Source organism: Streptomyces sp. CB03238, from assembly GCF_002099185.1.
Taxonomy (GTDB): domain Bacteria; phylum Actinomycetota; class Actinomycetes; order Streptomycetales; family Streptomycetaceae; genus Streptomyces.
The window spans coordinates 1-113,901 of record NZ_NBCN01000010.1 but is presented as its reverse complement, the minus strand read 5'-3'; the positions used below and the strand labels follow the sequence as shown (position 1 = coordinate 113,901).

The 113,901-nt window shown below is 72.5% G+C and carries 100 protein-coding genes and 3 pseudogenes (1 of these 103 only partly in view); 50 read left to right on the top strand and 53 right to left on the bottom strand.

Going from position 1 to position 113,901, the window contains the following annotated elements; all coding sequences use genetic code 11:
* From xdhB to BKD26_RS19380, 3 genes are all read right to left on the bottom strand, one after another.
* Positions 1-135: the 5' portion of a xanthine dehydrogenase molybdopterin binding subunit gene (gene xdhB / locus BKD26_RS19390; protein ID WP_084899628.1), read on the bottom strand. It extends 2,283 nt beyond the left edge of the window; 135 of the gene's 2,418 nt are visible here — the first part of the coding sequence; it begins with the start codon at positions 133-135; its stop codon lies off the left edge, out of view.
* Positions 132-1,607, bottom strand: coding sequence for an FAD binding domain-containing protein (locus tag BKD26_RS19385; RefSeq protein ID WP_084899626.1), 1,476 nt, complete (start codon positions 1,605-1,607; stop codon positions 132-134). Before BKD26_RS19385 ends, xdhB begins: the two co-directional genes overlap by 4 nt.
* 356 nt (positions 1,608-1,963) lie before the next feature.
* Complete coding sequence (locus BKD26_RS19380; protein WP_084899623.1) at positions 1,964-2,956, bottom strand: DJ-1/PfpI family protein; 993 nt, start codon at positions 2,954-2,956, stop codon at positions 1,964-1,966.
* A 153-nt stretch (positions 2,957-3,109) separates the two neighbouring features.
* Between BKD26_RS19380 and BKD26_RS19375 the strand changes: the two genes are divergently transcribed.
* Positions 3,110-3,700 (top strand): cysteine hydrolase family protein, encoded by a 591-nt coding sequence (locus BKD26_RS19375; protein WP_084899621.1) that lies wholly within the window; start codon positions 3,110-3,112, stop codon positions 3,698-3,700.
* Here the strand turns inward: BKD26_RS19375 and BKD26_RS19370 are convergent.
* A complete protein-coding gene (locus BKD26_RS19370) occupies positions 3,689-4,387 on the bottom strand; it encodes a TetR/AcrR family transcriptional regulator (protein WP_084899618.1) in 699 nt (232 codons plus the stop codon). The genes BKD26_RS19375 and BKD26_RS19370 overlap by 12 nt on opposite strands.
* A 99-nt stretch (positions 4,388-4,486) precedes the next feature.
* Here BKD26_RS19370 and BKD26_RS40320 point away from each other — a divergent pair, with 99 nt between their 5' ends.
* Positions 4,487-4,651, top strand: a complete 165-nt coding sequence (locus BKD26_RS40320; protein ID WP_179166605.1) for a hypothetical protein — start codon at positions 4,487-4,489, stop codon at positions 4,649-4,651.
* A gap of 101 nt (positions 4,652-4,752) precedes the next feature.
* Positions 4,753-5,142, top strand: coding sequence for a VOC family protein (locus BKD26_RS19365; RefSeq protein WP_084899616.1), 390 nt, complete (start codon positions 4,753-4,755; stop codon positions 5,140-5,142).
* Between the two features lie 9 nt (positions 5,143-5,151).
* On the opposite strand, the gene BKD26_RS19360 is transcribed toward BKD26_RS19365, so the two are convergent.
* The gene (locus BKD26_RS19360) at positions 5,152-6,246 is read right to left on the bottom strand and encodes a helix-turn-helix domain-containing protein (RefSeq protein ID WP_179166604.1); all 1,095 of its coding nucleotides are present in this window, start codon (positions 6,244-6,246) and stop codon (positions 5,152-5,154) included.
* 137 nt (positions 6,247-6,383) lie between these two features.
* Here BKD26_RS19360 and nhaA point away from each other — a divergent pair, with 137 nt between their 5' ends.
* Positions 6,384-7,652 carry a Na+/H+ antiporter NhaA gene (nhaA, locus tag BKD26_RS19355; RefSeq protein WP_084899610.1) on the top strand — a complete coding sequence of 423 codons (1,269 nt, stop codon included), beginning with the start codon at positions 6,384-6,386 and terminating at the stop codon, positions 7,650-7,652.
* A 191-nt stretch (positions 7,653-7,843) separates the two neighbouring features.
* Here nhaA and BKD26_RS19350 read toward each other — a convergent pair whose 3' ends face one another.
* Positions 7,844-8,572 (bottom strand): DUF2470 domain-containing protein, encoded by a 729-nt coding sequence (locus tag BKD26_RS19350; protein WP_084899608.1) that lies wholly within the window; start codon positions 8,570-8,572, stop codon positions 7,844-7,846.
* Between the two features lie 293 nt (positions 8,573-8,865).
* On the opposite strand from BKD26_RS19350, the gene BKD26_RS19345 reads away from it, so the two are divergent.
* The 3 genes from BKD26_RS19345 (at position 8,866) to BKD26_RS19335 (ending at position 12,797) form a co-directional block, all read left to right on the top strand.
* A complete protein-coding gene (locus BKD26_RS19345) occupies positions 8,866-9,669 on the top strand; it encodes an ABC transporter ATP-binding protein (protein ID WP_084899605.1) in 804 nt (267 codons plus the stop codon).
* A gap of 63 nt (positions 9,670-9,732) precedes the next feature.
* A complete protein-coding gene (locus BKD26_RS19340) occupies positions 9,733-10,728 on the top strand; it encodes an iron-siderophore ABC transporter substrate-binding protein (protein WP_084899603.1) in 996 nt (331 codons plus the stop codon).
* Positions 10,729-10,754: 26 nt separating this feature from the next.
* Complete coding sequence (locus tag BKD26_RS19335; protein ID WP_179166603.1) at positions 10,755-12,797, top strand: iron ABC transporter permease; 2,043 nt, start codon at positions 10,755-10,757, stop codon at positions 12,795-12,797.
* A gap of 10 nt (positions 12,798-12,807) precedes the next feature.
* Here the strand turns inward: BKD26_RS19335 and BKD26_RS19330 are convergent, their stop codons facing one another.
* Positions 12,808-14,262: an MFS transporter gene (locus BKD26_RS19330; protein WP_084899598.1), complete on the bottom strand. Its 1,455-nt coding sequence runs from the start codon at positions 14,260-14,262 to the stop codon at positions 12,808-12,810.
* 262 nt (positions 14,263-14,524) lie between these two features.
* Here BKD26_RS19330 and BKD26_RS19325 point away from each other — a divergent pair, with 262 nt between their 5' ends.
* Genes BKD26_RS19325 through BKD26_RS19305 form a run of 5 tightly spaced genes read left to right on the top strand, consistent with a single transcriptional unit; the run spans position 14,525 to position 21,576 of the window.
* A complete protein-coding gene (locus BKD26_RS19325; protein ID WP_084899596.1) occupies positions 14,525-16,336 on the top strand; it encodes an IucA/IucC family siderophore biosynthesis protein in 1,812 nt (603 codons plus the stop codon).
* 11 nt (positions 16,337-16,347) lie between these two features.
* Entirely contained in the window at positions 16,348-17,886 is a 1,539-nt protein-coding gene (locus BKD26_RS19320) for a pyridoxal-dependent decarboxylase (protein ID WP_084899594.1), read from the top strand.
* Positions 17,883-19,670 (top strand): IucA/IucC family protein, encoded by a 1,788-nt coding sequence (locus tag BKD26_RS19315; protein WP_084899592.1) that lies wholly within the window; start codon positions 17,883-17,885, stop codon positions 19,668-19,670. Before BKD26_RS19320 ends, BKD26_RS19315 begins: the two co-directional genes overlap by 4 nt.
* Entirely contained in the window at positions 19,667-20,254 is a 588-nt protein-coding gene (locus BKD26_RS19310) for a GNAT family N-acetyltransferase (protein WP_084899589.1), read from the top strand. The genes BKD26_RS19315 and BKD26_RS19310 overlap by 4 nt, the downstream gene beginning before the upstream one ends.
* On the top strand, positions 20,251-21,576 hold the full coding sequence (locus tag BKD26_RS19305) for a SidA/IucD/PvdA family monooxygenase (protein ID WP_084899587.1): 1,326 nt from the start codon (positions 20,251-20,253) through the stop codon (positions 21,574-21,576). Before BKD26_RS19310 ends, BKD26_RS19305 begins: the two co-directional genes overlap by 4 nt.
* A 60-nt stretch (positions 21,577-21,636) precedes the next feature.
* On the opposite strand, the gene BKD26_RS19300 is transcribed toward BKD26_RS19305, so the two are convergent.
* The gene (locus BKD26_RS19300; RefSeq protein ID WP_084899585.1) at positions 21,637-23,997 is read right to left on the bottom strand and encodes a phosphoketolase family protein; all 2,361 of its coding nucleotides are present in this window, start codon (positions 23,995-23,997) and stop codon (positions 21,637-21,639) included.
* A 24-nt stretch (positions 23,998-24,021) separates the two neighbouring features.
* A complete protein-coding gene (locus BKD26_RS19295) occupies positions 24,022-25,323 on the bottom strand; it encodes a zinc-dependent alcohol dehydrogenase (protein WP_084899582.1) in 1,302 nt (433 codons plus the stop codon).
* Between the two features lie 164 nt (positions 25,324-25,487).
* On the opposite strand from BKD26_RS19295, the gene BKD26_RS19290 reads away from it, so the two are divergent.
* Positions 25,488-26,138 carry a phosphoribosyltransferase family protein gene (locus tag BKD26_RS19290; RefSeq protein ID WP_084899580.1) on the top strand — a complete coding sequence of 217 codons (651 nt, stop codon included), beginning with the start codon at positions 25,488-25,490 and terminating at the stop codon, positions 26,136-26,138.
* A 126-nt stretch (positions 26,139-26,264) separates the two neighbouring features.
* On the opposite strand, the gene ctaD is transcribed toward BKD26_RS19290, so the two are convergent.
* Positions 26,265-28,007 (bottom strand): cytochrome c oxidase subunit I, encoded by a 1,743-nt coding sequence (ctaD, locus tag BKD26_RS19285; protein ID WP_084899577.1) that lies wholly within the window; start codon positions 28,005-28,007, stop codon positions 26,265-26,267.
* 256 nt (positions 28,008-28,263) lie between these two features.
* On the opposite strand from ctaD, the gene BKD26_RS19280 reads away from it, so the two are divergent.
* Entirely contained in the window at positions 28,264-29,577 is a 1,314-nt protein-coding gene (locus BKD26_RS19280) for an aromatic acid/H+ symport family MFS transporter (protein WP_084899575.1), read from the top strand.
* Here BKD26_RS19280 and BKD26_RS19275 read toward each other — a convergent pair.
* A complete protein-coding gene (locus BKD26_RS19275; protein ID WP_084899572.1) occupies positions 29,553-30,734 on the bottom strand; it encodes a 4-hydroxybenzoate 3-monooxygenase in 1,182 nt (393 codons plus the stop codon). The two genes, BKD26_RS19280 and BKD26_RS19275, sit on opposite strands and share 25 nt — an antisense overlap.
* Before the next feature lie 111 nt (positions 30,735-30,845).
* Between BKD26_RS19275 and BKD26_RS19270 the strand changes: the two genes are divergently transcribed.
* Positions 30,846-32,492 (top strand): IclR family transcriptional regulator C-terminal domain-containing protein, encoded by a 1,647-nt coding sequence (locus BKD26_RS19270; protein ID WP_084900416.1) that lies wholly within the window; start codon positions 30,846-30,848, stop codon positions 32,490-32,492.
* Here BKD26_RS19270 and BKD26_RS19265 read toward each other — a convergent pair whose 3' ends face one another.
* From BKD26_RS19265 to BKD26_RS19190, 16 genes are all read right to left on the bottom strand, one after another.
* A complete protein-coding gene (locus BKD26_RS19265) occupies positions 32,493-33,428 on the bottom strand; it encodes a glutaminase (protein WP_084899570.1) in 936 nt (311 codons plus the stop codon).
* Between the two features lie 17 nt (positions 33,429-33,445).
* Positions 33,446-35,590 carry a xanthine dehydrogenase family protein molybdopterin-binding subunit gene (locus BKD26_RS19260; RefSeq protein ID WP_084899567.1) on the bottom strand — a complete coding sequence of 715 codons (2,145 nt, stop codon included), beginning with the start codon at positions 35,588-35,590 and terminating at the stop codon, positions 33,446-33,448.
* Between the two features lie 27 nt (positions 35,591-35,617).
* The gene (locus BKD26_RS19255; protein WP_084899565.1) at positions 35,618-36,607 is read right to left on the bottom strand and encodes a xanthine dehydrogenase family protein subunit M; all 990 of its coding nucleotides are present in this window, start codon (positions 36,605-36,607) and stop codon (positions 35,618-35,620) included.
* Positions 36,604-37,251, bottom strand: a complete 648-nt coding sequence (locus BKD26_RS19250; RefSeq protein ID WP_084899563.1) for a 2Fe-2S iron-sulfur cluster-binding protein — start codon at positions 37,249-37,251, stop codon at positions 36,604-36,606. The genes BKD26_RS19255 and BKD26_RS19250 overlap by 4 nt, the downstream gene beginning before the upstream one ends.
* The gene (locus tag BKD26_RS19245; RefSeq protein ID WP_084899560.1) at positions 37,251-37,739 is read right to left on the bottom strand and encodes a DUF5709 domain-containing protein; all 489 of its coding nucleotides are present in this window, start codon (positions 37,737-37,739) and stop codon (positions 37,251-37,253) included. The genes BKD26_RS19250 and BKD26_RS19245 overlap by 1 nt, the downstream gene beginning before the upstream one ends.
* 183 nt (positions 37,740-37,922) lie before the next feature.
* The gene (locus BKD26_RS19240) at positions 37,923-38,105 is read right to left on the bottom strand and encodes a CsbD family protein (protein ID WP_084899557.1); all 183 of its coding nucleotides are present in this window, start codon (positions 38,103-38,105) and stop codon (positions 37,923-37,925) included.
* A gap of 66 nt (positions 38,106-38,171) precedes the next feature.
* Complete coding sequence (locus BKD26_RS40315; RefSeq protein WP_179166602.1) at positions 38,172-38,345, bottom strand: hypothetical protein; 174 nt, start codon at positions 38,343-38,345, stop codon at positions 38,172-38,174.
* 83 nt (positions 38,346-38,428) lie between these two features.
* On the bottom strand, positions 38,429-39,175 hold the full coding sequence (locus BKD26_RS19235) for a hypothetical protein (RefSeq protein WP_084899555.1): 747 nt from the start codon (positions 39,173-39,175) through the stop codon (positions 38,429-38,431).
* A gap of 67 nt (positions 39,176-39,242) precedes the next feature.
* Positions 39,243-39,578: a hypothetical protein gene (locus BKD26_RS19230; protein ID WP_084899553.1), complete on the bottom strand. Its 336-nt coding sequence runs from the start codon at positions 39,576-39,578 to the stop codon at positions 39,243-39,245.
* A gap of 88 nt (positions 39,579-39,666) precedes the next feature.
* Complete coding sequence (locus BKD26_RS19225) at positions 39,667-40,764, bottom strand: glutamate--cysteine ligase (protein ID WP_084899551.1); 1,098 nt, start codon at positions 40,762-40,764, stop codon at positions 39,667-39,669.
* An 81-nt stretch (positions 40,765-40,845) separates the two neighbouring features.
* The gene (locus BKD26_RS19220; protein ID WP_084899548.1) at positions 40,846-41,676 is read right to left on the bottom strand and encodes an alpha/beta fold hydrolase; all 831 of its coding nucleotides are present in this window, start codon (positions 41,674-41,676) and stop codon (positions 40,846-40,848) included.
* A 52-nt stretch (positions 41,677-41,728) separates the two neighbouring features.
* Positions 41,729-42,865, bottom strand: a complete 1,137-nt coding sequence (locus BKD26_RS19215; RefSeq protein ID WP_073755092.1) for an XdhC/CoxI family protein — start codon at positions 42,863-42,865, stop codon at positions 41,729-41,731.
* Positions 42,866-42,905: 40 nt separating this feature from the next.
* The gene (locus BKD26_RS19210; protein ID WP_084899546.1) at positions 42,906-44,348 is read right to left on the bottom strand and encodes an NCS2 family permease; all 1,443 of its coding nucleotides are present in this window, start codon (positions 44,346-44,348) and stop codon (positions 42,906-42,908) included.
* Positions 44,349-44,576: 228 nt separating this feature from the next.
* Entirely contained in the window at positions 44,577-46,982 is a 2,406-nt protein-coding gene (pucD, locus tag BKD26_RS19200; protein WP_084899541.1) for a xanthine dehydrogenase subunit D, read from the bottom strand.
* Between the two features lie 2 nt (positions 46,983-46,984).
* Positions 46,985-47,605 (bottom strand): (2Fe-2S)-binding protein, encoded by a 621-nt coding sequence (locus BKD26_RS19195; protein WP_073755095.1) that lies wholly within the window; start codon positions 47,603-47,605, stop codon positions 46,985-46,987.
* 2 nt (positions 47,606-47,607) lie between these two features.
* Complete coding sequence (locus BKD26_RS19190; RefSeq protein WP_084899537.1) at positions 47,608-48,498, bottom strand: xanthine dehydrogenase family protein subunit M; 891 nt, start codon at positions 48,496-48,498, stop codon at positions 47,608-47,610.
* 356 nt (positions 48,499-48,854) lie between these two features.
* On the opposite strand from BKD26_RS19190, the gene BKD26_RS19180 reads away from it, so the two are divergent.
* From BKD26_RS19180 to BKD26_RS40310, 7 genes are all read left to right on the top strand, one after another.
* Positions 48,855-50,621 (top strand): PucR family transcriptional regulator ligand-binding domain-containing protein, encoded by a 1,767-nt coding sequence (locus tag BKD26_RS19180; protein WP_084899534.1) that lies wholly within the window; start codon positions 48,855-48,857, stop codon positions 50,619-50,621.
* Positions 50,622-50,661: 40 nt separating this feature from the next.
* Entirely contained in the window at positions 50,662-51,543 is an 882-nt protein-coding gene (locus tag BKD26_RS19175; protein ID WP_084899532.1) for a pentapeptide repeat-containing protein, read from the top strand.
* A 118-nt stretch (positions 51,544-51,661) separates the two neighbouring features.
* A complete protein-coding gene (locus BKD26_RS19170) occupies positions 51,662-51,997 on the top strand; it encodes a metalloregulator ArsR/SmtB family transcription factor (RefSeq protein WP_084899529.1) in 336 nt (111 codons plus the stop codon).
* Positions 51,997-52,734, top strand: coding sequence for a cation transporter (locus BKD26_RS19165; RefSeq protein WP_084900413.1), 738 nt, complete (start codon positions 51,997-51,999; stop codon positions 52,732-52,734). The genes BKD26_RS19170 and BKD26_RS19165 overlap by 1 nt, the downstream gene beginning before the upstream one ends.
* 185 nt (positions 52,735-52,919) lie before the next feature.
* Entirely contained in the window at positions 52,920-53,681 is a 762-nt protein-coding gene (locus BKD26_RS19160; protein WP_179166600.1) for a hypothetical protein, read from the top strand.
* A gap of 113 nt (positions 53,682-53,794) precedes the next feature.
* Complete coding sequence (locus tag BKD26_RS19155; RefSeq protein ID WP_084899524.1) at positions 53,795-54,715, top strand: hypothetical protein; 921 nt, start codon at positions 53,795-53,797, stop codon at positions 54,713-54,715.
* Entirely contained in the window at positions 54,634-55,236 is a 603-nt protein-coding gene (locus tag BKD26_RS40310; protein WP_084899522.1) for a hypothetical protein, read from the top strand. Before BKD26_RS19155 ends, BKD26_RS40310 begins: the two co-directional genes overlap by 82 nt.
* Here the strand turns inward: BKD26_RS40310 and BKD26_RS19145 are convergent.
* A pseudogene (locus tag BKD26_RS19145) lies at positions 55,237-55,679 on the bottom strand (ATP-binding protein).
* Positions 55,680-55,809: 130 nt separating this feature from the next.
* On the opposite strand from BKD26_RS19145, the gene BKD26_RS19140 reads away from it, so the two are divergent.
* Positions 55,810-56,634, top strand: a complete 825-nt coding sequence (locus tag BKD26_RS19140; protein WP_084899519.1) for a helix-turn-helix transcriptional regulator — start codon at positions 55,810-55,812, stop codon at positions 56,632-56,634.
* Positions 56,631-56,876: a DUF397 domain-containing protein gene (locus BKD26_RS19135; protein ID WP_084899517.1), complete on the top strand. Its 246-nt coding sequence runs from the start codon at positions 56,631-56,633 to the stop codon at positions 56,874-56,876. Before BKD26_RS19140 ends, BKD26_RS19135 begins: the two co-directional genes overlap by 4 nt.
* Here the strand turns inward: BKD26_RS19135 and BKD26_RS19130 are convergent.
* Together BKD26_RS19130 and BKD26_RS19125 are read right to left on the bottom strand one after the other, a co-directional pair.
* A complete protein-coding gene (locus BKD26_RS19130) occupies positions 56,864-57,937 on the bottom strand; it encodes a hypothetical protein (RefSeq protein ID WP_084899514.1) in 1,074 nt (357 codons plus the stop codon). The genes BKD26_RS19135 and BKD26_RS19130 overlap by 13 nt on opposite strands.
* 2 nt (positions 57,938-57,939) lie before the next feature.
* Complete coding sequence (locus tag BKD26_RS19125; protein ID WP_241518757.1) at positions 57,940-58,656, bottom strand: GntR family transcriptional regulator; 717 nt, start codon at positions 58,654-58,656, stop codon at positions 57,940-57,942.
* A gap of 192 nt (positions 58,657-58,848) precedes the next feature.
* Here BKD26_RS19125 and BKD26_RS19120 point away from each other — a divergent pair, with 192 nt between their 5' ends.
* Together BKD26_RS19120 and BKD26_RS19115 are read left to right on the top strand one after the other, a co-directional pair.
* On the top strand, positions 58,849-59,715 hold the full coding sequence (locus tag BKD26_RS19120) for a (2Fe-2S)-binding protein (RefSeq protein ID WP_084899509.1): 867 nt from the start codon (positions 58,849-58,851) through the stop codon (positions 59,713-59,715).
* A 208-nt stretch (positions 59,716-59,923) separates the two neighbouring features.
* The gene (locus tag BKD26_RS19115; RefSeq protein ID WP_084899508.1) at positions 59,924-61,036 is read left to right on the top strand and encodes a DUF2637 domain-containing protein; all 1,113 of its coding nucleotides are present in this window, start codon (positions 59,924-59,926) and stop codon (positions 61,034-61,036) included.
* A 39-nt stretch (positions 61,037-61,075) separates the two neighbouring features.
* On the opposite strand, the gene BKD26_RS19110 is transcribed toward BKD26_RS19115, so the two are convergent.
* Entirely contained in the window at positions 61,076-61,543 is a 468-nt protein-coding gene (locus BKD26_RS19110) for an ATP-binding protein (protein ID WP_084900411.1), read from the bottom strand.
* 189 nt (positions 61,544-61,732) lie between these two features.
* Between BKD26_RS19110 and BKD26_RS39180 the strand changes: the two genes are divergently transcribed.
* On the top strand, positions 61,733-64,774 hold the full coding sequence (locus BKD26_RS39180) for a glycoside hydrolase family 38 C-terminal domain-containing protein (RefSeq protein WP_107417910.1): 3,042 nt from the start codon (positions 61,733-61,735) through the stop codon (positions 64,772-64,774).
* Between the two features lie 39 nt (positions 64,775-64,813).
* Here BKD26_RS39180 and BKD26_RS39175 read toward each other — a convergent pair.
* Positions 64,814-65,121: pseudogene (locus BKD26_RS39175) on the bottom strand (thiamine pyrophosphate-binding protein); the annotation flags it as partial.
* A gap of 27 nt (positions 65,122-65,148) precedes the next feature.
* Positions 65,149-66,351 carry a protein phosphatase 2C domain-containing protein gene (locus BKD26_RS19100; protein WP_084899505.1) on the bottom strand — a complete coding sequence of 401 codons (1,203 nt, stop codon included), beginning with the start codon at positions 66,349-66,351 and terminating at the stop codon, positions 65,149-65,151.
* Between the two features lie 263 nt (positions 66,352-66,614).
* Between BKD26_RS19100 and BKD26_RS19095 the strand changes: the two genes are divergently transcribed.
* Both BKD26_RS19095 and BKD26_RS19090 read left to right on the top strand, forming a co-directional pair.
* A complete protein-coding gene (locus tag BKD26_RS19095) occupies positions 66,615-67,559 on the top strand; it encodes a helix-turn-helix domain-containing protein (protein WP_084899502.1) in 945 nt (314 codons plus the stop codon).
* 36 nt (positions 67,560-67,595) lie between these two features.
* Positions 67,596-68,078 carry a DUF456 domain-containing protein gene (locus BKD26_RS19090; protein ID WP_084899500.1) on the top strand — a complete coding sequence of 161 codons (483 nt, stop codon included), beginning with the start codon at positions 67,596-67,598 and terminating at the stop codon, positions 68,076-68,078.
* Positions 68,079-68,653: 575 nt separating this feature from the next.
* On the opposite strand, the gene rsgA is transcribed toward BKD26_RS19090, so the two are convergent.
* From rsgA to BKD26_RS19070, 4 genes are all read right to left on the bottom strand, one after another.
* The gene (rsgA, locus tag BKD26_RS19085) at positions 68,654-69,757 is read right to left on the bottom strand and encodes a ribosome small subunit-dependent GTPase A (protein ID WP_241518734.1); all 1,104 of its coding nucleotides are present in this window, start codon (positions 69,755-69,757) and stop codon (positions 68,654-68,656) included.
* 213 nt (positions 69,758-69,970) lie between these two features.
* The gene (locus BKD26_RS19080) at positions 69,971-70,546 is read right to left on the bottom strand and encodes a DM13 domain-containing protein (RefSeq protein ID WP_241518733.1); all 576 of its coding nucleotides are present in this window, start codon (positions 70,544-70,546) and stop codon (positions 69,971-69,973) included.
* A 118-nt stretch (positions 70,547-70,664) separates the two neighbouring features.
* Positions 70,665-71,783, bottom strand: a complete 1,119-nt coding sequence (locus BKD26_RS19075; protein WP_084899492.1) for a HAMP domain-containing sensor histidine kinase — start codon at positions 71,781-71,783, stop codon at positions 70,665-70,667.
* On the bottom strand, positions 71,776-72,477 hold the full coding sequence (locus BKD26_RS19070) for a response regulator transcription factor (RefSeq protein WP_084899490.1): 702 nt from the start codon (positions 72,475-72,477) through the stop codon (positions 71,776-71,778). Before BKD26_RS19070 ends, BKD26_RS19075 begins: the two co-directional genes overlap by 8 nt.
* Before the next feature lie 100 nt (positions 72,478-72,577).
* Here BKD26_RS19070 and BKD26_RS19065 point away from each other — a divergent pair, with 100 nt between their 5' ends.
* Positions 72,578-72,985 (top strand): VOC family protein, encoded by a 408-nt coding sequence (locus BKD26_RS19065; protein ID WP_084900401.1) that lies wholly within the window; start codon positions 72,578-72,580, stop codon positions 72,983-72,985.
* Here BKD26_RS19065 and BKD26_RS19060 read toward each other — a convergent pair.
* Complete coding sequence (locus BKD26_RS19060) at positions 72,916-73,668, bottom strand: DUF6597 domain-containing transcriptional factor (protein WP_084900405.1); 753 nt, start codon at positions 73,666-73,668, stop codon at positions 72,916-72,918. The genes BKD26_RS19065 and BKD26_RS19060 overlap by 70 nt on opposite strands.
* Position 73,669: 1 nt before the next feature.
* Positions 73,670-74,836: a YihY/virulence factor BrkB family protein gene (locus BKD26_RS19055; RefSeq protein WP_084899488.1), complete on the bottom strand. Its 1,167-nt coding sequence runs from the start codon at positions 74,834-74,836 to the stop codon at positions 73,670-73,672.
* A 17-nt stretch (positions 74,837-74,853) separates the two neighbouring features.
* Between BKD26_RS19055 and BKD26_RS19050 the strand changes: the two genes are divergently transcribed.
* The 13 genes from BKD26_RS19050 to BKD26_RS18990 all read left to right on the top strand — a co-directional run bounded on the left by BKD26_RS19050 (position 74,854) and on the right by BKD26_RS18990 (position 88,383).
* Positions 74,854-76,491, top strand: a complete 1,638-nt coding sequence (locus tag BKD26_RS19050) for an acyl-CoA dehydrogenase family protein (protein WP_084899485.1) — start codon at positions 74,854-74,856, stop codon at positions 76,489-76,491.
* Positions 76,492-76,866: 375 nt separating this feature from the next.
* Entirely contained in the window at positions 76,867-78,255 is a 1,389-nt protein-coding gene (locus BKD26_RS19045) for a helix-turn-helix domain-containing protein (protein WP_107417909.1), read from the top strand.
* A 38-nt stretch (positions 78,256-78,293) separates the two neighbouring features.
* On the top strand, positions 78,294-78,866 hold the full coding sequence (locus tag BKD26_RS19040) for a GNAT family N-acetyltransferase (RefSeq protein ID WP_107417908.1): 573 nt from the start codon (positions 78,294-78,296) through the stop codon (positions 78,864-78,866).
* Positions 78,867-79,168: 302 nt separating this feature from the next.
* A complete protein-coding gene (locus BKD26_RS19035; protein ID WP_084899477.1) occupies positions 79,169-80,866 on the top strand; it encodes a nitrite/sulfite reductase in 1,698 nt (565 codons plus the stop codon).
* The gene (locus BKD26_RS19030; protein ID WP_084899475.1) at positions 80,863-81,042 is read left to right on the top strand and encodes a hypothetical protein; all 180 of its coding nucleotides are present in this window, start codon (positions 80,863-80,865) and stop codon (positions 81,040-81,042) included. Before BKD26_RS19035 ends, BKD26_RS19030 begins: the two co-directional genes overlap by 4 nt.
* On the top strand, positions 81,039-81,743 hold the full coding sequence (locus BKD26_RS19025) for a phosphoadenylyl-sulfate reductase (RefSeq protein WP_084899472.1): 705 nt from the start codon (positions 81,039-81,041) through the stop codon (positions 81,741-81,743). Before BKD26_RS19030 ends, BKD26_RS19025 begins: the two co-directional genes overlap by 4 nt.
* Positions 81,743-82,300, top strand: a complete 558-nt coding sequence (gene cysC / locus BKD26_RS19020; protein ID WP_084899471.1) for an adenylyl-sulfate kinase — start codon at positions 81,743-81,745, stop codon at positions 82,298-82,300. The genes BKD26_RS19025 and cysC overlap by 1 nt, the downstream gene beginning before the upstream one ends.
* On the top strand, positions 82,297-83,232 hold the full coding sequence (gene cysD / locus BKD26_RS19015; RefSeq protein WP_084899468.1) for a sulfate adenylyltransferase subunit CysD: 936 nt from the start codon (positions 82,297-82,299) through the stop codon (positions 83,230-83,232). Before cysC ends, cysD begins: the two co-directional genes overlap by 4 nt.
* A gap of 2 nt (positions 83,233-83,234) precedes the next feature.
* A complete protein-coding gene (locus tag BKD26_RS19010; protein ID WP_084899466.1) occupies positions 83,235-84,575 on the top strand; it encodes a GTP-binding protein in 1,341 nt (446 codons plus the stop codon).
* 231 nt (positions 84,576-84,806) lie between these two features.
* A complete protein-coding gene (locus BKD26_RS19005; RefSeq protein ID WP_084899464.1) occupies positions 84,807-85,916 on the top strand; it encodes an aliphatic sulfonate ABC transporter substrate-binding protein in 1,110 nt (369 codons plus the stop codon).
* Between the two features lie 35 nt (positions 85,917-85,951).
* Entirely contained in the window at positions 85,952-86,743 is a 792-nt protein-coding gene (locus tag BKD26_RS19000; protein ID WP_084899462.1) for an ABC transporter ATP-binding protein, read from the top strand.
* Entirely contained in the window at positions 86,730-87,620 is an 891-nt protein-coding gene (locus tag BKD26_RS18995) for an ABC transporter permease subunit (protein ID WP_084899458.1), read from the top strand. Before BKD26_RS19000 ends, BKD26_RS18995 begins: the two co-directional genes overlap by 14 nt.
* A gap of 10 nt (positions 87,621-87,630) precedes the next feature.
* Positions 87,631-88,383: a sirohydrochlorin chelatase gene (locus BKD26_RS18990; protein WP_084899456.1), complete on the top strand. Its 753-nt coding sequence runs from the start codon at positions 87,631-87,633 to the stop codon at positions 88,381-88,383.
* Here BKD26_RS18990 and BKD26_RS18985 read toward each other — a convergent pair.
* The 6 genes and pseudogenes from BKD26_RS18985 to BKD26_RS18960 form a co-directional block, all read right to left on the bottom strand.
* Positions 88,380-88,775 carry a DUF4440 domain-containing protein gene (locus tag BKD26_RS18985; protein ID WP_084899453.1) on the bottom strand — a complete coding sequence of 132 codons (396 nt, stop codon included), beginning with the start codon at positions 88,773-88,775 and terminating at the stop codon, positions 88,380-88,382. The genes BKD26_RS18990 and BKD26_RS18985 overlap by 4 nt on opposite strands.
* A complete protein-coding gene (locus BKD26_RS18980) occupies positions 88,768-89,319 on the bottom strand; it encodes a DUF1697 domain-containing protein (RefSeq protein WP_084899451.1) in 552 nt (183 codons plus the stop codon). Before BKD26_RS18980 ends, BKD26_RS18985 begins: the two co-directional genes overlap by 8 nt.
* Positions 89,320-89,392: 73 nt before the next feature.
* A complete protein-coding gene (locus BKD26_RS18975; protein WP_084899448.1) occupies positions 89,393-90,592 on the bottom strand; it encodes a S8 family peptidase in 1,200 nt (399 codons plus the stop codon).
* 469 nt (positions 90,593-91,061) lie between these two features.
* Positions 91,062-91,570: pseudogene (locus tag BKD26_RS18970) on the bottom strand (SAM-dependent methyltransferase); the annotation flags it as partial.
* A gap of 64 nt (positions 91,571-91,634) precedes the next feature.
* Positions 91,635-93,944, bottom strand: a complete 2,310-nt coding sequence (locus BKD26_RS18965; RefSeq protein WP_084899445.1) for an FtsX-like permease family protein — start codon at positions 93,942-93,944, stop codon at positions 91,635-91,637.
* Positions 93,941-94,651 (bottom strand): ABC transporter ATP-binding protein, encoded by a 711-nt coding sequence (locus BKD26_RS18960; protein ID WP_084899443.1) that lies wholly within the window; start codon positions 94,649-94,651, stop codon positions 93,941-93,943. The genes BKD26_RS18965 and BKD26_RS18960 overlap by 4 nt, the downstream gene beginning before the upstream one ends.
* A 156-nt stretch (positions 94,652-94,807) precedes the next feature.
* Between BKD26_RS18960 and BKD26_RS18955 the strand changes: the two genes are divergently transcribed.
* Together BKD26_RS18955 and BKD26_RS18950 are read left to right on the top strand one after the other, a co-directional pair.
* Positions 94,808-95,629, top strand: coding sequence for a histidine kinase (locus tag BKD26_RS18955; RefSeq protein ID WP_084899440.1), 822 nt, complete (start codon positions 94,808-94,810; stop codon positions 95,627-95,629).
* On the top strand, positions 95,626-96,345 hold the full coding sequence (locus BKD26_RS18950; protein ID WP_084899439.1) for a response regulator transcription factor: 720 nt from the start codon (positions 95,626-95,628) through the stop codon (positions 96,343-96,345). The genes BKD26_RS18955 and BKD26_RS18950 overlap by 4 nt, the downstream gene beginning before the upstream one ends.
* Positions 96,346-96,701: 356 nt before the next feature.
* Here BKD26_RS18950 and mgt read toward each other — a convergent pair whose 3' ends face one another.
* The 4 genes from mgt to BKD26_RS18930 are packed head-to-tail and all read right to left on the bottom strand — an operon-like array spanning position 96,702 to position 101,056.
* A complete protein-coding gene (gene mgt / locus BKD26_RS18945) occupies positions 96,702-97,907 on the bottom strand; it encodes a macrolide-inactivating glycosyltransferase (protein WP_084899436.1) in 1,206 nt (401 codons plus the stop codon).
* Between the two features lie 55 nt (positions 97,908-97,962).
* Entirely contained in the window at positions 97,963-99,267 is a 1,305-nt protein-coding gene (locus tag BKD26_RS18940; protein WP_084899434.1) for a sugar ABC transporter substrate-binding protein, read from the bottom strand.
* Entirely contained in the window at positions 99,267-100,109 is an 843-nt protein-coding gene (locus BKD26_RS18935; protein ID WP_084899431.1) for a carbohydrate ABC transporter permease, read from the bottom strand. The genes BKD26_RS18940 and BKD26_RS18935 overlap by 1 nt, the downstream gene beginning before the upstream one ends.
* Positions 100,106-101,056 (bottom strand): sugar ABC transporter permease, encoded by a 951-nt coding sequence (locus BKD26_RS18930; protein ID WP_084899428.1) that lies wholly within the window; start codon positions 101,054-101,056, stop codon positions 100,106-100,108. The genes BKD26_RS18935 and BKD26_RS18930 overlap by 4 nt, the downstream gene beginning before the upstream one ends.
* A gap of 128 nt (positions 101,057-101,184) precedes the next feature.
* Here BKD26_RS18930 and BKD26_RS18925 point away from each other — a divergent pair, with 128 nt between their 5' ends.
* Together BKD26_RS18925 and BKD26_RS18920 are read left to right on the top strand one after the other, a co-directional pair.
* Positions 101,185-102,045 (top strand): aminoglycoside phosphotransferase family protein, encoded by an 861-nt coding sequence (locus BKD26_RS18925; protein WP_084899426.1) that lies wholly within the window; start codon positions 101,185-101,187, stop codon positions 102,043-102,045.
* 35 nt (positions 102,046-102,080) lie between these two features.
* Positions 102,081-102,920 (top strand): alpha/beta hydrolase, encoded by an 840-nt coding sequence (locus BKD26_RS18920; RefSeq protein WP_084899423.1) that lies wholly within the window; start codon positions 102,081-102,083, stop codon positions 102,918-102,920.
* 7 nt (positions 102,921-102,927) lie between these two features.
* On the opposite strand, the gene BKD26_RS18915 is transcribed toward BKD26_RS18920, so the two are convergent.
* Both BKD26_RS18915 and BKD26_RS18910 read right to left on the bottom strand, forming a co-directional pair.
* Entirely contained in the window at positions 102,928-103,650 is a 723-nt protein-coding gene (locus tag BKD26_RS18915) for a 3'-5' exonuclease (RefSeq protein ID WP_084899421.1), read from the bottom strand.
* A 105-nt stretch (positions 103,651-103,755) separates the two neighbouring features.
* Entirely contained in the window at positions 103,756-104,997 is a 1,242-nt protein-coding gene (locus BKD26_RS18910) for an SAV2148 family HEPN domain-containing protein (protein WP_084899418.1), read from the bottom strand.
* Between the two features lie 482 nt (positions 104,998-105,479).
* On the opposite strand from BKD26_RS18910, the gene glgX reads away from it, so the two are divergent.
* A complete protein-coding gene (gene glgX / locus BKD26_RS18905; RefSeq protein WP_084899416.1) occupies positions 105,480-107,603 on the top strand; it encodes a glycogen debranching protein GlgX in 2,124 nt (707 codons plus the stop codon).
* A gap of 150 nt (positions 107,604-107,753) precedes the next feature.
* Positions 107,754-110,090: a malto-oligosyltrehalose synthase gene (treY, locus tag BKD26_RS18900; protein ID WP_084899413.1), complete on the top strand. Its 2,337-nt coding sequence runs from the start codon at positions 107,754-107,756 to the stop codon at positions 110,088-110,090.
* A 13-nt stretch (positions 110,091-110,103) separates the two neighbouring features.
* Here treY and BKD26_RS18895 read toward each other — a convergent pair whose 3' ends face one another.
* Positions 110,104-110,652: a DUF1707 and FHA domain-containing protein gene (locus BKD26_RS18895; RefSeq protein ID WP_084899410.1), complete on the bottom strand. Its 549-nt coding sequence runs from the start codon at positions 110,650-110,652 to the stop codon at positions 110,104-110,106.
* Positions 110,653-110,812: 160 nt separating this feature from the next.
* On the opposite strand from BKD26_RS18895, the gene treZ reads away from it, so the two are divergent.
* Positions 110,813-112,558, top strand: coding sequence for a malto-oligosyltrehalose trehalohydrolase (treZ, locus tag BKD26_RS18890; RefSeq protein ID WP_084899407.1), 1,746 nt, complete (start codon positions 110,813-110,815; stop codon positions 112,556-112,558).
* A gap of 6 nt (positions 112,559-112,564) precedes the next feature.
* Here the strand turns inward: treZ and BKD26_RS18885 are convergent, their stop codons facing one another.
* Positions 112,565-113,644 (bottom strand): aminopeptidase P family protein, encoded by a 1,080-nt coding sequence (locus BKD26_RS18885; protein WP_241518756.1) that lies wholly within the window; start codon positions 113,642-113,644, stop codon positions 112,565-112,567.
* Positions 113,645-113,901 lie beyond the last annotated feature (257 nt).

The following is a 113,901-nucleotide window of genomic DNA, read 5'->3' as shown; positions in this document are numbered from 1 at the left end:
GTGCAGCACGTCCTTGGTGCGCTGGACCAGGTCGTCGGTGTAGAGCGCGGTACCGGTGACGTGCTGGAAGGCACTCTCGTGCGGCATCGAGACGCCGACGACGGGCTTTTCTGGACGCTCTGACAAATGACTCATGACGACACCGCCTCGGTGGTCTGTGCGTGCAGCTTCAGCAGGCTCTGGCCGAGCATCGCCGAACGGTAGAGGGAGCTGGCGCGATGATCGTCCATCGGCGTGCCCTCACCCCGCAGCACCCGGGCCGCGGCCTCGACGGTCTCCGCCGACCACGGCTTGCCCTCCAGGGCCGCCTCGGTGGCGAGGGCGCGGATCGGGGTGGCGGCCACACCGCCCAGGCCGATGCGTGCCGTGCGGACGATCCCGTCCTCGATGTCGAGCGCGAAAGCGACGGCGACGCTGGAGATGTCGTCGAAGCGCCGCTTGGCGATCTTGTGGAAGGCCGTGACCGGCGACAGCGGCAGCGGGATGCGCACCGCGCGGATCAGCTCACCGGGGCGGCGCACGCTCTGCCGGTATCCGGTGAAGTACTCCGCCAGCGGGACCACGCGCTCACCGTCGGCGTCGGCGAGCACCAGCGACGCCTCCAGCGCGAGCAGCACCGGCGGGCTGTCACCGATCGGGGAGCCGGTACCCAGGTTTCCGCCGAGGGTCGCACCGTTGCGGATGAGCCGGGAGGCGAACTGCGGGAACAGCTCGGCCAGGAGCGGCACTTGGCCGTCGAGGCGACGCTCGATCTCGGTCAGCGTCAGCGCCGCGCCGATCTCGATGTGGTCGGACTCGACGCGCAGCTCCCGCAGTTCGGGCAGCCGGTCGATGGCGACCACACACTCCGCCCGGCGGGAGCGGATGTTGACCTCGACGCCGTAGTCGGTGGAGCCGGCGACGACCACCGCGTCGGGCCGCTCGCGCAGCAGCTCCAGCGTCTCGGCCAGGGTGTTCTTCCGCAGGAACGTGCTGTCGTCCTGGGTGTACTCGGTGGCGACAGGCGCCGGCGGGGCCTGCTCGCGGCGCTGCGCCAGCGGGTCCTCGGCGGTGGGTTCCCCCACGGCGAACGCGGCATCGCGAATGGGGCGGTAACCGGTGCAGCGGCACAGGTTTCCGCTCAGCGCGTGCAGATCGAACCCGTTCGGACCGTGCTCGGCGTCGGTGGTGTCTGCCGAGTCCGCGTCCCCGTGCCCGTGCGCGCAGCGGTCGGGCCGGTAGTACTCCGCGGCCATGCTGCAGACGAATCCCGGCGTGCAGTAACCGCACTGGGAGCCACCACGGACCGCCATCTCCTCCTGCACCGGGTGCAGGGTGGGCGGCGTGCCGGGTTCGCCGACGGTGGCGAGACCCTCGGAGGTGACGATCTCCTGACCGTCGAGCGCCGCGACCGGGACCAGGCAGGCGTTGACCGCCACCCAGTCGGTGGGCTTGTTCACCCCGGGGCGGGCCACCAGGACCGAACAGGCGCCGCACTCACCCTCGGCGCAGCCCTCCTTGGTGCCGGTGAGGCCACGCTCCCGCAGAAAATCCAGCACTGTGGTCTGGGGCGCAGCCGGTGAGATCGGTGCTTCTTTCCCGTTGACCGTGATCCGCGCCGCTACCATGACAGGCCTACATTTCGGTGCGTGATCGGTCGATTCATCATGTTCGCCAATTTCAGGCAGCTTTCTGTGTTCAGACGCGCCACGTGAGAGCAGCGGGCGCAAAACGGCATGCGGCAGCGGCGTGCCGGGAAATGGTGACGGGAAAACTGGAATGTGCCACGGACGGGCACATCAGAACGGCGTAATCAGCAGCCGTGCGCGATTCGACCCGGAATCCAGACCGTGCACTGGGCAAGGCGACCAAGATCAGAGCTCGTGTACATCCGCCGGTCGCCTCCTTCCGGTCATTATGGGTCGACGTCTACCGCAAATTAGTGGCTGCGGGCCACCGAGGTCAAGAGGTGGGCCGCGGTCTCTCAGCCGGCGTCGGCCCGGAAGCGACGCCGGTACTCCGTCGGTGTCGTGTCGAGTTTCCGGCGGAAGGCGCGGATGAGGGTGTCGGTCGTGCCGAAGCCGCAGGTGGACGCGATCCGGTCGAGGGTGGCGTCGGTGGTTTCCAGCTGGTTGCGCGCCCTCTCGACGCGGGCGGACTCGATGTACGCGGCCGGGGTCATGCCGAGTTCCGCCTTGAAGACGCGGGCGAGCTGCCGCTCACCGACGTGGGCGTACGCGGCGATGTCGGCGAGGGTGAGCCGCTGGCCGATGTTGCGCGCGATGTAGTGACGTACGTCCTCCACGCGCCGTGTCAGGGAGACGGGCTCCAGGGGGACGCTGAACTGGCTCTGACCGCTCGGCCGCTTCAGGTACATCACGAGCTGGCGGGCGACACGCAGCGCGGTGGTCTCGCCGAGGTCGTCGGCGACCAGGGCGAGTGACAGGTCCAGGCAGGCGCTGATGCCGGCGCCGGTCCACACGTCGCCGTCCCGGATGAAGATCGGGTCGGCGTCGACCTCGACCGCCGGATGCTCGGCGGCGAGCTGCTGTGCGGTCGACCAGTGGGTGGTGACGCGCTTGCCGTCGAGCAGTCCGGCGGCGGCGAGGATGTGCGCTCCGACGCAGACGGATGTGACCCTGCGTGTCCTGGTGGCGAGGGTCTTCACCCAGCCGACCACGGTCGGGTCGGTGAGGGCGCGTACGCGGCGGTCGCTGTCGACGTCGACCGAGCCGGGCACCAGCAGGGTGTCGATGCTCCTCGTGGACGCCTCGCGGAAGGTGATGTCCGGAAGGACGCGCACTCCGGCGGAGGTGGTGACCGGGTCCAAGGTCTCGGCGGCGAGCACGACGCGATAGCCCGTCGCGCCGGATGTCTCCCGCTGCACCAGGGAGAACACTTCCGGAGGCCCGGTGACGTCCAGCAGGTCGACACCGTCGAAGAGGACGATCACGATCAGTCGTTCGACGGTGCCCATGGGGCCCACAGCGATGTCCATATCTGCATGTTAGATGCCATTGTTGACATGGGCCGGCCGGATTAGCGTCGTTCTTGCCGCAGCGACCGCACGTCGGCGCGGGCTGCGAAGCACCCGACACCACACCCGACACACACCCCGAGGTGGTACTCCATGGCATCGATGACGCTGCGCGCACTCAACGGCCTCGACGACACGCCCGCGTCCCTCGCCGACGCGACCCTGATCCTGATCGACTACCAGAACACCTATGTGCGGGGCGTAATGGAGCTCGACGGCTGGCAGGCGGCGCTCGACTCAGCCGCCGCGCTGCTGCGCAGGGCTCGGGCGGCCGGTACGAAGGTGGTCCACGTCGTCAACGACGGCGGCGAGGGCACTCCGTACGACATCCGTACGGAGATCGGCCGGATCCACCCGAGCGTGGCGCCGGTCGCGGGCGAGCCTGTCGTCGTCAAGAAGACCCCGAACGCGTTCCTCGACACCGACCTCGGCGAGCACGTCGACGCCGCCGGCACCAAGGACGTCGTCATCGCGGGGTTCATGACGCACATGTGCGTGGCGTTCACCGCGCAGGGTGCCTTCCTGCGCGGAAACCGGTCCACGGTGGTCGCCGACGCCTGCGCGACACGGGCGCTGCGGTCGGCGGGCACCGACCTGCCCGCCTCCCAGATCCATCACAGCGCTCTCGCGACGATCGCCGACCTCTACGGGGTCGTCGTGCCGTCCGCGGAGTCACTGACCTGAGGGTGAGCGTTCCGGCCCGCGGACCGCGTAGTGGGCGAGCGCGGGTTCGAGGAGGTCGAACGCGCGGGTGGTCTCCTCCGTGAGGACGGCGGCGATGTCCGGGTTGCCGCGGCCGGCCAGGGTGAGTTCCTGGATGCGCTGGAAGAGCGTGCGGTGTACGGCGGCGAGCAGGGCCGCGGCCGTGCGGGCGGTGATGTCGTCGGCGGGAGCACCGGTGGCCTCGGCGAGGGCGTGGGCGAGAGCCGCCTCGCGCCGGTCGTGCAGGGCGCGCAGGCAGGCCGAGAGGGTGGGGCTGGCGGCGATCATCCGGGAGAACTCGGGCCCGGCGAATCCGGCGACGGGGTCCTGCGCCGTGACGGCGGCCTGGAAGGCGAGGCGGAGCGCGGTGAGGGCCGACTGGCCGGGCTGCCGGTCGGCGACGGTGCGCGCGAGGCCGGCGACGAACTCCTCCTGGTGGTCCAGGGCCAGGTCCTCCTTGCGCGGGAAGTAGTTCGTCACCGTCTTCTTGGCGACGCGGGCGGCGGCGGCGATCTCGGCGATCGTCGTGCGCTCGAAGCCCTGCTGGAGGAAGAGCCTGGTCGCGTGGTCGGAGATCAGCTGCCGGGTCTCCCGCTTCTTGGACTCGCGCAGGCCCAGTCCGTCGGCGGGTGCGTCGACGCCGCGCCCCGTGTTCATCTCGGTATCCATGGAGCAATCTTACCTCCGTAGCAAATTTATGTTGACACGCCCGGGAGGTCAGGGCTAAAGTTACGTCCATAGTAAGTTTGCCTCGAAGGGAAGAAGTGCATGCGACCCACGCCTCTCGCCGCACAGACCGAACAGACCCCACAGGCCGGCCGGCCCACCGCTCGCCGCGGACACGACACCCAGTCCCCGGCGCCGCGCGGCTCCGCCGCCGTGCGCACCGTCCCGCGGCGCGGGCTCAACACCCCGCGCCGCCGCTCCTTCTGACGCCCGGCCGGCGGCGGCCGTCCGCGCCACCGCCCACCGGCGCCACCAGCGCCAGCCCTCTCGTACACCCACCCATCACCCGTGCCGGCAAGGAGCCCACCGTGCAGATCTCCGCCTCCACCCTCTCCCTCACCGTCGACGACGTCGCCGCGTCGCACGCGTTCTTCACCACGCACCTCGGCTACCAGGAGGTGGCCGCCGCCGACGGCTTCGCCTCGCTCACCCGGGAGGACGCGGCGGTCGACATCGTCCTGCTGCGCCGCGGGATCGAGGTCCTGCCGGCCGACCAGCGCGATCAGCGCGCCTCCGGGATCATCCTCGCCTTCACCGTCACCGGGCTGGACGACGAGGAGAAGCGCCTGCGGGCCGAGGGCGTCGAGATCACCATGCCGCTGCGCGAGGAGCCCTGGGGCGAGCGCCTGTTCCAGGTCACCGACCCCAACGGCGTGATCATCCAGTTCGTCGAATGGGTCACCCCGGCCGACGCCTGAAAGCCTTCGTCAGTCGGCGTGTTCCAGAGGACGGGCGGGCCAGTCGAGGAGACGGGCGCCCAGCGTCGCCGTCTGGAGGGTGTAGCGCTGGTCGGGATCGGCCGGGTCGTAGCCGGTGAGCTGGCGGACGCGGGCCAGCCGGTAGCCGACCGCGCGGACGCTCAGCCCGAGCCGGTGGGCCGTGGTGGTGGTGACGCAGCCGGCGGCGAAGTAGGCGGTGAGCGTGGCCAGCAGGGGGCGGGGGCCGCCACGGGCTCGTTCCAGGCCGCCGAGCACGGTGGCCACGAGGTCGGTGATGGCCGCGCGGTCCCTGCCCAGCACCTGGAAGACCAGCAGGCCGGAGGCGTCCACCAACGGGCTGGCCAGGTCGAGGCGGTCGGCGAGGTCCAAGGCGGAGCGGGCCTCCTGGTAGCAGCGGACGATGCCGCCGGCACCCGGCCGGGGACGGCTGACGGCGATGCGGTGTCCGGCGGCCCCGGCTTCGCGTACGTACGCGGCGAACCGTCTCGGGACGTCGGCCTCGGCGGCCGGTGCGACGCAGACCAGCAGGGAGTCCTTGGTCGTGATGAGGACGTCACGCACGCCGAAGGCCGCCGCCATGCCGTCCTCGACGTAGCGGGTGGCCGCGTCCCCGGCGCGGAAGGGGACCGCCGCGCGGGCCACGGCGACCCGGTGCCGCCCGGCCAGGCGCAGCGCGAAGCGGTCGGCCCGCTCCACGAGCCGGCCGAGGTCGGTGCGCCCGTCGAGCAGGTCGTCGACGAACTCGCGCCGTACCGCCTCCTCCCGCCGTACGGCGGCCCCATACCCCGTCTCGTAGCCCTCGGTGAGCGCCACGGTCACATCGCGGACCGCCTGGAGGAGGGCCGGCGGCTCGCTTCCCTCGGCCTCCGCGGGCCAGGAGCGGCAGGCGGCGGTGAGCCACTCGCCGACGAGCGTGTGCAGGGCCACGCCTCGCGCGGCGGCCGCGGCCGCCAGATCGCGGAGGGCCGCGAGTTCGTCCTTGCGCGGCCTGCGCCCCTGGGCCTTGGCGCAGCTCAGCAGGTCGAGGCAGCTGCCCGTGACGGGGGCGGGTACGGGAGCAGGTGCAGGCGCGGTAGCGGCCATGGGCGTTCCCTTCGCGGCGTCGGACGCCCCTGCTTCCATCTTGCCGGAGTCCGGAAAGGAAGGCCGTCCGAGATGGCAGGCGACACCACCGGCCGGACGGCGTCCACCCACGGTGACGCGGGTACTGGCAAGGGCCCATGCCCGACCGCGAGCGCCGCGAGCGCGACGAACGCACCGCCTTCGGCCGGCTGCGCGTGCCGGAGCGGGCCTTCGTCCTGGACGCGCTGCGCACCGAGACCGTCGGCGGCCTGGTGCTGCTGCTCGCCGCGGCGGTCGCGCTGGTGTGGGCCAACACGCCGCTCCGCGCCCTGTACGAGTCCGTACGCGAGACGCACATCGGCATCGAGGCCCTCGGTCTGAACCTCTCCGTCGCCCACTGGACGTCCGAGGGCCTGCTGACCGTGTTCTTCTTCGTCGCGGGCGCCGAACTCAAGCGGGAGCTGGTGATCGGCGACCTCCGCCGCCCCGGGGCGGCCGTGCTGCCCCTGGTCGCGGCCGTGAGCGGCATGGCCGTGCCGGCGCTCGTGTACGGGCTCGTCGCCACCTCCGCCGGAGGGACCTGGGCGGGGTGGGCCGTGCCCATGGCGACGGACATCGCCTTCGCCCTCGGGATCCTGGCGGTGATCGACACGCACCTGCCCTCCGCGCTGCGCGCCTTCCTGCTCTCCCTGGCGGTGATCGACGACGTGGTCGCCATCACCGTCGTCGCCGTCTTCTACACGTCGTCGATCAACCTGGCCACGCTCGTCGGAGCGGTGCTGGGGCTGGGGCTCTTCTTCCACCTGCACGACCGCAGGCGGGTGCACGGCTGGTACTGGTACCTGCCGCTGGCGCTGGTCATCTGGGCGCTCACGTACACCAGCGGCGTACACGCCACGGTCGCGGGCGTGGCCATGGGGCTGCTGCTGCGGGTCACGCCGGACGGCCCCGGCGGCCGCCGGCCCGCGGAGCGCGTCGCCCACCTCGTCCGTCCGGTCTCCGCCGGGGTGGCCGTCCCGTTGTTCGCGCTGTTCGCGGCGGGGGTGAGCGTGTCGGGCGGCGCCCTGGTCGCGGCCGTCCAGCGCCCCGAGCCGCTGGGCGTGGCGCTGGGCCTGGTCGTCGGCAAGGCCCTCGGCATCTTCGGCGGCTCCTACCTGGCCGTCCGCTTCACCCGTGCCCGGCTCGCCCCCGGCCTCGCGTGGGCGGACGTCCTGGGGGTGGCCATACTCGCCGGGATCGGCTTCACCGTCTCGCTCCTGATCGGCGAACTCGCCTACCCCCGCCCGGAGGACGCCGCCCACGTCAAGACCGCCGTCCTGATCGGCTCCCTGGCGTCCGCCCTCCTCGCCTGCGTCCTGCTGAAGCTCCGCAACCGCGCCTACCGGCGGCGGTACGAGGCGGGAAACGGCCGCGGGAACGGTGCGTGAGCTCAGGCACGTCGCCCCCGAGCGCGCGGGCCCCGGCCTTCGACGTCGCGCTGCTCGACTGCGTCGGCGACGACCCGGCCGGTCACGGCGGGCTCGCGGGCCTGTGTACGGGAGGGCGCGCGGCTGGGCGAGGGGGCCGGCGCCTACGCCTGTACGGGCCCGGGCTCCATCGCGCCCGTCGGCCGCGACGCCTATTGACGGCCGGTGAGGCGGGCCGGCGGAACCCGGCGGTGGTGCGGGCAGGCCCGGGCGGCGGCGAGGAGGTGCCGGATCTGTTCACCGGCCTGGCCGGGTTCGCACACCGGGTCGGGGCAGAGGACGCGGACGTCGCGGTGGCCGCGGGCGTATTCGCAGCGCAGCGTGATGCCGTGGCGGTCGAGGGCGAGGGGCTGTACGCGGACGACGCCGTGCAGCAGCCGCGGTTCGGCCAGCCGGGTCAGGCGGGTCACGACGTCGTCGTGCGCGTCGGCCAGGTGCGTGAGCATCGCGGCTTCGTGGACGGCGAGGGGGTCGGCTTCGGCGAGGACGAGTTCGTCGCGGCCGACGGTGACCGTTCCCGCCGCCGTTTCGAGGGTGGCGCGCTCGGTGTCGAGCCGGAGGCCGGGGTCGTCCGTGCGGGTCAGCCGCCCCGAGAGGGTGACGCGGGCGCGTACCCGGTCGCGGACGGAGGTGGCGGCGATGTCGGTGAACTCCAGCAGGGCGGCGACGGCGCCGCCCGGAGCGCTCGCCGCCTGCGTCACCGGCGGACTGCCGGCCGGCGGATGGAGCGTCAACCCGCCTTTGTCGTCGATGGTGTGGCCGCCGACGAGGTCGTGGCGGTGCCCGTCCATGGTGAGGGTGAGCGACTGCGCGCGGGCCAGTACCGAGCGGATCCGCTCCGCGGTGGTCGGGTCGGCCGCCGGGGCGTCGGGAGCACTCATTACACCTCCATAAGGTTAGGCTTACCTAAGCTAGACCACCCTCGCCGGCTCGGCAAGGAGGCCACGGGAAGGCCTCCGAAAGACCTCCAGACGGCCCCCGGAAGGCCGGCCCCCTACCCTCAAGTGACCCGTAACAGAAGTGGCTTGAGTGTGCGCAGCGGGGGCGCGGGGTAGTGCGAGAGATCTCGACATGGTCACAAGGCGGCCGATCGGCGTCACACCCATAAGGTGTGCCTTACCTAAGTTGTATGGTGGCGCGGTCAGAGCGGCAGCGGGGAAGGAACGTGGTGTCCATGGGCGACGTCCGCCTGGTGGCGAAGGACCTCGAGGTCGGGCATGGCGGCCGCCCGGTACTGAAACAGGTGGACCTGTCGCTCCGGGACGGCGCGATCACCGTGCTCGTCGGGCCCAACGGCTGTGGAAAGTCCACCCTGTTGCGGACGGTGGCGGGGCTTCTTCCGCCGCTCGGCGGCGAGATACGCATCGACGACGCCCCGCTCGGCTCGTTCGCCCGCCGTACGCTGTCCCAGCGTCTGGCCTTCCTGCCCCAGACCTCGCAGGCGCCCGCCGGTGTGACGGTCCGTGAGCTCGTACGGCACGGCCGGTACGCCCACCGCGGCGCCCTCGCCCGGCACACGAGCGAGGACACCGAGGCGATCGACTGGGCGCTCGACGTCACGGACGCGGCCCCGCTCGTCGAGCGGCGGCTCGACGAACTGTCGGGCGGCGAGCGCCAACGCGCCTGGCTCGCCATGGTGCTGGCCCAGCGCGCCGGGGTCCTGCTGCTGGACGAGCCCACCACGTACCTCGACATGCGCCACCAGTTCGAGGTCCTCGACGTCGTACGCCGCCTCGCCCAGGAGCACGAGATCGCCGTCGGCGTGGTGCTGCACGACCTGATGCAGGCCGCGGCCTACGCCGACGACGTCGTGGTCGTCGCCGACGGCGGGATCGCCGCCGCGGGCGCGGCCGACGACGTCCTCACACCGGACGTCATCGAGCGGGCCTTCGGCCTGCGCGTGAATGTCGTGCGCGATCCGGCGACGGGCTACCTCGCCTGCTTCCCCCAGCGCTCCGAGGCCTCCACCGCGTCCTGAACGCATCGGCTCACCCCCCACAACGGTTCGCCCGCATCACCAGCACACAAGGAGAGATCGACCATGCAGAAAATGCTGCGCGCCCTCGCGACGGGCGGTACCGCTGTGGCCCTGATACTGACCGCCGCGGGCTGCGGGTCCGGCACGGTCGGCGAGACCACCGACGACAAGACGGGCGGGGACAAGGCCGCCAACGGCAAGATCACCGTCGACACCGCCCAGGGCAAGGTCAGCCTGGACAAGCCGGCGACCAAGGTCGTGGCGCTGGAGTGGACGTACACCGAGGAGCTGGTCGCGCTCGGCGTGACCCCGGCCGGCAACGCCGACAACAAGGGCTACAGCACCTGGATCACCGCCAAGGGCGCGGGCCTGCCGGACAAGGTCACCGACGTCGGGGACCGCAACGAGCCGAGCCTGGAGAAGATCCGGGCCCTCCAGCCGGACCTCATCGTCATCGACAACGACCGGTCGAAGGCCAACCTCAAGCAGCTCCAGGCCATCGCGCCCGTCCTGTCGTTCACGTACACCACCAAGCCGCAGCTCGAAACGATGAAGAAGAACTTCGGCGAGCTGGCGAAGGCGGTCGGCAAGGAGGACAAGGCCGCAGAGGTGACGCAGCAGATCGACACCAAGGCCGCCGACCTCAAGGCACGGCTGGACAAGGCCGGCAAGGGCGGTCTGAAGTACGCGCTCGCGCAGGGCTTCACCGCCAACGGCACCGCGTCGATCCGGATGCTCACCGATGACGCGATCGCCCCGCAGGTGCTGAACCTCGCCGGGCTGAAGAACGGCTGGAAGGGCCAGTCCGACGCCTGGGGCATGACCACGGTCGGCGTCGAAGGCCTGACCAAGGCCGACAAGGACGCCACCTTCCTGTACGTCGCCGCCGACAACGACAACCCCTTCACCGGTGACCTCAAGGACAACGCGGTCTGGAAGGGCCTGGAGTTCGTCAAGAAGGACAAGGCCCTGCCGCTGGACCCGGGCACCTGGCTCTTCGGCGGCCCGCTGTCGGCGCTGCACATCCTCGACGAGACCGGCAAGGCTCTGAAGGTCTGATGGCCCCGGAAGGACTGACGGCCCCCGTGGCCCGTCCGCTCGGCCGCCGCCCACGAGCTGTGCTCGTGGGCGGCGCCCTGTCCCTCGTCCTGTGTCTGGTCGGCGTGGTCCACCTCGGTCTCGGTGTGTCCGGTGTGGGTATCGGCGACATCGTGGACCTGCTCCTCGGCCACGGGGACGCGCGCACCGAGGACGTCCTGCTCGGCAGCCGCCTGCCGCGCACGCTGACCGGCCTGGTCGTCGGCGTGGCGCTCGGCGTGTCCGGCGTGCTCGTCCAGGGCGCGACCCGCAACCCCCTGGCGGCGCCCGACACGCTGGGCGTGAACGCCGGGGCGTACTTCGCCGTGGTGCTGGTGGCGTTCACCGGCATCAGCCTCGGCCCGCTCCCGTCCGGCGGCGCGGCCTTCCTCGGCGGGCTGGTGGCGGTGGGCGTGGTGTACCTGCTCAGCCGCAGCGGGGTGATGACACCCGGCCGGGTGCTGCTCGCCGGTGCGACCGTGGCACTGGCGGGTACGTCGGCGGCCGAGTTCCTGCAGATGCTCGACGTCCAGGCGACCCGCGGGCTGTTCTTCTGGGGCAACGGCACCCTGATGCAGTCCGGTCTGGAACGGCCCCTGATCCTCGGCGCGGTCGTCGCCGTGGGCGCGCTGCTCGCCCCGTTCCTGGCGCGTCCGCTGGACCTGCTGGCGCTCGGCGACGAGACGGCCGAGGCCATGGGCGTACGGGTGGAACGCGTCCGCCCGGCCGCCTTCCTGGTCGCCGTCCTGCTGTCGGCCGCGGCCGTGTCGCTCGCCGGGCCGATCGGCTTCGTCGGGCTGATCGGGCCGGTCATCGTGCGGCAGTTGGGCATCCGCAAGCACGCGCTGCTCATCCCGATGGCGGCGCTGCTCGCCTCCGCGCTGGTCCTCGGTGCCGACGCGGCCGCGCAGCTGATCGTGACGCCGTCCGCCACGCAGCCCGCCGAGATCCCGGTCGGTGTGGTGACGGCGCTGATCGGCGGCCCGGTGTTCATGGCGCTGGCCCGCCGGGTGAGCACCGGCGACGCCGACACCGGGGCGGCGGTCGTGGTCTCCGACCAGCGGCGCGCCCCCGCGTACGCGGTCGCGCTGGGCGGCGGGCTGGTCGCCCTCGCCGTCGCGATGGTGCTCTCGCTGCGCGTCGGGGACGTGGAGATCACCTGGAGCCAGCTCGTCGCGTCGCTGTTCGGGTCGGCCGAGCAGATCACCGAGGCGGTGGTGGACTACCGGCTGCCGCGCATCCTGGTGGCGGCGCTGGCCGGGGCGTGCCTGGCGGTCGCCGGGGCGGCGGTGCAGGCGGTCGTACGCAATCCCCTGGCCGAGCCGGGTCTGGTGGGCGTGACCGGCGGGGCGTCGCTCGGCGCGATCGCGGTCATCCTCGTCGTCCCGTCGGCGCCGCTGGTGGCCCTGCCGGCCGCGGCGGGGATCGGCGGCATCCTGATGCTCGCACTCGTGGTGCTGGTCGCGCGCGGGAGCGGGAAGGACGGCCGGACCGGGCTGGATCCGACCCGGGTGGTGCTGGTGGGCCTGGGTGCCGCCGCCACGTCGATGGCCCTGGTCAACATCATGGTGGTCGGCGCGCAGATGAACATCTCCTCCGCGCTGGGCTGGCTGGCCGGCAGCACGTACGCCCGTGACTTCTCCGCGCTGGGCTGGCTCGCCCTGCCCGCCCTGGTCGCGGTCGGCCTGGTGGTCGCCGCGCGGCCGGTGAACCTGCTCTCGCTCGGCGACGAACTGCCCCGCGCCCTCGGGCTGGAGCTGGGCCGTGCCCGGCTCCTGGTCCTCGGCGCGGGCGCGGTGCTGGCGGCGGGTACGGCGGCGGCGGTGGGCGCGGTCGGCTTCGTCGGACTGGTCGCGCCGCACCTGGCCCGGCGGATCGTCGGCAACAACACGGCCCGGATGGTGCCGATGGCGGCCGTCCTCGGTGCGGTGCTGGTGGTGTCATCGGACGCGCTGGGCCGCTGGCTGCTGGCCCCGACCGAGATCCCGGTGGGCATCGTCACCGCCCTGGTCGGGGCTCCGTACCTGGTGTGGCTGCTGCGGCGGCTGTGACCGCCGGTGCTCAGGAGGTCTGAGCGACACGGGACCGGGCGCGCCGCTCGGCGGTGCCGCCGATGGCCTCCGCCTCGGGCCTGAGCGTGCGTGCGGCCAGCACGCCGAGCAGGCACACGAGCGCGGAGGCCAGGCACACGGCGGTGAAGGCACCCGAGAAGGCGGTGCGGGCGAGCGGCTGGAGCGCGGGGTCGAGGAGCTCGAACCGGCCGGTCTCGACGGCCTCGCGCGCCGGGCCGGCGGCCACCCCGCTGCCCAGACCATCGCTCAAGCGGGCGGAGAACACCGCTCCGAAGGCGGCGACGCCGGTCGCCGTGCCGAGCGGGTAGCAGGCGTTGGTCAGCCCGGAGGCCATCCCGGCCCGGTCGGCGGGCGCGGCGCCCACGGCGACGCCCATCAGGGGCGGGAAGATGACGGCCCCTCCGACACCGAGCAGCACCAGCGCGACGACCGTGACGGCCTGCCCGCTGCCCGAACCGGCGGCTGCCAGCCCGAGCAGCCCGAGCCCCTGGGCCGCGAACCCCCCGGCGACCAGCACGTCCGGCGGGAACACCTTCTGCAGCCGGGCGACGAACAGCCCGGCGATCAGCAGACTGCCCGTCAGCGGCAGCAGCTGGAGGCCGACCTCCAGCGGGGAGTACGCGTGGGTGCTCTGCAGCCACAGCGTGACGAAGGCGAGTACGCCGAGGCTGGACAGCCGGGCGAGGAAGCCCAGCACGGCGGCGCCGGAGAACGCCCGGATCCGCAGCAGCGTCATGTCGATCAGGCCGTCGCCACGGCTCTGGCTGGCCACGAGTGCCACGGCGAGTACGACGCCGGCGACCGCCGAGACCAGCACCTCCGGCGCCGCCCAGCCGACTTCGGGGCCCGTGACCAGCGGGTAGTGCAGCGCCAGGAGCGCGCCGACGCCGAGCGCCGCACCCAGCAGGTCCATCCGGCGCCGGGTGTCCCGCGCCGCCATCGACTCGGGCATGCGGCTGAGGGCACCGGCCACGACGAGGATGCCGATGGGCACATTGACCAGGAAGATCCACCGCCACCCGAGTACCTGGACGAACAGCCCTCCGACGATCGGGCCGAGCGCGCCGGCCGCTGAGGCGATGGCGGCGAAGGCGGCTATGGCGGCCTGGCGGCGGACCCCTTCGTACGCGGCGGCTATCAGCGCGAGGGTGGGCGCGAACACCATGGCGCCGCCCAGTCCTTGGGCGGCGCGGGCGGCGATGAGGGTGCCGGCGTCCGGTGCCAGGCCGCAGGCGGCCGAGGCGAGGGTGAACAGCGCCATGCCGGCGGTGAACACGGCGCGGCGGCCTATTCGGTCGGAGAGGGCGCCGGCCGTGAGCAGCAGTGCCCCGAACGCCAGCGAGTACGCCGACACGGTCCACTGCACCCTGCCCAGCCCCGCCTCCAGATCCCGGGCGATGTCGGACAGGGCGACGTTCACGACGGTGACGTCCAGGGTCATCATCACGCCACCGGCGCTGACCAGGGCGAAAGTCCATCGCGGAGTGCATCGCGGGGCAGGACGGCGGGAAGGCACCGCTGATCACCTCCAGGAGAAGTGCGGGGCGGCCAATCCGGGCACTGGAGCTGACTGGCCATCAGGCAGCAACTCCGGCCCCGTGGCCGAAAGTTGACCTTGCCCATTAGGTAAGCCTAACCTAATCTAACTCCGCTCGAACGTCCAGGTGTTCGAGCGCACTGATCCGGACATACATCGGAGCTGCCTGATGCCCACCCCCGCCGACCATCCCGTGCCCGCGCTGCCCGACGTGGCCCCCGCAGCCTGGCGGGAGGCCAACCGACGACTTCTCGCCAAAGCGATAGGCGAGTGGTGCTTCGAGGACATGCTCAAGGCGGTCGAGACCAGTGACGGCGGTTACCGCATCGACCTCGACAGCGGCACCACGTACGCCTTCAGCGCCACGCCCGGCGCGTTCGGCTGGCTACGGGTCGACCCGGGGTCGATCACCCGCACCGCCACCAGCATGCTCGGCAACTCCATCGCCCAACCCGCCTGGGACGCCCAGCAGTTCCTCTTGGAAGCCGCCTCGACGATCGGCAGCGACCCGTCGACCATCGCCACCTACTTCACCGAACTGTCCGCCACCCTCGCCGTCGACGCCGCCCGCATCACCCACGGCGGCGAGACGGTGGCCGAGATGCGCGCCCTGGGCCACACCGAGCTGGAGTGCCGCATGACCGGGCACAACCTCCTCGTGGCCAACAAGGGCCGCATCGGCTTCTCCGCCACCGACGTACGCCAGTACGCCCCCGAGTCCGCCCAGCCGCTGGCACTCCAGTGGGTGGCCGTCCACCGGGGCCTGGCCGAGTTCCGCGGCACCTCGGAGCTGTCCGAAAACGACATCCACGCCCGGGAGTTGGACGACGAGACCCGCTCCCGGTTCACCGCCGTCCTCCAGGAGGCCGGAGTCGGCCCCGAGGGCTATGTCTGGATGCCCGTGCACCCCTGGCAGTGGGACCACGCCGTCCAGATCCTGCACGCCGCCGATGTGGCGCAGCGCCGCATCATCCCGCTGGGCGAGAGCCCGGACGCGTACCTGCCGGGCCAGTCCATCCGCACGATGGCCAACGTCACCAGCCCCGAGCGGTACGACGTCAAACTGCCACTGAAAATCCTCAACACCCTGGTCTGGCGCGGAATCCCGCCGCACTGCACCATGGGCGCGCCCGTCGTCACCCAGTGGCTGCGCGGGCTCGTGGAGCGCGACGCGTTCCTGACCGAGGAGTGCCGCACCGTGTTCCTCGGCGAGGTCGCCTCGGTCACCGTCCGGCACCCCTACCTCACCACGCTGGAAGACGCGCCCTACCAGCACCTGGAGACGCTGGGCTGCATCTGGCGCGACTCGGTGACGGCGCGCAAGGACCAGGGCGAGCGGGTGCGCACCTTCGCCTCCCTCCTCCACGTCGACCACGCCGGTGACGCGTTCGTCGCCGAGCTGGTCCGCGCCTCCGGGCTCGACCCGCAGGAGTGGCTGCGGCGCCTTTTCGGCACCCTCCTCGTGCCGATCATGCACGTGCTGTACCGGTACGGCGTCACCTTCAACCCGCACGGGCAGAACACCCTGATCGGGTACGACGAGAACGACGTACCGACGCGCCTGTACCTGAAGGACTTCGTGGACGACGTGTGCGTGTCGTTCACCGACGTGCCCGAGCGCGGCCCCGAGCCGGACGGACACGACCACGTGCTGCCCCGCAAGCACCCCTCCATCATCAAGCAGCACGTCGTCGACCAGGTGTTCGTCGGCCACTTCCGGTACCTGGCGCCGCTCTGCGCCGACCAGCTCGGCGTACCGGAGAAGACGTTCTGGCGCCTGGTGCGGCAGACGATCCTGGACTTCCAGCAGCGGTTCCCCGAACTGACCGAGCGGTTCGCCGAGTACGACCTGCTCACCCCCGAGATCCCCCGCTACGGCCTCAACCGGGACCGGATCGTGGTCACCCGGTACACCGACCGGGCGCTGCGCCACGCGCTGTACCCGAACGGCACGCACCCCAACCCGCTGGCCGAGCACTGAGGAGGCAGGGCGTGACACCGCTGACCGAAACCCGACCCCCGCTGTCCCCCTTCCCGCCGTCCGTGCTCGCCGGGTCCCACGACGGGCTCGCCGAGGTCCTCGCCACGCTCGCCGAGGCCATCGACGCCGCGTCCACCGCCCGCCGCCCGGACGGGCCGATCCCGGCGGGCACCCCCGCCGAGGTCCTCGCCGCCGCCTCCCGGGCGCTGGGCCCGGCCGACCTCCCCACCGAGGGGCTCGGCTCCAAGGCCGCGCTCCAGCTGCTGGCCACCGTACTGACCGAGCACGGCATCGACCTGTCCCACCCGCGGGCGGCCGCCCACCTGCAACCGCCGTCGCTGGCGGTCGCCGTCGCCGCCGACACCCTGGCGAGCGCCGGCAACGCCTCGCTCGACACCTACGACTCCGGTGCCTCCGCCCTCGCGGTCGAACGCTGGCTCATCGGCGTACTGATCCGGCTGGCCGGCCTCGGGGAGCGCGCCGACGGCGTCCTCACCCCCGGCGGGTCCCTGTCCAACCTGATGGGCCTGCTGCTGGCCCGGGACGCCGCCGCCGCTCGGCGTGGCATCAACGCCCGCGAGCAGGGCGTCGGGGCGCTGCCCGGCCCGGTGGTGTTCTGCTCGGAGCTGGCCCACTTCTCCACCCACCGGGCGTGTGCCGCGCTCGGGCTCGGCGAGGCCGCCGTGTTCCCGGTGCCGGTCGACGAGCGCCGCCGGATGCGGCCGGAGGCGCTGGCCGCCCTCCTGGACACGCTCGGCCCGGACCGGACACCGATCGCGGTGGTCGCCACCGCCGGAACGACGGACTTCGGCTCCATCGACCCGCTCCCCGAGATCGCCGAGATCGCCGCCGGGCACGGCATGTGGATGCACGTGGACGCGGCGTACGGGTTCGGCGCGCTGTTCTCCGAGCGGCTGGCCGGCCGGCTGGCGGGCCTGGAGCTGGCCGACTCGGTCACGCTCGACCTGCACAAGATCGGCTGGCAGCCCGCCGCGACCAGTGTGCTGCTGGTCTCCGACACCACCGCGTTCGCCTCCCTGGACCGCGAGGTCGCCTACCTCAACCCGGTCGACGACGCCGAGGCCGGGTACGACGGACTGCTCGGCCGCAGCCTCCAGACCACCCGCCGCCCCGACGCGGTCAAGGCCGCCGCCACACTGCTGACGTACGGCCGCACCGGCCTGGGGCGGATGGTCGACACCTGCCACGACCTCGCCCGCCACGCCCAGCGGCGCATCCTCGCCGAACCCGAGCTGGAGCTGGTCGCCCCGGCGGAACTGACCACCGTGGTCTTCCGCTACCGCACCCAGGACCGGAAGGTCTCCGACGACCTCAATGGCGCCCTGCGCCGACGGCTGCTGGAGTCCGGCACCGCCCTCATCGGGCGTACGGAGGTCAAGGCCGCCGGACCGGGCTCCCGCACGCGGGTGTGCCTGAAGTTCACCCTGCTCAACCCCACCGCCACCACCGACGACATCGACGGACTCGTGGACACCGTCCTCGACGCCGGCCGCACCTGTGAACGACTCCTCGAGGAGGGCGCCGCATGAGCATCACCACCACGGCGGCAACCACCACCCAGACCGATCCCCTGCACCAACTCGACGCCCGGGGCGCCGCCGAACACGCCCACATCGAGGCCCTGTTGCGCTGCTGGCTGCGCGAGACCGGCACGCCCGTCACGCCCGGCCCGCTCCGGGTCGAGCTGCCCACCGCCGGGCTCACCCTCGTCACCGAGGTCACCCACTGCTCCCCCACCGGCTGGCACCGGTTCGCCCCCGCCCGCCTGGAGGGCCCCGGCGGCCCGCTCGGCCCGGTCGCCGACCCGGTGACGGCGGTCGCGCTGCTGTCCACCGAGGCGGCGGTACGCGGCGGCAGCCGCCCCGGCGGGGTGCCGGCCGGGGAGGTCGCAGACCTGGTGGAGCGTACGGCCGAATCCGTACGCCGGGTCGCGACCTTCATCGCCGACCGCCGCGCCCATCCGCAGCCGCCCCCGGAGGTGGACGGCTTCCTCGACGCCGAACAGGCGCTGCTGCTCGGCCACTTGAACCATCCCGCGCCTAAGAGCCGGGACGGCATCTCGGACCATGACGCCGCCGCGTTCTCGCCCGAGCTGCGCGGCTCCTTCCGGCTGCACTGGTTCGCCGCCGACGAGTCGGTGGTGTCGCACGACGCCGTCGAGGGCGCCCCTTCCCTGGCCGGCCGGGACACCGTGGCGCTCCTCGCCGACCTGGCCGGACGGCGCCTGGACGACGGGCGGGTGCTGGTGCCCGCGCACCCCTGGCAGGCGCGGGACCTGCTGCACCGCCCCCGTATCAAGGACCTGGTCGCCTCCGGCGCGCTCACGCCGCTCGGTGAGCTGGGCCCCGAGTGGTGGCCCACGTCCAGCGTGCGGACCGTGTACCGGCCGGACGCCGACGTGATGCTGAAACTGTCCCTCGGGCTGCGGCTGACCAACTCCCGCCGCGAGTCGACCCGCACCGAGCTGCGCCGGGGCCTGGAGATCAACCGGCTCCTCGACGCCGGGTACGCCGACGCCACGTTCCTCGCCCACCCCGGGTTCGCCATCACCCGCGACCCCGCCTGGCTCGCGGTGGACGAACCGGGCCGCCCCCAGGGCCCGGACGTGACCGGCCTCGACGTCGCCGTGCGCGAAGTCCCCGACGGCATCGCCGACCTGCGCTGCCTGGTCGGCCTGGTCGCGCCGCGCCCGGGCCTCGGCCGCAGCGCGCTCGGTGAACTGGTCGCCGCGCTCGGCCCCGGCGCGGCCGAGCAGTGGACGGCCGACTACACCGACCGGGTACTGGTGCCGATGCTGCACCTGTACGCCGCGACCGGCATCGGCCTGGAGGCGCACCAGCAGAACACCCTGGTCCGGCTGGACGCCCAGGGTCGGGTCACCGGATCCACCTTCCGCGACAACCAGGGCTACTACCTGGCCACGTCGTACCTGCCCGGGCTGCTGAAGCGGCTCGGCGCCGACTCCTCCACTCTCGCCGTGGTCGACGACGCCCTGGTCGACGACCGGCTGTCGTACTACCTGCTGCGCAACCAGGCCCTGTCGGTCATCGGCTGCCTCGCCGTCGACGGCCTCGCGGACGAGCGGGACCTGCTCGCCGTCCTCGCCGGCCGGCTGCGGGCCGCGCTGCCCGCGCTCGCCGAGGCCGGGCCGGACGGCGACCGGCTGGCGCGCCGCTGGCTGGAGGCGGACACCCTGCCGTGCAAGGGCAACCTGCTGACCCGGCTGCACGGCATCGACGAGGTCCTCGCGCCGCTGGACGCCCAGTCCGTCTACCTCGACGCCCCCAACCCCCTCCAGGAGGCAGCGGCATGACACCGGCACAGCACGCCCCGGGGGCGGCCGTCCCCGGCCCGCCGCTCCCGCTCCTGAGCGGCCCCTGGTCGGCGCGGGTCGCGCGGGCCGAGGGCGCCGACCTGGACCTGGTGCACGGCTGGATGCAGTCGCCGCACATCGACGCCTTCTGGCACCAGGCGTGGCCGCGCGAGCGCTGGTACGAGGAGATCGCCGGCCACCTCGCGGGCGACGCGATCCTGCCGGTGCTGGTCGACCTGGACGGCCGGCCGCTGGCGTACATCGAGGTGTACCGGGTGGTCCGGGACCGCCTCGCCGGTCACTACCCCGAACTCCCCCACGACCTGGGCGTCCACATCGCCATCGGCGAGGTGGGCCGCACCGGGCAGGGGCTGGGCCGGGCCCTGCTGCGGGCCCTCGCGGAGGGCCTGCTGGCCGCCGACCCGGAGTGCACCCGGGTGGTCGCCGAGCCGGACGTGACCAACGCTCCCTCCCTGAAGGCGTTCGAGGCGGCGGGCTTCCGGCCCGCCGGAAAGGTCACCTTCCCCGACAAGACCGCCGCCCTGATGATCCATCCGCGCGCGGAGGAGGACATGCCCCGATGACCGACACCATCCTCACCACCGAACACGACGTGGTGGCCATCGGCTGCGGCCCCTTCAACCTGGGCCTGGCCGCGCTGGCCTCCACCGTGGACGACGTCGACCTGGTCGTGCTGGAGGAGCAGCCGGAACTGACCTGGCACCGGGGCATGATGTTCGGCGACGCCTCGATGCAGGTGAACTTCCTCGCCGACCTGGTGACCCTGGTGGCCCCCTGGCACCCCCTGTCGTTCCTGGCGTACCTGCACGACATGGACCGGCTCTACACGTTCACCGTGCGGGAGAACTTCTTCCCCTCGCGCCGCGAGTACGAGGACTACCTGCGCTGGGCGGCGGCCAAACTGCCCTCGGTGCGCTTCTCGCACCGGGCGGAGGAGGTCCGGTGGGACGCGGCCGGCGAGCGCTTCACCGTGGACGCCGTACGCGGCGACGGCACCCGGCTGCGGATGCGGGCCCGTAACCTCGTGCTGGGCATCGGCACCGCGCCGTACGTGCCGGAGGCCCTCGCGGGGCTCCCGGCGGACAAGCTGCTGCACACCTCCGACTACCTGTACCGGGCGGACGACGTGGCGGCCGCCGGGAAGGTCACGGTCGTCGGCTCCGGCCAGTCGGGCGCCGAGGTCGCGGTGGACCTGCTCGGGCGGAACGTCGAGGGCGGCCCGGCGGTGAGCTGGCTGACCCGCACCTCGTCGTTCGCTCCGCTCGACTACACCAAGTTGAACCTGGAGCTGACGACCCCGGCGTACATGCAGTACTTCCACTCCCTGCCCGAGGACGTGCGGGACCGGCTGGTCAAGGAGCAGTGGCAGTTCTACAAGGGCATCTCCACCGACACGCTGGAGGAGGTCCATGAGCTGCTGTACCGGCGCCAGTTGGAGCACGGTCTGGCGGAGGTGGAGCTGCGCTTCGGCATCACCGTCGAGTCGGCCGCCGTCGACGCGGCGTCGGGCCGGGCGGTGCTGACCTGCCGGCACCGTGACACCGGCGAGAGCTTCGAGCACACCACCGACCTGGTCGTGGCGGCGACGGGCTACCGCAACCGGACGCCCGCCTTCCTGGCGCCGGTCGACGACCTGCTGCTCCGGGACGGCCGGGGCCGCCCGCGCGTGCGCCTGGACCACTCCGTGGAACTCTCCGACGGCGTCACCGGGCGCGTCTTCGTGGCGAACGCCGAGATCCACGCCCACGGCGTCTCCGCCCCGAACCTGGACATCGGCGCCGTACGCAACGCCACGATCCTCAACGCGATCACCGGCCGGGAGACCTACCGCCTGCCGAAACGGAGCGCGTTCACGAGCTTCGACGTACCGAGGCGCGTGTCGTGAGCGGTGGGCCCGCCGGACCGGAATGCGGTTCGGCGGGCTCTGCCGGCTCCTGGCTGTAGGTCAGGGCTGCCACTTCCACTCGGTGATCTCGGCCGGGTCGACTCCGGTGCGGCGCAGCTCCGCGCGCAGCCGGTCGCGGTGGCGGGCGTAGGAGGCGGCCAGGTCCCCGGTGGCGGCCGGGCGGCCGCGCAGATGGCCGAGCGCGGTGATGGCGAGGTCGTGCCGGGAGACCCCGTTGCTCGCGAGGAGGTCGTACGGCGTGGTGGTGGTGCCCTCCTCGACGTACCCGCGGACGTGGAAGCGGTCCGGGTGGGGCCGCCCGTGCAGCAGTTGGTGCACGGCCGCCGGGTAGCCGTGGAAGTCGAACACCACGTCCGTGTCCGTGCCGAACAGGTCCCGGAACTCGGCGTCCGCCAGGCCGTGCGGGTGCCGGTCGGGCGGGGCGAGCACGCACAGGTCCACGACGTTGACGACCCGGAGGCGTACGCCGGGCAGGTCGCGGCGCAGCAGGCCGGCGGCGGCGAGCGTCTCGACGGTGGGGATGCCGCCCGCGCAGGCGAGGATCAGCTTCGGGTCCTCGCCGTCGTTCGTGGACGCCCAGCGCCAGGTGGAGGCGCCCGCCTCGCAGTGCCGGCGGGCGTCTTCCAGGCCGAGCCACTGGGCGGCGGTGTGCTTGCCGGCGACGACCAGGTTGATCCTGCCGGTGTCGGCGAGCAGCCGCTCCATGGTGACGAGGAGGGTGTTGGCGTCGGGCGGCAGGTGGACGCCGGTCACGGTGCTCTTCTTGGTGAGCAGGTTGTTGATGAAGCCGGGGCCCTGGTGGCTGTAGCCGTTGTGTTCCTGGCGCCACCCTTCGCTGGTCAGCAGGTACGTCAGGCTGCTGACGGGCGTGCGCCACGGCACCTCGTCGGACATCTTCAGCCACTTGGCGTACTGGTTGAGCATGCTGTCGACGACGGAAGCGAACGCCTCGTACGTCGGGAACAGGCCGTGGCGGCCGGTCTGGAGGTACCCCTGGAGCCAGCCCTGGCAGTTGTGCTCGGACAGCACCTCCATGACGCGCCCGTCGCGGGCCAGGTCCTCGGCGTACTCGTCCACCGGCCAGGCGTAGGCGCGGCCGGTGGCGCCGAGGACGCTGTCGAGCTTGTTGGAGGCGAGTTCGTCCGGCGACATGATCCGGAAGTCCCGGCCGGCCTCCGTCCGGTGCATGATCTCCGTCAGCCAGGCGGCCAGTACGCGGTTCGGGCTCGCGGACGCCGTGCCGGGGCCCGCGCCGACGTCGACGGCGTACGGTTCGAGCGGCGGCAGGTCCAGCGGGCGGCGCAGGCGGCCCCCGTCACCGGCGGCGTTCATGCCGATGCGCCGCCGGCCCTCGGGGCAGGCGGCCAGGACGTGCGGGCGGGGGCGGCCGTCCGCGTCGAACAGCTCGTCCGGCCGGTAGGACCGCAGCCACGCCTCCAGGGCCTTGAACTGCTCGTCGTCCTCGTGGACCCCGGCCAGCGGGACCTGGTGGGCGTGGAAGGTGCCCTCGATGCGGCGGCCGCCCACCTCGTACGGGGCGCCCTGTCCCTTGAGGCTGCGCAGCACCAGCATCGGCCAGGCCGGCCGCTCGGGCGGAGCGCCGTCGTCGCGGGCGCGGCGCTGGATGCCGGTGATCGCCGTGTGGGCGTCGCGCACCGCGTCCACCACCCTGTCCGGGTCGGTGGTCGCGTCGACGATCCTGGGGTCCCAGCCGTAGCCGCGGAACAGCGCCGTCAGCTCGTCGTCCGTCATGGTGGCGAACAGCGTCGGCGAGGAGATCTTGTAGCCGTTCAGGTGGAGCACCGGCAGCACCGCGCCGCCGGTGACGGGGTCGAGGAACTTGGTGGAGTGCCATGCGCCGGCGGTCGGGCCCGTCTCGGCCTCGCCGTCCCCGACGATGCAGGCCACCAGCCGGTCGGGGGCGTCGAACGCGGCGCCGAAGGCGGTCGCCAGCGCGTAGCCGAGTTCGCCGCCCTCGTGGATGGTGCCGGGGACGGCCGGCGAGAGGTGGCTGGGAAAGCCGTCGGGCGCGCAGTAGCGGCGGGCGAGTTCGGTCAGCCCGCTCTCGGTGCGCGCCAGGGCGGGGTCGTGGTGCTCGTGGGTGCCCTCCAGCCACAGGTTCGCGTGGTTGGCGGGGGCGCCGTGGCCGGGGCCGGTGACCAGGAGCACGTCGGTGCCGCGCTCCTTGATGAGGGTGTTGAGCGCCGCGTACACCATGGTGATGCCGGGGCACGAGCCCCAGTGGCCGAGCAGCCTCGGCTTGAGGTGCTCGCGGCGCAGCGGCTCACGGAGCAGGACGTTGTCCCGGAGGAAGATCAGGGTGGCGGCGACGTAGTCGGCGGCGCGCCGGTACGCCTGGGTTCCGTGGGTGTCCTGCTCTGTGTGGGTCTCCCGCTCCATGAAGCACCTTCCCTGGTACGCCGGTCAGTCCTGGACCTCGTCGCCGGTGCTGCCCGCCGTGGTGGCCGCTCCGGTGCCGGCCGCCTCGCCGAGGCCCGGGGCGACGGAACCGCGCTCGCTCATGCCGAGGGCCACCTTCGTCCAGCCGCTCTCCCTGCGGTCGAAGGACCGGTACGCCTCGATGGCGTCGTCCACGCCGGCCCAGCGGGTGATCAGCGGGGTGGGGTCAAGGGTCCCGGAGGCGACCAGGGACACCAGGTGGGGCAGGTAGCGGCGGTGGTTGCAGTTGCCCGTCTTCAGCGTCAGGTTCTTCATGAACGCCTCGCCGAACGGATAGTGCCGCACCTGCGGCGGGTAGACGCCGACCGTTCCGACGGTGCCCGCCTTCGCGGCCATCCGCACCGACCAGCGCGCCGCCAGCGAGGGCGCGTCGCCGGGCACCCAGGTGTCGCCCCGCGGGTGCGCCTCGGGTGCCGCCTCGTCGCGCTCGTGGTCGAACTCCTCCGCCCGCTCGCGCAGCGCCTCGGCGGCCGGGCCGCGCGAGGGCCGTTGCGCGTCCACGCCGACCGCGTCGATCACCCGGTCCACGCCGATGCCGCCGGTCAGGTCCCGTACCGCCTCGACCGGGTCCTCGGCGTTGAAGTCGACCGGCTCGGCGTGCTGGCGCCGGGCCAGCTCCAGGCGGTCGGCGACACCGTCGACGACGATGACCCGTCCCGCGCCCTGGAGGCGCGCGCAGGCCACGGCCGCCTGGCCCACCGGCCCGGCCCCGACGACCGCGACGGTGTCACCGGGGCCGACCTCGGCGAGCTCCGCACCGAACCAGGCGGTGGGGTAGATGTCGGACAGCAGGATCGCCTGGGCGTCGTCGACGGTGTCCGGCAGCGGCACCAGGCCGACGTGCGCGTAGGGCACGCGTGCGTACTCGGCCTGGAGGCCGTCCAGGCCGCCCGCCGCCTCGGGGCCGCCGAAGAAGACGGTACCCGCGCGCGGCCCGCCCGGGTTGGCGTTGTCGCACTGCGCGTAGTAGCCGGCGCGGCAGTAGCTGCACGTTCCGCAGGCCACGGTGGAGGGCACGACGACCCGGTCGCCGGCCCGGAAGTCGCGTACGCCGCTGCCGGTCTCCTCGACGATGCCGACCGCCTCGTGGCCGAGCACCCGGCCCTCGCGCATGCCGGGCATCGTGCCGCGGATGAAGTGCAGGTCCGTCCCGCAGATGGCGGACGAGGTGATCCGTACGATCGCGTCGTACGGGTCCTGGATCTTCGGCTCCGGTACGTCGTCCAGTCGTACGTCGCCGATGGCGTGCCACACCACGGCCTTCATAAGCGCTCCCCGGTGCTCCCTGGTGTTCCGATCTTTCCGATCTGCCCGAACAGGCCGCGAGTGCCCGGCCCGGGGACCCACGAAACAACCCGTGCGGGCGGGGTACTCGCCAGGCTGAGCAGGCCGAGCAGGCAGGGTGCACGCGACGGAAGCGAGGCAGCACGATGCGTTTCCAGGACCGCAGGGAGGCCGGTCGTGAACTGGCCGCCCGGCTTGTCGAGCGGCAGCGGCAGGGCCGGCTGGACGACCCCGTCGTGCTGGCGCTGCCGCGTGGCGGCGTGCCGGTGGCCGACGAGATCGCGGGGGCGTTGCACGCGCCCCTGGACGTTCTCGTCGTCCGCAAGATCGGCGCGCCGTACAACCCGGAGGTCGGCATCGGAGCCGTCGTCGGGGACCAGCCGCCCATCTTCGACGAGCGGGCGCTGACGGTGCTCGACCTGACGCCCGAGCGGCTGAGCGTCCAGGTCGACGCCGAGCAGGCCGAGGTGCGCCGCCGGGAGGAGCTGTACCGCGGCGGCCGGCCGGCGCCGGAGCTGCGCGGGCGTACCGTCGTGGTCGTCGACGACGGGCTGGCCACCGGTGTCACCGCGCGTGCCGCGCTGCGCGCCGTACGCGCCGCCGGCCCCGCCCACCTGCTGCTGGCCGTGCCGGTGTGTTCCCGTCAGGCGACGGAGGCGCTGCGCGGGGAGGCGGACGAGATCGTGTACGTGTACCAGCCTCCGCACTTCGAGGCGGTCGGGCAGTGGTACGACGACTTCGCGCAGCTCACCGACGACGAGGTGATCCGGACCCTGAGCGCCGCGCACGGCGGCTGACGCGCGGCTGGGCAACGCGCGGCCGGGCACCGCCAGGCGCGGGCGGGCGACGCGCGGGCGGACCAGGCTCGGCCGGGCACCGTCAGGGGTGTGCCCGACAGGCGTGGGACCGACAGGCGTCGCCCGTCAGCCGTGGCCCTCGCCCCGCTCATCCGGCTCGCCCGGTGGGGACGGCACGCCCCGGCCGGGTTCGACGACGTCGCGGCGGCCCCCGGTCTGGGCCTTCTCCAGTTGGGCGATCTCCGGGTGGTGGAGGTCGAAGGCGGGCGATTCCGAGCGGATGCGGGGCAGCGTCGTGAAGTTGTGGCGCGGCGGCGGGCAGGAGGTCGCCCACTCCAGGGAGCGGCCGTACCCCCAGGGGTCGTCGACCTCGACGCGCTTGCCGTGCCTGGCGGTCTTCCAGACGTTGTAGAGGAACGGCAGGGTCGACAGTCCGAGCAGGAAGGAGCCCATCGACGACAGGGTGTTGAGCGCGGTGAAGCCGTCGGCGGCGAGGTAGTCGGCGTACCGGCGGGGCATGCCTTCGGCGCCCAGCCAGTGGTGGACGAGGAACGTCAGGTGGAAGCCGACGAGCAGCGTCCAGAAATGGATCCTCCCCAGGCGTTCGTCGAGCATTTTGCCGGTCATCTTGGGCCACCAGAAGTGGAATCCGGCGAACATCGCGAAGACGATGGTGCCGAAGAGCACGTAGTGGAAGTGGCCGATGACGAAATACGAGTCGGTGACGTGGAAGTCCATCGGGGGCGACGCGAGGATGACGCCGGTCAGGCCGCCGAAGAGGAAGGTGACGAGGAATCCGATGGCCCACAGCATCGGTGTCTCGAACGTGATGGACGCCTTCCACAACGTACCGATCCAGTTGAAGAACTTCACGCCGGTCGGCACGGCGATGAGGAAGCTCAGGAAGGAGAAGAACGGCAGGAGCACCGCTCCGGTGGCGAACATGTGGTGCGCCCACACCACCACCGACAGGCCGGTGATGGCGATGGTGGCGCCGATCAGCCCGATGTAGCCGAAGAGCGGTTTACGGGAGAAGACGGGGAGGACTTCGGTCACCACACCGAAGAACGGCAGCGCCAGGATGTACACCTCGGGATGGCCGAAGAACCAGAACAGGTGCTGCCACAGCAGCGCTCCGCCGTTCTGGGGGGCGAAGACGTGGGAGCCGAACTGGCGGTCGGACTCCAGGCACAGGAGCGCGGCGGCGAGCACCGGGAAGGCCATCAGCACGAGGACCGAGGTCAGCAGGACGTTCCAGGTGAAGATGGGCATGCGGAACATCGTCATACCGGGTGCGCGCATGCCGATGATGGTGGTGATGAAGTTGACCGCGCCGAGGATCGTGCCGAATCCGGAGAGGACGAGCCCCATGATCCAGAGGTCGGCGCCGATACTCGGGGTGCGTTCCAGCCGGTTGAGCGGCGCGTAGGCCGTCCAGCCGAAGTCGGCGGTTCCGTTGGGCGTCAGCAGGCTGCCGACGACCATGAGGCCGCCGAAGAGGAACAGCCAGTACGAGAACATGTTGAGCCGCGGGAACGCGACGTCCGGCGAGCCGATCTGCAACGGCATGACGGCATTGGCGAATCCGGCGAAGGTGGGCGTGGCGAACAGCAGCAGCATCACGATCCCGTGCAGCGTGAATGCCTGGTTGTACTGTTCGTTGGAAATCAACTGGAGGCCGGGACGGGCGAGTTCGGCGCGCATCAGCAGAGCGAGCGCGCCGGCGAAGAGGAAGAAACCGAACGACGTGACCAGATACAGGTTGCCGATCTTCTTGTGATCCGTCGTGGTCAGCCAGTCCACCACGACACGGCCGCGACCGCGTCCCGCCACCGGTACCGGAGTGACCGGCTCCGTCGTTGTCACCATACGAATCCTCGTCAACGCACACGCACGGGCAGGACGCGCGGCAAAGTACCCCCTTACCGCCCTCCGAAACGCTATGCGTTGTGGCGTCGGCGCCGCGCGCTTTGCGCCCGTACGGCGCTGGTTACGTCACCCGTATTGGCCACTGCCGCCCGGACTCCCCCTTGTTGACAGCCGTCCCTCCCGCCCCGACACTCGTCGGACCCAGAAGGTGAACAGAGTTTCACTACGCGAACACACCGCTTCCCAGGGGCTGCTGATGACGTCATCGCCGCACACCTTCCGCACGGTCTTCCCGGTCCTGGCGCTGTGCTGGATGGCCGTCTTCTTCGACGGGATGGACGTCAACATCTACGGCGCCGTCATGCCGCACATGCTCGACGACCCGGGGCTCGGGCTGACACCCGCGAGCGCGGGCACGATCGGCAGCTGGACGACGTTCGGCATGCTCATCGGGGCACTCGCCGCCGGGAACGTCACGGACTGGCTGGGCCGCCGGCCGCTGCTGGTCGCCAGCGTCACCCTGTTCTCGTTCGGCTCGGCGCTGTGCGCGATGGCCGGGAGTCCGGCGTTCTTCGGGGCCGGGCGGTTCGTCGCGGGCCTCGGGCTCGGCGGGCTGATGCCGCTGTGCCTGGCCATGGTGATGGAGTTCGCCCCGCCGCGCCGGGTCGCGCTGACCACAGGGCTGCTGATGACCTCGTACCACGCGGGCGGCATGGCCGCGACGGGCCTCGGGCTGACGGTGGCGCCGAGTGCCGGGTGGCGCTGGGTGTTCTGGGCCGGGGCGCTGCCGGCCGTCGTCGCCGTACCGCTGCTGCTGAAGCTGCTGCCCGAGTCGCCGGGCGTGCTGCTCGCGCGCGGCGAGCCGGAGCGGGCGGACGCGGTCGCCGACCGGTACGGGCTGCCGCGGCCCACACCCGTCGAGGCCCCGGCCGCCGGGGCGAGGGGCAGGCTGGACGCGGTGCGCGGGCTGTTCGCGCCCGGTGCGCGCTGGGCGACGCCGCTGCTGTGGCTGGCCTCCTTCTCCGGACTGCTGCTGGTGTACGGGGTGTCCACCTGGCTGCCGCAGATGATGCGCGCCAACGGCTACGACCTCGGCTCCTCTGTCAGCTTCCTGCTGGTCATCAACGCGGGCGGCATCGTCGGCCTGCTCATCGCCGGGCGCACCGCCGACCGGTTCGGCCCGGTGCGCGTCTCGGCCATCTGGTTCGTGCTCACCGCGGCGGGGGCGCTGCTGCTGAGGTCGCAGCTGCCGCTCGGCTGGACGTACGTGGTGGTGGCGTGCACCGGTGTGGTGCTGTTCAGCGCGCAGGTCATGGTGTACGCGGCCACCAACACCCTCTACCGCGACAGCGAGCGCGCCGCCGGCCTCGGCTGGGTCGCCGGGGTGGGCCGGACGGGCGCGGTGTTCGGCCCGTGGCTGGGCGGGGTGCTCGCGGCGAGCGGCCACGACAGCTGGGGGTTCACCGCCTTCGCGCTGGCCGGGCTGCTGGGCGCGGCCGCCATCGCGTGCGTACCGCTCGCCGCGCGGGCGTCGCGCGGGACGGCTCAGCCCATCGGCAAGCCGGTGTAGTTGGACGCCAGTTCGGCGGCGGCGTGCGGCGAGGTGGCGATCCGGTCGAGCTGGGAGAGCTGGAGGCGGGTGTCGAACGGCGACTGGTCCGGGTCGGTGTGCAGGGTGGTCGTCATGAAGTACGAGAAGTGCTCGGCCCGCCACACCCGGCGCAGGCAGGTGTCGGAGTACGCCTCCAACAGCTCCTCCGAGCCCGTGGTGTGCCGGTGCGCCAGGGCGCGGGCGAGCACCACCACGTCGGCGACGGCGAGGTTGAGGCCCTTGGCGCCGGTGGGCGGCACGATGTGCGCGGCGTCCCCGGCGAGGAAGAGCCGGCCGTGGCGCATCGGTTCGGTGACCCAACTGCGCATCGGCAGCACGGACTTCTGGGTGACCGGGCCGCGCTTGAGCCGCCAGTCGGGCTCGGCGTCGAGCGCGAAGCGGGCGTCCAGCTCGTCCCAGACACGCTCGTCGGGCCAGTCGGCGGGGTCCGTGCCGTTCGGCACCTGGAGGTAGAGGCGGCTGACGGTGGGCGTGCGCATGCTGGCGAGGGCGAAGCCCCGCTCGGAGTGGGCGTAGATCAACTCGTCGTACACGGGCGGCGCTTCAGCGAGGATGCCGAGCCAGGAGTACGGGTAGGTCCGCTCGTACGTCGCCCGCACCCCTTCCGGTACGGCGCTGCGCGCGATGCCGTGGAAGCCGTCGCAGCCGATGACATAGTCGCAGGTCAGGGTCTGTTCCCGGCCCTCGTGGGTGTAGCGGACGCGGGGCCGGTCGGTGTCGGCGCCCTCGATGGCGTGGACCTCGGCGCCGAAGAGCAGGGGCCCACCGTCGGCGAGCTGGAGGGCGATCAGGTCCTTGACGACCTCGGTCTGGGCGTACACCGTCACTCTGCGCCCGCCGGTGAGGGACGGGAAGTCCACGCGGTGCGCGCGCCCGTCGAAGCGCAGTTCGATGCCGTCGTGAACCAGGCCTTCACGGTCGAGGCGGGCGCCGGCGCCGACGTCCCGCAGGACGTCGACGGTCGCCTGCTCCAGGATGCCCGCACGCTGGCGCCGTTCGACATAGGAACGGTCACGGCTCTCCAGGACGACGCTGTCGACCCCCGCGCGGTGGAGCAGCCGGGCGAGCAGCAGTCCGGCCGGGCCGCCGCCGATGATCCCGACGGTGGTGTGCATGCGCTCTCCTGTTCGTCCAGTGAAGTAAACTTCACGATATTGGGTGGGGTGAGTGTGCGCCCGGTGCCCGACGCTGTCAACGCCCGCCTCGACCTGAGCGACGGAGAGCCGATGCCTTCCACCAGCCCCACGGACCCACCGCCCGAGGCGGTCGCCCCGCTGATGCGCGGCATCGCCGTCCTCCGCGCGCTCACCGACGCCGCCGGGACGCTGAGCCTGAGCGAACTGGAACGCGCCACCGGCCTCGCCCGCGCCACCGTCGACCGGGTCACCGCCACCCTCGCGCGCATGGGGTACGTCCGCCTCGACGGCCGCGACGCCGCCCTCGCCCCGCGTCTGATGGAGCTCGGCAACGCCTACCTGGCCGCGATCCGCCTCCCTGGCCTGCTGGGCGCCCGCGCCGACGCCCTCGCCGACGAGCTGGACGAGTCGGTGTCCATGGCGGTCGCCGACCGGGACGGCATCCGCTTCGTCCACCAGGCGACCCGGCGCCGCGCCATGTCCCTCAGCTTCCGCATCGGCGACCTGCTGCCCGCCGAGCGCACCGGCCCGGGCCCCCTCTTCGCCGCCGACTGGACGGAGACGGAGTGGGCGCGCTGGCACGAGCGCCGCGCCGCCGACCCGGAGGACCGCGGCTTCCCCGCCGTACCGCCGCGCACCCGCGAGGTGCCCTTCGAGGCGCGGGTCGAGGAGGCGCGCGAGCGGGGCTGGGCACTGGACGACCAGCTGATCGAGCCGGGGCTGGTGGCCGTGACCGCGCCGGTCCGCGCGCCGGACGGGCGGCTGGTGTGCGCGGTGAGCGTGGTGAGCCACACCAGCCGGCACAGCGCCTCCTCGCTGCGGGAGGCGGCGCTGCCCCGGCTGCGGGCGGCAGTGGCGGCCATGGAGCGGGAGCTGCGCGAGGCGGCGCCGCCGCGGCCGGGGCCCCGGTCGGCCGCGCTCGCCGCGTGGACCGGCGCGTCCAAGCAGGAGCTGGGGCGGGACTTCATCGAGTCGCTCGCCCGGGGGCTGACCGTGCTCACCGCGTTCGGCGAAGGGCGCGACGCCCTGACCCTCAGCGCCGTGGCCGAGGCGACGGGCCTGGCCCGGGCCACCGCCCGGCGCGCGCTGATCACCCTGGAGCACCTGGGGTACGTCACCGCCCACGAGCGGACGTTCCGGCTGACCCCGCGCGTCCTGGACCTCGGGTATCCCCCGCTGTCCCGCACCACCCTGTCGGCGATCGCGGCACCCCATCTGGCCGCGCTCGCCACCCGGGTCCACGACTCGGCGTCGCTCGCCGTACTGGACGGCGACGACATCCGGTACACGGCGCGCGTCGCCACCAGCCGCATCATGAGCGTCAACATCACCGTCGGGACGCGCTTCCCGGCGTACGCGACGTCGATGGGGCGCGTGATGCTGGCGGGGCTGGAGCCCGGGGAGCGGGCCGAGCGGCTCGCCCGCAGCGAACTGCGCGCCCTGACTCCGTACACCGTCACCGGCCCCGCCGAGCTGGCCGCGATGCTGGACTCGGTCGCCCGCTCGGGGTACGCGCTGGTCGACGAGGAGCTGGAGGAGGGCCTGCGGTCCATCGCCGTACCGGTGCGCGACCGCGCCGGGACGGTCGTCGCGGCGGTCAACGTGGCCATGCACAGCGTCCGCCGCACGGCGGAGGAGTGCGTCGGCGACCTGCTGCCCCGGCTGCGGGCGGCGGCGGACCGGATCGAGGCGGACCTGGCGGTCGCGGGCCGCTTCACCCGCGTCGCGACGGGGTGATCAGAAGACGGAGAGGCCTGTGAGCGTGGTGAAGCGGTCCAGCGCCGCGACGCCCGCCACCGAGTTGCCGCGCCGGTCGAGGCCCGGGCTCCACACGCACAGGGTGCAGTGGCCGGGCACGACGGCGATGATGCCGCCGCCGACGCCGCTCTTGCCGGGCAGGCCGACGCGGTAGGCGAACTCGCCGGCGGCGTCGTAGGTGCCGCACGTCAGCATGACCGCGTTGATCTGCTTGGCCTGGCTGCGGGTGAGCAGGGTCGAGCCGTCGGCCCGTATGCCGTGCCGGGCGAGGAACCCGGCGGCCAGGGCCAGGTCGGCGCAGGACGCCTCCACCGAGCACTGGCGGAAGTACTGGTCGAGCAGGTCCGGCACCGGGTTGGCGATGTTGCCGTACGAGGCCATGAAGTGGGCGAGGGCCGCGTTGCGGCTGCCGTGCGCGGACTCGGACGCGGCGATCTTCTCGTCGAAGTCCAGGGCCGGGTTGCCGCTCTCGGCGCGCAGGAAGTCCCGCAGGCTGCCGGAGGCGTCAGCGGTCAGGGACTGGAGCCGGTCGGTGACGACGAGGGCGCCCGCGTTGATGAACGGGTTGCGCGGGATGCCGTTCTCGTGCTCCAGCTGCACCAGCGAGTTGAACGGGTTGCCGGACGGCTCGCGCCCGACGCCCTCCCACAGCGTCTCGCCGTCCATCGACAGCACCAGGGCGAGGGTGAACACCTTGGTGATGGACTGGGCCGAGAACGGCTGCTGCCAGTCCCCGACCCCGTACACCGCGCCGTCCAGCTCGGCGACCGCCATCCCGAAGCGGTTCGGGTCGGCCTCGGCGAGGGCGGGGATGTAGTCGGCGGGGCGGCCGCGGCCGGGGGTGGCGGCGATCTCGGCGGCGATGCGGTCGAGCACGGGACGGAAGTCCGTGACGGGCCGGGCGGAGGGTGACACGGCCCCCACAGTACGGGCTACGACAAGGCCGGCAGCACCCGGTCGGGGGTCAGTGGCAGCTCGCGGAAGCGGACGCCGGTGGCGTGGTGCAGGGCGTTGCCGATGGCGGCCGGGGTGCCGACGATGCCGATCTCGCCGATGCCCTTGCTGCCCATCGGGTTGAGGTGGGCGTCCCTCTCCTCGACCCAGTGCGCGTCGATGTCCGGGACGTCGGCGTGGCTCGGTACGTGGTAGGACGCGAGGTCCCGCTCGGCGAAGTCGCCGAAGACCGGGTCCATGGTGCTGTGCTCGGTCAGGGCCATGCCCAGCCCCATGGTCATGCCGCCGATGAACTGCGAGCGGGCCGTGCACGGGTTGAGGATCCGCCCGGCGGCGTACACGCCGAGGAGCCGTCGCACCCGCACCTCGCCCGTGCCGGTGTCGACCTGGACCTCGGCGAAGTGGGCGCCGAAGGCGTGCCGGGCGAACGGCGGGGTCCGTTCGGCGTCCTCGGTGGTGTCGGCGACGGCGGTCAGGCCCTCGACGGGCAGCGGGCCCACGTGGTGGGCGAGCCGCTCGGCCAGGCGGGTGCAGGCCTGGTGCACGGCCCAGCCCCAGGAGGCGGTGCCGGAGGAGCCGCCGGCGAGCGGGGCGTACGGGAGGCGGGTGCTGCCGATGCCGATGTGTACGGAGTGGAGGGCGGCGCCGAGCGCGTCGGCGGCGATCTGGGCGAGGACGGTCCGGGCGCCGGTGCCGATGTCGGTGGCGTTGACCCGTACATCGTAGCCGCCGTCGTGGAGCGCGGTGACGGTGGCGGTGGACGGTGAGACGAGCACGGGGTAGGTGCCGGCGGCCACTCCGGTGCCGGTGAGGAGGTGGCCCTCGCGGCGGACGCCGGGGCGCGGGTCGCGGTCGGACCAGCCGAAGCGGCGGGCGCCTTCGCGGAGGCAGGCGACGAGGTTGCGGCTGCTGAAGGGCAGGCCGGTGTCCGGCTCGGTGGCGGGCTCGTTGCGGACGCGCAGCTCGACGGGGTCGAGGCCGAGGGCGCCGGCGAGTTCGTCCACGGCCGACTCCAGCGCGTACATGCCGGGTGCCTCGCCGGGCGCGCGCATCCAGGAGGGGCTCGGGACGTCGAGGGGGACGACGTGGTGGTCGGTGAGGCTGTGGGGCGAGGCGTACATGACCCGGGCGGGGACGGCGCCCTGCTCGACGAACTCCTTGATGCGGGAGGTGTGGGTGGTGACGTGGTGGCTGAGGCTGATGAGGGTGCCGTCGCGTTCGGCGCCGAGCCTTACGCGCTGGATGGTCGGGGCGCGGTGCCCGACGACGGCCGCGAGGTGCTTCCGTGGCAGGGCGATCTTGACGGGCCGGCCGGTGTGGCGGGCGGCCATCGCGGCGAGCACGACGTGCGGGCGGGGCGTGCCTTTGGAGCCGAATCCGCCGCCCACGTGCTCGGAGACGACGGTGACCCGGTCCTCGGGGAGGCGGAAGAGCCCGGCGAGGACGGCGCGCACGGGGTTCGCGCCCTGGCTGGAGTCGTACACCGTCAGGTGGGCCCCGGCGCCCTCGCCGTCCCAGCGGGCGTAGGCGGCGTGCGGCTCCATCGGGTGGTTGTGCAGCGGCGGGACGCGGTAGGTGACGTCCACGCGTACGGGCGCGGCCGCGAAGGCCTCCTCGGCGTCGCCGCGCTCGCGGCGCGCGGGGACGCCGCCGTTGGCCTCGTCGGGGCGGTAGGCGTCCGGGTGGTCCTCGGTGAGGGTGACGTCATGGGGTTCGGTGGCGTACGTGACGTGGACGGCGTCCGCGGCGGCGCGGGCGTCCTCCAGGGTCTCGGCCACGGCGAGGGCGACGTACCAGCCGCGGTGCGGCACGGCTGCGTTCTGCAGGACGGCGAGCGTCGGGTCGTCGGGCTCGGCGAGGCGGGGTGCCGTGTCGGGGGTGAGGACGGCGAGGGTGCCGGGCAGGGCGAGGGCGGCGGCGGTGTCGACGGCGATGACCCGGCCGCGGGCGACGGTGGCGGGCACGGGCCAGGCGTAGGCGCAGTCGGGCGGGGTGTGGGCGAGTTCGGTGGCGTAGCGGGCGGTGCCGGTGACCTTCTCCCGGCCTTCGAGGCGCTCGGTGGCGGTGCCGAGGGCGGGGGCGGGCGCGGGCGGGACGCGGGTTCGGGTCCGGGTGGAGTGCATCGCTGGTCTTTCCGTTCGGAGGCCGGTTCAGGGGCGGGCGGCGGCCAGTTCGGCGAGGACGCGGCAGGCCAGGTTGTGGGCGAGCGGCACCTTGAAGGCGTTGTCCCGCAGCGGCTGCGCCAGCCCCAGTTCGGCGTCCACCGCGTGGGCGATGGCGTGCTCGGTGGGCGCGGCGCCCAGCAGCGCGGTCTCGGTGAGGCGGGCCCGCCACGGGCGGTGGGCGAGGCCGCCGAACGCCAGCCCGACATGGCGTACGGTCCCGTCCTCGGCCACGTCGAGGACGGCCGCGACGGAGGCGAGCGCGAAGGCGTACGAGGCGCGGTCGCGGGCCTTGCGGTACGCGGACGGCAGCCCCGCCGTGGTGGGCGGGACCACGACCGCGGTGATCAGCTCGCCGGGCCGGATGACGGTGTCCCGCTCGGGGTGGTCGCCGGGCAGCCGGTGGAACTCGGTGACCGGCACGGTCCGTCCGCCGTCGGGGCCGTGCAGGTGGACGGTGGCGTCGAGGGCGGCGAGGGCGACGGCCATGTCGGAGGGGTTGGTCGCGATGCAGTGCGGGGAGTGGCCGAGGACGGCGTGGTCGCGGTGGATGCCGTCACGGGCGCCGCAACCGGTGCCCAATTCGCGCTTGTTGCAGGGCTTGGAGGTGTCCTGGAAGTAGGGGCAGCGGGTGCGCTGGAGCAGGTTGCCACCGGTGGTGGCGATGTTGCGCAGCTGGCCGGACGCCCCGGCGAGCAGCGCCTGCGACAGGGCGGGGTGCCGGTCGCGTACCAGGGGGTGGGCGGCGAGGTCGCTGTTGCGTACGGTCGCGCCGATGCGCACGGACCCGTCGGGCAGCTCCTCGACGGTGTCGAGCGGCAGGCGGCTGACGTCGACGAGGGTGTCGGGGGCCTCGACCCCGTGCTTCATCAGGTCGACGAGGTTGGTGCCGCCGGCGAGGTAACGGGCGCCGGGGCGGGCCGCGTGCGCGGCGGCCTCTTCGACGCTTCTGGCGCGTACGTAGGCGTAGGGCTTCACCGGGTCACGTCCTCGACGGCGGCGACGATGTTGGGGTAGGCACCGCACCGGCACAGGTTGCCGCTCAGGCGCTCGCGGATCTCGGCGGGCGTCAGCTCCACGGGGCCCTGGCCGGAGGGCCGGCCCGGGTCGGTGACGTGCGAGGGGTGGCCGGCGGCGGCCTCGGCGAACACGCCGACGGCCGAGCAGAGCTGGCCGGGGGTGCAGTAACCGCACTGGAAGGCGTCCCGGTCGAGGAACGCCTGCTGGACCGGGTGCAGTTCTCCCCCGGCCGCGAGGCCCTCCACGGTGATGACCTCGGCCCCGTCCTGGGCGACCGCGAGGAGCAGGCAGCTGTTGGCGCGCCGCCCGTCCACGAGGACGGTGCACGCCCCGCACTGGCCGTGGTCGCACCCCTTCTTGGCCCCGGTCAGCCCGAGGTCCTCGCGGAGGACGTCGAGGAGCGTGGCGCGGTGGTCGACGGTGAGCGCGCGGGCCGAGCCGTTCACCTGGAGGGTGATGCGGGACCGGGTGGCTTCCGGGTCCGGTGCCTGGGGCGGGTCCGGGAGGGGGCCCGGGTCCGGCGTCGGGTCCGGGGCCGGGTCGGGTGTCGGCGTCGGGTCCGGGATGGGGTTCGGGATCGGGGGCGTGTGCGCGGTGCTCATCAGAAGGTCTCGTCGGCCTCGTCGGGGACGGTGTGCATGGCCGCCTCCTCGGCGGACGCCGCGGCTCCGGCGATGCCGACGTCGCGGGCGACCACGTCCTTCTCGTCGTCCGCGCGCACACCTTCGTCGGGCGCGACGAGGCGGCCGGAGCGGTCGCGGCCCACCTGGTCGTCGATGGGTTCGCCGTCGCCGCCGGGGAGGTCGCCGATGCCGTTGGACAGGTCGGCGGTCTCCGCCGCCTGCGTCGTGTCGGGCAACTCCTCGTTGAGCCGCTGGTCCAGGCTCTCGCGTTCGCGCTGCTCGCGGGCGGTGGTGCCGATGTGGTCGACGGCCAGCGGCCGCTCGGGCGGCGACCAGCCTTCGTCGTAGGGGTCGGCCTCGCGGTCCGACAGGGTGTCCTCGGGATCGAGGATGCCCGTGTCCTCCCGGTCCTCGGCAACGGGCTGGTAGACCTCGTCGCCCATCGAGCTCTCGTTCTCGGTCGCCATGGCGTGGCCTCCCGTGTGCTCTCCTGCTGCTCCTGGTGCTCCTGCTCGTATGCCTGATCGCGTATCCAGCCTGGAACAGGTCACACATCCCGGCATTCCGGACAGTGCGGGAGGGCGCGGGGCAGCGCGGCACGACTCGACGGCCCGGGGCACGTCGCCCGCCGGGCCGCCGAGGGGTTGTGATCACCTACGGAATGCGTCCTTCACCTTCTTGCCCGCCTGGCGCAGATCGCCCTTGGCCCGCTCGGCGCGGCCCTCGGCCGTCAGGCGCTCGTTGCCGACCGCCCGGCCGACGTTCTCCTTCGCCGCGCCCTTGGCCTCTTCGGCCTTGGCGGAAGCCTTGCTGGAACCCTTCTTGCGTGCCATGGCCACGCTCCTTCGTCGGCGTCTGCCGGGTGTGTGCCCGGCGCCGCACGGAGCAAACCTGAACAATCAGGACCATTCCGAATGATCTATCCCGAAACTTGACACATCCCAGGCCAGCACCCGCTCGGCCTCCTGGTGGGTGCGTTCGGCGAGCTTTCTCGCCTCGTTGAGCACGTCTCCGTGCTCCCGGACGAGCTGGTCGTATATGGGCGAGCCGGGCGGGGTGTGGCGCGGGATCACGTGCGGTTTCTCCTTCGGGCACGGGCGGCTGCGGGGTACCGGGGCGGTCCCGGCGCCCCGGCGCCTGCCCACCGCTCGGCGGATCATGCGGAATCTCTGCTACCGCTTTGCCGAACGTGATGCCCGTGCGTCCGTGTGTCCGCGCGGCCGTGGCGCGAACCGCTGTAGGCGGCGGCGCGCAGGCCGTGCAGCCGGTCGGTGGGGCGCAGTCCGGGCAGGCCGTGGAGGTACGGATCGGAGGTGGGCGTCGTCTCCTCCGGGTACGGCCGCGGCGTCCCGACGGTCAGGGTCGCGAACGTCCGCCAGGGCTCGCCGGGCGCGGCCGCGCGCAGCTCGAAGCGGGCGGGGCCGTGCTCCAGGGCCTGGCGCAGCGCGGCCAGGTCACCGCGTACGCGGCGAGGGCCCCGTACCGGAAAGGCCGCGATCACCCGTTCCCGGTCGCCCACCCGGTAGGACAGCAGGGTGGAGTACGGCCCGGCCAGGGCATCGCGCCTCAGGCGCGGCACATGGCGGCCGAGGCGGCCGGTTCCGCTGGACGTCAGCAGCAGGTCCAGCGGGGCGCCGTGCCCGCCCGCGTCCTCCACGCGCAGGGCGAGGCCCAGTCCGTCCGGCAGCCGCGCCGGCAGCCCGGCCGCCCGCGACCACCGCACCGTCACGTCGTACGAGCCCGCCCGGTCGAGCAACGGCACGCCCCACGGGGCGGCGTCCCCACCGGTCCCGGGCACGTCCAGCACGCCCGCGCACGTCAGGCCCTGCGGGTGGAGGGCCGGTGCCGAGCGCCGCCGGGCGATGCGCCGCGCTATGCCGAAGGCCCGCCTCTCGATCGCCACACCGGCTCCCTTCCGTCGTCGGACAGCACCGGGTACCCCGCCGGAGCGGAGACAAGGCGTGGGCGGGTCAGGTCACCGTACGGATGGACAGCTCGCTCAGGCCGATGCCGGCGACGGCGCCGAACAGCAGCGCCGCGATGCTCGCCGCCCGGCCGGCTCCGCCGTTCACGGGCGTGTCCGGCAGAACCTTGTACAGCACGGGTGCCACGACGAAGGGCAGGCCGAAGCCGAGGCCGATGCGCCAGTACGTCTCCGCCTCGCACGGACGCTGGAACCGGCCGCCGCAGCCGCTCGGATCCACGGCGAAGCCGGTGACGATGAGGTACAGCGCGCCCACGTAGATCGCGCTGTACCCGGCCGTCACACCGAACTCGGTCGCCCGCTCCCCGGCGGACCCGGACACCGCCCCACTTCTGCTGCCCGCTCTCGCCACGCCGCCCCCGCGCTCCCCAGACGTTCTCCGACACCGGAACGACCGACTCTACCGGGGGCTACCGGCCCTCCTGGGTGCGGCGTACACATGCGGCGACGACCTCGCGAAGGCTGCCGGTGCGGCGCAGCAGCTGGCGTTGGACGCGGGCGCCGTTGCCGCCGCTGAGCAGTTCGGCGAGGCCCTGGCGGGCGTAGGCCAGGTCGCCGTTCTCGTCGAGGGCCTGCTCGATGTGGGCGAGCAGGGTGTAGACGACCCGTTCGGCGGGGGCGGGGCGCATGGTGTGCGGGTGGATCAGCTCGTCGTCCAGGCCGGAGCGGCTGGCCCGCCAGGCCGCCGCGCGCAGCAGGCCGACGCCGTGGCGGGCGGGGGGTTCGCCCTCGCGCCACTCGCGGGCGGCGGTGTCCACCAGGCCGCGGGTGAGGGTGGCGAGGAGGGCGGTGGTGGACGCGTCGAGGCAGACGTCGGCGGCGCGGACCTCGACGGTCGGGTAGTTGCGGGAGAGCCGGGCGTCGAAGTAGATCATCCCCTCGTCGTGGAGGACGCCGGTGCGGATCAGGTCGCGCACCTGCTCGTGGTAGCGGTGTGCCGAGCCGAAGATCTCCACGGGGCCCGCCGAGGGCCAGCGTCCCCACACCCGGCTGCGGTAGCTGTTGTACCCGCTGTCGTGGCCTTGCCAGAAGGGCGAGTTGGTGCTCAGCGCGAGCAGGACGGACAGCCACGGCCGTATCCGGTCCAGGACGCCGACGCCCTCCTCGTCGGACTCGACCGACACGTGCACATGGCAGCCGCAGGTGAGCTGTTCCAGGGCGGTGAGGCCGAAGTGCTCCTGCATCCAGCGGTAGCGCTTGCCGCCGGTGAGGGCGGGGCCGGCGGGCAGGGGCGAGGTGGCGAGGGCGACCACCGCCGCCCCGGCCTCGCCCGCGTGCCGCGCGGCCTCGGCGCGCCAGCGCTCGATCTCGGCGGCCAGCTCCTTCATCCCGCTCTGCGGGTGCGTGGCGAACTCCAGCTGCTGGCCCTGCAGCTCCTTGGTAAAGGCGTGGGCCCTGCCCCGGCTCTCCTTGGCCGCGATCGCGAGCACGGCCTGGGACAGGGCGCGCGGCTCGCCGGTCCGCGGGTCCACGAGGAGGAGCTCCTCCTCCACTCCGACAGTGCGCAACGGAAACCACCTTTCCGATCGCATCCAGCGGGTGTTGGTCCAGCGGGGACTGGCCCAACGGGGACAGCGCGGGACGCACCATCATCCCGGCTGGGACGACGCTCCGCACCGGTCCGGAGGGCGGCCACCGGGGATCTGGCGAGTTCCCGACGTCCCCGGCTTGAACCGCGAGGGTCGCAGCGCGGCGGTGACCAGCTCGGCGACGCCGGGCAGCTGGTCGTCGAGGTAGAAGTGGCCGCCGGGCAGGACGTGCAGCTCGAAGGGGCCGCCGGTCTCCTCCTGCCAGGCCCGCGCCCCGGCGACCGGCACCCGGGGGTCCCGGTCGCCGGTGAGCACCATCAGGGGGCAGCTCAGCGGGGGGCCGGGGCGGCGGCGGTACGTGGACACGGCGCGGAAGTCGGCGCGCAGCGCCGGCAGGGCGAGCGCGCGCACCTCGGGGTGGTCCAGCACGCCGTCGGCGTCGCCGCCCAGCCTGCGCACCTCGGCGACGAGCCGTTCGTCGTCGGCACCGTCCGGTGGGAGCGCCGTGCCGGGCTGCCGGGGCAGTGCCGGGGCCTGCCGCCCGGACACGATCAGCGCGGCCGGCCGGGCGTGCCCGGCCGCCTCCAGCCGGCGCGCGACCTCGTAGGCGACGAGGGCGCCCATGCTGTGGCCGAAGAGCGCGAAGGGCTCGTCCGCGTACGGCCGCAGCTCGGGCAGGCAGGCGTCGGCGAGCGCGTGGATGTCGTCCAGGCACGGCTCGGCGAAGCGGTCCTGGCGGCCGGGGTACTGGACGGCAAGGGCCTCGATCCCGTCCGGCAGCGCGGCGGACAGCGCGCGGTAGGCCCCCGCGGCACCGCCCGCGTGCGGGAAGCAGAAGAGCCGGACGCCGGCTGCGGGTGCGGGGTGGAAGTTCCGTATCCACGCGGTCACGTGGATCCTCCTCTGGCGGGCGGACGGCACTCCCGCGTCACCCTACTGGGTGTTATGCCACCGATCCGATGCGCCCCGTGGGGGCGACGGGGCCGTCGCGGTGGATCGGGGTGTGGGCGCCCGTCAGGGACACCCCGCTGCCGCCGCGCCGGCTCGCGACGATCTCCGCCGCGATCGACAGGGCGGTCTCCTCCGGCGTACGGGCGCCGAGGTCGAGGCCGATCGGGGAGCGCAGCCGGGCCAGTTCCAGTTCCGTGACGCCGGCCTCACGCAGCCGCTCGTTGCGGTCCTCGTGGGTGCGCCGGGAGCCCATCGCGCCGATGTACGCGACGGGAAGCTTCAGGGCCAGTTCGAGCAGGGGGACGTCGAACTTGGCGTCGTGGGTGAGGACGCACAGCACGGTGCGGCCGTCCACCTCGGTGCGCGACAGGTACTCGTGCGGCCATTCGACGACGACCTCGTCCGCCTCGGGGAAGCGGGCGGGGGTGGCGAAGACCGGGCGGGCGTCGCAGACGGTGACGTGGTAGCCGAGGAACTTGCCGATCCGTACCAGCGCCGCCGCGAAGTCGATCGCCCCGAAGACGATCATGCGGGGGGCCGGGACGCTGGACTCGACCAGCAGGGTGAGCGGCTGCCCGCAGCGCGAGCCGTCCTGGCCGATGGTGACGGTGCCGGTGCGGCCGGCGTCGAGCATGGCGCGGGCCTCGCCCGCCGCCGTGCGGTCCAGTTCGGGGTGGCCGCCGAGGCTTCCCTCGTACGAGCCGTCCGGGTGGACCAGCAGAGCCTGCCCCAACAGGTCTGCCGGTCCTTCCGTGATTCTGGCCAGAGCCGCCGCCTCCCCTCCGGCGGCGGCTCCGAGCGCGGCGGGGTAGACCCCGCCGCGGACCGGGGTGACGAGGATGTCGATGATGCCGCCGCAGGTCAGACCGACCGCGAAGGCGTCCTCGTCGCTGTAGCCGAAGCGCTCCAGGACGGTCTCGCCGTCCTGCAGAGCCTGTCGGCACAGGTCGTACACGGCTCCCTCGACACATCCACCGGAGACCGACCCGATCGCCGTGCCCTCGCCGTCGACGGCGAGTGCGGCGCCCGGCTGCCGGGGCGCGCTGCCGCCGACCGCCACCACGGTGGCGACGGCGAAGTCACGTCCCTGCTCGACCCACCGGTGAAGCTCCGCGGCGATGTCCAGCATGTCGGCCTCCTTACCGATGGCAGATGTGTCAAGGATCCCGTCAGTGCGCGGTACCCGTGGCGAAGTAGAAGATGAACACCGCGGACAACACCCACATCAGGATGCTCGGCTCACGCCACTTGCCTTGCGCTGCCTTGATGGCGCAGTACGCGATGACACCCGCGCCGACACCGGTGGTGATGGTGTACGTGAACGGCATCAGCACGACCGTGAGGAAGACCGGGACGGCTACGGACCAGTCGGTCCAGTCGACGTGCCGGGCGTTCTGCAGCATCATCGCGCCGATGACGACCAGGGCGGCCGAGGCCACCTGGCCCGGCACGAGCTGGGTGAGCGGGGTGAAGAACAGGCACGCGGCGAAGAACAGACCGGTGACCGAGGCCGACAGGCCCGTACGCGCACCCTCGCCGACGCCCGTGGCGGACTCGATGAAGACGGTCTGTCCGGAGGCTCCGGAGACACCGCCGATCGCGCCGCCGGCGCCGTCGATGAACAGCGCCTTGCTCAGGCCCGGCATGCGGCCCTGTGCGTCGGCGAGCTTGGCCTCCTGGCCGACGGCGATGATCGTCGCCATCGCGTCGAAGAAGCCGGCCAGCACCAGGGTGAAGACGATCATCGACACCGTGGTGTAGCCGAGGTCGCCCCAGCCGCCGAACTCCACGTGGCCGAGGAGTGAGAAGTCCGGCATGGAGACGGGGCTGCCGTGCAGGATCGGCGCTGTGCCGCCCCACGCGGATTCCTTGATCAGGCCGGCGGCGGTAGCCGTGACGGAGATGACCGTGCCGGCGACGATGCCGATGAGGATGGCGCCGGGGACCTTGCGGGCCTGCAGCATGAAGATCAGCAGCAGGGTGAAGCTGAAGAGCGCGACCGGCCAGCCGGAGAGCGAGCCGCCGACACCGAGGGTGACGGGTCCGCCGACCTCGCTCGGGCCGACGAAGCCGGCCTTGACGAAGCCGATGATCGCGATGAAGAGGCCGATTCCCATCGTGATGCCGTGCTTCAGCGCCAGTGGGATGGCGTTCATGATGACTTCACGGACACCGGTCACCACCAGCAGGCAGATCACGGCGCCGTAGATGACACACATGCCCATGGCCTGCGGCCAGGTCATGTCCGGGGCGACCTGGGTGGAAATGACGCCCGCGACACTCAGGCCCGCCGCGAGGGCGAGCGGGACCTTGCCGATGAAGCCCATCGCCAGAGTGGTGACGGCCGCGGCGAGAGCGGTGGCGGTGATGAGGGCCGGCTGGCTGAGCTTGTCGCCGGCCGCGTCCGGACCGCTGAGCAGCAGCGGGTTGAGCAGGAGGATGTACGCCATGGCCATGAAGGTCGTGACGCCGCCGCGCACTTCCTGCGCGACCGAGGATCCTCGGTGGGTTATGTGAAAGTACCGGTCGAGCCAAGACCGTCCGGCGGGGACACGGGAACCGGATCCCGCGTCATCGGCGACGGTCTTCGGCTCCACTGACGACTGGGTCATGGTGCCTAACTCCCAAGGTTCAAAGGGGCACCCGCGTGCACTGGGGCAAAAGCTCTGCGGGATTTGGGATGGTGCGTTGGCTGCACGACCCGGGGGACGGCCCGAGACGAACGGGGTGATGCGGTACTGCGGAGTGGGGGGAGCGGGGTGTTACGTGGGGGAGATACTCCGGGCGGTGCGGGCGGTGGAAGTGTGACGTTCCCGGGAGGCACGCACCGCCCGGAGGGCTTAGAGGGTGCCGGTGAGGTGCTCGGGGCGTACCGGCGTCTTGTTGAGCTCCAGACCCGTCGCGTTCCGGATCGCCGCGAGGACGGCCGGGGTGGACGACAGGGTCGGGGCCTCTCCTATGCCGCGCAGCCCGTAGGGCGCGTGGTCATCGGCGAGCTCGAGCACATCGACCGGGATGGTCGGGGTGTCGAGGATCGTGGGGATCAGGTAGTCCGTGAAGGACGGGTTCCTGACCTTGGCGGTCTTCGGGTCGACGATGATCTCCTCCATGACCGCCACGCCCAGGCCCTGGGTGGTACCACCCTGGATCTGGCCGACGACGGACAGCGGGTTGAGCGCCTTGCCGACGTCCTGGGCGCAGGCCAGCTCGATGACCTTGACCAGGCCGAGCTCGGTGTCCACCTCGACGACCGCGCGGTGCGCGGCGAACGAGTACTGGACGTGGCCGTTGCCCTGGCCGGTGCGCAGGTCGAAGGCCTCGGTGGGGCGGTGGCGCCACTCGGCCTCGATCTCGACGACCTCGTCCTCCAGGACGTCCACCAGGTCGGCGAGGACCTCGCCGCCGTCGGTGACGACCTTGCCGCCTTCGAGCACCAGCTCGGCGGTGGCCCAGGCGGGGTGGTACGTGCCGAGCTTGCGGCGGCCGATCTCCAGGACCTTCTCGCGGACGAGCTCACAGGAGTTCTTGACCGCGCCGCCGGTGACGTACGTCTGCCGGGAGGCGGAGGTGGAGCCGGCCGAGCCGACCTGCGTGTCGGCCGGGTTGATCGTCACCTGGGTGACGCCCAGCTCGGTGCGGGCGATCTGCGCGTGGACGGTGATACCGCCCTGGCCGACCTCCGCCATCGCGGTGTGGACGGTCGCGACCGCCTCACCGTTGATGACCTCCATGCGCACCTTGGCGGTGGAGTAGTCGTCGAAGCCCTCGGAGAAGCCGACGTTCTTGATGCCGACCGCGTAGCCGACACCGCGGACGACGCCCTCGCCGTGCGTGGTGTTGGACAGGCCGCCCGGCAGCGCGCGGACGTCGGCGCCCTCGGTGGACTCCCACTGGCGCTCCGGCGGCAGCGGGCGGGCCTTGACGCGGCGCAGCAGCTCGGCGACCGGGGCGGGCGAGTCGACCGGCTGGCCGGTCGGCATCAGGGTGCCCTGCTCCATGGCGTTGAGCCGGCGGAACTCCACCGGGTCCATGCCCAGCTTCTTCGCGAGCTTGTCCATCTGGGCCTCGTACGCGAAGCACGCCTGGACCGCGCCGAAGCCGCGCATGGCGCCGCAGGGAGGGTTGTTGGTGTAGAGCGCGACGGCCTCGATGTCGACGTCGTCGATGACGTACGGGCCGGCGGCGAGCGAGGAGGCGTTGCCGACGACGGCCGGGGAGGCCGAGGCGTAGGCGCCGCCGTCCAGCACGATCCGGCACTTCATGTGCGTGATCTTGCCGTCCTTGGTGGCGCCGTGCTCGTACCAGAGCTTCGCCGGGTGACGGTGGACGTGGCCGAAGAAGGACTCGAACCGGTTGTAGACGATCTTGACCGGCTTACCGGTGCGGAGCGCCAGCAGGCAGGCGTGGACCTGCATCGACAGGTCCTCGCGGCCGCCGAAGGCACCGCCGACGCCGGAGAGCGTCATCCGCACCTTCTCCTCGGGCAGGCCGAGGACCGGGGCGATCTGGCGGAGGTCCGAGTGCAGCCACTGGGTGGCGACGTACAGGTCGACGCCGCCGTCCTCGGCCGGTACGGCCAGGCCGGACTCGGGGCCGAGGAAGGCCTGGTCCTGCATCCCGAAGACGTACTCGCCGGAGACGATGACGTCCGCCTTCTTGGCGGCCTCGTCCGCGTTGCCGCGAATGATCGGCTGGCGGTGCACGATGTTCGGGTGCGGTACGTGACCGGCGTGGTGGTCGTCCCGGCCCGGGTGCAGCAGCGGCGCGTCGGGGGCGGTCGCGGAGGCCTCGTCGGTGACGACGGGCAGCTCCTTGTACTCGACCTTGATCTTGGCGGCCGCGCGGCGGGCGGTCTCCGGGTGGTCGGCGGCGACCAGCGCGACCGGCTCACCGTGGTGGCGTACCCGGCCGTGGGCGAGGACCGGGGTGTCCTGGATCTCCAGGCCGTAGTTCTTCACCTCGGTGGGCAGGTCCTCGTAGGTGAGGACGGCGTAGACGCCGGCCTGGGCGAGGGCCTCGGAGGTGTCGATGGAGACGATCTCGGCGTGGGCGACCGGGGAGCGCAGGATCTGGCCCCACAGCATGTCCTCGTGCCACATGTCCGAGGAGTAGGCGAACTCGCCGGTGACCTTGAGGGTGCCGTCGGGGCGCAGCGTGGACTCGCCGATGCCGCCCTTGGTCTGTGAACCCTGGGTGACCTTGGTGGGAGTGCCGGCCGGGGCGGCGACTCGGGTGTTCTGCGACATGGTCAGACCGCCTCTCCCTGACGTTCCTGACGGGCGGCCGCGAGGCGGACGGCGTCCAGGATCTTCTCGTAGCCGGTGCACCGGCAGAGGTTGCCGGAGAGCGCCTCGCGGATGTCCTCGTCGGACGGGGAGGGGTTGCGCTCCAGCATCTCGTCGGCCGCCACCAGCAGGCCCGGGGTGCAGAAACCGCACTGCACGGCGCCCGCGTCGATGAAGGCCTGCTGGATCGGGGAGAGCTCGGTGCCCTCGCCGGTCTGGGAGTCGGCGCCTTTGGCGGACCAGCCCTGGGCCTCCTGGAGGGCGGTGCCCTGCCTGCCGTCGCCGGAGGAGCCGCACGCGCCGGTGCCACACGCGCCGCTGTGCTCGGCACGCTGCCTGGCGTAGTCGGCGAGGCCCTCGACGGTGACGACCTCGCGGCCCTCGACCTGGCCGGCGGCCACGAGGCAGGAACAGACCGGGACGCCGTCCAGGCGGACCGTACAGGAGCCGCACTCGCCCTGCTCGCAGGCGTTCTTCGAGCCGGGCAGCCCCAGGCGCTCACGCAGGACGTAGAGGAGGGATTCGCCCTCCCAGACGTCGTCGGCTTCCTGTGGGCGGCCGTTGACCGTGAAACTCACGCGCATGGTTATGCAGCTCCTTCAAGGGTGCGGCCGGTGCCGCGGTACTGCTCCCAGGTCCAGCCGAGCGTGCGCCGGGCCATGATGCCGACCGCGTGGCGCCGGTACTTGGCCGTGCCCCGCACGTCGTCGATCGGGTTGCAGGCCCCGGAGGCGAGCTCCGCGAACTGCTTGGCGATCGAGGGAGTGATGATCTTGCCGCTCTCCCAGAACCCGCCCTCTTCGAGCGCGGCGTTCAGGAAGTCCTCGGCCGCCTTCGCCCGTACGGGCGTGGGGGCCGCCGAGCCGATACCGGTCCGCACGGTACGGGTCTCCGGGTGCAGCGCCAGTCCGAACGCGCACACCGCGATCACCATCGCGTTGCGGGTACCCACCTTGGAGTACTGCTGCGGTCCGTCCGCCTTCTTGATGTGGACCGTCTTGATGAGCTCGTCCGGGGCGAGCGCGTTGCGCTTGACGCCCGTGTAGAACTCGTCGATCGGGATGAAGCGCGAGCCGCGCACGGACTCCACCTCGACCTCGGCACCGGCCGCCAGCAGGGCGGGGTGCGCGTCACCGGCCGGGGACGCCGTACCCAGGTTGCCACCGACACCGCCGCGGTTGCGGATCTGCGGCGAGGCCACGGTGTGCGAGGCGAGGGCCAGACCGGGCAGCTCGGCCCGCAGGTGCTCCATGATCTGCGTGTACGGGACGGAGGCGCCCAGCCGGACGTTCTCCTCGCCGGTCTCCCACTCACCGAGCAGCTCGATGCGGTTCAGGTCGAGCAGGTACTCGGGCCGCCGGTGGTCGAAGTTGATCTCGACCATGACATCCGTGCCACCGGCGATGGGCACAGCCGTGGGGTGCTCGGCCTTGGCGGCGAGCGCCTCCTCCCAGCTGGCGGGGCGAAGGAAGTCCATGAGTGGCTCTCTTCCACGTGTTCCGGTGATCGGTGGTCCGGCGGTGCGTGATCGGGGTGATCGACTGGGTCCGGGGGGCGTGTGATCGAGTGGTTCGCTGGGGCTCGGGGGACGGCGGGCCCACGTGTTCGTCTTCATGTTCATGTGCTGTTAACGCGTTGTGGCCCCAGTACACCCAGCGGTGCTCCGCCCGGTGCAGTCACCGAAACCATGAAGGAGTTGGCTGGTCGCCCTCTCCGTCTTGTAGATTCGAACGAAAGGCGAGGAGCAGTAACCTCTCCGTTTCCCCCCGGAAACGGTGGCCACGGCTCACCGGCAACAACCAGACACCCACGAGACAGATCGGCGGCGATCACATGCGGCTGCGCGCACTGCTGGAAACCGATGCGCTGGGGCTGCGGCTGCTCGGCGGCGAGGACGAGCTGGACCGCACGGTCCGCGGCGTGATGACGACGGACCTGCGTGACCCCAGCAGGTACCTCTCCGGCGGAGAGCTGGTGCTCACCGGCCTCGCCTGGCGGCGGGACGCGGCGGACTCCGAGCCCTTCGTCCGGATCCTGGCCGGCGCCGGGGTGGCGGGCCTGGCGGCCGGCGAGGCCGAACTGGGGGCGATCCCCGACGATCTGGTGCAGGCGTGTTTGCGCCACCGGCTCCCGCTGTTCGCAGTAAACGAATCCGTTGCATTCGCAACGATCACTGAGCATGTTGTTCGACAGGTGTCGGGCGAACGGGCCGGTGATCTCGCGGCTGTCGTCGATCGCCACAGAAGGCTGATGACGTCCGGCCCGGCGGGTGGCGGACCGGAGGTCGTTCTGGACCTGCTCGGCTCCGACCTGGACCTTCGCGCCTGGGTGTTGTCGCCGACCGGACGTCAGATCGCGGGCGCCGGCGCGCCGTTGCCCGCCGAGCTGGGCGCCGCCCTCGCCGCGGAGCACCTGGCCGCCACGCGCACCGGGCGGCGCGGACCGCACCGGGCGGTCGCGCGTGGAACGACGTACTCGCTCTTCCCGATCCGGAACTCCGGGCGCGGTGCCGCCCCCGCCTCGCGGGACGTGCGCGAGAGCGTGCTGTCCGACTGGCTGCTGGCCGTCGAGGCGGACGCCGGCGACTGGCCTGCCGCCCGGCTGGACCTGCTCCAGGGCGTCACCCAGCTGATCGCCGTCGAGCGGGACCGGCGGGACGCGGCGCGTACGGTACGGCGCCGGCTGGCCCAGGAGGTCCTGGAGCTGGTGCAGACGGGCGCCGCCCCGGCCGAGATCGCCGCACGCCTGCGGGTGGCCGCGCCGGTGCTCCTGCCGGGGCTCGGGACCGCGCCGCACTGGCAGGTCGTGGTGGCCCGGGTCGAGTGGGGCGAGGGCGGTACGGGCGCGCCGGGCATCGAGGCCGGTCCGGTCGCCCAGTCGCTGCTGGAGGAGATCCTGGTCGACCCGGCGACGTCCGGTCCCGACTCGGCCGACCGCATCGCGGTGGCCCACACCGGCGACGAGGCCATCGCCCTGGTGCCGCTGCCGGCCGTGCCGGATTCTCCGGTGACGGAGGCGGAGACGGAGGCGACGGTGGCGGCTGGGCCGGGGGCCGAGCCGGAGTCGGAGGACGACGAGAAGGGCCCGGTCATCGACGGCGGCGCCGGGCTGCACGCGGACGCCCTGCTCGCCGCCGTACGCGGCCCGCTGTCGGCGGGCCTGGACGGTGACGGTCGCCTCACCCTGGGCGTGAGCGCCGCCGTTCACTCGGCCGAGGGACTGCGCGGCGCCCTGGAGGAGGCCCGGCACGCCCGGCGCGTGGCGGCGGCGCGGCCGGGGCGGGTGTGCGCGGCGGGGCACCACGAGCTGGCGTCGCACGTGCTGCTGCTGCCGTTCGTGCCGGACGACGTACGGCGGGCGTTCACGGCCCGGCTGCTGGACCCGCTGCGCGACTACGACCGGCGCCACCGCGCGGAGCTGATCCCGACACTGGAGGCCTTCCTGGACTCCGACGGCTCCTGGACCCGCTGCGCCAGCCGGCTGCACCTGCACGTGAACACCCTCCGCTACCGGGTGGGCCGGATCGAGCAGCTGACGGGGCGTGACCTGTCGCGGCTGGAGGACAAGCTGGACTTCTTCCTGGCGCTGCGCATGTCCTGACGTAACGTCATCACACCAACAGAGAGCGACACACATCGTAATGTCCGGACAAACGGACACCCCGGCGGACACCCCGGCGGACACCCCGGCGGACGCCCCGGCGGACCTCCAGGCGGACCCCCTCCGCGGCGACTGCGCGAACTGCTTCGGGCTGTGCTGCGTCGCGCTGCCCTTCGCCGCCTCCGCGGACTTCGCCGTCGGCAAGCCCGCCGGCACGCCCTGCACGAACCTGGCCGCCGACTTCCGGTGCGGCATCCACGACCGGCTGCGCGACCGGGGCTTCTCCGGCTGCACGGTGTACGACTGCTTCGGCGCCGGCCAGAAGGTCTCCCAGGTCACCTTCGCCGGCCGCGACTGGCGGCAGGACCCGGACACGGCACGGCGCATGTTCGCCGCCTTCCCCGTCGTACGGCATCTGCACGAACTGCTCGCGTACCTCACCGAGGCACTGGCGCTGGAGCCCGCCCGCTCCCTCCACCGCGAGCTGCGGCCCGTCCTCGACGAGACCGAGCGGCTCACACTCCTCTCCCCGGGAGAGCTCACCGCCCTGGACCTGGACGGGCACCGCCGCATCGTCGGAGACCTGCTGCTGCGGGCCGGCGAACTCGCCCGGTCGGGCATCCCCGGCGCCCTCGGCAAGAAGAAGAACCGCCGCGGCGCCGACCTCATGGGCGCCCGCCTCAAGGGCGCCGACCTGCACGGCGCCAACCTGCGCGGCGCCTACCTCATCGCCGCCGACCTCACCGGCGCCGACCTGCGCCGTGCCGACCTCCTCGGCGCCGACCTCCGCGACACCCGCCTGGCGGGCGCGGACCTCACCGGCGCGCTCTTCCTCACCCAGCCCCAGCTGAACGCCGCGAAGGGCGACGCGCTCACCACGCTGCCCCCGGCCCTGGAGCGCCCGGCGCACTGGGGCCACTGAAGGCCCGGCCGAGACCTTCCTCGAACAGGCCCACCGGACAGTCCACCGGGCAGGTCCACCAGACCGGCATCACGATTCACGGTTTCCTGAATTCAGGATTCTGTGTATCGTCCACGTCGTGTTGAATCTCGCCCAGGACATCGAGGTGCTGGCCCGGTTCGGCCGCGCTCTCGCCGACCCGATCCGCTGCCGGCTGCTGCTCGCCCTGCGCGCGGCTCCCGCCTACCCGTCCGACATGGCCGACGCCCTCGGGATCTCCCGTACGCGCCTGTCGAACCATCTGGCCTGCCTGCGCGACTGCGGGCTGGTCGTGGCCGTGCCCGAGGGCCGCCGCACCCGGTACGAGCTCGCCGACCCCCGGCTGGCCCACGCGCTGGACGACCTGCGTGCGGCCGTCGTGGCGGTCGCCGAGGGCGGCACGTGCCCGGACGCCGAGTCGAGCGGCTGCTGCTGATGGCCACCGACGCATCACCCGTACCGGCCCCGGCACGCCGCGAGGCCCTGGCCCGTCGCATACGCCTGCTGGTCGCCGCCACCATCGCCTACAACGCGGCCGAGGCGACCGTCGCCCTCACCGCGGGATCCCTCGCGTCGTCCTCCGCCCTCGTGGGCTTCGGCCTGGACTCGATCGTCGAGGTCTCCTCGGCCGCCGCGGTGGCCTGGCAGTTCTCGGCCCGTGAGCCCGCCGTGCGCGACGCCCGGGAGAGGAGGGCGCTGCGGATCATCGCCGTGTCGTTCTTCGCGCTCGCCGCCTTCGTGACCGTGGACGCGGTCCGCGCACTCACGGGCAGCGGGGAGGCGGAGTCGTCCGCTCCCGGCATCGTGCTGGCGGCCCTGTCGCTGGCGGTCATGCCGTTCCTGTCCGCCGCGCAGCGGCACGCCGGCCGGGAACTGGGATCGGCCTCGGCGGTCGCCGACTCCCGGCAGACCCTGCTGTGCACGTACCTGTCCGCGGTGCTGCTGGTGGGCCTGGTCGCCAACGCCACGCTCGGCTGGTCGTGGGCGGATCCCCTGGCCGCGCTGGTCATAGCGGCGGTCGCGGTCAAGGAAGGCCGGCGGGCATGGCGCGGCGACGGCTGCTGCGCCCCGGCCGGGCTGACCGCGACCGCGGCGGCGACCGGGTCGGCGGCGACCGGGTCGGCGGCCGAGGACGCCTGTGGCTGCGCCCCGGAGTTCGCCTGCTGCGACTGACCCGCGTTCACTCCTTCGACGGAACCCCGGTGGCGGCGGGAGGCCGCGCCGAGGCGGAACGCCGGGCCCTGATTGTGAATCAATTCACCTGACCCCCTTGGCCGGGCGTGCCGTTCCGTGCTGAGATTCTCCGGACTCAACAGCTCAATGGCGTGCTCGGGGAGGGCAATGTGGCGCATACCGCCATGTCTGGTTCCGGAACGACCGCAAGCGACGATCCCCTCCAGACCGCGGTATGGCGGCTGCGCTCGCGCGGCTGTTGGACCGACGCGGCCGCCCTCCTCGCGCCCGGCGCGCACGACCCCGCCGTCGCCCTCCAGCGCGCGTCGCTGCTGATCGAGCGGTGCCTGTACACCGAACAGGGCTGGGCCGAGGCGGAGGACGCCCTGCGCGTGGCGGAGGCGCTCGCCCACGACGACGAGGAGCGCGGCGCGGCCGCCTGCGAACGCGGATACCTCGCCTACGCGTCGACCCTGCTGGGCGTACGGGACCGGGCCGACGAGGCGCGGGCCGCGCTCGGCCGGGCGGCCGCCCTCATCGCCCCTTCCGCGCCCGGCCGCCCGCTGCTGGACTTCCGGCGCGGCCTGATCGCCCAGAACCTCGCCGACTCCCCGCAGGCCGCGCGCGCCGCGTACCACCGCGCCCACGCGGGCGCCACAGCCCAGGGCGACGCCCTGCTGCTCTCCTCCACCTGGCGGCACCTGGCCGGACTGGCGCTGCGCGACGGGGAGTTGGCGGAGGCGCGGCACGGCTTCGCCGAGTCGCTGCGGCTGCGCGAGGAGCTCGGCTACCTGGTCGGTACGGCCCCGGCGCTGGCGGCCCTGGCGGACACCGAACCGGAGCCGGAGGCGGCGCGGCTGCGCGCGGAGGCGCGGCGGCTGTTCCAGCTGCTCGGCGGCGTACCGACGTGGCTGGCGGCGCGGCTGGCACCGCCGGCGGCGGCCTGAGGGCGCGCCGGAAGGCGTCGCGGGCAGGCGCTGCGGGCAGACGCTGCCGATAGGCGCTGCCGGAAGGCGCTGCCGGAAGGCGTTGTCAGAGGGCTCTGTCATGATCAGGTGCCATGAGTGACACCGCCTTTGACCAGGCACACGCGGCGGTAGCGGCCCTCCGCGCCCGGGGACTCGACATCCTCGACGGCATCCCCGACACCGACCTCGACCGGTGGCCGGTTTCCGTGCCCGAGGAGGTCCGCGTCGTGCTGCGCGAGATAGGCGGCGTGCGGGAGGGCGATGTCCGGTACGAGTTCGGGCCGGGGAGCTTCGCGGGCGAGCGGTGGTGGCTCGGAGACTTCCCCGACGACGGGACGTCCCTGATCGTCGGCGTGGGCGGCGCGAACTGGGGCCCCGTGCTGCGGTCCGAAGGGTGGGGCGAGGACACGGAGTTCGTGGTCGAGGCCCCGTCGTTCACGGCCTGGCTGCTGGCGCTGGGGACCGAGCGGTCCGCCCCGAAGGCGTCCGTCGCGGCCATGCCGTCGATCGAGGCCGCCGAGGGCCCGGACACGCAGCTCGCGGCCCTGGTCGCCGGGGGTGACTCACTGACCGACGTGGTCGACCTGTGGGCGCTGCCGGACTATCCGTGCCGGGTGGTGTGGGAGCCGTACCACTCCCTGGACTACGAGACCGCCGACACCGGTGGCAGCGATACGGAGTGGGAGCTGGTCGGCGGTGGCCGGGCACTGCTGCTGCGCAGCCTCCCCAGCGGGGACTTCCTGGACCGCCCGGTGCGGCGCCACCGCGTGCCGGTGGACGCGGCGCGGCTCGCCGTCGCCGAACTGCGGGCCCTGGCCGACGCGCACCCGGCCCACGTGACGCTCGAGGCGGGCTGCGACGACGCGGAGATGGACACCGGGCGGTGCCTGTACCGGACGACATCCGCACCGTCCTGCGCGAGGTCGGCGGCGTGCGGACAGCCGGCCTGCCCCCGCTGCGGCTGCTGCCGGGCGCGCCGGAACACACCGTCGCCCCCGAGGTGCACCGCATGATGGGCGGCGACGGCACCTACTGGCCGGTCGCCCGCGTGGAACGCCCCTCCAGTACGGCGCTCGCGCAGATCCGTATCGACCCGGACACCGGCGAGTGGGGGTACGCCGTCTCCATCCCCACCGACCACCAGCTCGCCAGTGACCCGGAACTGTCCCTGCTCGCCGAGTCGTTGCCCCACCTGTTGCTGACGGTCGCCCGCATCGCCCGCGACGCGGCGGCCTCACCGGACTTCGCCCGCCACGTCCGGTCCGCCACCGACTGGTTCATGCCCAACACCGGTGAGCCCTGGACGCGTCCCGCCCCGGCCGCCGAATGGGCGGGCTCCCCCGACCTCCTGCGCGCCGCCCTGGCCGGCCTGCCGCCCGGTACGCACGTCGCCGACCTGCGGGACTCCCCCATTCCGACCGACCTGTGCTTCTACCGCTCCGACGCCTGGCCCTACGGCCCCGACTCCCTGGACCGGCTCCATTTCGTGGCGGGCGGACGGCTGGTGGCGGCGATCCCGAAGATACCCGGGTAGTCATCCCTCCGGCACGGTCAGTTCGGCCCATACGGTCTTGCCGACCGGCACCCGGTCCACCACCCCCCACGCGTCGGCGAGCGCCGCCACGAGGACGAGTCCTCGCCCGCCGTCCCCGTCGGGCTCCGGCATGGCCAGCATGGGCCGGCGCTCGCCCCGGGTGTCACCGACCTCGATCCGCAGCGATACGGAGTCCTCCTGAGCAGCAGCCGCAGCTCGAAGTCCCGCCCCGGCACCCGCCCGTGCGTCACGGCGTTCGCCGCGAGCTCCCCGACCACGAGCGCGGCCGCCTCGGCACAGGCGCTCCCGTACGGGACGCCCCACGCGTCCAGCCGCTGCGCGGCCAGGTGCCGCGCGAGGCGCGCACCGAGGCGGGTGGAACTGAACCGTTGGCTGAACATACGTACGGTCACCGGGAATTGGTCTGTCGCATTGCCCGTCATGCCCCCACGGTGGCGCCCCGGCGGGCCCGTTGACCAGCGGACCGGCTCGTACGCTGCGGCAGCGTACGAGCACACGCTGTGGACAGTAGGCGTTACGGTCCGTGACGATACGTCACGGAGGTGGTCGTCCATGACTGCGAACAACGCGGAACCCGAATCGTCCGACAGTCTCCGGGCCTTCGGCGAAGTGCTCAAGGCCTTCCGCCGACGAGCGGGCCTGACCCAGGAGGAATTCGCCCCGAAAGTCCAGTACTCCGTGAGCTTCGTGGCCTCGGTCGAGCAGGGCCGCCGCATGCCGCCGCAGGACTTCGTCGACCGGGCGGAGGAGGAACTCGACGCGTTCGGCGCGCTGCGGGGCGCGGCGCGGCACCTGTCGCGGCAGCCGGGGCTGGCGTCCTGGTTCCGCCAGTGGGCGAAGCTGGAGGAGACGGCGCTGAGCCTGGACACGTACGAGTGCCGCGTCGTACCGGGCCTGCTCCAGACGGAGGCGTACGCGCGGGCGGTGACGCTGAGCGTCCCGCCGCTGCCGTCACCGGAGCAGGTGGAGGAGCGGGTGTCCGCACGCATGGCGCGACAGAAGCTCCTGACGCGCGAGCAGCCGATCGCGTTCAGCTTCATCGTGGAGCAGGCGGTACTCGAACGGGGTACGGGTGGCCCGCAGATCACGCGTGAGCTGCTGGACCACCTGATCGCGAAAGGGGAGCTGTACAACGTCGAGTTGCAGATCATGCCGCTCCACGTCCTGGAACACGCTGGAGTGGACGGACCGATGCGATTGCTGGAGACACCGACGCACGAGTGGCTCGGCTACTCCGAGGGCCAGAAAACTGGCCACCTCCTCTCGGACCGGAAGGACATAAGCGTCCTCCAGCAGCGCTATGCGAAACTGCGTTCACAGGCTCTCACCCCTGCGGATTCCTTGAGCCTGCTGAAGCGGATGCGAGGAGCGCTATGAACGGCAGCACAGCCGAACTGGCCTGGTTCAAGAGCAGCTACAGCGGCTCCGAAGGTGACAGTTGCGTCGAAGTCGCCCTCTCCTGGCGCAAGTCGAGCTACAGCGGCTCCGAGGGCGACGACTGCGTCGAGGTCGCCGCCTGCCCCACCACCGTCCACGTACGCGACTCCAAGGACACCGCCGGCCCCCAGCTCGCGCTGTCCCCCGCCGCCTGGGCGGCCTTCCTGCCCTACGTCCGGTAGGAAAGGCAGAGCAGCGCGTCGTCCAGCCCGACCACCAGGGAGCCGTCGGCCGTCACGGCCACCGCGCGGATGCGGGGGCCGGGGCGGAAGGAGGCGACCCGGCCCGTGTCCAGGTGGTGGAGCTGGGCCAGGCCGTCCGCCCAGGCGACCGCGAGGAGCCGGTCGGTGGCGTGCAGGGCGCCGACGGGACACGGGCGCCGGGTCACCACCGGGCGGCCGGGGCTCCAGGCGCGTACCGTGCCGTCCGTTCCGCCGCTGTACGCCGTGGAGGTCGTCGCCGTCAGGGCGGTGACCCGGCCGGTGTGCAGCGCCGCCTGTTCGAGGCCCTCCAGGCTGAAGGCGTGGACCGTGCCCATCCGGTCGCCGGTCAGTACCGTGTCGCCCATCGCCGCGAGGGCGGTGGCGGGGTGGCTCGCGAGGGTCGCCGCCACGGCGTCCGTCAGCCGGGTGGCCGGGCCGCCCCGGGGATGCAGGCGGCCCCGTTCGTCGAGGACCAGGTGCGTGCTGTCCGCGCGGCACGCGACTGCCAGAACGCGGTCCTCCCGTACCACCAGCCGCCCGTCGGGCGCGGTCGTCAGCGCGGTGCACGGCCTGCGGGACGACCAGGCGAGGCGCCAGGGCGCCCCGGCGGCCGGCTCCGTGAGCGCCGGGCCCAGTCGGGGGTCCGCCGCGTCGTCCAGGGCGGACAGCAGGACGAGGGCGCGGCCGGCCCGGGGCTGGTCGCGCACCAGCGACTGGCCTGCTCGCAGCCAGGCGGTGCGCAGGCCGCCGTGGGGGTCGGCGTCGGCCTCGTACGCCTCGGTGACGCGGAAGGGGTCGGCGGCGCAGACGGCGGCCGGGTCGTCGAGGTCGACGGGCGCGCCGGGCGGGAGCACGCGCGGCTCTTCGAGCACGACGTCGAGGTGGCCGAGGGCGCGCAGGCTCGCGACGAGCTCGTGGTCGGGCGGCAGCGGCACCCGGACCGTCCTGGGCGGGCCGGCCAGCAGTGCCGAGAGCAGTTCGGCGGGCGTCCCGGCGACGACGCCGAGCCGGTTCGCGATCTGCCAGACGGCGCCGCGCACGCTCACTTCCCGCTGGTGAAGTGCTCGCGCACCAGCGACTGGACGACCGGCAGGTCCTGGGCGATCAGCGCCTCCAGCAGCGCCGCGTGCTCGGCGGCGTCGGCGACGAGGTCGGCGCGCCGGATCGCCGGGCCGGCGACCAGGGGCCACTGGGAGCGGCGGTGCAGGTCCTCGGCGACGGCGACGAGCTGTGCGTTGCCGGCCAGGGAGAGGACGGCGCGGTGGAAGGCACGGTCGGACTCGGCGTAGTGGGCGCGGTCGCCACGGGCCGCGGCGGCGGAGGTGGCCTCGGCGAGGGGCCACAGGTCGCGCCAGCGGTCGGCCGGGACGGTGCGGGCCAGGCGGAGCATGACGGGGACCTCGATCAGGGCGCGGATCTCGGCGAGCTCGGCCAGTTCGCGCGGGGTGCGTTCGGTGACGCGGAAGCCGCGGTTCGGTACGACCTCGACGGCGCCCTCGATCGCGAGCTGCTGCATGGCCTCGCGGACGGGGGTGGCGGAGACGCCGAAGCGGGCGCCCAGGGCGGGGGCGGAGTAGACCTCGCCGGGGACCAGTTCGCCGCCGACCAGGGCGGTGCGCAGGGCGTCGAGTATCTGGCCGCGTACGGAGTGGCGCTGCACGAGGCGGGGGGCGGGGGGCTCGCTGTGGGTGTGTTCGCCCCGGGACTGCTCGGGTATCCGGGCGGCGGCGTGCGGCTCCGGTGCCGTCACACCGGCCACCGGCTGCGACGACGCGGGGTCGCGCGTTCTGCCCTGCTCCACTCGGGTCCTCCTGGCCATTCGTCCGAGGGCCCGGCTCGCGAGGGAAGGGGCCCCTGTGCACGATAGGCGCACAGGGTTGCCGTTCACACATCGATCAAATCGGGTAAGGTAAGGCTTACCTGCTAACGATCGCGATTCGGTGGTCCCTGCATGTCCGCTCCCACTCTCCTCCCCGCCCTCCCCTCCGCCGCCCTCACCTCGCCCGTCGCCGACGCCTACGCCCGGCTGACCGAGGTCTTCCCAGGACTGCGCGTGCGGCAGCTGGCGGACGGCGAACGGGCGCCCCGGGGCTCCGGCTGGGTGGGCGCGGACGAGCTGGCGGCGGGCGGCGGCGCCCTGGACGCGTTCCTCGCCTGGGACAACGCGCAGGTGCTGCGGGACTACGGGCAGCAGGCCCGCCCCGATGTCGTCGCCAGTTTCGGCCTGCACCGGTACGCCTGGCCCGCCTGCCTGCTGATCACGGTGCCGTGGTTCCTGCACCGCCGAGTGCCGCGCCTGCCCGTCGGGGAGGTGGCGTTCCAGCGGGCGCTGGGCCGGATGACGGTACGGGTGGGGGAATTCGCCTGCCTGCCCGGTGACCCCGCCGCCACGCTGCCCGGCGCGCGGATCGTCCCCGACGAGGAGGCGCTGCGCGGCGAGGTCCGGGCGGCCGTCGCCGAGCACCTGGGGCCGGTGCTGGACGGCTTCGGGCCCCGGATGCGGCGCGGCAAGCGGGCCCTGTGGGGCATGGCGACCGACGAGATCGTCGAGGGCCTGTGGTACGTCGGGCACCTGCTGGGCGAGGAGTCCCGGGCCATGGCGGAGCTGTCGCTGCTGCTGCCGGGGTCGGGCACGGCGAAGCCGTACGTCGGTACGGCCGGCTTCCGTGAGCTGTCCGGCCCGGACGGCACCCCGCTGCCGACCCGCGACCGGGCGAGCTGCTGCCTCTTCTACACCCTGCGCCCCGAGGACACCTGTGTCACCTGTCCGCGTACGTGCGACGCCGACCGTGTCGCCAGGTTGAGCGTATCCGCGTGACCTCCCCCTGACATCCATGCCACCCGCCCGGGTGGCGTAAATCGAACGCAACTCCCTTCTCGCATACGACCGTTCGAGCAGATGGCACCTATTCGTATGCCGTGCGGCCTCAATGGCGTTCTCTTGCCACGAAACCCCGTGGGGCTCCGCGGCCGTCGGCCACTATGGCGCCGAAACGCCCTACAGCGAGCGATGCAAGGGACACCGCATGAGACTGACCGACATATCGCTGGACTGGCTGCTTCCGGGCGGCGTGATGCTGGTGGGAGTCCTGGCGGCGGTGGCGGTGCTCACACGCGGCAAGCGCGCCGGCGAGAAGGCCGCGGCCGAGGACTCCTGGGAACGCAGCGAGGAACGCCGCCGCCGCAAGGAAGCGGTCTACGGCACCGCCTCCTACCTCCTCCTCTTCTGCTGCGCGGCGGTCGCCGCCGCGCTCTCCTTCCACGGTCTGGTCGGCTTCGGCCGGCAGAACCTGAACCTGTCCGGGGGCTGGGAGTACCTGGTCCCCTTCGGCCTCGACGGCGCCGCCATGTTCTGCTCGGTCCTCGCGGTGCGCGAGGCCAGCCACGGCGACGCGGCGCTCGGCTCGCGCCTGCTGGTGTGGACGTTCGCGGGCGCGGCCGCCTGGTTCAACTGGGTCCACGCGCCGCGCGGCATCGGCCACGCGGGCGCCCCGCACTTCTTCGCGGGCATGTCGCTGTCGGCGGCCGTGCTGTTCGACCGGGCGCTGAAGCAGACCCGCCGGTCCGCGCTGCGCGAGCAGGGCCTGGTGCCCCGGCCACTGCCGCAGATCCGGATCGTACGGTGGCTGAGGGCGCCCCGCGAGACGTTCGGCGCCTGGTCGCTGATGCTCCTGGAGGGCGTACGCACCCTGGACGAGGCGGTCGACGAGGTGCGCGAGGACCGGCGGCAGAAGGAGCAGGCCCGGCAGCGGCAGCGCGAGCACCAGAAGATGGAGCGGGCCCGCCTGAAGGCGTTCAACCGCCAGCACCGGGCCTGGGGGCTCGGGCGCGGCGGCGGACGCCAGGTCGACGTCCGGACGATGAGCGCCACGCAGGTCGACGTCCAGGCCATGAACTCCGGCAACCCCGGGAACTCCGTGGGGGGCTCCGCCCCGGCCGCCGTCGGGGCGTCCGTCGCGGAGCCCGCCATATCCGACCGAGGACACCTGCCGCCCCTGTCCCGGCCCTCCCTCCAGGCCGTGAAGGGCACTGATCCGCCCCGCACCGTCGACCTCACGGCCGAGGACGACACGCAGACGCTGCCCCGGCTCGACTCGCTGGAGCGCAAACTCAAGGACCTGGAGCAGCAGTTCGGCTGACCTTCCCGTGGGGGCCCGCCGGCCGGGCGGGCCCCTCCCCTACGCCCGGGCGGGCGCGGTGGGAGCCCCGGACAGCTCGAACCAGACGACCTTCCCCACGCCGTGCGTGAGCACGCCCCACGCGTCGGCCAGGGCCTGCACCAGGACGAGGCCTCTGCCGTGCGTACCGTCGTCGCAGGCGGGGGAGTACGGGGTCGGCAGGGCGGTGTCGAAGTCCCGTACCTCCACCCGTAACGTCGCCGGGGTCGTGGTGGCCGTGACCACCGCGCCGCGCTCGGTGTGTATCAGCGCGTTGGTGACCAGCTCGCTGGCGAGCAGCTCCGCGACGTCCGCCGTACCCGGCTCGCCCCAGTGCCGCAGCAGCTCACGCAGGGCCCGCCGCACCTCCGGCACCGCCGCCAGGTCGGCGCACCCCACGTGCCGGCGCCACTGCGTGATCTTCCCGTGCCGTTCAATACCGGGAACCCGCCCGTCCGTTACGGGTCCAGCCCCTCCCTGACGTCCCATCGTCTCCCCCACACGCACGTCGTCGGCCCTTCCCCTCGAACAGGTTCACGGGATGCATGCCCCCGCCTACGTGCCGTTACGCCTGGGAATCACCGGTCCGGGGGGCGCCCGGGGGGCGCATCGGGGTAAGTCTCCGGCAGGCCGCGCGGAGCGGACACCGCGCGGCGACCGAGCGGAGGAGGAGCCGCGATGCATGACGACCGCCACCTGGTGGAAGGGCGCCTCGAACGCGCCGTGCGCCAGTTCGTGCGCCCCGCGCAGTACGCGGCCCGGGTCCCGCTCACGCTGACCGCCTGGCACGCCCCGGGAGAGCCTCGGCCCGTCTCCGAGGCGCTGGAGGCCGCGTACGAGCCGTTCGCGCCCGGCACCGCGTGGGGTCCGCCCTGGTCCACCACCTGGTTCCGGCTGCGCGGCACCGTGCCGGACGGCTGGGCCGGGCGCCGGGTGGAGGCGGTGATCGACCCGGGCTTCACGGGCGACGGGCCGGGGTTCCAGGCGGAGGGGCTGGTGTACGACGCCGGGGGCGTCCCGCTCAAGGGCGTGCACCCGCGCAACCGCCACATCCCGGTGGCGGCGCCCGCGCGCGGGGGCGAGCCGGTGGACCTGCTGCTGGAGGCGGCGGCGAACCCCGCCGTCCTGCGCGACTTCCGGCCGACCCGCCTCGGGGACGTCCTGACCGCCGGGGACCGGCCGCTGTACCGGTTCGCCTCCGCCGACCTGGCCGTACTGGACGAGGAGGTATGGCACCTGCTCCTGGACATCGAGGTGCTGGACGAGCTGATGCGTGAGCTGCCGGCCGACCGGTCGCGGCGGCACGAGATCCTCCGCGCCCTGGAGGACATGCTCGACGTGCTCGACCTGCACGACGTGTCCGGTACGGCGACGGCCGCCCGGGCCCGGCTGGCGGACGCGCTGGCACGGCCCGCACCGGCGAGCGCGCACCGGATCTCGGCGACGGGGCACGCGCACATCGACTCGGCGTGGCTGTGGCCGCTGCGCGAGACGGTACGCAAGGCGTCGCGGACGTTCGCCAATGTCACGGCCCTCGCGGAGGAGTACCCGGAGCTGGTGTTCGCGTGCTCGCAGGCGCAGCAGTACGCGTGGGTGCGGGACCACCAGCCACATATCTGGCAGCGCATCAAAAAGGCGGTCCAGCACGGCACATGGGTGCCGGTCGGCTCCATGTGGGTGGAGTCGGACGCCAATATGCCGGGCGGTGAGGCGCTGGCGCGGCAGTTGGTGCACGGCAAGCGGTTCTTCGCCGAGGAGCTGGAGGTGGAGACGGAGGAAATCTGGCTGCCGGACTCCTTCGGCTACACGGCGGCGTTCCCGCAACTGGCGAAACTGGCGGGCGTGCGGTGGTTCCTCACGCAGAAGCTGTCGTGGAACCAGTCGAACCGGATGCCGCACCACACGTTCTGGTGGGAGGGCATCGACGGCACCCGCGTCTTCACGCACTTCCCGCCCGTCGACACGTACAACTCGCGTATCCATGGCCGGGAACTGGCCCGTGCGGAGCGGAACTTCACCGACAAGGGCCGCGCCACCCGCTCCCTCGTGCCGTTCGGGTGGGGCGACGGTGGCGGGGGACCCACCCGCGAGATGCTGGAGAAGGCGCGCCGGGTGCGGGACCTGGAGGGCTCGCCCCGGGTGACGGTCGAGAAGCCGGCGGCGTTCTTCGCGGCGGCGGAGGAGGAGTACGGGGAGCAGGCCCCGGTGTGGTCGGGCGAGCTGTACCTGGAGCTGCACCGCGCCACGTACACCACCCAGGCGAAGACCAAGCAGGGCAACCGGCGCAGCGAGCACCTGCTGCGCGAGGCGGAGTTGTGGGCGACGGCGGCGGCGCTGCGCTCGCCCGCGTACCGCTATCCGTACGACGACCTGGACCGGATCTGGAAGACGGTGCTGCTGCACCAGTTCCACGACATCCTGCCGGGCTCGTCGATCGCGTGGGTGCACCGGGAGGCGCGGGACACCTACGCGCGCGTGCGGGAGGAACTCCACGAGCTGATCGCGGACGCGGTGGCGGCACTGGACGGTTCCGCGCCCGCGGTGCTCAACGCCTCGCCGTACGCACGCGAGGAGGTCGTCGAGACGGACGGCGGCCTTGCGGCGGTGCGGGTGCCGCCACTGGGTGCCGTGCCACTCGAAGCGGCCACGACCGAGGTACGGGAGGTCACCGTCCGTCGCGCGGACGGGGGCATCGTCCTGGACAACGGGCTGTTGCGCGTCGTGGTCGACGCGGCGGACGGGACACTGACCTCCGTACGGGACCTGGGAGCGGAGCGCGAGGTGCTGGCGCCGGGCGGCCGGGGCAACCTGCTCCAGCTCCACCCCGACCACCCCAACCAGTGGGACGCGTGGGACATCGACCGGCACTACCGGCGTACGCACACGGACCTCACGGCCGCCGCGTCGGTCGAACCGGTCGCGGACGGGCCGCTGCGGGCGGCGGTCCGGGTCGTACGGACCTTCAACGCATCCCGCATCACCCAGGAGATCGGGCTGGCTGCCGGAAGCCGGCGCGTGGACATCACCACCGACGTCGACTGGCAGGAGTCCGAGAAGGTCCTCAAGGCCGCCTTCCCGCTGGACGTCCACGCGGAACGGTCGGCGGCCGAGATCCAGTTCGGGCACGTCCACCGGCCGACCCACACCAACACCGGCTGGGACGCGGCCCGGTTCGAGATCTGCGCGCACCGCTGGTTGCGGGTGGCCGAGCCGGGGTACGGGGTGGCCGTCCTCAACGACTCGACGTACGGACACGACGTCACCCGCACCCCGCACCCCGACGGCCTGGGCACCACCGTACGGCTGACGCTGCTGCGCGCCCCGCACAGCCCGGACCCCGAGACCGACCTGGGCCGGCACCGCTTCCGGTACGCGCTGCTGCCCGGCTGCTCCACCGCCGACGCCGTACGCGAGGGTCTCGCGCTGAACCTGCCGCTGCGGATCGTGCCCGCCCCGGAGCTGGCGCCGCTGGTCGACACGGGCGACCCGGCGGTCACCGTCGAGTCGGTCAAGCTCGCCGAGGACCGCGGCGGGGACGTGATCGTACGGCTCTACGAGTCGTGCGGGACGCGCACGCGGGCGACGCTCCGGACCGGGTTCCCGGTCGCCCGCGCGTTCGTCACCGACCTGCTGGAGCGGCCGCTGCACGAGGCACCGAAGGACCTCGTACTGGACCTGCGGCCGTTCCAGATCCTCACCCTGCGCCTGGTCAGGGCCTAGGGATGTTCCGCAGGTTGGAGCGGGCCATCTGGAGCATCCGATGTGGGAGGCGAGGGCGAGGACGGGGGCCATCGGGCGGTGGGCGTCGTAGAGGCCGTTGATGAGGTGGAGGTTGCCGGGGCCGCAGGATCCGGCGCAGGCCGCGAGCCTGCCGGTGAATGAGCCTCGGCACCGGCGGCGAACGCGGCGGTCTCCTCGTGCCGGACCTGGTTCCACTCCACTCCGGGAGTACGGCGTGGTGTCGACGACGGGGTTCAGGCTGTCGCCGACGACCCCGTACAGCCGCTGCACACCGGCGCGGGCCCCAGGATGTGGACGAACTGTTCTGCCACATTCTGTTTGGCCATGCGTCCACCCACGCACGACGGACGCCGTTACGCCTCCCAGACCCCCACACTCGTACGGTCATCGGCGTACCCCTTCACCCGCAGCCCGCTGTCCGCCAGGAACTGCGCGAGGCCCGGCGGCTCACCCGTTCCCCAGCGCTCGGCCAGTTCCTTCGCGAGGGCGGGCTCGCCGCGCAGCGGCTCGGCGAGCCCGGGCCCGGCGAGCAGCAGCGTGTCACCGGGCCGGGCGACGGAGGCCCGGAAGCGGAACGGTTCGGCGGGCGGCGGGACGGGCGGCTCGACGTACGGGGACGGGGGCGTCGTGATGCCCAGGTCCATGGTCAGCCGGTCGCCCTCCTCGGTCTCGGCCGGCGGCGAGCCATAGCCGATCACCGGGTCGCCGGTGAGGGCGGACGGCTCCGCAACGGACGGTTCGATGTCCTGCCATACCCCGTCCCGGAGGCGGAACAGCCCGCCGTCGCCGACACCGAAGAACACCCGGGTACGGCAGCCGGGGTCGGTCGTCAGCAGCAGACAACGCAGCCCGGCGGTGTACTCCCCGGGCGCCACGCCCAGGTCGGCGGCGCGGGCGCGCAGCTTGCCGTAGGAGCGGTCGGTGAGCCGGTGCAGGCCGGACTTGAGGTCGCCGCGGCGGCCGGCGCGGATGTCCTCGGCGAGCCGCGCGTGGCTGCGCCCGACGGCTTCGCCGATCCAGCGGCACGCGTCGGCGGCGGCGAGGTGGGCGCCCTCGGTGCCGCGGGCCCCGGTGGCGACGGCGACCAGGACGAGCGCGGCCTCGCCGGTGCCGAAGCGGGCGGTGAGCAGCGCGTCGCGGCGCGGCTCGCCCCGGTAGCGCGCGGAGTCGCCGCGCACGGACGCGGCGCGCAGCGTGTACGTCCCGTACCGGGCGCCGTCCAGGACGGTGTCGGCGACGAGCTCGGCCAGGCCGTGCGCCCGCGCCTCCGGCAGCGCGGTGGGCTCGGGCTCGTACGTGGGCGGCCCGTCACCGACGTACTCGACACGGGGACGCGGCAGGCGGAACGTACGCGGCCCCTCCGTCGGGTCCTTGGGCTCCCAAGGGGCGCGGCTCCGGCCGGGCGGACCGGCGGCGACGGTGCCGGACGCCGAGTCGAAGCGGTCGTCGAGGGTGTCGCCCGACGCGGACGGGGCCGTGTCCGGTGCGGTGTCGTCGTACAGCCTGTCCCACCAGTCGTCCTCGCCGGTGGTGGGCGTATCCCCCTGTGGGCTCATGCCCTTAATTGTCGACCGCGCGGGCCGTACGAAAACGGGCATGTGGAAAAGTGGTCCGCCGGGCGGCCCCACCCCCCACGGGAAGGACGCCCGGCGGACCGGCGTGGTCGACGCACGTCGTACGCGCGGACCACGGTCTGGGGGTCTTCATCCCGCCCGCCGGTAGGTCGTACCGGGGGAAGAGGATGGGCAGGTTTCGAGAGTAATCGCTTTCGTCGAATCGTGAACGGAATGTCCACGGAATGAGAGATGGGGGCTCAGGGGTGCTGGCGGCGATAGGGCTCGACGAGCGTGAGGAGTCGGCGTACCGCGCGCTCGTCGCGCTGGGCGCGGCGGAGGTCGCGGACCTCGCGCACCGGCTGGCGCTGCCGGAGCCGGACACCGAACGGGCACTGCGGCGGCTGGAGTCGCACGGGCTGGCCGCCCGGTCGTCGGCGCGCGCCGGGCGGTGGGTGGCGGCGCCTCCGTCCGTGGCGCTGGGCGCGCTGCTGACGCGGCAGCGGCACGGCCTCGAACAGGCCGAGCGGGCGGCGGCGGCGCTGGCGCGGGAGTACCGGGCGGAGGCGGCGGAGCGGTCCGTGCACGACCTGGTGGAGGTGGTGACGGGCGCCGCCGCGGTGGCGCACCGGCTGCGCCAGCTCCAGCTGGGCGCGACGGAGGAGGTGTGCGCGCTCGTCACCGACGGACCGGTCACCATGCCGGAGCGTGGGGTGGCGTACCGGATGGTGGTGGAGCGGGGGGCGCTGACGCTGCCGGGCGGGGTCGCCGAGCTGTCGGCGGCCCTCGGGCACGGCCAACCGATCCGGATGGCCGACCGGCTGCCTACGCGGCTGGTCGTCGCCGACCGGGCGCTGGCGATGGTGCCGCTGACCGGCGCGGAACCGGCGGCGCTGGTGGTGCACGCGAGCGCGCTGCTGGAGTCGCTGACGGCCCTGTTCGAGGCGGTGTGGCGGGAGGCGCTGCCGCTGCGCCTGGGACCGGACGGCACGGTCGCGGAAGAGGAAGGTCCCGGCCCGGACGCCACGGACCTGCAGATCCTGTCGCTCCTGCTGGCGGGCCTGACGGACGCGAGCGTCGCCAAGCAGCTGGACCTGGGCCTCCGGACGGTCCAGCGCCGCGTGAAGGGCCTGATGGAACTGGCGGGCGTCACGACCCGCCTCCAACTGGGCTGGCACGCCCACGCCCGCGGCTGGGTGACCCGCGCCTGAACTGCGGGAGCCCGAGCGGTCCGGCAGGCTGGCCACATGGGTGCGTGGCAGCTCCTCCTGGCGGGGCTGGTGATGCTGCTCGGACTGTTCGGCGTGCTCGTACCGGGCGTACCGGGCGCGTGGCTGGTGTGGGCCGCGGTGATGTGGTGGTCGCTGCACCTGCAGACCGGTCTGGCCTGGTGGCTGCTCGTCGGCTCCACCGCGCTGCTGCTGGTGACGCAGGCCGTCCTGTGGCAGCTCCCACCGCGCCGGCTGCGGGGCGTCGGGGTGACCCGGCGGATGGTGGCGTACGCCGGTGTCGGCGCGCTGCTCGGGTTCATCCTGCTGCCCGTCGTCGGGGCCGTTCCGGGGTACGTCGGCGGCATCTACCTCTGCGAGCGGCTCCGCCTGGGCGGTCACCGCCCCGCCATGACGTCCACCCGGACCGTCATGCGGGCGATCGGGACGAGCGTGCTGGTGGAGCTGTTCGCGTGCCTGCTGATCGTCGGCGCGTGGATGGGAGCGGTGCTCGGTGGCTGATCCGGGGCGGGCCCGCCCTGCGCAGAGCCCGCAGATGGCCACCGGCCGGGTCGGGCCCGTGTCCCCATCCCGCACCGACCGGCAGATCGCCACCGCGCGGTGAGACCGCGCCTCTCCCCATCGCCCCGCAGACGGCCACCAGCCGGGGCGTGGCCGTGCCCCCCTCTCCGCCCGCAGCCGGAGTCCGGCCGGGGTGGGGCCGTGCAGGGTCGTCCCCGCAGAGGTTGGCGGCGACACGTGGGCTCCCAACCGGAGAACCCAAGGCCGCCGGCCTCGAGGAGACGAGCCCGGAGGGGCCACGCCCCCCACCCCCCGGCAGGCCACCGACCCGCACGGCACCGGAGCGAACCGAGAACGGGCACCGCCCCGAGAGGAACCGCCACAAGGGCACCGCCCCGTCCCGGTGTGCCCACCCGTCCCGCCCCAGCGGGACGACTGCCCACAACGGAGGCAGGGAGCCCGTCCCGGGCCACCAGCGGCGGGCGCAACACAGGGGTCCCCGGCCCCAGAGCGGGGGCTCCGGGGTCGGGCGGGCGCGGATGGGGACGCGCCACAACGGGAGCCCCCGTGAGGCGTCAGCGGGGGCGGTCGCCGCGTTTGGTCTGCAGGGCCGCGCGGCCCACCGCGGACTTGCGCTTCCAGTCCTTGAGGATCTCGGACCGCAGCCGGGCGTCGGTCTTCGCGACGATCCGCTGGTTCTTGCGCAGCAGCTTGCGGTAGCTGTCGAGCCGCCGCTCGGGCAGTGAGCCGTCCTCGATGGCGGCGAGCACCGCGCACCCGGGCTCCGTCACGTGGGCGCAGTCGTGGAAGCGGCAGTCCTCCGCCAGTTCCTCGATCTCCGAGAAGACCTGGCCGACACCGGCCTCGGCGTCCCACAGGCCGACGCCCCGCAGCCCCGGCGTGTCGATCAGTACGCCGCCGCCCGGCAGGGCGAGGAGGTTGCGGGTGGTCGTGGTGTGCCGGCCCTTGCCGTCGACGTCCCGAATGGCCTGCACGGCCATGACGTCCTCGCCGAGCAGGGCGTTGGCGAGGGTCGACTTGCCGGCGCCGGAGGTGCCGAGCAGCACGCTCGTGCCGCCCGCGACGACGGTGGCGAGCACGTCGACGCCCTCGCCACCGACGGCGCTCACCGGCAGCACCCGCACTCCCGGCGCGGCGGCCTCGACGTCCTGTACCAGGTACGACAGGCCGACCGGGTCGGGCACCACGTCCGCCTTCGTCAAGGCGACGAGCGGCTGCGCGCCCGATTCCCACGCGAGCGCGAGGAACCGTTCGATGCGGCCGAGGTCCAGTTCGACGGAGAGCGGGACGGCGATGATCGCGTGGTCGACGTTGGCGGCGAGGATCTGCCCCTCGGACCGGGTGGAGGAGGTGGAGCGTACGAAGGCGGTGCGGCGCGGCAGATAGGCGCGTACGTACCGGGGGTTGCCGTCGGTCTCGACGGCGGCCCAGTCCCCGGTGCAGATGACCCGCAGGGGGTCGTGCGGGGTCACGAACGCGGTGTCACCACGGACGACGCCGTCCGCGGTGACGATGTCGCACTGGCCGCGGTCCACCCGTACGACCCGTCCGGGAACCAGTCCTTGGTCGGCGTACCGGGCGAACTCGGCTTCCCAGTAAACATCCCAGCCGTACGGGGAGAGGGCGTGCGAGAAAGACGAAGGTGAAGCGAGAGACAAGGGGTGACCCTTCGAAGGGTGGCCCCGGGCGGCGCCCGCTGTGGGCGATGTGTCAGCCGGTGACCACGGAGGTGAAATGAAGGAACGTCTGGATGTGGGCAGCGCCCATCGCAACGACAGCCATCGGTCACACCTCCTGGTCATGCGCTCGCAGTTGTGCGGAACTCCCTCACCTTAGGCAGACGGCCCCGCCGCGCGCCAAGGGTTTTTCGGCTACACCGCCTTGAGCGTCGCGGCGCCGAAGGAGACGTCGAAACGGTCGCACCAGATGCTGACGCTGGTGTACTTCTTCGGGTCGAACTCGCCGGGCAGCGCGTAGTTCTGGTCGCCCTTGTTGCCCTTGAGGTCGCCGAGGCTGAGGTAGGCGCCGTCGTCGAAGACGTGCCAGCCGGCCTTGCCCTCGCGTACGGGGGCGTCGGTGACCCAGACCTTGAGGTCGGGGCCGTTGCTGGTGTCGAGGTTCTCGATCCGGAGGATCCGGGACCCGTCGGCGAGCTTCACCACTTGCACGGTGCCCGTGGTGCTGTGCTCGTGGCTGATCAGGGTGCCGGTGGCGAGCGTCTGCGGCCCGGCGGGCGCGGCGGGCTTGGACGGCGCCGTCGACGGGTCGCCCGAGGGGTCGGCGGGAGCCGTGGACGGGGCCGTCGGCGGGACCGCCTCGCTCACCGTCTGGTCCGCCCACAGCTTCCACGGCTGGAACCAGTAGAGCCCGAAGCCCACCGCCGCCAGGACGAGCACCAGCGCGCCGATCACCACCTTGCTGGTCACCAGACGTCTTACGCGTGTCACGACTGCCTCCTCGAATCCCGCATGTCCTGCGTCCGTCTGCATCCGTCATGCATCCGTCATGCATCCCATTCAACGCGGGAAAAGCCCTGTTGAGGCCCGTGATCCGGTGACGAAAGTCTTACGCCGGGCCCGGCGCCGCCGGCAACGTCACCTCGAAGCGGCAGCCGCCCTGGACGTTGTGTACGCCCGCGTGGCCCTGGTGCGCCTCGACGATGCCGCGCACGATGGCGAGGCCCAGGCCGGCGCCGGCGGGCGGGGTCCGGGCGGCCGTGCCGCGCCAGCCGGTGTCGAACACGCGGGGCAGATCGTCCTCCGGGATGCCGCCGCAGCCGTCGGTGACGGACAGGACGACCTCGTCGGCGCGGCGCTCGGCGGTGACGGCGACCGTGCCGTCGGGCGGGGTCCGGCGGATCGCGTTGACCAGAAGGTTGTCCAGCACCCGGGTCATCTCGCGGCCGTCCACCTCGACCGGCACGGCGTCGACCCGCTCGCCGACCAGCCGGACGCCGAGCTCGCGGGCGAGCGGGTCGGCACCCGCCAGGGCCTCGCCGACCAGGTCGTACACGGATATCCGGGCCGGGCTGAGCCCGAGCGTGCCGGCGTGGATGCGGGAGAGGTCGAAGAGGTCGCCGACCATGGCGTTGAGCCGGTCGACCTCGGTGCGGATCTGCCGGAAGTAGCGCTGCGGGTCGGGCGCGACACCGTCCTCCAGGGCCTCGGACATGGCACGTACTCCGGCGAGCGGCGTACGCAGGTCGTGCGATATCCAGGCGACGAGGTCGCGCCGGGATGCCTCAAGGGCCTGCTCCCGTTCGCGGGATGTGGCCAGTTTGGCGCTGGTGGCGGCCAGTTCGCGGCTGAGCGCGGCGAGTTCGGCGGTGGAGGCGCCGTCGGGGGCGGCGAAGCTGCCGCCGTCGCCGAACGAGCGGGCGGCGAGGGTCAGTTCCCGGCTGCGGGCGACGACCCAGCGGCCGAGCACCAGGGCGGTGGCGAGCGAGACGACGGCGGCCATGGCGACGACCGTGGTGACGACGGAGAAGTCGTGCGGGTCGAGGAACATCGCCTTGCAGACAGTGAGGGTGCCCGCCAGCATCGCGGTCACCGTGACGGCCGCGACGACCGTCAGTGAGACCACGACCGACTTGTGGCGCAGGGCGCGCAGCACCAGGGCGCCGAGGAGCCCCGCGGCGGACGCCCCAGCGAGGGCGTACCCCGCGATGAGCAGCAGGTCACGCATCACTGCCTCCGTCATCGGTGTCCCCCGCCTCGAAGCGGTACCCGACTCCCCACACCGTCTGGATCAGCCGGGGGTTCGCCGGGTCGTCCTCGACCTTGCCGCGCAGCCGCCGCACATGGACGGTGACGGTCGACAGGTCTCCGAACTCCCAGCCCCACACCTCGCGCATCAGGGCCTCCCGGCTGTGCGCCCGGCCGGGGTGGCGCATCAGGTGGCCGAGCAGGTCGAACTCGCGCAGCGTCAGCGACAGTTCCCGGCCGTCCTTGGTGGCCCGGCGGGCGGCCGGGTCGAGGGTGATGCCGGCGGCCCGCGCGGGCGCGGCGGCCGGCGGCGCGGCGCTGCGACGCAGCACGGACTCGACGCGCAGCACCAGCTCCCGCGGGCTGAACGGCTTGGTCACATAGTCGTCGGCGCCGACCTCCAGGCCGAGGATCCGGTCCTCCTCGTCGCCGCGCGCGGTGAGCATGATGACCGGCACGGGCCCCTGCCCGCGCAGGGTGCGGCACACCTCCAGGCCGTCCATGCCGGGCAGCATCAGGTCGAGGACGACGAGGTCGGGCCGCTGCGCGGCGGCGAGCCGCAGCGCCTCGGGGCCGTCGGCCGCCCGGTCCACGGCGAACCCGGCCCGCTCCAGGTAGCCCGTGACGACCTCGGAGACCGTGGGGTCGTCGTCCACGACGAGGATGTTCCGCATGCCGCCAGTGTCGCTCAGGGCACTGACAACAACCCATGACGATCCGGTGACGTCCGATCCGTACAAGACGCGGCTGTACGGCTCTGCCTACCGTCGCCGTATGACTACCGCACCCCGGCTCGACGCGATCGGCCTCGTCGTCTCCGACATGGCCGCCTCCCTCGCCTTCTACCGCCGCCTCGGCCTGGACATCCCGGCCGGTGCCGACTCCGCCCCGCACGTCGAGATCACCCTGCCCGGTGGTGTGCGGGTGCTGTGGGACACCGAGGAGGTGATCCGTTCCTTCGACCCGGACTGGACCCGCCCGCGGGGCGGCGACCGGCTCGGCCTGGCGTTCCGCTGCGCGCGCCCCGCCGAGGTGGACGCGACCTACGAAGCCCTGGTGGCGGCCGGTCACCGGGGCCGGCTGAAGCCCTGGGACGCGGTGTGGGGCCAGCGCTACGCGGTGGTGCTGGACCCGGACGGCTGCGGGGTCTCGCTCTTCGCCGACGCCACGGACGCCGCGTAGGCGCTCAGCGTGGTGCCGCCCAGGGCGCGCATCTCGCGGGCGAGGTGGGCCTGGTCCGTACAGCCCGCCTCGGCGGCCGCCCGCGCGTACGGCACGCCCGCCCGTACGAGCGCGAGGGCGCGCTGGAGCCGCAGCACCCGGGCGAGCGTCTTGGGCCCGTACCCGAAGGCGTCCAGCGAGCGCCGGTGCAGCTGCCGGGCGCCGAGCCCGACGGCCTGGGCGGTGGCGGCGACCGTGCGCCCGGCGTTCAGCCCGGCGACGACGGCCCGCAGGCGGGGGTCGGGGCGCGGCGCGTCGGCGGCGCGCAGCAGCGCCAGGTCCTCCAGCGCGGCGGCCTGGTCGGCGGCGTCCCCGACCCGCTCGGCCAGCCGCCGCACCCGGTCGCCCGGCCACAGCGCGGCCAGCTCCACGCGCGCGTCGCGCAGCTCGTGCGCGGGCACGCCGAGCAGGGCGGGGGCGTCGCCGGGGGCGAAGCGGACGCCGGCGTACCGGGCGCCGGGGTTCTCGGGGACGTACGCACGGGTGTCGGGGCCGGCGACGTACAGCCGTCCCTCGCTCCACAGCAGGTCCATGCAGCCGTCGGGCAGTACGGAGAAGGACCTCACCGGCCCGCCGGTACCGGTACGGGTCCAGACGGCGGCGCCGTCGAGCCGCGAGGGGCGTTCCTCGTACACGCCTCCCAGGCTAGGCGGAGCCTCCCTGATCCCGGTCCTTGTCACGGCCCTTGCCGCGCTCCTTCTCCTTCGGCGTGTGCAGCCGGGACTTCACGTCCTCGGGCGGCAGGAACCGCGACCAGCGCTCCGGGAACTCCGACGGCATGTCCGGGTCCTCGTCGTCCAGGCCCTCGACCGCCGCCTTGGCGCGGGCGACCAGGGCGGCGGCTTCCGCCGTGCGGGCGCGTTCGTTCTCGGCGCGGGCCGCGGCGGTGGCGACCGACGGCCAGACGCGGTCGATCGCCGCGTTCACCGCCGCGCCGACCAGGACCGCGAAGGCGGAGATGCCGATCCACAGCAGGACCGCGATGGGCGCGGCGAGGGAGCCGTAGATCGTGGGGCCCTCGACCGTACTGGTGAGGTAGATGCGCAGCAGGAAGCTGCCGAGCACCCACATGACGAACGCCACCAGGGCGCCGGGGACGTCCTCGATCCAGGGGGAGCGCACGGGGACGGACACGTGGTAGAGGGTGGTGAGGAAGGCGATGGACAGCAGGATCACGACCGGCCAGTACAGGACGGAGACGACCTCGGTGCCCCAGGGGACCAGTTCCACCACCCGGTCGGGGCCGACCACCGCCAGGGGCAGGACGACCGCGCCGATGAGCAGGGCGATGATGTAGAGCAGGAAGGCCAGGAGCCGGGTGGCGACGATGCCGCGGTGGCCGTCCAGGCCGTACATCACGGTGATGGTGTCGATGAAGACGTTCACCGCCCGCGAGCCGGACCACAGGGCGATGGCGAAACCGATCGAGATGATGTCGGGGCGCCCGCCGTGGGTGACGTCGGCCAGCAGCGGTTTGGCGATGTCGTTGACGCCCCGGTCGGACAGGACCGTGCCGACCGCTCCGAGGATGTTGCGCTCGATGGAGGCGACGGTGGTGGTGTCGGTCCACTCGTCGATATAGCCGAGGAGCCCGATCAGGCCCAGCATCAGGGGCGGCAGCGACAGGAGGGTGAAGAACGCCGCCTCGGCGGCGAGGCCGAGGATCCGGTACTCGATGCACGAATTGACGGTGTCCTTCAGGAGCAGCCAGGCCATCCTCCGCTTCGACACATTGCGGTAGAGGGCCCGGGCCCGGTGGAGTCTGCCCTGGGACCGAGGAGTCCCCGGGGGTGTTTCATTTGCTGCCTGCACCTCCTTACCGTATCCGCATGGCGACCACCACCCACACAGTGACCAACCAGCCTCCGCCCCTGGTCGGGTACGACGTCTTCACCGCCGATCACGCGCTGACCGAGGCCGTGGAACGTCACCTTCCGCTCGAACTCCTCGACGAGGCCCGCCAGGAGCTCTCCACGCTCGGCACCACCGCCGGGTCCGCCCAGGCGCAGGAGTGGGGGTTCCTCGCCAACGAGAACCCGCCGAAGCTGCGCACCCACGACCGGTACGGCCACCGGATCGACCACGTCGACTTCCACCCCGCCTGGCACCGGCTGCTCGGGCACGCGGTGACGAACGGGCTGACCAACGCCTGGGGCCGGCCGGGTGGTCATGTGCGGCGCGCCGCCGGGTTCCTGGTGTGGACGCAGACCGAAGCCGGGCACGGCTGCCCGCTGTCGATGACGCACGCCGCCGTCCCGGCGCTGCGCACCGACCCCGCGCTCGCCGCCTTCTGGGAGCCGAAGCTGACCTCGCAGATCTACGAGGGCGAGGAGCTGCGGCCGGCCGCCGACAAGACCGGGGTGCTCTTCGGGATGGGCATGACGGAGAAGCAGGGCGGCAGTGACGTACGGGCGAACACGACGACGGCGACGCCGCTGGAGGCGGACGGCGAGTACGTCCTGACGGGGCACAAGTGGTTCTGTTCGGCGCCGATGAGTGACGCCTTCCTGGTGCTGGCGCAGGCCCCGGGCGGCCTGACGTGCTTCCTGGTGCCGCGCGTACGGGAGGACGGCAACCGGAACGTGTTCCGGATCCAGCGGCTGAAGGACAAGCTCGGCAACCGGTCGAACGCGTCGAGCGAGGTGGAGTTCGACGGGACGTGGGCGCGCCGGGTCGGTGAGGAGGGGCGCGGGGTGCGCACCATCATCGAGATGGTGGCGGCGACCCGGCTGGACTGTGTGGTCGGCTCGGCGGCGCTGATGCGGCAGGCGGTGGCGCAGGCGGTGCACCACGCCGCGTACCGCAGTGCCTTCGGCGGCGTACTGATCGACAAGCCGCTGATGCGCAACGTCCTGGCCGATCTGGCGCTGGAGTCGGAGGCGGCGACGACGCTGGCGATGCGGCTGGCGGCGGCGTACGACACGGACAGCGAGCAGGAGCGGGCGTTCCTGCGGATCGCCGTGCCGGCGGCCAAGTACTGGGTGACGAAGCGGTGTACGCCGACGACGGCGGAGGCGCTGGAGTGCCTGGGCGGCAACGGGTACGTGGAGGAGTCCGGGATGCCGCGGCTGCTGCGCGAGTCGCCGTTGAACTCGATCTGGGAGGGCTCGGGCAATGTCCAGGCGCTGGATGTGCTGCGGGCGCTCCAGCGGGAGCCGCTGGCGCTGAACGCCTTCCTGGAGGAGGTCGGCAAGGCGCGGGGCGCGGACCACCGGCTGGACGGGGCGATCAAGGACCTGCTGGCCGAACTGGCCGACCTGGACGGCATCGAGGCCCGGGCGCGGCGGCTGGTGGAGCGGATGGCGCTGGTGCTGCAGGGCTCGCTGCTGGTGCGGTGGGCGCCGCCGGCGGTGGCGGACGCGTTCTGCGCCTCACGGCTGGGCGGCGACTGGGGGGCGGCGTTCGGGACGCTGCCGCACACCCTGGACCTGGCCGCGGTGGTGGAGCGGGCGCGGGCGGTGGTGTGAGGGGCGAGTGAGGCGAAGGGGCGCGGCGGGTGTCGAAAGGGAGAACGCGCGGAGGCCCCGAGGAACGAGGGGTCGAGCACGATCGACCGTCGACACCCGCTTGAGCGCCCCGGAGCCGAACCGAGCCCTCAAGAAAGAGGGGTTGGGCGCGGGCCGTGTGTCCATTCGGCCCGCGCCCGGAGAGCGGCTGGGATGGTGCTGCGCCGACACGGCACCATCCCGTCGCCGTACCACTTTCGTACGGGGGCACGGCTGTTCGCGAGAGTTGCAAAGGGTTGCAGCGTTGTGGGCGATATCGGGGCGCACCGCCGCCGGGCAGGGGAGGATGGAGTGACACGTACCAGCCACCAGGTGGGGCGGCAGCGGGGAGGACCGGTGCGTCAGGCCACAGTCGACATGACACGGCTCGCCGCCATGGACACGCGTGAGGCGGCGCTGCTGCTCAAGGGCGTGCGGGAGGCGGCGCTGAAGGGCGGGCGGTCGCCGCTGGCGCCGCGTGCCGACATACGTGAGTCGTGGCAGCGGATGCTGCGCAAGGGGGTGGATCCGGACAAGGACCACCGTTCGGGGCTGCTGCCGCCGGGGGAGATCGAGCGCCGCCGCGCGGCCTCGCCGCTGGCGGAGCTGCTGCCGGTGCTGCGCGAGGGGCTGGTGTCCAGCTCGGCGGCGTCCGACGCGGTGCGGCACATCATGGTCGTGGCGGACGCCGAGGGCCGGGTGCTGTGGCGCGAGGGCAGCGCGGGCGTGCTGCGGAAGGCGGACGGGCACGGGTTCGAGCCGGGCGCCGACTGGACGGAGACGACGGTCGGGACGAACGGGGTGGGCACCGCGCTGGTGACGCGCCGCCCGGTGCAGGTGCATTCGGCGGAGCACTTCGTCTCGACGCACCACTCGTGGACGTGCGCGGGGGCGCCCATCACGGACCCGAGGGACGGGAAGCTGCTCGGCGCGGTGGATGTGAGCGGGCCGCTGGCGACGATGCACCCGGCGACGCTGATGCTGGTGAGCTCGGTCGCGCGGCTCGCGGAGGCGGAGCTGCGCAACCGGCACTTCGCCGATCTGGCGCGGCTGCGTGCCGTGGCCGCGCCGATCCTGTGCCGGGTGGGGGGCAGGGCGCTGGCGGTGGATGCGCACGGCTGGCTGGCCGGCGTGACGGGGATGCCGCCGGTGGACCGGCTGGCGCTGCCGGTGTCGTTCCGGGCGGGCCGGGTGTGGCTGCCGTCGCTGGGGCTGTGCGAGACGGAGCCGCTGCCGGGCGGGTGGCTGGTGCGGCTGGTGGACGAGGAGGCGCGGGCGGCGGGCGCGTCGAGCCGGCTGGTGCTGGACGTGAGCCGGCCGCGCCGCTGGTCGCTGGAGGTGTCGGGGGCGGCGGGGAGCTGGACGCGGGAGCTGAGCCCGCGCCACGCCGAGCTGCTGTACGTACTGGCCCTGCACCGGGACGGCCGCACGGCGGCGGAGCTGGCGTACGACGTGTTCGGCGACCGCACGCGTACGGTGACGGTCCGGGCCGAGATGTCCCGGATACGCCGCACCCTCGCGGGCGTGCTGGACCACCGCCCGTACCGCTTCCGGGAGGAGGTAGAGGTGGAGGTGGTCCGCCCAGAGGACCCGGCCGACCTGCTCCCCCACTCCACGGCCCCGGCGGTACGCGCCTCCCGCGACGAGCCCGCCGATACGGCCGACGCGGCCGATGCGGCCGACCCGGCCGGGGGCGTCCCCGGCCTCCCGGACGTACCGGCCCCGGACGTACCGTCGGGGACCTGATGGCCCCGCCGGCCAGGGCGCATGGTTCGCTGGGACCCATGAGCATCACCGTGACCACCTGGTCCCTCGAACAGACCTCCCCCGACGACCTGCGGCCCGCCGCCGAGCCCGCCGGGGACATCCGGATCGTGCGGGCCGAGGAGCCCTCGCCCGAGTTCAGCCGGTTCCTCTATACGGCGGTGGGTGGCGACATCCGCTGGACGGACCGGCTCGGGCTGACGTACGCCCAGTGGCGGGAGATCGTCGAGCGGCCCGGGGCGGAGATCTGGGTGGCCTACGTGAAGGGGACACCGGCCGGGTACGTGGAGCTGGACCCGCAGGACGACGGTGTCGTGGAGATCGTGTACTTCGGGCTGATACCGGCGTTCCGGGGGCGGCGGATCGGCGGGCACCTGCTGTCGTACGGTGTGGCGCGCGCCTGGGACCTGGCCGACCGCTGGCCGGGGCGGCCCGGGACGAAGCGGGTGTGGCTGCACACCTGCTCCCTGGACGGGGAGCACGCGATGGACAACTATCTGCGTCGGGGCTTCCGCCTCTTCGACACCACGGTGACGGAGGAGCCGGAGACGGAGAACCTCGGTCCGTGGCCGGGCGCGGCCCGTTCCGAGTGATCCACACCACACATGCCCACGATGTGGGACACCTATGTCCAAATAATGGACGAACCTGGACTGGGTCCAAAGTCCCATGGCACGCTTCCGTCATGTCTCGAGCTGGAATTGCCTTGGTGAGTCGGCGGCACGTCGACCTCGGCCGCATGTCCAGCGCCATCTGTCCGGTGAGCTGATCAGACCAGCACCACCGCGATCCCCCGAACTTCTGAACCCCCAGCGCACCGCCGCGCCACCCCCTGCTCAGCGCGCGAGTGTGCAGGTCAGAGCCGCCCTCCTGCAGTCCCGAAGGACGTATCGTCATGGCCGCCACCCCCGAAAAGCCCGCCTCCGCCACCGCCCGTCGCAAGACCGGGCGTCACCGTGGCGAAGGCCAGTGGGCCGTGGGCCACTTCACGCCCCTCAACGGCAACGAGCAGTTCAAGAAGGACGACGACGGTCTCAACGTACGGACACGCATTGAGACGATCTACTCCAAGGCCGGCTTCGACTCGATCGACCCGAACGACCTGCGCGGCCGGATGCGCTGGTGGGGCCTCTACACCCAGCGCAAGCCCGGGATCGACGGCGGCAAGACCGCGATCCTGGAGCCGGAGGAGCTGGACGACGAGTACTTCATGCTGCGCGTCCGCATCGACGGCGGCCGGCTGACCACCGAGCAGCTCCGGGTCATCGGGGAGATCTCGCAGGAGTTCGCGCGCGGGACGGCGGACATCACGGACCGGCAGAACGTCCAGTACCACTGGATCCGGATCGAGGACGTGCCCGAGATCTGGAACCGCCTCGAAGCCGTGGGCCTGTCCACGACCGAGGCGTGCGGTGACACCCCGCGTGTCATCCTCGGCTCCCCGGTGGCCGGGATCGCCGAGGACGAGATCATCGACGGCACCCCCGCCATCGACGAGATCCACCGCCGGATCGTGGGCAACAAGGACTTCTCCAACCTGCCCCGCAAGTTCAAGTCGGCGATCTCCGGCTCCCCGCTGCTCGACGTGGCGCACGAGATCAACGACATCGCCTTCGTCGGCGTGAACCACCCCGAGCACGGCCCCGGCTTCGACCTGTGGGTCGGCGGCGGCCTGTCCACCAACCCCAAGATCGGTGTGCGGCTCGGCGCGTGGGTCCCGCTCGACGAGGTCCCGGACGTGTACGAGGGCGTCATCTCGATCTTCCGCGACTACGGCTACCGCCGGCTGCGCAACCGCGCCCGCCTGAAGTTCCTGGTCGCCGACTGGGGCCCCGAGAAGTTCCGCCAGGTGCTGGAGGACGAGTACCTGAGGCGCAAGCTCGTCGACGGCCCGGCGCCCGAGCAGCCCGTACAGCAGTGGCGTGACCACGTGGGCGTGCACCGGCAGAAGGACGGCCGGTTCTACGTCGGCTTCGCGCCGCGCGTCGGCCGGGTCGACGGTGCCACGCTCACCAAGATCGCCGAGGTGGCCCAGGCGCACGGCTCCGGCCGGCTGCGGACCACCGCCGAGCAGAAGATGCTGGTCCTGGACGTCGAGGAGGCGCAGGTCGAGTCGCTGGTGGTGGGGCTGGAGGCGCTGGACCTCCAGGTCAAGCCGTCGCCGTTCCGGCGCGGCACGATGGCCTGCACCGGCATCGAGTTCTGCAAGCTCGCGATCGTCGAGACCAAGGCGCGCGGCGCGTCGCTGATCGACGAGTTGGAGCGCCGCATCCCGGACTTCGACGAGCCGATCACCATCAACATCAACGGCTGCCCCAACGCCTGCGCACGTATCCAGGTGGCGGACATCGGTCTCAAGGGCCAGCTGGTCCTCGACGACGAGGGCAACCAGGTCGAGGGCTACCAGGTCCACCTGGGCGGCGCCCTGGGCCTCGAGGCCGGCTTCGGCCGCAAGGTGCGCGGTCTGAAGGTCACCTCCGCCGAGCTGCCCGACTACATCGAGCGGGTCCTCACGCGCTTCCAGGAGCAGCGCGAGGACGGCGAGCGCTTCGCCACCTGGGCGGCGCGCGCGTCGGAGGAGGCCCTGTCGTGAGCGAGCGCGCGGCGCCCTTCTACTGCCCGTACTGCGGTGACGAGGACCTGCGTCCCAGCGAGCAGGGACACGGCGCCTGGGAATGCGCGGCATGCAATCGAGCCTTCCAGTTGAAGTTCCTCGGGTTGCTGACCCGGGGACTTCAGCGCAACGACGGTGGAGGGGACGCGATATGACGACGACCATTCGCACAGCGGACGAACTCAAGGCGCTCGCCGAGCAGGCGGGCCGGGACCTCGAGGAGGCCTCGCCCCTGGAGATCCTGCAGTGGGCGGCCGACACCTTCGGCCCGCGCTTCTGCGTCACCTCCTCCATGGAGGACGCGGTCGTCGCCCACCTCGCCTCCCGGGCCATGCCCGGCGTGGACGTCGTCTTCCTCGACACCGGCTACCACTTCCCCGAGACCATCGGGACCCGTGACGCGGTCGAGGCGGTGATGGACGTCAACGTCATCACGCTGACCCCGCGTCAGACGGTGGCCGAGCAGGACGCCGAGTACGGCCCGAAGCTGCACGACCGGAACCCGGACCTGTGCTGCGCGCTGCGCAAGGTCAAGCCGCTGGAGGAGGGCCTGACCGCGTACGACGCGTGGGCGACCGGGCTGCGCCGCGACGAGTCCCCGACCCGGGCGAACACCCCCGTCGTCGGCTGGGACGAGAAGCGGCAGAAGGTCAAGATCTCGCCGATCGCCCGCTGGACGCAGGACGACGTCGACGCGTACGTCGCCGAGCACGGCGTCCTCACCAACCCGCTGCTCATGGACGGGTACACGTCCGTGGGCTGCGCGCCCTGCACGCGCCGCGTGCTGGAGGGCGAGGACGCACGGGCCGGCCGCTGGGCGGGCCGGGCGAAGATCGAGTGCGGGCTGCACGGCTGATGACGACTGTGGGAGAAGAGAACGTGACTGGGGCCACCATCTGGCTCACCGGGCTGCCGAGCGCCGGCAAGACCACGATCGCCTACGAGCTGGCGGACCGGCTGCGCGCCGAGGGCCGCCGGGTCGAGGTGCTCGACGGTGACGAGATCCGCGAGTTCCTCTCGGCCGGCCTCGGGTTCAGCCGTGAGGACCGGCACACCAATGTGCAGCGGATCGGCTTCGTCGCCGAGCTGCTGGCGTCGAACGGTGTGCACGTCCTGGTGCCGGTCATCGCCCCGTACGCGGACAGCCGCGAGGCCGTGCGCAAGCGCCACCAGCAGGAAGGCACTCCGTACGTCGAGGTGCATGTCGCCACTCCGGTGGAGGTGTGCTCCGTACGGGATGTGAAGGGGCTGTACGCCAAGCAGGCCGCGGGCGAGATCAGCGGGCTGACCGGCGTGGACGACCCGTACGAGGAGCCGGAGACCCCGGACCTGCGGATCGAGTCCCAGAACCAGACCGTGCAGGAGTCCGCCGCGGCGGTCCACGCCCTGCTGACCGAGAGGGGACTGGCATGACCACCGTGGCCAATGTTCACGAGGAGACCGACAGCCCGTTCGCGCTGTCGCACCTGGACTCCCTGGAGTCCGAGGCGGTGCACATCTTCCGCGAGGTGGCGGGCGAGTTCGAGCGGCCGGTGATCCTGTTCTCCGGCGGCAAGGACTCGATCGTCATGCTGCACCTGGCGCTGAAGGCGTTCGCCCCCGCCGCGATCCCCTTCACGCTGCTGCACGTCGACACCGGGCACAACTTCCCCGAGGTCATCGAGTACCGCGACCGTACGGTCGAGAAGTACGGGCTGCGCCTGCACGTGGCGTCCGTGCAGGACTACATCGACCGCGGCGTCCTCAAGGAGCGCCCGGACGGCACCCGCAACCCGCTGCAGACCGTGCCGCTGACCGAGGCCATCCAGCAGCACCGCTTCGACGCCGTGTTCGGCGGCGGGCGGCGCGACGAGGAGAAGGCGCGGGCGAAGGAGCGGGTGTTCTCGCTGCGGGACGAGTTCTCGCAGTGGGACCCGCGCCGGCAGCGGCCCGAGCTGTGGCAGCTCTACAACGGCCGGCACGCGCCCGGTGAGCACGTGCGCGTGTTCCCGCTGTCCAACTGGACCGAGCTGGACGTGTGGCAGTACATCGAGCGCGAGGGCATCGAGCTGCCGCAGATCTACTTCGCGCACGAGCGTGAGGTGTTCTCCCGCAACGGCATGTGGCTGACGGCCGGCGAGTGGGGCGGCCCGAAGGACTCCGAGCCGGTGGAGAAGCGGATGATCCGCTACCGCACGGTCGGCGACATGTCCTGCACCGGGGCCGTCGACTCCGACGCCACCACGCTCCAGGACGTGATCGCCGAGATCGCCGCGTCCCGGCTCACCGAGCGGGGCGCCACCCGCGCCGACGACAAGCTGTCCGAGGCCGCGATGGAAGACCGCAAGCGCGAAGGGTACTTCTAGACATGAGCACCACGAGCGAGCAGCTCGCCGACCTGTCGGCCACCACCCTGCTGCGTTTCGCGACCGCCGGGTCCGTCGACGACGGCAAGTCCACGCTGGTGGGCCGGCTGCTGCACGACTCCAAGTCGGTCCTGGTGGACCAGCTGGAGGCCGTGGAGGCCGCGTCCCTGAGCCGTGGCCAGGACGCCCCGGACCTGGCGCTGCTGACGGACGGTCTGCGGGCCGAGCGGGAGCAGGGCATCACCATCGATGTCGCCTACCGCTACTTCGCCACCCCCCGGCGCCGGTTCATCCTGGCCGACACGCCCGGCCATGTGCAGTACACCCGCAACATGGTCACCGGCGCCTCGACCGCCGAGCTGGCCGTGGTCCTGGTCGACGCCCGCAACGGTGTCGTCGAGCAGACCCGCCGGCACGCCGCGGTGGCCGCGCTGCTGCGCGTCCCGCACGTGGTGCTGGCCGTGAACAAGATGGACCTCGTCGACTACGCGGAGCCCGTCTTCGCCAAGATCGCCGAGGAGTTCACCACGTACGCCTCCGAGCTCGGCGTCCCGGAGATCACCGCGATCCCCATCTCGGCGCTGGCCGGCGACAACGTGGTGGAGCCGTCCGCGAACATGGACTGGTACGGCGGCCCGACGGTCCTGGAGCACCTGGAGACCGTCCCGGTCAGCCACGACCTGACCGCCTGCCACGCCCGCTTCCCGGTCCAGTACGTGATCCGCCCGCAGACCGCCGAGCACCCGGACTACCGGGGTTACGCCGGTCAGATCGCGGCCGGTGCCTTCCGCGTCGGCGAGCCGGTCACCGTGCTGCCGTCCGGGCGGACCAGCACCATCACCGCGATCGACGCGCTCGGCGAGAGCGTCGACATCGCCTGGGCGCCGCAGTCGGTGACGATCCGGCTGGCCGACGACATCGACATCTCGCGCGGCGACCTGATCGCCCCGGCCGGTGACGCCCCGGCGACCACGCAGGACGTCGTGGCGACGGTCTGCCATGTGGCGGACCAGCCGCTGGCGGTCGGGCAGCGGGTGCTGCTGAAGCACACCACCCGTACGGTCAAGGCGATCGTCAAGGACATCCCGTCCCGGCTGACGCTGGACGACCTGTCGCAGCACCCGGCGCCCGGGCAGCTGGTCGCCAACGACATCGGCCGCGTCGTGGTGCGTACCGCCGAGCCGCTGGCGCTCGACACGTACGCCGACTCCCGGCGTACCGGATCGTTCCTGCTCATCGACCCGGCCGACGGCACCACGCTGGCGGCGGGCATGGCGGGCGAGTCGTTCGCCTCGGCCAAGGCCCTCCCGGCGCAGGACGACGAGGACGGCTGGGACTTCTGACGTGACGACCATCGACGTGTACGCGACCTTCGCGAAGGAGGGCGGCCGGGTCGGCAGCGGCGCCCTCGGCGCGGGGACCGGGGGTGTCGCGCGATGTGCCCGATGACGCGCACGCTCCCGACCCGTACCGCCCGTACCACCGAAGACCGACATCCGCCGACTTCCCGGCCACCGCGTCCCTGACGATCAGGGGGACGTGGGAGCCGGGCCCGACGAGAGGAACACCCTCCCGTGCCTGCCACGTCCCGCACCCCCTCCCTACGGCGCGCCGTCGCCGCCGTCGCCGCCCTGCCGCTGCTGATCGGGGCGCTGGCGTCCTGCGGCTACGGCTCCCAGGCGCCCAAGGAGACCCAGGTGGCGGCCAAGGGCGAGAAGCTCTCGGCCGACCAGGTGCGGCTCGGGTACTTCCCGAACCTGACCCACGCCACGGCGCTGGTGGGCCACCAGGAGGGCATCTTCCAGAAGGAGCTGGGCGGTACCCGGCTCCAGGTGTCCTTCTTCAACGCCGGCCCGTCCGCGATCGAGGCGCTCAACGCCGACTCGATCGACATCGGCTTCATCGGCCCGTCCCCCGCGATCAACGGCTTCAACAAGTCCAAGGGCAAGAACCTCCGGATCGTCGGTGGTTCGGCGTCGGGCGGCGTGAAGCTCGTCGTCAACCCCGACAAGATCACGTCGGTGGCGGACGTCAAGGGCAAGAGGATCGCCACGCCGCAGCACGGCAACACCCAGGACGTGGCGTTCCTCAACTGGGTTTCCGAGCAGGGCTGGAAGGTCGACCCGCAGAGCGGCAAGGGCGACGTCTCCGTGGTCCGTACGGACAACAAGGTGGCCCCTGACGCCTACAAGTCGGGGTCCATCGACGGCGCGTGGGTGCCGGAGCCGACCGCGTCGAAGCTGGTGAGCGAGGGAGCCAAGGTGCTCCTCGACGAGTCGTCCCTGTGGCCGGACGAGAAGTTCGTGATCACCAACATCATCGTGTCGCAGAAGTTTTTGAAGGAGCACCCGGACGTCGTCGAGGCGGTGCTGCGCGGTTCGGTGAGGACCAACGCGTGGATCAACGCCAACCCCGACAAGGCCAAGGCGTCGGCCAACGCCAGGCTGAAGGAACTCACCGGCAAGCCGCTCGGTGACGAGGTCATCGACTCGGCGTGGCCGTCGATCCGGTTCACCGACGACCCGCTGGCCGCCACGCTCAAGGCGCAGGCCGACCACGCGGTGAAGGCGGGGCTGCTGGAGAAGCCCGACCTGGACGGGATCTACGACCTGAAGCCGCTCAACAAGGTCCTCAAGGCCGAGGGCAAGCCCGCGGTCGCCGACGCCGGTCTCGGCGCCGAGTAACCATCCATCCGCATCGCTCTCAGGAGGTGACGACCATGGCCACCACGCTCGCCAAGGCCGAGGACCGTGCGGCGGTGTCGACGCACGCCGCCCGTCTCGAGCACGTCTCGAAGTCCTTCGCCACTCCGGCCGGGCAGCAGCTCGTCCTGGACGACATCACGCTCGATGTCGCGCCGGGCGAGTTCGTCACCCTCCTGGGCGCGTCGGGCTGCGGCAAGTCGACGCTGCTCAACCTGGTCGCCGGGCTGGACCGGCCGTCCGCGGGGTCGATCGACACCCCGGGCGGCCGGCCCGCCCTGATGTTCCAGGAGCACGCGCTGTTCCCGTGGCTGACGGCCGGCAAGAACATCGAGCTGGCGCTGCGGCTGCGCGGGGTCGCCAAGAACGAGCGGCGCGACGAGGCGGAGCGGCTGCTGGAGCTGGTCCGGCTCAAGGGCTCGTACGGCAAGCGGGTGCACGAGCTGTCCGGCGGTATGCGGCAGCGCGTGGCGCTGGCCCGCGCGCTCGCCCAGGACAGCGATCTGCTGCTGATGGACGAGCCGTTCGCGGCCCTGGACGCCATCACGCGGGACGTCCTGCACGACGAGCTGACGCGGATCTGGCGCGAGACGCGGCTGTCGGTCCTGTTCGTCACGCACAACGTGCGCGAGGCCGTGCGGCTGGCCGAGCGCGTGGTCCTGCTCTCGTCCCGGCCGGGGCGGATCGCCCGCCAGTGGGACATCGGCATCCCTCAGCCGCGCCGCATCGAGGACGCCGCGGTGGCGGAGCTTTCCGTCGAGATCACCGAAGAACTGCGTGGGGAGATCCGCCGTCATGGCCAGCACTGATACGACGACCGACCGGAAGGCGGACGACCTCGCCGGTCTGGAGGCGGGGCTCGACGCGCTCGACGCCGTGCAGGTGGCCCGGACCCCCGTGCGGGACGTCCTGATCCAGAAGGTCCTGCCGCCGGTGGTGGCCGTCGCACTGGTGCTGGTGGTGTGGCAGCTGCTGGTGTGGGGGAAGGTCACCGACGAGTTCAAGCTGCCGCCGCCGTCCGCGGTGTGGGACAGCCTGGCCACCATGTGGCTGCAGGGCACGCTGTTCGACGTGCTGTGGACGAGCGTGTCCCGCGCCCTGCTCGGTTTCCTGATGGCCCTGGCCATCGGTACGCCGCTGGGCCTGCTGGTGGCGCGGGTGAGGTTCGTCCGGGCCGCGATCGGGCCGATCCTCTCGGGCCTCCAGTCGCTGCCGTCGGTGGCCTGGGTGGCGCCCGCGGTGCTCTGGATCGGGCTCAACGACTCGATGATGTACGCGGTGATCCTGCTGGGCGCCGTCCCGTCGATCGCCAACGGCCTGGTGGCCGGTGTGGACCAGGTGCCGCCGCTGTTCCTGCGGGCGGGGCGGACGCTCGGTGCGACCGGTCTGCGGGGCGCGTGGCACATCGTGATGCCGGCCGCGCTGCCCGGCTACCTCGCCGGACTGAAGCAGGGCTGGGCGTTCTCGTGGCGCTCGCTGATGGCGGCGGAGATCATCGCGTCGTCGCCGGAACTGGGCCTGGGCCTCGGCCAGTTGCTGGAGAACGGCCGCAACAACATCGACATGCCGGGGATCTTCCTGGCGATCATCCTGATCCTGATCGTCGGTATCGCCATCGACCTGCTGATCTTCAGCCCGCTGGAGCGGGCGGTCCTGCGCCGCCGCGGTCTCCTCGTCAAGAGCTGAGCGTCGTCCCATGACCCGTCCTGTCCTGCTCGTCATCGCCCACGGCAGCCGCGACCCGCGGCACGCCGCGACCGTGCACGCCCTGGTGCGGCGGGCGGGCGCGCTGCGCCCGGGCGTACGGGCGGAGACGGCGTTCCTGGACTTCAACGTGCCGTCGGTGGCAGGCGTCCTGGAACGGCTGGCGGCGGAGGGCGTACGCGATGTGGTGGCCCTGCCGCTGCTGCTGACCCGCGCCTTCCATGCCAAGGCCGACATCCCGGCCGTCCTGCGGGAGGCCCCTTCGTCGCTGCGGATCCGGCAGGCGCCGGTCCTCGGGCCCTCGCCGCTGCTGATCGCGGCGCTGGAGCGGCGGCTGTACGAGGCGGGCCTGACGCCCGCCGACAAGCGCTCGACCGGGGTCGTCCTGGCCTCGGCGGGCTCCACGGACCCGGAGGCGATCGCAGTGATCGCTGAAATGGCGCGGGAGCTGCGGCACACCGGTTGGTGCGCCGTGCGGCCTGCGTTCGCCTCCGCATCCCTTCCCCGGACCGAGGACGCGGTGCGCGCCCTGCGTGCTCTCCGCGAGGACGGGGTACGCCGGGTGGCGGTCGCCCCGTACGTCATCGCGCCGGGCCGCCTGCCGGACCGTATCGCCGAGGGTGCCGCCGGCGCGGACGTGCTCGCGGACGTACTGGGCCCGTCGCCGGAGCTGGCGCGGCTGCTGCTCGCCCGGTACGACGAGACGCGCGCAGCCTCCGGGCAGCAGCGGGTGGCCGCCGCCTAATCCTCCTCCGGTGGGAACGGTGTGCCCTGGTGGAAGTAGAGCAGCCAGGTGCCGTCACCGGTGCGGCGCCACAGGGAGCTGCGGTGGACGCGCCGTCCGCCCGAGTCGGTGTCGAACGTCAGGTGCACCACGTCCTCGGCGAGCTGCACGCCACGCATGTGCGAGGCGGTCAGGGGCCGGGGTGGGGTGGCCTCCGCGGACTTCGACGTGACCGACGCGAGCATGGAGGCGCGGTCCCAGCGGCGGCCCGACGCGCCGAACTCGTGGAAGCCGGGGTGGAGCAGCGCCTCGAAGAGCGCGGGGGTGGTACGGACCTCCGGATCCAGCAGCCTCAGTTCGCCCTCGATGGCGGCGGCGATGGCGGGTGTGGCGGCCGGGGTGCGTTCAGTCACGGGTCAGCTCCACCAGTGTGACGACGGTGTTCCAGTTGCGGGTGGTGGCGGTGACGCCTTTGAGGAGGGCCGGGCGTGAGAGCGTCTCGGCCAGCTTGGAGCGGCCCAGGCCCTCGGGGGCGTACAGATACAGGGCGCGGTCGCCGAGCCGGAACTCCTCCGGGAGGAAGGCCGCCTGGTCGATGCCGGCGAACCGGTCCGGTGCGACGGGCCCGGAGAAGTAGGTGACGTGGAGCTGCCTGGCCTCCAGCTCGGCGGCGGGGAAGGGGCACCCGTCGGCGACGGCGCGCAGATACGGGCCGCTGCGGACCAGGCAGTCGACGCCGAAGCCGAAGTGCTTCTCGATCGCCGCTTCGAGCTCGGCGGCCAGCGCGTTCTCGTCGGCGCCGGACGTGCTGGTGAAGGCCGCGTTGCCGCTCTGGAGGTACGTCGTGACGTCGCTGTGGCCGAGTTCGGTCAGCAGTGCGCGCAGCTGCGCCATCGGGACCTTCTTGTGGCCGCTGACATTGATCCCGCGCAGGAGGGCGGCGTACCTGGTCGTCATGGTCACACCATAGGACGGCCGCCGTGCCCCGTGGGGGAGGGCACGGCGGCCGCCGGTCAGGGGGCCGGGCGGGCTACTCGACGATCTTCAGCAGCTTGTTCGCCGTGCTTTGCGCGGGGTTGGAGATCTTGTCGGGCGTGGCGCCGTCGGTGAGGGCCTTGGCGACCTGCTCCGGGGTGGCGTCCTTGTGGCCCGCCAGGTAGACGGCGGCGGCGCCGACGACGTGGGGCGTCGCCATGGACGTACCGGATATGGTCTTGGTGCCCTCGTCGCTGTCGTTCCACGCCGAGGTGATGTCCGAGCCGGGGGCGTAGATGTCCACGACCGAGCCGTAGTTGGAGAAGTCGGACTGCTGGTCGTCCTTGGTGGAGGAGGCGACGGTGATGGCCTCCTGGACGCGGGCCGGGGAGCCCTGCCCGGCGTCCGTGGACTCGTTGCCGGCGGCGACACCGAAGGTGACACCGGAGGCGATGGCCTTGCGGACGGCCTCGTCGAGGGCCGGGTCGGCGCCGCCACCCAGGCTCATGTTGGCGACGGACGGGCCCTGGTGGTTCTTGGTGACCCAGTCGATGCCTGCGACGACCTGCTCGGTGGTGCCGGAGCCGTTGTCGTCGAGCACGCGGACGGCGACGATCTTCGCCTTCTTGGCGACACCGTGCGCGGCACCGGCGATGGTGCCGGCGACGTGGGTGCCGTGGCCGTTGCCGTCGCTCGCGTCGTTGTCGTTGTCGACGGCGTCGAAGCCGGAGACGGCGCGGCCCTCGAAGTCCTTGTGTCCGACGCGTACGCCGGTGTCGATGACGTACGCGGTCACGCCCTCACCCGCGCTGTCGGGGTAGGTGTACTTCGTGTCACCGGCGGTGTCGGCCTGGTCGACGCGGTCGAGGCCCCAGGACGGCGGGTCGTCCTGGGTGGCGTTGATGCTGAACTTCTTGTTCTGGACGACCTTGGCGACGGCCGGGTCGGCCGCCAGGCGCTTGGCCTCGGTCTGCGAAAGACCGCCGGCGGAGAAGCCGTTGACGGCGGAGGTGTAGTTGCGCCGGAGCGTGCCACCGTACTCCTGGGCGAGCTTGGCCTTGTCCGCCTTCTCGTCCAGCAGGACGATGTAGCTGCCGGAGACGGCGCCTTCGGCACCGAGGCCGTAGACGGTGCCTTCGGCGGGCGTGGGGGCGGGTGCGGTGCCTGCGTGGGCCGTACCGAAAGCGGTGAGGCCGACCACGACGGCCGTGGCGGCGACGAGCTGAACTCGGCGTGCGCGCTGGTGAGTTGCCATGAAGAGGGGGCTCCTCGTCATCAAATTGTGTGGGGGGTTTGACCACCGGACGAAAGATCTTCCGGGGTTGAATCGAAACCCTGGTCGATTGATGCGCGCAGATCAAGGCCTTCACATACCTGTGACTTACTCAACAAGGTTCCGTAATAACAAATCCCCCACCGCGGCCCTCAACGGACAATGAGGCGTGGCGTGACCCAAATGGCCACGCCACGCCTCATCGTGGAGGCCGGCCGGAATATGCCGGAAACAGGCAATAGGCCGGTGAGGGGTGCTCCGTCTCGGGTGAACGCCGTAGAGGCAGACATGGAGCCGCCCGAGCAGGAGGCCATGGGGCGGCTGAGGACGGCCGCCTGAGCAGGGGCCCGTGCGAGCCGATCGGTGAAACCTCGCAGGTCACCGAGTTGTCAGGCGTCCCGGGCGGGGGCCGCCTCTCTCCCCCCTGGACGCCTGGGGTCTGCGGTCTTCTTCAGGGTCTGGGCAGCGGCAGGCCGGGCATCTGCGGGTGACGCAGGTGCTGCCCGCCGTCGTAAGTGTGTAGCCGGAACGTCTCCGGCCCCGGCCGGCGGTGTCGTAGGCGCTCAGGATCGTCTCGATGCGGTCCCACAGCTTGAGCGTGCCGCCTTGGCGCACCTCCCACCCGCCGCCGTGCGGGGTGAGGGTGGCGGCGGAGTGGGTGACGACGCCGAACAGGTGCACCACCTCCCCGACTTCTGTCATCTGTGCGTCCGGCACCGCGGACTGTGCGAGGAATCACAGGTGGAATGCCTCCTCGGTCGCGGCGCTGATCCGCCCCGGGCTGTGCCGGGCCGGCCGCCCCTTCTCCGGGAGGCCGGCGACCCAATGGGCGGGGTTGCCGAAGCCGGGCGACGTGGGTCCGCGCGGACATGAAGAGACTGTGCCACCCAGCAGCTGGCCCTCGGCGGTGCCGTCTCCCGCGACGGTCAGCATCACACGGGCGTATCCGTAGAGCCAGCCAACCGACGGCTGGCCAGCGTCGGCTGCCATGGGCCGGATCCAGACGCTGGTGCTGACGGGTGATCTACTCGGTGTGCAGCACCGAGGCGATGGTCATCCGGGCCGCCGACCGGGCCGGGACCAGGGCGCCCAGGACGGCGATCGCCACACCCGCCAGGAGCATCGCGGCCAGCTGCGGCGCGTGCCACACGTCCTTCATATACGCGGGGAAATCGACCACCCCGACGTTGTCCACGACGAGGCGGTGCGCCACGATCCCGAGCGGGATGCCGAACAGCCCGCCGACCGCGCCCAGACCGGCGACCGAGGTCACCGTCATCACCACCACCTGCCGCGGGGTCATCCCGATCGACTTGAGCGTGCCCAGGTCCCGGCGCCGCTCACGGAAGTTCAGAAGCACCGTGTTGAAGACACCGAGCGACGCGACGAGGGTCAACAGCACCGTGAACACCGTCGAAAAGGTGATGACGGTGGTGGTGCCGGCGTTCCCCGAGTCCGCCACCGACGCGCGCAGGCCTGGGTCGAGTGCTTCGACCGTCTGGGCGTAGGCGCGCGCGTCGGCGCCGGGGGCGAGCCGCACCGTGTATTCGGTGGCGTGGGCGTCCGGTGCGAGTTGGGCGAGGGTCTGCCAGGTGGCCTCCAAGGCCCGGGCGTTGCCCTCCATGAGCTGACCCACCACGGTCGCGGAGATCCGCCTGCCGTTCAGCTCCAGAGTGACCCGGTCACCGACCTTCAGCCCGCGCTGGGTCAGGAACGACGGCCCGGCCACGATCTCGCCCGCCGCAGCCGGCGCACGGCCCTTGACGATCACGTGGGCGTACGAGGAATCGTCCCCACGGTAGAAGTCGGCGAAGACGGGCTGGGGCTGCCCGGTCATGCTCGCCTGTGCCAGCGCGCGGGCCCGCACCCCCGCCGCACCCGGGAGGGAGCGCAGCCGGTCCTCGATCTGCGGGTCACTGAGCCGGGGAGCGGTCCGGTCGTTGCCCGGCCCCCCGGTCGTCACGTGGATCCTGGCGCCTCCGTCTTCCCGCCCGACGTTGCCGTACGCCACCATGGTGCCGGTCAGTCCGGTCGACAGGGTCACCGTGGTGACCCCGAGGACGATGGCCGCCATGGTCAGCAGGGTGCGGCTAGGGCGGGCGAACGGCTGGCCCAGGCCCAGACTGACCGGGCGCGGCAGCCGGGCGGCGCCGAGCATCCGCTGGACGCGCAGCCCACGCCCGGTTCGCGGCGCGCCGCCCGCGCTGATCGCCCGTGCGGCGGGCAGCCGGTGAGCGCGCAGGGCGGGGACCAGCGCGGCCACCAGGACGACGGCGGGCATGCCCACGAGGCAGGCCACGGACACCCACGGGCTGATGTCGCCGACCGAGGCTCGGCCCACGTCGATGCCAGTGAACGCGACCTGCAGGATGGGCCCGGCCAACGCGTTGCCGGCCAGAGTACCCAGCACGCAGCCCACCACCGCCGGTACGGAGAGCATCGTCAGGTAGACGGCGATGACCTGGTTGGGGGTGAAGCCCAGGGCCTTGAGCACCCCGATGTGCCGGTACCCGGAGACGACCGCCCCGCTGACCACGTTGCCGACGATCAGGGTGGAGACGAGCACGCCGAGGATGCCGAAGAGCGCCATGAACGGGAGGTAGGAGTCGGCCAGCGCGGAGAAGGCCTGCTTGAGGGTGAGGTAGGTCTGTGCGCCGGTCAGCGACTCCTTGGGCAGTCCCGTGGTGGCCCGTGCCAGCGAGGCGCTCAGCTGGGCCTCCGTCGAGGAGTCCGTGAAGCGGTACAACATCTGGGCGGAGGTCGGGTGCAGTGCGGTCATCTGCTCGGGCGAGACCCAGGCGCTCGCCGACTTGCTCATGCTGGTGGCGAATCCGACGACTGTCAGCGTCGCTCCGCCGGGGGTCTCCAGCTTGGTGCCGAGGAGCGCGGTGCCGGGGGAGCCCTGGGCGGACCAGTTGACGACGATCTCGCCGGGTGCGGTGGCCCAGTGGCCCTCAAGGAGTTCAATCCGGTCCACGGGGCCCGCCGGATCGGCCCGGCCTACCACCGTGAGGGTGCCGCCCGCCGTCCAGAGCCAGTCCTTGGGGATGTCGACGACGGCCTGCCTGAAGGGCCCGGCCGCGGCCTCCACCCCAGGCTGCCGGGCGGTCCGCGCCAGCTGCTCCTGCGAGACCTTCGTGGTGTCGAAAGTCGCCACCGTATGGGCACCGCGCTGTTCGGCGTAGGCCTTCTCGAAGGGGCCCGAGGCGGCGGCCAGCAGCCCCAGCGCAAGCACGACGGTCGTGGTGGAGCAGAGCACGACGAGGCCGATGACGAAGGTCTGGAGCCGACGGCGCTTCACGGCCGCGCGTGAGGCTCTCCATACGGCGCTCACGCAGTCACCTCCAGCGCGCTTTCGCGGGCGACCCGGCCGTCGGCCACTTCGATCAGCCGGCTGGCGCAGCGGGTGGCCAGCTGCGGGTCATGGGTGACGATCAACAGAGTCTGGCCGATCTGGTTGAGGTCGATCAGCAGATCCATCACCTGCTCGCCCGACCGGCTGTCAAGGGCGCCGGTCGGCTCGTCGGCAAGCAGCAGGGCCGGGCGGTTCATCAACGCGCGTGCGACGGCGACGCGTTGGCGCTCGCCGCCGCTGAGCGTCGCCGGATAGTTGTTCCGACGTTCGGCGACACCGAGTTCGTCCAGGAGCTCCAGGGCGCGGCGGCGCGCCTGCCGGGCCGGGGTGCCGGTCAGCTGCGCGGCCAGCGCCACATTGTCCAGGGCGGGAAGATCGTCGATGAGGTTGAAGAACTGGAAAATCATGCCGACGTTCCGCCGCCGGAACAACGCCAAGCCGGTCTCGTTCAGTTTCCCGAGGTCATGACCCTGTACCTCGACTGTGCCCGAGGTCGGCCGGTCGAGGCCTGCCACCATGTTGAGCAAGGTGGACTTGCCGCAGCCGGAGGGGCCCATGACGGCAACCGCGTCCCCCGCCCTGATCTCCAGCGACAGGCCGTCCAGGGCCTTCGCGTCGCCGTACTCCTTGTGCACACCGTCCAGCCGCACCACCACTTGCTGGACACTGCCGTGATCAGTTGTCATGGCTCGAACTTAGGACGGAGTCTGCGGACGGGGCGTCACCCCTCGGATGTATCCGTCCGGGCAGGTCATCCCGAGGATGTACGCAGTTGCATCCACGGGCTGATGCGGGGCGCGTCGTGCAGCTGCGAAGATGTTCCGGTGTGGGGATCTGGGACGATGTGGCTGGTCATCGCTCTGGCGGCGGCAGTTGGCGCCGCCGGGTGTCTGTGCGTGGCGGCGGTCCGGGCGCGGCGGCTGCACCAGGCGGCCATCGAGGAGCGCGGCTGGCTGCTGGAGCGGGAGCGCGAGAGCGCGGCGCGGACCGCGGTCGACGCCGAGCGTGCCAGGATCGCCACGGAGCTCCACGACATCGTCAGCCACAACGTGAGCCTCATGGTGGTCCAGGCCGGAGCCGCCCGCGAGGTGCTGGCCACGATGCCGGACGAGGCCGCGGCGGCGATGAGCGCCATCGAGACCGCCGGGCGGAACACGATGACCGAGCTGCGGCACCTGCTCGGCCTGCTCGCACCCGCGCAGAACGGCGACGACGAGACCTACGGTATGGACCTGTCACCGCAGCCGAGCTTGAGCCGACTCAGCCCGCTGATCGACCGGATCTCCTTTGCCGGCCTGCCCGTGGAGATGCGCATCTCGGGTGAGCCGCGCCCGCTGCCGACCGGGATCGATGTCACCGCCTACCGGATCATCCAGGAGGCCCTGACCAATGCCCTCAAACACGGGGACGGAGCGAAAGCCGAGGTGACGGTGCGATACGCGGACCGCTACCTGCGAGTCGAGGTGCTGAACAGCGGACCGAGCATCCTGTCGGACAGCCGGCCCGCGCGGAAAGAGCCGGTCCCGGACCAGGCGGACGGAACGGGACGCGGCCTGCTCGGCCTGCGGGAGCGGGTCGCCCTCTACGGCGGCGACCTGGACGCCCGCCGCCGCCTCGGCGGCGGCTACCGCGTCCGCGCCCGGATCCCGCTGGACCGGCCATGACGACGCACACCGAATCCGCCCCTCGCGTTGTGATCGCCGACGACCAGGAGCTGGTCCGCACCGGCTTCCGCCTGATCCTGACCGCCCGCGGCATCGACGTGGTGGGCGAAGCCGGCGACGGAGCCGAGGCCGTCGCCACCGTACGGAGGCTGCGGCCCGACGTCGTACTGATGGACATCCGAATGCCCGCCATGGACGGTCTGGAAGCCGCCCGCCGCATACTCGCGCAGGCCCCGGACTGCCGGGTGATCATGCTGACCACCTTCGACCTCGACCACTACGTCTACGCCGCCCTCGCCGCCGGAGCCAGCGGATTCCTGCTCAAGGACGTCACCCCCGCGCATCTGGCCGCCGCCGTACGCCTGGTCGACACTGGTGACGCCCTACTCGCACCCACCATCACCCGCCGCTTGGTGGAGCGCTTCGCCCCTGGCGCCCCCAGAATCGGTTCGGGCCTCGCAACCTCGGCCGTCCACCGAGACCTGACCGCACTGACGCCGCGCGAGCGCGAGGTGCTGACGCTCATGGGCCGGGGTCTTTCCAATTCCGAACTGGCACAGAAACTGACGCTCAGTGAGGCGACAGTGAAGACCCACGTGGCCCGGATCTTCGCCAAACTGACCCTGCGCGACCGGGCCCAGGCCGTCGTCCTCGCCTACGAGACAGGACTTGTCTCACCGGGGGAGTCCGCTGACACCCCCAGCCCCTGCCGATAGCCGGCAATCTGGAGATCACGTATGAATCAGCCAGAGTGTGCAGTTCGGTGTTACATGAGGTGGCACCTCGGCTCGGCGCCCTGTTCGGAAACGGTCGTCTGCGGAACATGATCAATTAGGGCGACGCGCCGTCGAAATCATGTTCCAAAACTCGCTGACGCGTACAAGATCGGATATGGGCGAGTGCCACTCCCCTACGGCTCCATGTTCGCCGGCTCCACACCCGCCACCCATCTCCAGGGCCTGACCGACCGCCTCCACACAGACGCCAAGCCGGATCAAGAAGAGAACTGACCGCCGTCCCGCCTGTTTCTCCCGTACTCCGTTTTTGCCCTCCATCCTGGGAGGAGCCGGTATCAGCGGCTACGCACCGGAAGCTCCGCCTCGATCAGGTCCGCCGCCCGCTTCGTACCGCCCTCGGCGGCCATCCGCAGCCGGATCTCCTCCGCCCGCCGGGCCACCTCGGGGTCGCCGGCCAGTTCCAGCACGGCCGCCCGCAGCGCGTCGGCCGTGGCGTCGGCCATCGGGAGGTGGCGGGCGACGCCGAGCGAGGCCAGCATGTCGGCGTTGCCGAACTGGTCGACAGCCTGCGGGACGGCGACCATCGGCGTACCGGTGGCGAGACCCTCCTGGCTGCCACCCGCGCCCGCATGGGTGATGAAGGCGTCCGCCTGGCGGAGGATCGCCAACTGCGGTACCCATGCGTGCACTTCGACGTTGGCCGGCAGCTCGCCGAGCTCGGCGGCGTCGACGTACTGGCCGATCTGGAGCACGACGTGCCAGCCGGGCAGGTCGCCGAAGGCCTCGACGCAGGCGCGGTAGAAGTCCGGCTGCTTGGTGAACGCCGAGCCGAGCGAGACGAGCAGGACCTTCTCCGCGCCGGCCGGCCGCTGCCAATCCCCCTGCTCGGCGCGGTCGCCCTGGCAGGCGCCGACGAAGGTGAAGACGGACTCGTCGACCCGGTCGGCGTTCGGCTGGAGCACCTCGGGGATCAGGACGACGGCCTTGCGGGGGCGGGAGATCAGCCGGTCGGGGTGGGTGGCGATACCGTTCTCCGCGAGCCACGCCTCGAAGCGCGCGTAGTACGCCTTGCCCCGCTCGGACGCCTTGAGCTCGGCGAACATCGGTTCGGCGACCTCCTCCTCGTACCCCTCCCAGGGGACGAGGTTGGGCCACAGGGAGACGGCGGGCACGCCCCAGCGGTGGGCGAGGACGGGGGCCGGGTAGGAGGTGATGTCGTGGATGACGAGATCCGGCTCGTCTCCCTCGAAGGCCGCCGCGAGCTGGGGCAGCACCTGGATGGCGTCGTTCAGGAACGGCTCGATGTTGTCGATGAGCTCGGTCCCCCAGGCTTCCGGGTCCTCGTCGGTCGGGAGGGTCGAGGTGTAGACGACGGGCTCCGCGCCGGTCGCGGCGATCTTGTCCGCGAAGGAGGCGGGGATCGCGTAGCTGACGCGGTGCCCGCGGGCGACGAGCTCCCGGATCACTTCGATGCTCGGGTTGACGTGCCCATGGGCGGCTATGGAGAACATGGCGATGTGGGCACGCTCTGTTGAGGTCATGTCCCAGACCTTATGCGAGACGAGACGTCTCGTGCAACTTAGTTGGGCATTTTCTTCAGCGCTGATATCTGGCCAGTACCAGGTTGCCGTCGTCGACCAGGCGTTTCTCCAGCTCCACGGCGTCGATGGCGCCGCTGTAGTACTCCTGGAAGGCGGGCGTGGCGACCTTGTCCTTCCACTCGGGGTAGCCGCGCACCGACTGCGCCGGCGCCGACCGGAGGTCCTCGGCGAGCGCGGCGCCGGTCGCCCAGCCGTCTTCGGGCGTGCGCAGCGACGGGTCCTTCAGCGCCTGTCTGCCGGTCGGCAGCATCCAGTCGCCGCGCGCGAGGCGCACCATGTTGGGCGGCTGGAGGAGGAAGTCGATGAACCGGGCGGCTTCCTTCTTGTACGGGCTGTCCTCGGCGATCGACAGGGTCTGCGGGCTCACGCCCTGCGCCAGGCCGCCGTCCCCCGCGGGCGCGGGCAGGACCGTCCACTCGAACCCTTCAGGCGCCTGCTGCACGATCTGCTGCCGGTAGGAGAAGCCGAGCGGGACCATCGCGTACTTGCCGCCGAAGAAACCGGGCAGGGTGTCGGAGCCGCCCATGCCGAGCGTGGTGCGCGGCGCGCTGCGGTCGGTGTTGACCTGGGCGTGGACGGTGCCGGGCATCACGGCGTCGCCGTCGGTGAACCGGACCTCGACCCGGCCGTCGGCACCGCGGTGGAACAGCCGCCCGCCCGCGGACAGACCCAGGTTGAGGGAGACGGAGACCGGCTCCTTCAGCGGCCAGGCGACGGCGTACTTCCCCTCCCCCATGGTCGCCGTCAGCTCCTTGGTGACCTGCCGGAACTCCGGCCACGTCCAGGGCCGTTGCGGGGTGGGGACGCGGACGCCGGACGCCTGGAGGATCTTCTTGTTCGCCATGATGACGCGCGGTTCCTGGAGGAACGGCACGCCGTACACGCCGTCGCCGAAGGTGGTCGTCTCCCAGCTCGCCTCGGGGATGTCCGCCTTCAGCCGGGCGGGCAGGAGGGGGCGGAGATCGGCGAGGTAGCCGCCGTACGCGAAGTCGGCGAGGTCGTCGGAGGCGTCGTGGATGATGTCGGGCGCCTCACCGCCCTCGAAGGAGGTGAGGAGCTGGTCGTGGACGCTGTCCCAGCTGCCCTGGACGTACTCGACCCGGATGTCGGGGTGGGCGGCGTTCCACTCCGCGACCAGCTCCTTGTTGGCGTCGACGGACTCCTTCTGCCAGGCCAGGGACTGGAAGCGGAGCACGGTCCCGCCCGGTGCGCGCTCGCCCCGCTCGCCGCCGTCGCCGGTGCAGCCGACCGGCAGGAGGGCGAGGACCACGGCCAGGACGACGGCCACCCGTGCGCGCATCAGGACTTCACCGCCCCGGCCATCATGCCGCCCGTGATCCGCTTCTGGATGATCGCGAAGACGACGAGGGAGGGGAGGGTGGCGAGGAACGCGGCCGCGGCGAGCGGGCCGAGGTCGGCGACGCCCTCCGCGCCGAGGAAGTGGGTGAGGACGACCGGCAAGGTCTGCTTCTCCGGGGTCTTGAGCAGGACGAGGGCGAAGAAGAACTCGTTCCACGCGGTGATGAACGCGAAGAGCGCGGTGGCCACGATCCCGGGCGCGAGCAGCGGCGCGGTGACCGAGACGAGCGTACGGAGCCGGCCCGCGCCGTCGACGGCGGCGGCCTCCTCCAGCTCGGCCGGCACGGCCCGTACGTACCCGGTCAGCATCCACAGCGCGAACGGCAGCGACCACACGACGTAGACCAGGATCAGGCCGAAGAGCGTGTTGATCAGGTGCAGGTTCTTCAGGACCAGGAAGAGCGGGATGATCACGAGCACGAAGGGGAACGCCTGGCTGACGACGACCCAGCCGGTGGCGGCGGCCGAGAGCCGGCCGCGGTGGCGGGCCATCACATACGCCATGGGCGTGGCGATGACGACGGCGATCAGGGCGGCTCCGAGGGCGGCGATCAGGCTGTTGGCGGCGGCCTGGAGCAGGGGCTGTTCCTCGAAGGCCTGGCGGAAGTTGGCGAGGGTGGGGTTCTCGGGGATCCAGGTGGGGTGCAGCGAGCCGAGTTCACGGGCCGGTTTGAAGGCGGTGGAGATCAGCCAGAGGAAGGGCAGGGCGAGGAAGGCCAGGTAGGCGAGGAGGGCGAGGTACTGCCCGGCCCGCGCGGGCCCGCTCGTGCGAAGACCGCTCACCGCTCCTCGCCTCCCTTCAGCCGGGCCACCAGGTGGAAGGCGAGCAGCAGGGAGATGACGGCGACCATCACGCAGCCCATGGCCGCCGCGTAGCCGAACTGCCCGTACTGGAACGCCTCTTCGTACGCGAACAGCATCGGCAGGCGCGTGCGGCCGCCGGGCCCGCCACTGGTGAGCACGTACACCAGGGCGAAGGAGTTGAAGTTCCAGATCAGGTTCAGCGCCGTGATGGCGAGGGCGACGGGTTTGAGGGCGGGCCAGGTGACGGTACGGAAGCGGCGCCACGCGCCGGCGCCGTCGAGGGCGGCGGCCTCGTGGAGCTCCCGCGGGGTGTTCTGGAGCCCGGCGAGGAGGGCCACGGTGGTCTGCGGCATACCGGCCCAGATGCCGACGAGGATCACGGCGGGCAGGGCGGTGGCGAGCCCGGTGAGCCAGTCCCGTCCGTCGCCGAGGCCCAGGTCGCGGACGGTCTCGTTGAGGATGCCGGCGTCGGGGCTGTAGACGAGCCGCCACATGATGCCGACGACCACCTCGGGCATGGCCCACGGGACGATCGCCAGGGCCCTCGCGAGCCAGCGGAAGCGGAGGTTCTGGTTGAGCAGCAGGGCCAGGCCGAGGGCGAGGAGGAACTGGGGGACGGTGACCCCGACCGCCCAGAGCAGACCGATCCGGAACGACTCCCAGAACAGGGTGTCGTGCAGCAGGTCCTGGAAGTTGAGCGTGCCGACCCACTGGGTGGCGCGGGTGCGCCCGGACTGGGCGTCGGTGAAGGCCAGCGCGATGCCGTAGAGCAGCGGGCCGACGCTGAGCAGGAGGATCGGGATCAGCGCGGGCAGGACGAGGAACCAGGCCCCGTGGTCCAGCGTCCGCTGTGCCGGCCGTTGTGCTGGTCTTCCGGCTCTTCCGGCTCTCCCGCCGGACCGCTTCGTCGCGGTCAGCAATGTCACGGACAGTCCCCTTTGTGAAGTTGGGCCGGCCTGGCGTCATCGTCCTGACGGGTTGTCGGTTCGTCAAGCGTGCCTGCGTGGATGCGAGACTTTGCCGGATCGGCACAGGTACGGGAGGGACGGACGCGATGGACGAGGCGCGGGCGCGGGAGGTGCTGGCAGCCGCCGGGGTGGAGCCGATGCGGTCGGCAGCGGTGCTGCTGGCGCTGGGCGAGAACGCCGTCTTCGCCGTCGGCGACCTGGTGGTGAAGGTCGGCCGGGACGCCGAGCTGATGGAGCGGGCCGAGCGGGAGGTGGCCGTCGCCTCCTGGCTCGCGGAGTCGGGCGTCCCCGCCGTACGGGCGGCCGAGCCCAAGCCCCGCCTGGTGGAGGGGCACCCGGTGACGGTCTGGCACCGGCTGCCCGACGCCGTACGCCCGCCGGAGCCCCGGGACCTCGCCCCGCTGCTGCGCCGCGTCCACGCGCTGGCCGAGCCGCCCTTCCCGCTCCCGCGCCGGGACCTGCTGGGCGGTGTGGAGCGGTGGCTGCGGCTCGCGGGCGACGCGGTCGACCCGGCGGACGCGGCGTACCTGCGCGAGCGCCGCGACACGTTCGCCGAGGCGGCGGCCGCGCTCGTCCCGCACCTGGCGCCGGGCCCCGTCCACGGCGACGCCCTGCCGCGCAATGTGCACGTCGGCCCCAACGGGCCGGTCCTGGTCGACCTGGAGACGTTCTCGGCGGACCTGCGCGAGCACGACCTGGTGGTCCTCGCGCTCTCCCGGGACCGCTACGGCCTCGACCCGGCCTCCTATGACGCGTTCACCGAGGCGTACGGCTGGGACGTGCGCGAGTGGGAGGGGTGCGGGGTGCTGCGCGGCGCCCGGGAGACGGCGAGCTGTGCCTGGGTGGCCCAGCACGCGCCGTCGAACCCGAAGGCGCTCGCCGAGTTCCGCCGCCGGGTGGCGTCGCTGCGGGAGGGCGACCCGGAGGTCCGCTGGTACCCGTTCTGACATCATGAACTCCGTTCGACAACGGGAGGATTGACATGCGGGTGGAACTCAGCGACGTGACCCTGGAGGTCCAGGACAGCGCGACCGGCCGGGACCCCGTCCTGCTGGTGCACGGCTTTCCGGACACCCACGACCTCTGGCGCCACCAGGTGCGGGCGCTGAACGCCGCCGGGTACCGCACGATCGCGCCCGACCTGCGCGGCTTCGGCGCCTCCGGCCGGCCGGAGGGCACCGCGGCTTACGACCCGGCCCGCTCGGTGGCCGATCTGCTGGAGCTGCTGGACCGGCTGGGCATCGGCTGCGTGCACCTGGTCGGTCACGACTGGGGCTCGGGCATCGCCCAGGGCCTGGCGCTGGCCGCGCCGGACCGCGTGGCGACCCTGTCCCTGCTGTCCGTGGGCAACCTCGGCTCGCTGCTGGCGGCGGGCTGGGAGCAGCGTCAGGCGTCCTGGTACATGCAGCTGTTCCAGCTGGACGGGCTCGCCGAGGACTGGCTGTCCCGGGACGACTTCGCGAACCTCCGCGAGATGCTTGCCGAGCACCCGGACCGGGAGGAGGCGGTGGAGCGGCTGCGCGCGCCGGGTGCGCTCACGTCCGCGCTGTCGATCTACCGGGCGGGGCTGCCGCCGGCCGAGGTGATGTTCGGCCCGCCGCTGCCGCTCCCGCAGCTCCGGGGCCCGGTGCTGGGCGTGTGGAGCACGGGCGACCGGTTCCTCACCGAGCGGTCGATGACCGGCACCGAGAAGTACGTGGACGGCTCATGGCGCTACGAGCGGGTCGAGGGCGCCGGCCACTGGCTGCAGCTGGACGCTCCGGAGCGGGTGAACGCGCTGCTGCTCGACTTCTTCGCCGAGCACGGCCGCCCCAGGCGCTGACAGCGCCTCAGCCGACGGCCGGCGCGAGCTCCCGCAGCGGCCAGGCCGGGTCTATGACGGCGTCCGGGGTGCCCTTGCGGCGCAGGAAGCTCTGGAAGTCCGCCGCCCACTGCGCGTACCACCCCACCTGCCGCTCGTGCAGCTCCCCCGGGCTCAGCGCCGCCACCGAGGCGTGCCGCTCCGCTATGGCGCACGCCACCTGCACGGCCGCCAGCGCGTCGGCGGCCGCCTGGTGGGCGCCGTCGAGCACCACGCCGTACTCGGCGCAGACCGCCTCCAGGTTCCGCTTCCCGCGGCGGTACCGGTCGACGGCGCGGTCGATGGTGTACGGGTCGACGACCGGGCCGATCGGCGCGCCGCCCAGCCGCTCGCTCAGGCCGGGCAGCCCGTGCCGCCGCAACTCGGCGGAGAGCAGTGTCAGATCGAAGGCGGCGTTGTACGCCACGACCGGCACGCCGCGTGTCCAGTACCCGACGAGGGTGCCGGCGAGCTCGTCGGCCACCTCGCGGACCGGCCGGCCCTCCGTCATGGCCCGCTCGTTGCTGATGCCGTGGATCGCCGAGGCCTGGGCGGGGATCCGGATGCCCGGATCGGCCAGCCAGTCGCGGCGTACCACCGCTTCCCCGCCCCGTACCTCCACGACCGCGGCCGTCACGATGCGCGCTTCGAGCGGCTCCGTCCCCGTCGTCTCCAGATCGAAGCCGACGAGCGTCTCCCCGTGCCAGCCCATGCTGCTCCTCCTCGCGATGCTGTGGTGCGCCCCCCATGCGGTGCACTCCCCCTGTGGGTCTTCACCCTCCCACGCACCACTGACAACGCCGCTCGGGTCCGGCTCTCACGAGACGGGACGGGAGTCCGCCCAGACCGACTCGAACTCCTCGCGGTAGGTCTCGAACAGGCCGTGGTCGCTCTCCGCCCCGGCCGTGACGACCGGTCGCCTGCCGCCGCGCAGCACGAGCACCGGTGCTTCCATGCCGCGGGCCCGGCGCAGATAGTTCTGCACGACGCCCACGCCGTCCGGCCCGTCGCCGTCGACGAGGTACGCGGTGAAGCGCGGCGTCTCGTCGAAGACCTGGATCTCGAAGGCGCCCGGGTCGCGCAGCCTGGACCGCACGCGCCGCATGTGGAGGATGTTCATCTCCACCGAGCGGCTCAATTCGCCCTTTTTGATCCCAAGTTCCCTTTCGCGCCGTTTGACGGCGCTGCTTGCCGGGTTCAGGAACAGCAGGCGTATCCGGCAGCCGGACTCGGCGAGCCGCACCAGCCGCCGCCCGGAGAAGTTCTGCACGAGGAGGTTCAGGCCTATGCCGATCGCGTCGAGGCGCCGCGCGCCGCCGAAGAGGTCCTCGGCGGGCAGCTGCCGCTGCAGCCGTACCCGGTCGGGGTGGACGGAGACCACGTCCGCGTACCGGTCGCCGACGAGGTCCTCGACCGCGTCGACCGGCAGCCGGTGCGAGGACGGGACACCGGCGCCGCTGCCGAGGATCTCCAGCAGCCGGGCGGAGGCCCGCTCGGACTGGTCGAGCACGGTCCGCGACAGGGCCCGGTTGCGGGAGACCACGTTCCGGGTGACCTCCAGCTCGTCCAGGGCGAGCTCCACCTCGCGCCGGTCGTCGAAGTACGGTTCGAAGCAGGGCCAGTGCTGGACCATCAGCTCCCGCAGCTGCGGCAGCGTGAGGAAGCTGAGCACATTGTCGTCGGCGGGGTCCAGGAGGTAGCCCTTGCGGCGGGAGACCTCGCGTACGGCGACGGCCCGCTGCACCCACTCCTGTCCGGCGGGCCCGGCGGCGGCCACCACCCAGTCGTCGCCGTGGACGGGTTCGTAGACGGGGCGCAGTACGGCGGCCACCACGGCACGCAGTCGCTGTTCGACCAGATTCAGCCAGATATAGGCACGCCCGGCGCGCTGGGCGCGGGTCCGTACCTCGCTCCAGTCCTCCGCGCCCCAGTCCAGTTCCGCACCGATCTCCATCGGCCGGGCGAGTGAGACCGCGCCGGGCGGGACATCAGCGGGGTCAGTGGAGTCCCCCTCATGACCTGAGTCACCTGGGGGCAGCTCCAGCCCTCCCGAGCTCACCCGCGCACCGCCTTCTGCTCCTGGACGCCCGTCTCCAACGATCAAGGAAGGGTACTCCGGGAGCGGGAGGCGGTGCAGCCCGATCCCCGGGGCTCCTTTCCCAACGACCATGATTCTTCCGGCCGTTCCGTGCGCCGGGATGAGCGGGAGTGAGCGGATTCATAATGGTGGGACCGCCGGGCCCGGCCCGGGTGCCCGTCGGCGGACCTCCGCCCGGCGGCGCGACACGCCCGCCCGGGGCGGGCGACACCCGGGAACGCGAAGTTGACCCGGGCAACCGGAAAGGCCCCCTCCGCACGCCATCGGTGTGCTGATCGGACGAATCAGGCCCTGAGGCGGGCGATTTCCGGCCAGTGCGCTCCCCGCGCCCCGTGGTCACCCGGTAGGACCGGCCGAAGTCCTAGGAGGTCGCACCACTTTCGGGGAGGATTCTGGCTCAAGTGACCCCCATCAGCCGGATCAGAAGTGGAAGAGTCTTATCTATGCAGGTCTGGCCGGGACAGGCGTATCCCCTCGGTGCCACGTACGACGGCGCCGGAACCAACTTCGCGGTCTTCTCCGAGACCGCCGACAGAATCGAGCTGTGTCTGCTCCACGACGACGGCTCGGAGACCGCGGTGGAGCTGCGCGAGACCGACGCGTTCGTACGGCACGCGTACCTGCCCGGTGTGATGCCGGGCCAGCGGTACGGGTTCCGGGTCCACGGACCGTACGCGCCGGAGCGCGGACAGCGCTGCAACTCCGCGAAGCTGCTGCTCGATCCGTACGCGCGGGCGGTCGCCGGCGCCGTCGACTGGGGCGAGGCGGTGTACGGCTACCACTTCGGCAGGCCGGACTCCCGCAACGACCTCGACTCGGCGCCGCACACGATGACCTCCGTCGTCGTCAACCCCTACTTCGACTGGGGCGACGACCGACCGCCGCGTACCGACTACCACCGGACGGTGATCTACGAAGCCCATGTGAAGGGCCTGACGATGCTCCATCCGGCGCTGCCGGAGGAGCTGCGCGGTACGTACGCGGGGCTCGCCCACCCCGCCGTGATCGAGCACCTGACCGAACTGGGCGTCACGGCGCTCGAATTGATGCCCGTGCACCAGTTCGTCAACGACCACCGGCTGGTGGACTCGGGGCTGGCGAACTACTGGGGCTACAACACCATCGGGTTCTTCGCCCCGCACAACGCGTACGCCTCCTGGGGCGACCGGGGCCAGCAGGTGCTGGAGTTCAAGTCGGCGGTGCGCGCGCTGCACCAGGCGGGCATCGAGGTCATCCTGGACGTGGTCTACAACCACACGGCCGAGGGCAACCACCTGGGCCCGACGCTCTCCTTCCGGGGCCTGGACAACACCTCGTACTACCGGCTCGTCGAGAACAACCCCCGGTACTACATGGACACCACCGGCACCGGGAACTCGCTGCTGATGCGCTCGCCGCACGTGCTCCAGCTGATCATGGACTCGCTGCGGTACTGGGTGACGGAGATGCACGTCGACGGGTTCCGGTTCGACCTCGCGGCGACGCTGGCGCGCCAGTTCCACGAGGTGGACCGGCTGTCGTCGTTCTTCGACCTGGTCCAGCAGGACCCGGTGGTCAGCCAGGTCAAGCTGATCGCCGAGCCCTGGGACGTCGGCGAGGGCGGGTACCAGGTGGGCAACTTCCCGCCGCTGTGGACCGAGTGGAACGGCAAGTACCGCGACACGGTCCGCGATCTGTGGCGGGGCGAGCCGCGCACGCTCGCCGAGTTCGCGTCGCGGCTCACCGGCTCGTCGGACCTCTACCAGGACGACGGGCGGCGCCCGCTCGCCTCGGTCAACTTCGTGACCTGCCACGACGGCTTCACGCTGCGCGATCTGGTCTCGTACAACGACAAGCACAACGAGGCCAATGGCGAGGGCAACCGGGACGGCGAGAGCCACAACCGGTCCTGGAACTGCGGAGCCGAGGGCGAGACCGACGACGAGCGGATCGCGGAGCTGCGGCTGCGCCAGATGCGCAACTTCATCGCCACGCTGATGCTGTCGCAGGGCGTGCCCATGCTGAGCCACGGCGACGAGTTCGGGCGTACGCAGGACGGCAACAACAACGCGTACTGCCAGGACAACGAGGTCGCGTGGGTGCACTGGCCGGACGAGGACTCGGAGGAGGCCAGGTCGCTGCTGGAGTTCACCCGTTCCATGGTGTGGCTGCGGCGTGACCACCCGGTCTTCCGGCGGCGGCGCTTCTTCCACGGGCGGCCGGTGGAGGGCACGCACGACGAGCTGTCGGACATCAACTGGTTCACCCCGGAGGGTGAGGAGATGACCGCGCGGGACTGGCAGGCGGCGCACGCCAAGGCGCTGTCGGTGTTCCTGAACGGCAGTGCGATCTCCGAGCCGGGCCCGCGCGGGGAGCGGATCGCGGACGACTCGTTCCTGCTGATGTTCAACGCGAGCGCCGAGGACCTCGACTTCGTGGTGCCGGTCAATCACGGCCGTCAGTGGCAGGTGGTGGTGGACACCGCCCTCCCCGAGGGTGTGGAGCCTGGCCAGGGCGCGAAGATCGCCGCGGGTGACCGTCTCACCCTGATCGGCCGCAGTCTGACGGTGCTCCGGCGCCCTGCCTAGGAGGAGGCTGCTTCGAGGCGGGCACCAGGAGCGGGACGGGATCCGCGGCCCGTGAGGAACGGGCCGCGGCACCCGGGCGGAACGTGGCGTCGGACGTAAATCGCATCACCCGATGACACAGAAGCCGCCCAAGCGGGTACGTACGTTCGCATGACGCCCAACTCGACCTATCGGCTCCAGATCCAGCCGGACTTCCCCTTCCGGGCCGCCGGGGAAGCGGTGCCGTACCTCGCGTCGCTCGGGGTCTCGCACCTGCATCTGTCGCCGGTCCTGGAGGCGGTCCCCGGCTCCACGCACGGGTACGACGTCACCGACCACGGCCGGGTGCGCGAGGAGCTGGGCGGTGAGGACGGCCTCCGGGCCCTCGCGCGCACCGCCCGGGCGCACGGCCTCGGCCTGGTGGTGGACCTCGTGCCCAACCACATGGCGGCGGCGCCGCGCCACAACCGGGCGCTGCGGGAGGTGCTGCGGGACGGCCCCTCGTCCCCGTACGCCCGCTGGTTCGACATCGACTGGGCGGCGGGCGGCGGGAAGGTGCTGCTGCCGGTCCTGGCGGGCCGGATCGGCGACGAGCTGGCGCGGATGCGCGTCGAGGGCGGGACGCTGCGCTACGGCGAGCAGGAGTTCCCGCTGCGGCCCGGTACGGAGCACCTGGCGCTGCCGGAGCTGCTGGACGCCCAGTGGTACCGGCTGGGCTGGTGGCGCCTCGCGCGTACGGAGCTGAACTACCGGCGGTTCTTCACCATCTCGGACCTCATCGGGGTGCGGGTCGAGGAACCGGAGGTGTTCGAGGCGACCCACGCCAAGATCGTGGAGCTGGTACGGGACGGGGTGGTCGAGGGCTTGCGGATCGACCACCCGGACGGGCTCGCGGACCCCGAGGCGTACCTCCATGAGCTGGACCGAGCCACGGGCGGGGACTGCTGGATCGTCGTCGAGAAGATCCTCACCGGCGAGGAACGGCTGCCCGCGCGGTGGCCGGTCGCGGGCACCACCGGCTACGACGCCCTGCGGCGCGTCGACGGGCTGTTCGTGGACGGGGCGGGCGCGGCGGAACTGGCCGAGCACTACCGGCGGTTCGCGAGTCCGGCCGGGGACCGGGGCGGCCACTGGGAGGCGACGGCGCGCCGGGCCGCGTACAAGGTGGTGACGCACGAGCTGGCCTCGGAGGTCGCGTATCTGACCCGGACGGCCGCGGCCGTCTGCGCCGCTCCCGCCCTGCGCGACCACGCCCCGTGGGCGCTGCGCGCGGCGGTCCGGGAGCTGCTGATCCGGGTCCCGGTCTACCGCCCGTACGGGACCGGCGCGGAGGACGTCCTGACGGCGGAGGCGGCCGAGGAGGCCAAGGCCACGTTCACGGTCCCGGAGGAGGCGGCGGCCGTCGACGTGGTCCGGGGCCTGGCGCTGGGCCGGCTCGGGGACGGGCCGGACCAGAGGGCGTTCCGGACGCGGTTCGCGCAGACCTCGTCGGCGCTGCGTGCCAAGTCCGTGGAGGACACGGCGTTCTACCGGTACACGCCGCTGGTCTCGGCGAACGAGGTGGGCGGGGACCCGGGCAGGCCCGCGGTGAGCCCGGCGGAGTTCCACGCCTACTGCGAACGGCTGGCCCGGGACTGGCCGGCCACGGGGACGGTGCTGTCCACGCACGACACCAAGCGCAGCGCCGACGTGCGGGCCCGGATCGCGGTCCTGTCGGAGTGCCCGCAGCGGTGGGCGAAGCTGCTGGACGACGTGGCCGGGACGCCCGCGCCAGACGGCCAGGTGGCGTGGACGGCGTGGCAGACGGTGGTGGGCCTCGGGTACCCCCACGGGGACCGGCTGGCGCCCGCGGTGCTGAAGTCGGTACGGGAGGCGGGGCTGCACACCAGCTGGACGGAGCCGGACCCGGCGTACGAGCAGGCGGTGCTGGACTTCGTGGACGCGGGGCCCGCCGGTCCGGCCCTGTACACCGTCTCCCTCCTGGTGCGCGAGCTGGACCCGTACGTACGGGCGAACATGCTCGGCGCGGCGCTGCTGCACCTCACCATGCCGGGCGTTCCGGACCTGTACCAGGAGACGGAGCGTGAGTACCTGGCCCTGGTCGACCCGGACAACCGGCGGCCGTTCCAGGAGGGCCCGCCCGACGAGAAAACCGCCGTCACGCGCGCGGCGCTGCGGCTCCGGCGCCGGTACCCGGACGTGTTCGGCGCGTCGGGGGCGTACGCGTCGGGGACATATCAGCCGCTGACGGCGAGCGGCCCGGCGGCCGGGCACTGTGTGGCCTTCTGCCGCTCGGGCGAGACGGTCACGGCGGTCACCCGGCTGTCGCTGCGGCTCGCGGAGAGCGGCGGCTGGGGCGACACGTCCCTGACGCTGCCGGAGGGGCGGTGGTTCGACGCGGTGGACGTGGGGCGCGAGTTCCGCGGTGGTGAGCCGGTGCCGGTGGCGGAGCTGTTCGCGGCGCGGCCGGTGGCGCTGCTCAGCCGCCGTCCGGTCACGGACGACTGAACCGAAGGGCGGGTCAGCGGGCGGACAGCCGGAAGGTCATGCGGCCGAAGGCCACCATGTCACCGGCCTGGACGACGACCGAGCCGGTGACTCGCTGTCCGTTGACGGCGGTGCCGTTGGTGGAGCCGAGGTCGCGCAGCACCCACAGGCCGTCCTGGAGGCTCAGTTCGGCGTGCAGGCGGGAGACCGTCTCATGGCTGAGCCGCAGCCCGTTGGCCGGGTCCCGCCCTATGCGCAAGGGGTACGGTCCGGGCTCCGGCAGCAGCAGCTTCGGCAGCCGCTCGGCCTGCCAGGCCCGGCCCAGCCGTACGGTGAAGGCGGACATCCGTTCGACCGCGCCGAACAGCCGCTTGGACCAGCGCCCTTCGGTACGCAGGTCCGCGGTGAGCACCGCCAGCTCGTCGGGGCGGCGGGCGACCAGGGCCAGTTCCATGCGCCGCAGGAACGTGTCGTGCGACAGCTTGCCCTGCGCGGCGCCTTCCCTCAGCAGCCCCAGCGCACGGTCCCGTTCGGCGTCGGAGAGCCGAGCGGGGTACGTGGAGGACTCGAAAGCGGACGTCACAGTCGTGATTGTCGGTCCGGGCGGGCCGGAGTGTCCAGACGGACCTCGTTGTCGGACCCCGTTGGTACGGTCTTGATACGAGGTCCGTGCGGCCAAGTGTCGTGCTTCCCGATCTCGATCTTGCCAGGATTGGGGCGTTACGACGACGAGGGGATCACCAGTGCTGTTCGAGGTGTGGGCACCGCAGGCAGAGGAACGGGTCGAGCTCCAACTGGACGGCGTGCGCCACCCGTTGGCGCGCGACCCGGAGCGGGACGGCTGGTGGGCGGCCGAGGCGGAGGCCGGTGACGGCGCGCGGTACGGGTACGCGCTGGACGGCGGGCCGCTGTTGCCCGACCCACGGTCCCGGCGCCAGCCGGACGGGCCCGACGGCCCGAGCGCGGTCGTCGACCACGCCGCGTACACCTGGCGGCACGAACCCCCGGCGCGCGGCCTGCGCGGGGCCGTGCTGTACGAGATGCACGTCGGTACGTACACGCCCGAGGGCACCCTGGACGCGGCGGCCGCCCGGCTGGACCACCTCGTCGAGCTGGGCGTCACCCATGTGGAACTGATGCCGTTGTGCCCGTTCCCCGGCCGGCACGGGTGGGGGTACGAGGGGGTGTCGCTGTGGGCGGTGCACGAGCCGTACGGCGGGCCGGAAGCGCTCAAGCGATTCGTCGACACGGCGCACGGCCTCGGCCTGGGTGTGGTGCTGGACGTGGTCCACAACCACCTGGGCCCGTCCGGCAACTACCTCCCCGCCTTCGGCCCGTACTTCACCGACACCCACCACACCCCGTGGGGCGCCGCCGTGAACCTGGACGCGCCCGGCTCGGACGAGGTCCGGGCGTTCCTGCTGGGCAGTGCGCTGGCCTGGCTGCGCGACTACCGGATCGACGGGCTGCGGCTGGACGCCGTGCACGCGCTGGCCGACACGCGCGCGCTGACGTTCCTGGAGGAGCTGTCGGCGGCCGTGGACGAGCTGGGCGCCGAACAGGGCCGGGAGCTGTTCCTGATCGCCGAGTCCGACCTGGCCGACCCGCGCACCACGACGCCCCGCGACTCGTGGGGACTCGGCCTGCACGCCCAGTGGAACGATGACTTCCACCACGCCCTGCACACCATCCTGACCGGTGAATCCCAGGGCTATTACGGGGACTTCGCGCGTGCCCCGCTCGCCGCCCTCGCCAAGACGCTCGGCCATGTCTTCTTCCACGACGGTACGTACTCGACGTTCCGCGGCCGTACGCACGGCCGGCCGGTCGACCGTTCGACGACCCCGGCACACCGGTTCCTGGCCTATGCCCAGACCCATGACCAGGTCGGCAACCGGGCCACGGGCGACCGGCTGTCGGCGTCCTGCTCCCCCGGGCTGCTGGCGTGCGCGGCGGCCATGGTGCTGACCGGGCCGTTCACGCCGATGCTCTTCATGGGCGAGGAGTGGGGGGCGAGCACGCCGTGGCAGTTCTTCACCGACCACACGGACCCGCGGCTGGCGGAGGCGGTGCGCAATGGGCGGCGACGGGAGTTCGCCGCGCACGGCTGGGCGGAGGAGGACGTCCCGGACCCGCAGGACCCGGCCACCCGGGACCGCTCGTGTCTGGACTGGTCCGAGCGCGACCGGCAGCCGCACGCCCGGCTGCTCGCCTGGCACCGAGAGCTGATCGCGCTGCGGGCCGCCCAGCCGGACCTGACCGACCCGGACCTGGCCGCGGTGCGGGTGGCGTACGACGAGGAGGCCCGCTGGCTGGCGTACCGACGCGGGGATCTGCGGGTCGCGGTCAACTGCGCCAAGGAGCCCGCCCTCATCCCGCTCGGCACCCGGGGGCGGGTGCTGGCGGCCTGGGAGCCGGTGGAGATGCCGAACGGGGACGGGCTGATGACCCTGCCGCCGGAGTCGTGCGTGGTGCTGGCGGACGTGTGACCGGCCCTACTCGACGATGGCGAGCTCGCGCGGAGTGCTGTTGAAGCGGCGGCCGCCACCGTCCTCCGTGACCGTGACGATGTCCTCGATACGGACGCCGAAACGGCCCGGGAGGTAGATGCCCGGCTCGATGGAGAAGCACATGCCGGGCACCAGGGGCTGCTCCTCGCCCTCGATCATGTAGGGCGGCTCGTGCGTGGTGACGCCGATGCCGTGGCCGGTGCGGTGGATGAAGTATTCGCCGTACCCGGCCCGATCGATCACCGCGCGGGCCGCCCGGTCGACCTCCTGGCAGGCCACGCCCGCCGTGACCGCCTCGAACCCCGCCTGCTGGGCCTCCCGTACGACGTCGTGGACGCGGCGCTCCTCGGGCGTCGGCTCGCCGACGTGGACGGTACGGGTGGTGTCGGAGCCGTACCCGTGCTTGAGGCCGCCGAAGTCGAGGACGACCATGTCGCCCCGCTCGATGGTGCGGTCGCCCGCCTCGTGGTGCGGGTTGGCGCCGTTGGGCCCCGATCCGACGACGGTGAAGTCCACCTGCGAGTGGCCGAAGTGCTTGAGCAGCGCGGCCAGATCGGCCGCGACGTCCGTCTCCTTCCGCCCCCTGAAACGGACCTTGAGGATCTCGCGGTACGCCTCGTCGGCGGCGGCGCCCGCCGCCTCCAGGCGGGCCAGCTCGGCCGCGTCCTTGACGGCACGCAGCATGGGCAGGGCCTCGGTGAGCGCGGCGTACGAGGTGTCCGGCAGCTGCTTCTGGAGCCCGAGGAGGTGCATGGCCCAGGCATTGTCGCTGACCCCGAAGCGGCCCTTGGGGTCGAGGAGCGGGGCGGTGACGGCGTACGGGTCGGTGCCGTCGGTCCAGTCCTGGAGGGTGAGGGCGGCGGCCCCCGGTGCCCGGTCGGCGTCGGGCGCTTCGAGGGTCGGCACGACGAGCACCGGGTCCCGGTCGGAGGCCAGGACGAGGAGCGTGAGGCGCTCGGTGTCGGCGGTGGGCCGGTAGCCGGTGAGGTACACCAGGTCGGGGCCGGGCGCGACGAGGAGCCCGGCGAGTCCCGCGTCGGCGGCGGCTTCGGCGGCGCGGGCCATGCGGGCACGGTAGTCGCCGGCGGTGAAGGGGGCGGGGTCGGTTGCGGGGTCGGTGGCGGGGTCGGTGGCGGGGTCGGTGGCGGGGTCGGTTGCGGGGTCGCTGCGGCTGTCCATGACGGTCATCCTCGCCGGGTGGGGCCATGGGCGCGAGCGGTATCCGGAGGCGCGGTCGGGGACAGGGGTGCGGTGGGGGGCAGGTGTGCGGTCGGGGCGGGCGCCGTCAGAGCGCGGGCGCCGTCAGAGCGGCGGGCGCCGTC

Excerpts from the sequence above, each read along its gene's own strand:
- BKD26_RS19385 (WP_084899626.1), bottom strand. The coding sequence starts at position 1,607 with ATGGTAGCGGCGCGGATCACGGTCAACGGGAAAGAAGCACCGATCTCA.
- BKD26_RS19380 (WP_084899623.1), bottom strand. The coding sequence starts at position 2,956 with ATGGGCACCGTCGAACGACTGATCGTGATCGTCCTCTTCGACGGTGTC.
- BKD26_RS19375 (WP_084899621.1), top strand. The coding sequence starts at position 3,110 with ATGGCATCGATGACGCTGCGCGCACTCAACGGCCTCGACGACACGCCC.
- BKD26_RS19370 (WP_084899618.1), bottom strand. The coding sequence starts at position 4,387 with ATGGATACCGAGATGAACACGGGGCGCGGCGTCGACGCACCCGCCGAC.
- BKD26_RS40320 (WP_179166605.1), top strand. The coding sequence starts at position 4,487 with ATGCGACCCACGCCTCTCGCCGCACAGACCGAACAGACCCCACAGGCC.
- BKD26_RS19360 (WP_179166604.1), bottom strand. The coding sequence starts at position 6,246 with ATGGCCGCTACCGCGCCTGCACCTGCTCCCGTACCCGCCCCCGTCACG.
- nhaA (WP_084899610.1), top strand. The coding sequence starts at position 6,384 with ATGCCCGACCGCGAGCGCCGCGAGCGCGACGAACGCACCGCCTTCGGC.
- BKD26_RS19350 (WP_084899608.1), bottom strand. The coding sequence starts at position 8,572 with ATGAGTGCTCCCGACGCCCCGGCGGCCGACCCGACCACCGCGGAGCGG.
- BKD26_RS19345 (WP_084899605.1), top strand. The coding sequence starts at position 8,866 with ATGGGCGACGTCCGCCTGGTGGCGAAGGACCTCGAGGTCGGGCATGGC.
- BKD26_RS19340 (WP_084899603.1), top strand. The coding sequence starts at position 9,733 with ATGCAGAAAATGCTGCGCGCCCTCGCGACGGGCGGTACCGCTGTGGCC.
- BKD26_RS19330 (WP_084899598.1), bottom strand. The coding sequence starts at position 14,262 with ATGATGACCCTGGACGTCACCGTCGTGAACGTCGCCCTGTCCGACATC.
- BKD26_RS19325 (WP_084899596.1), top strand. The coding sequence starts at position 14,525 with ATGCCCACCCCCGCCGACCATCCCGTGCCCGCGCTGCCCGACGTGGCC.
- BKD26_RS19315 (WP_084899592.1), top strand. The coding sequence starts at position 17,883 with ATGAGCATCACCACCACGGCGGCAACCACCACCCAGACCGATCCCCTG.
- BKD26_RS19310 (WP_084899589.1), top strand. The coding sequence starts at position 19,667 with ATGACACCGGCACAGCACGCCCCGGGGGCGGCCGTCCCCGGCCCGCCG.
- BKD26_RS19305 (WP_084899587.1), top strand. The coding sequence starts at position 20,251 with ATGACCGACACCATCCTCACCACCGAACACGACGTGGTGGCCATCGGC.
- BKD26_RS19300 (WP_084899585.1), bottom strand. The coding sequence starts at position 23,997 with ATGGAGCGGGAGACCCACACAGAGCAGGACACCCACGGAACCCAGGCG.
- BKD26_RS19295 (WP_084899582.1), bottom strand. The coding sequence starts at position 25,323 with ATGAAGGCCGTGGTGTGGCACGCCATCGGCGACGTACGACTGGACGAC.
- BKD26_RS19290 (WP_084899580.1), top strand. The coding sequence starts at position 25,488 with ATGCGTTTCCAGGACCGCAGGGAGGCCGGTCGTGAACTGGCCGCCCGG.
- ctaD (WP_084899577.1), bottom strand. The coding sequence starts at position 28,007 with ATGGTGACAACGACGGAGCCGGTCACTCCGGTACCGGTGGCGGGACGC.
- BKD26_RS19280 (WP_084899575.1), top strand. The coding sequence starts at position 28,264 with ATGACGTCATCGCCGCACACCTTCCGCACGGTCTTCCCGGTCCTGGCG.
- BKD26_RS19275 (WP_084899572.1), bottom strand. The coding sequence starts at position 30,734 with ATGCACACCACCGTCGGGATCATCGGCGGCGGCCCGGCCGGACTGCTG.
- BKD26_RS19270 (WP_084900416.1), top strand. The coding sequence starts at position 30,846 with ATGCCTTCCACCAGCCCCACGGACCCACCGCCCGAGGCGGTCGCCCCG.
- BKD26_RS19260 (WP_084899567.1), bottom strand. The coding sequence starts at position 35,590 with ATGCACTCCACCCGGACCCGAACCCGCGTCCCGCCCGCGCCCGCCCCC.
- BKD26_RS19250 (WP_084899563.1), bottom strand. The coding sequence starts at position 37,251 with ATGAGCACCGCGCACACGCCCCCGATCCCGAACCCCATCCCGGACCCG.
- BKD26_RS19245 (WP_084899560.1), bottom strand. The coding sequence starts at position 37,739 with ATGGCGACCGAGAACGAGAGCTCGATGGGCGACGAGGTCTACCAGCCC.
- BKD26_RS19240 (WP_084899557.1), bottom strand. The coding sequence starts at position 38,105 with ATGGCACGCAAGAAGGGTTCCAGCAAGGCTTCCGCCAAGGCCGAAGAG.
- BKD26_RS19215 (WP_073755092.1), bottom strand. The coding sequence starts at position 42,865 with ATGCTGGACATCGCCGCGGAGCTTCACCGGTGGGTCGAGCAGGGACGT.
- BKD26_RS19210 (WP_084899546.1), bottom strand. The coding sequence starts at position 44,348 with ATGACCCAGTCGTCAGTGGAGCCGAAGACCGTCGCCGATGACGCGGGA.
- pucD (WP_084899541.1), bottom strand. The coding sequence starts at position 46,982 with ATGTCGCAGAACACCCGAGTCGCCGCCCCGGCCGGCACTCCCACCAAG.
- BKD26_RS19195 (WP_073755095.1), bottom strand. The coding sequence starts at position 47,605 with ATGCGCGTGAGTTTCACGGTCAACGGCCGCCCACAGGAAGCCGACGAC.
- BKD26_RS19190 (WP_084899537.1), bottom strand. The coding sequence starts at position 48,498 with ATGGACTTCCTTCGCCCCGCCAGCTGGGAGGAGGCGCTCGCCGCCAAG.
- BKD26_RS19180 (WP_084899534.1), top strand. The coding sequence starts at position 48,855 with ATGCGGCTGCGCGCACTGCTGGAAACCGATGCGCTGGGGCTGCGGCTG.
- BKD26_RS19175 (WP_084899532.1), top strand. The coding sequence starts at position 50,662 with ATGTCCGGACAAACGGACACCCCGGCGGACACCCCGGCGGACACCCCG.
- BKD26_RS19165 (WP_084900413.1), top strand. The coding sequence starts at position 51,997 with ATGGCCACCGACGCATCACCCGTACCGGCCCCGGCACGCCGCGAGGCC.
- BKD26_RS19160 (WP_179166600.1), top strand. The coding sequence starts at position 52,920 with ATGTCTGGTTCCGGAACGACCGCAAGCGACGATCCCCTCCAGACCGCG.
- BKD26_RS19155 (WP_084899524.1), top strand. The coding sequence starts at position 53,795 with ATGAGTGACACCGCCTTTGACCAGGCACACGCGGCGGTAGCGGCCCTC.
- BKD26_RS19140 (WP_084899519.1), top strand. The coding sequence starts at position 55,810 with ATGACTGCGAACAACGCGGAACCCGAATCGTCCGACAGTCTCCGGGCC.
- BKD26_RS19135 (WP_084899517.1), top strand. The coding sequence starts at position 56,631 with ATGAACGGCAGCACAGCCGAACTGGCCTGGTTCAAGAGCAGCTACAGC.
- BKD26_RS19120 (WP_084899509.1), top strand. The coding sequence starts at position 58,849 with ATGTCCGCTCCCACTCTCCTCCCCGCCCTCCCCTCCGCCGCCCTCACC.
- BKD26_RS19115 (WP_084899508.1), top strand. The coding sequence starts at position 59,924 with ATGAGACTGACCGACATATCGCTGGACTGGCTGCTTCCGGGCGGCGTG.
- BKD26_RS19110 (WP_084900411.1), bottom strand. The coding sequence starts at position 61,543 with ATGGGACGTCAGGGAGGGGCTGGACCCGTAACGGACGGGCGGGTTCCC.
- BKD26_RS39180 (WP_107417910.1), top strand. The coding sequence starts at position 61,733 with ATGCATGACGACCGCCACCTGGTGGAAGGGCGCCTCGAACGCGCCGTG.
- BKD26_RS19100 (WP_084899505.1), bottom strand. The coding sequence starts at position 66,351 with ATGAGCCCACAGGGGGATACGCCCACCACCGGCGAGGACGACTGGTGG.
- BKD26_RS19090 (WP_084899500.1), top strand. The coding sequence starts at position 67,596 with ATGGGTGCGTGGCAGCTCCTCCTGGCGGGGCTGGTGATGCTGCTCGGA.
- BKD26_RS19075 (WP_084899492.1), bottom strand. The coding sequence starts at position 71,783 with ATGCGTGACCTGCTGCTCATCGCGGGGTACGCCCTCGCTGGGGCGTCC.
- BKD26_RS19070 (WP_084899490.1), bottom strand. The coding sequence starts at position 72,477 with ATGCGGAACATCCTCGTCGTGGACGACGACCCCACGGTCTCCGAGGTC.
- BKD26_RS19065 (WP_084900401.1), top strand. The coding sequence starts at position 72,578 with ATGACTACCGCACCCCGGCTCGACGCGATCGGCCTCGTCGTCTCCGAC.
- BKD26_RS19050 (WP_084899485.1), top strand. The coding sequence starts at position 74,854 with ATGGCGACCACCACCCACACAGTGACCAACCAGCCTCCGCCCCTGGTC.
- BKD26_RS19040 (WP_107417908.1), top strand. The coding sequence starts at position 78,294 with ATGAGCATCACCGTGACCACCTGGTCCCTCGAACAGACCTCCCCCGAC.
- BKD26_RS19035 (WP_084899477.1), top strand. The coding sequence starts at position 79,169 with ATGGCCGCCACCCCCGAAAAGCCCGCCTCCGCCACCGCCCGTCGCAAG.
- BKD26_RS19025 (WP_084899472.1), top strand. The coding sequence starts at position 81,039 with ATGACGACGACCATTCGCACAGCGGACGAACTCAAGGCGCTCGCCGAG.
- cysC (WP_084899471.1), top strand. The coding sequence starts at position 81,743 with ATGACGACTGTGGGAGAAGAGAACGTGACTGGGGCCACCATCTGGCTC.
- cysD (WP_084899468.1), top strand. The coding sequence starts at position 82,297 with ATGACCACCGTGGCCAATGTTCACGAGGAGACCGACAGCCCGTTCGCG.
- BKD26_RS19010 (WP_084899466.1), top strand. The coding sequence starts at position 83,235 with ATGAGCACCACGAGCGAGCAGCTCGCCGACCTGTCGGCCACCACCCTG.
- BKD26_RS19000 (WP_084899462.1), top strand. The coding sequence starts at position 85,952 with ATGGCCACCACGCTCGCCAAGGCCGAGGACCGTGCGGCGGTGTCGACG.
- BKD26_RS18995 (WP_084899458.1), top strand. The coding sequence starts at position 86,730 with ATGGCCAGCACTGATACGACGACCGACCGGAAGGCGGACGACCTCGCC.
- BKD26_RS18990 (WP_084899456.1), top strand. The coding sequence starts at position 87,631 with ATGACCCGTCCTGTCCTGCTCGTCATCGCCCACGGCAGCCGCGACCCG.
- BKD26_RS18980 (WP_084899451.1), bottom strand. The coding sequence starts at position 89,319 with ATGACGACCAGGTACGCCGCCCTCCTGCGCGGGATCAATGTCAGCGGC.
- BKD26_RS18975 (WP_084899448.1), bottom strand. The coding sequence starts at position 90,592 with ATGGCAACTCACCAGCGCGCACGCCGAGTTCAGCTCGTCGCCGCCACG.
- BKD26_RS18960 (WP_084899443.1), bottom strand. The coding sequence starts at position 94,651 with ATGACAACTGATCACGGCAGTGTCCAGCAAGTGGTGGTGCGGCTGGAC.
- BKD26_RS18955 (WP_084899440.1), top strand. The coding sequence starts at position 94,808 with ATGTGGCTGGTCATCGCTCTGGCGGCGGCAGTTGGCGCCGCCGGGTGT.
- BKD26_RS18950 (WP_084899439.1), top strand. The coding sequence starts at position 95,626 with ATGACGACGCACACCGAATCCGCCCCTCGCGTTGTGATCGCCGACGAC.
- mgt (WP_084899436.1), bottom strand. The coding sequence starts at position 97,907 with ATGACCTCAACAGAGCGTGCCCACATCGCCATGTTCTCCATAGCCGCC.
- BKD26_RS18940 (WP_084899434.1), bottom strand. The coding sequence starts at position 99,267 with ATGCGCGCACGGGTGGCCGTCGTCCTGGCCGTGGTCCTCGCCCTCCTG.
- BKD26_RS18925 (WP_084899426.1), top strand. The coding sequence starts at position 101,185 with ATGGACGAGGCGCGGGCGCGGGAGGTGCTGGCAGCCGCCGGGGTGGAG.
- BKD26_RS18920 (WP_084899423.1), top strand. The coding sequence starts at position 102,081 with ATGCGGGTGGAACTCAGCGACGTGACCCTGGAGGTCCAGGACAGCGCG.
- BKD26_RS18915 (WP_084899421.1), bottom strand. The coding sequence starts at position 103,650 with ATGGGCTGGCACGGGGAGACGCTCGTCGGCTTCGATCTGGAGACGACG.
- glgX (WP_084899416.1), top strand. The coding sequence starts at position 105,480 with ATGCAGGTCTGGCCGGGACAGGCGTATCCCCTCGGTGCCACGTACGAC.
- treY (WP_084899413.1), top strand. The coding sequence starts at position 107,754 with ATGACGCCCAACTCGACCTATCGGCTCCAGATCCAGCCGGACTTCCCC.
- BKD26_RS18885 (WP_241518756.1), bottom strand. The coding sequence starts at position 113,644 with ATGGCCCGCGCCGCCGAAGCCGCCGCCGACGCGGGACTCGCCGGGCTC.